This window comes from Synechococcus sp. CCAP 1479/10 (assembly GCF_019038515.1).
GTDB lineage: Bacteria > Cyanobacteriota > Cyanobacteriia > PCC-6307 > Cyanobiaceae > Cyanobium.
This window is the reverse complement of record NZ_JAFKRJ010000034.1, coordinates 1-110021: the sequence shown is the minus strand read 5'-3', so window position 1 is coordinate 110021 and position 110021 is coordinate 1. Positions and strand designations below refer to the sequence as shown.

112 protein-coding genes and 1 tRNA gene (1 of these 113 running past the window's edge) are annotated in these 110021 nt (G+C 67.6%); 53 read left to right on the top strand and 60 right to left on the bottom strand.

The genetic code is table 11. From position 1 onward, the window contains the following. Window positions 1–746 carry the 3' portion of an amidohydrolase family protein gene (locus KUG39_RS13050; protein WP_216915461.1) on the top strand. 526 nt of this gene lie to the left of the window's left edge, so only the last 746 of its 1272 coding nucleotides appear in the window; the start codon falls outside the window, past its left edge; the stop codon is at window positions 744–746. On the opposite strand, the gene lepB is transcribed toward KUG39_RS13050, so the two are convergent. Continuing rightward, window positions 700–1446: a signal peptidase I gene (gene lepB, locus KUG39_RS13045; protein WP_190611764.1), complete on the bottom strand. Its 747-nt coding sequence runs from the start codon at window positions 1444–1446 to the stop codon at window positions 700–702. The two genes, KUG39_RS13050 and lepB, sit on opposite strands and share 47 nt — an antisense overlap. A 67-nt stretch (window positions 1447–1513) precedes the next feature. Here lepB and KUG39_RS13040 point away from each other — a divergent pair, with 67 nt between their 5' ends. After that, complete coding sequence (locus tag KUG39_RS13040; RefSeq protein WP_094587388.1) at window positions 1514–3031, top strand: hypothetical protein; 1518 nt, start codon at window positions 1514–1516, stop codon at window positions 3029–3031. Here the strand turns inward: KUG39_RS13040 and KUG39_RS13035 are convergent. Beyond that, entirely contained in the window at window positions 3028–3396 is a 369-nt protein-coding gene (locus KUG39_RS13035; protein ID WP_216915459.1) for a Spx/MgsR family RNA polymerase-binding regulatory protein, read from the bottom strand. The two genes, KUG39_RS13040 and KUG39_RS13035, sit on opposite strands and share 4 nt — an antisense overlap. Before the next feature lie 5 nt (window positions 3397–3401). Further along, window positions 3402–3764, bottom strand: coding sequence for a 2Fe-2S iron-sulfur cluster-binding protein (locus KUG39_RS13030; RefSeq protein WP_094587390.1), 363 nt, complete (start codon window positions 3762–3764; stop codon window positions 3402–3404). A 132-nt stretch (window positions 3765–3896) separates the two neighbouring features. Between KUG39_RS13030 and KUG39_RS13025 the strand changes: the two genes are divergently transcribed. After that, window positions 3897–4583 (top strand): class I SAM-dependent methyltransferase, encoded by a 687-nt coding sequence (locus KUG39_RS13025; protein ID WP_216915457.1) that lies wholly within the window; start codon window positions 3897–3899, stop codon window positions 4581–4583. A gap of 555 nt (window positions 4584–5138) precedes the next feature. On the opposite strand, the gene KUG39_RS13020 is transcribed toward KUG39_RS13025, so the two are convergent. Continuing rightward, complete coding sequence (locus KUG39_RS13020) at window positions 5139–5612, bottom strand: DUF8631 domain-containing protein (protein ID WP_254948825.1); 474 nt, start codon at window positions 5610–5612, stop codon at window positions 5139–5141. Window positions 5613–5780: 168 nt separating this feature from the next. Between KUG39_RS13020 and KUG39_RS13015 the strand changes: the two genes are divergently transcribed. From KUG39_RS13015 to KUG39_RS13000, 4 genes are all read left to right on the top strand, one after another. Beyond that, window positions 5781–7580, top strand: a complete 1800-nt coding sequence (locus KUG39_RS13015) for a proline--tRNA ligase (RefSeq protein WP_216915455.1) — start codon at window positions 5781–5783, stop codon at window positions 7578–7580. Window positions 7581–7605: 25 nt separating this feature from the next. Continuing rightward, a complete protein-coding gene (gene psb27, locus KUG39_RS13010; protein ID WP_094587393.1) occupies window positions 7606–8019 on the top strand; it encodes a photosystem II protein Psb27 in 414 nt (137 codons plus the stop codon). Window positions 8020–8093: 74 nt separating this feature from the next. Further along, a complete protein-coding gene (locus KUG39_RS13005; RefSeq protein WP_094587394.1) occupies window positions 8094–9407 on the top strand; it encodes an adenylosuccinate synthase in 1314 nt (437 codons plus the stop codon). Window positions 9408–9487: 80 nt separating this feature from the next. Beyond that, the gene (locus KUG39_RS13000) at window positions 9488–10486 is read left to right on the top strand and encodes an adenosine kinase (protein WP_216915452.1); all 999 of its coding nucleotides are present in this window, start codon (window positions 9488–9490) and stop codon (window positions 10484–10486) included. Here KUG39_RS13000 and cutA read toward each other — a convergent pair. Beyond that, window positions 10422–10799, bottom strand: a complete 378-nt coding sequence (gene cutA, locus KUG39_RS12995; protein WP_216915450.1) for a divalent-cation tolerance protein CutA — start codon at window positions 10797–10799, stop codon at window positions 10422–10424. The two genes, KUG39_RS13000 and cutA, sit on opposite strands and share 65 nt — an antisense overlap. Before the next feature lie 21 nt (window positions 10800–10820). Then, on the bottom strand, window positions 10821–11699 hold the full coding sequence (locus tag KUG39_RS12990; protein ID WP_286193149.1) for a precorrin-6A/cobalt-precorrin-6A reductase: 879 nt from the start codon (window positions 11697–11699) through the stop codon (window positions 10821–10823). Window positions 11700–11713: 14 nt separating this feature from the next. Between KUG39_RS12990 and KUG39_RS12985 the strand changes: the two genes are divergently transcribed. Next, window positions 11714–12244 carry a single-stranded DNA-binding protein gene (locus tag KUG39_RS12985; RefSeq protein WP_216915448.1) on the top strand — a complete coding sequence of 177 codons (531 nt, stop codon included), beginning with the start codon at window positions 11714–11716 and terminating at the stop codon, window positions 12242–12244. On the opposite strand, the gene KUG39_RS12980 is transcribed toward KUG39_RS12985, so the two are convergent. Then, window positions 12245–12496 (bottom strand): DUF8666 family protein, encoded by a 252-nt coding sequence (locus KUG39_RS12980; RefSeq protein WP_216915531.1) that lies wholly within the window; start codon window positions 12494–12496, stop codon window positions 12245–12247. It lies immediately after the preceding gene. Between the two features lie 59 nt (window positions 12497–12555). Between KUG39_RS12980 and KUG39_RS12975 the strand changes: the two genes are divergently transcribed. Genes KUG39_RS12975 through KUG39_RS12965 form a run of 3 tightly spaced genes read left to right on the top strand, consistent with a single transcriptional unit; the run spans window position 12556 to window position 15159 of the window. Beyond that, a complete protein-coding gene (locus KUG39_RS12975) occupies window positions 12556–13143 on the top strand; it encodes a DUF2854 domain-containing protein (RefSeq protein WP_216915446.1) in 588 nt (195 codons plus the stop codon). Further along, the gene (argB, locus tag KUG39_RS12970) at window positions 13140–14036 is read left to right on the top strand and encodes an acetylglutamate kinase (protein WP_216915445.1); all 897 of its coding nucleotides are present in this window, start codon (window positions 13140–13142) and stop codon (window positions 14034–14036) included. The genes KUG39_RS12975 and argB overlap by 4 nt, the downstream gene beginning before the upstream one ends. Further along, window positions 14029–15159, top strand: coding sequence for a DUF3153 domain-containing protein (locus tag KUG39_RS12965; protein ID WP_216915443.1), 1131 nt, complete (start codon window positions 14029–14031; stop codon window positions 15157–15159). Before argB ends, KUG39_RS12965 begins: the two co-directional genes overlap by 8 nt. Window positions 15160–15204: 45 nt before the next feature. Here the strand turns inward: KUG39_RS12965 and priA are convergent, their stop codons facing one another. After that, window positions 15205–17565: a replication restart helicase PriA gene (gene priA, locus KUG39_RS12960; RefSeq protein WP_216915441.1), complete on the bottom strand. Its 2361-nt coding sequence runs from the start codon at window positions 17563–17565 to the stop codon at window positions 15205–15207. A gap of 463 nt (window positions 17566–18028) precedes the next feature. On the opposite strand from priA, the gene rpoD reads away from it, so the two are divergent. From rpoD to KUG39_RS12925, 7 genes are all read left to right on the top strand, one after another. After that, a complete protein-coding gene (gene rpoD / locus KUG39_RS12955; protein WP_190611751.1) occupies window positions 18029–19342 on the top strand; it encodes an RNA polymerase sigma factor RpoD in 1314 nt (437 codons plus the stop codon). A gap of 79 nt (window positions 19343–19421) precedes the next feature. Beyond that, complete coding sequence (locus KUG39_RS12950; protein WP_190611750.1) at window positions 19422–20531, top strand: glycosyltransferase; 1110 nt, start codon at window positions 19422–19424, stop codon at window positions 20529–20531. Window positions 20532–20609: 78 nt separating this feature from the next. Continuing rightward, entirely contained in the window at window positions 20610–22424 is a 1815-nt protein-coding gene (locus KUG39_RS12945; protein ID WP_216915439.1) for an ArnT family glycosyltransferase, read from the top strand. Beyond that, the gene (locus KUG39_RS12940) at window positions 22424–23086 is read left to right on the top strand and encodes a phosphatase PAP2 family protein (RefSeq protein WP_094587102.1); all 663 of its coding nucleotides are present in this window, start codon (window positions 22424–22426) and stop codon (window positions 23084–23086) included. The genes KUG39_RS12945 and KUG39_RS12940 overlap by 1 nt, the downstream gene beginning before the upstream one ends. Then, entirely contained in the window at window positions 23083–23484 is a 402-nt protein-coding gene (locus KUG39_RS12935; RefSeq protein WP_094587104.1) for a DUF1824 family protein, read from the top strand. The genes KUG39_RS12940 and KUG39_RS12935 overlap by 4 nt, the downstream gene beginning before the upstream one ends. A 107-nt stretch (window positions 23485–23591) precedes the next feature. After that, on the top strand, window positions 23592–24545 hold the full coding sequence (gene hemC, locus KUG39_RS12930; RefSeq protein WP_216915436.1) for a hydroxymethylbilane synthase: 954 nt from the start codon (window positions 23592–23594) through the stop codon (window positions 24543–24545). Next, a complete protein-coding gene (locus tag KUG39_RS12925; RefSeq protein ID WP_216915435.1) occupies window positions 24520–26559 on the top strand; it encodes a chloride channel protein in 2040 nt (679 codons plus the stop codon). Before hemC ends, KUG39_RS12925 begins: the two co-directional genes overlap by 26 nt. Here the strand turns inward: KUG39_RS12925 and KUG39_RS12920 are convergent. The 4 genes from KUG39_RS12920 to KUG39_RS12905 form a co-directional block, all read right to left on the bottom strand. Further along, window positions 26505–26675: a DUF8633 family putative protein gene (locus KUG39_RS12920; RefSeq protein ID WP_190611742.1), complete on the bottom strand. Its 171-nt coding sequence runs from the start codon at window positions 26673–26675 to the stop codon at window positions 26505–26507. The genes KUG39_RS12925 and KUG39_RS12920 overlap by 55 nt on opposite strands. A 147-nt stretch (window positions 26676–26822) precedes the next feature. Continuing rightward, the gene (locus KUG39_RS12915; protein ID WP_216915433.1) at window positions 26823–27467 is read right to left on the bottom strand and encodes a L,D-transpeptidase; all 645 of its coding nucleotides are present in this window, start codon (window positions 27465–27467) and stop codon (window positions 26823–26825) included. Between the two features lie 46 nt (window positions 27468–27513). Beyond that, window positions 27514–28101, bottom strand: a complete 588-nt coding sequence (locus KUG39_RS12910) for an inorganic diphosphatase (protein WP_094587112.1) — start codon at window positions 28099–28101, stop codon at window positions 27514–27516. 81 nt (window positions 28102–28182) lie between these two features. Then, window positions 28183–29709 (bottom strand): carboxypeptidase M32, encoded by a 1527-nt coding sequence (locus tag KUG39_RS12905; RefSeq protein WP_216915431.1) that lies wholly within the window; start codon window positions 29707–29709, stop codon window positions 28183–28185. Between the two features lie 77 nt (window positions 29710–29786). Here KUG39_RS12905 and KUG39_RS12900 point away from each other — a divergent pair, with 77 nt between their 5' ends. Further along, on the top strand, window positions 29787–30464 hold the full coding sequence (locus tag KUG39_RS12900) for a hypothetical protein (protein ID WP_216915429.1): 678 nt from the start codon (window positions 29787–29789) through the stop codon (window positions 30462–30464). On the opposite strand, the gene KUG39_RS12895 is transcribed toward KUG39_RS12900, so the two are convergent. After that, complete coding sequence (locus KUG39_RS12895; protein ID WP_216915427.1) at window positions 30406–30822, bottom strand: OsmC family protein; 417 nt, start codon at window positions 30820–30822, stop codon at window positions 30406–30408. The genes KUG39_RS12900 and KUG39_RS12895 overlap by 59 nt on opposite strands. Before the next feature lie 79 nt (window positions 30823–30901). On the opposite strand from KUG39_RS12895, the gene KUG39_RS12890 reads away from it, so the two are divergent. Continuing rightward, the gene (locus tag KUG39_RS12890) at window positions 30902–31351 is read left to right on the top strand and encodes a DUF2721 domain-containing protein (protein ID WP_286193148.1); all 450 of its coding nucleotides are present in this window, start codon (window positions 30902–30904) and stop codon (window positions 31349–31351) included. On the opposite strand, the gene KUG39_RS12885 is transcribed toward KUG39_RS12890, so the two are convergent. Beyond that, window positions 31348–32889: a phytoene desaturase family protein gene (locus KUG39_RS12885; protein WP_216915422.1), complete on the bottom strand. Its 1542-nt coding sequence runs from the start codon at window positions 32887–32889 to the stop codon at window positions 31348–31350. The two genes, KUG39_RS12890 and KUG39_RS12885, sit on opposite strands and share 4 nt — an antisense overlap. 194 nt (window positions 32890–33083) lie before the next feature. Between KUG39_RS12885 and KUG39_RS12880 the strand changes: the two genes are divergently transcribed. The 4 genes from KUG39_RS12880 to KUG39_RS12865 all read left to right on the top strand — a co-directional run bounded on the left by KUG39_RS12880 (window position 33084) and on the right by KUG39_RS12865 (window position 35812). Next, complete coding sequence (locus KUG39_RS12880; protein ID WP_216915420.1) at window positions 33084–34187, top strand: fatty acid desaturase; 1104 nt, start codon at window positions 33084–33086, stop codon at window positions 34185–34187. Window positions 34188–34206: 19 nt separating this feature from the next. Further along, window positions 34207–34659 (top strand): secondary thiamine-phosphate synthase enzyme YjbQ, encoded by a 453-nt coding sequence (locus KUG39_RS12875; protein WP_094587126.1) that lies wholly within the window; start codon window positions 34207–34209, stop codon window positions 34657–34659. Between the two features lie 19 nt (window positions 34660–34678). After that, window positions 34679–34966, top strand: coding sequence for a 4a-hydroxytetrahydrobiopterin dehydratase (locus KUG39_RS12870; RefSeq protein ID WP_216915418.1), 288 nt, complete (start codon window positions 34679–34681; stop codon window positions 34964–34966). Between the two features lie 72 nt (window positions 34967–35038). Next, window positions 35039–35812 carry a Coq4 family protein gene (locus KUG39_RS12865; RefSeq protein ID WP_216915416.1) on the top strand — a complete coding sequence of 258 codons (774 nt, stop codon included), beginning with the start codon at window positions 35039–35041 and terminating at the stop codon, window positions 35810–35812. Window positions 35813–35816: 4 nt separating this feature from the next. Here the strand turns inward: KUG39_RS12865 and clpB are convergent, their stop codons facing one another. Both clpB and KUG39_RS12855 read right to left on the bottom strand, forming a co-directional pair. Further along, a complete protein-coding gene (clpB, locus tag KUG39_RS12860; RefSeq protein WP_216915414.1) occupies window positions 35817–38447 on the bottom strand; it encodes an ATP-dependent chaperone ClpB in 2631 nt (876 codons plus the stop codon). Window positions 38448–38600: 153 nt separating this feature from the next. Then, a complete protein-coding gene (locus KUG39_RS12855; RefSeq protein WP_216915412.1) occupies window positions 38601–38966 on the bottom strand; it encodes a hypothetical protein in 366 nt (121 codons plus the stop codon). Window positions 38967–39018: 52 nt separating this feature from the next. Here KUG39_RS12855 and KUG39_RS12850 point away from each other — a divergent pair, with 52 nt between their 5' ends. After that, on the top strand, window positions 39019–39225 hold the full coding sequence (locus KUG39_RS12850; protein ID WP_094587138.1) for a DUF8662 family protein: 207 nt from the start codon (window positions 39019–39021) through the stop codon (window positions 39223–39225). A 94-nt stretch (window positions 39226–39319) separates the two neighbouring features. On the opposite strand, the gene KUG39_RS12845 is transcribed toward KUG39_RS12850, so the two are convergent. The 9 genes from KUG39_RS12845 to KUG39_RS12805 all read right to left on the bottom strand — a co-directional run bounded on the left by KUG39_RS12845 (window position 39320) and on the right by KUG39_RS12805 (window position 48029). Continuing rightward, the gene (locus KUG39_RS12845; RefSeq protein WP_015107789.1) at window positions 39320–39661 is read right to left on the bottom strand and encodes a c-type cytochrome; all 342 of its coding nucleotides are present in this window, start codon (window positions 39659–39661) and stop codon (window positions 39320–39322) included. Window positions 39662–39759: 98 nt separating this feature from the next. Next, entirely contained in the window at window positions 39760–40770 is a 1011-nt protein-coding gene (locus KUG39_RS12840) for an NAD-dependent epimerase/dehydratase family protein (RefSeq protein ID WP_190611724.1), read from the bottom strand. Next, complete coding sequence (gene hemE / locus KUG39_RS12835) at window positions 40767–41825, bottom strand: uroporphyrinogen decarboxylase (RefSeq protein WP_094587142.1); 1059 nt, start codon at window positions 41823–41825, stop codon at window positions 40767–40769. The genes KUG39_RS12840 and hemE overlap by 4 nt, the downstream gene beginning before the upstream one ends. Window positions 41826–41921: 96 nt before the next feature. Beyond that, window positions 41922–44216, bottom strand: a complete 2295-nt coding sequence (glgB, locus tag KUG39_RS12830; RefSeq protein WP_216915410.1) for a 1,4-alpha-glucan branching protein GlgB — start codon at window positions 44214–44216, stop codon at window positions 41922–41924. 51 nt (window positions 44217–44267) lie between these two features. After that, window positions 44268–45038, bottom strand: a complete 771-nt coding sequence (locus tag KUG39_RS12825; protein ID WP_094587146.1) for a DUF3887 domain-containing protein — start codon at window positions 45036–45038, stop codon at window positions 44268–44270. Window positions 45039–45060: 22 nt separating this feature from the next. Continuing rightward, entirely contained in the window at window positions 45061–46725 is a 1665-nt protein-coding gene (locus tag KUG39_RS12820) for a CocE/NonD family hydrolase (protein WP_216915408.1), read from the bottom strand. A 5-nt stretch (window positions 46726–46730) separates the two neighbouring features. Continuing rightward, the gene (locus tag KUG39_RS12815; protein WP_353615214.1) at window positions 46731–47093 is read right to left on the bottom strand and encodes a DUF8664 family protein; all 363 of its coding nucleotides are present in this window, start codon (window positions 47091–47093) and stop codon (window positions 46731–46733) included. A 63-nt stretch (window positions 47094–47156) separates the two neighbouring features. Further along, window positions 47157–47558, bottom strand: coding sequence for a DUF4332 domain-containing protein (locus KUG39_RS12810; protein WP_094585083.1), 402 nt, complete (start codon window positions 47556–47558; stop codon window positions 47157–47159). A gap of 6 nt (window positions 47559–47564) precedes the next feature. Continuing rightward, complete coding sequence (locus tag KUG39_RS12805; RefSeq protein WP_094585084.1) at window positions 47565–48029, bottom strand: DUF2518 family protein; 465 nt, start codon at window positions 48027–48029, stop codon at window positions 47565–47567. 113 nt (window positions 48030–48142) lie between these two features. Between KUG39_RS12805 and KUG39_RS17620 the strand changes: the two genes are divergently transcribed. From KUG39_RS17620 to KUG39_RS12780, 5 genes are all read left to right on the top strand, one after another. Continuing rightward, entirely contained in the window at window positions 48143–52432 is a 4290-nt protein-coding gene (locus KUG39_RS17620) for a translocation/assembly module TamB domain-containing protein (RefSeq protein ID WP_216915406.1), read from the top strand. A gap of 51 nt (window positions 52433–52483) precedes the next feature. Continuing rightward, a complete protein-coding gene (locus KUG39_RS12795; RefSeq protein WP_216915404.1) occupies window positions 52484–53398 on the top strand; it encodes an ROK family protein in 915 nt (304 codons plus the stop codon). 20 nt (window positions 53399–53418) lie between these two features. Then, window positions 53419–54738 carry a glutamate-5-semialdehyde dehydrogenase gene (locus KUG39_RS12790; RefSeq protein ID WP_216915402.1) on the top strand — a complete coding sequence of 440 codons (1320 nt, stop codon included), beginning with the start codon at window positions 53419–53421 and terminating at the stop codon, window positions 54736–54738. Further along, the gene (locus KUG39_RS12785; RefSeq protein WP_190611710.1) at window positions 54735–55097 is read left to right on the top strand and encodes a dihydroneopterin aldolase; all 363 of its coding nucleotides are present in this window, start codon (window positions 54735–54737) and stop codon (window positions 55095–55097) included. Before KUG39_RS12790 ends, KUG39_RS12785 begins: the two co-directional genes overlap by 4 nt. Before the next feature lie 567 nt (window positions 55098–55664). Beyond that, entirely contained in the window at window positions 55665–58223 is a 2559-nt protein-coding gene (locus KUG39_RS12780; protein ID WP_216915400.1) for an autotransporter family protein, read from the top strand. Between the two features lie 9 nt (window positions 58224–58232). Here KUG39_RS12780 and KUG39_RS12775 read toward each other — a convergent pair whose 3' ends face one another. Further along, window positions 58233–60002, bottom strand: coding sequence for a nitrilase-related carbon-nitrogen hydrolase (locus KUG39_RS12775; protein WP_216918331.1), 1770 nt, complete (start codon window positions 60000–60002; stop codon window positions 58233–58235). A 444-nt stretch (window positions 60003–60446) separates the two neighbouring features. Here KUG39_RS12775 and KUG39_RS12770 point away from each other — a divergent pair, with 444 nt between their 5' ends. The 5 genes from KUG39_RS12770 (at window position 60447) to KUG39_RS12750 (ending at window position 63143) form a co-directional block, all read left to right on the top strand. Beyond that, window positions 60447–60836, top strand: coding sequence for a PilZ domain-containing protein (locus KUG39_RS12770; RefSeq protein WP_216918329.1), 390 nt, complete (start codon window positions 60447–60449; stop codon window positions 60834–60836). 194 nt (window positions 60837–61030) lie between these two features. Continuing rightward, window positions 61031–61104 (top strand) — tRNA-Pro (locus tag KUG39_RS12765). Window positions 61105–61324: 220 nt separating this feature from the next. After that, complete coding sequence (locus KUG39_RS12760) at window positions 61325–61651, top strand: DUF4326 domain-containing protein (protein WP_216915394.1); 327 nt, start codon at window positions 61325–61327, stop codon at window positions 61649–61651. Window positions 61652–61793: 142 nt separating this feature from the next. Next, complete coding sequence (locus KUG39_RS12755; RefSeq protein ID WP_216915392.1) at window positions 61794–61985, top strand: hypothetical protein; 192 nt, start codon at window positions 61794–61796, stop codon at window positions 61983–61985. Between the two features lie 153 nt (window positions 61986–62138). Then, entirely contained in the window at window positions 62139–63143 is a 1005-nt protein-coding gene (locus tag KUG39_RS12750) for an ArdC family protein (protein WP_286193147.1), read from the top strand. Here KUG39_RS12750 and KUG39_RS12745 read toward each other — a convergent pair. Further along, on the bottom strand, window positions 63133–63372 hold the full coding sequence (locus KUG39_RS12745; protein WP_216915390.1) for a hypothetical protein: 240 nt from the start codon (window positions 63370–63372) through the stop codon (window positions 63133–63135). The two genes, KUG39_RS12750 and KUG39_RS12745, sit on opposite strands and share 11 nt — an antisense overlap. A 248-nt stretch (window positions 63373–63620) precedes the next feature. Between KUG39_RS12745 and KUG39_RS12740 the strand changes: the two genes are divergently transcribed. Then, complete coding sequence (locus tag KUG39_RS12740) at window positions 63621–63968, top strand: hypothetical protein (protein ID WP_216915388.1); 348 nt, start codon at window positions 63621–63623, stop codon at window positions 63966–63968. A 68-nt stretch (window positions 63969–64036) separates the two neighbouring features. Next, window positions 64037–64315 carry a LexA family protein gene (locus tag KUG39_RS12735; RefSeq protein ID WP_216915386.1) on the top strand — a complete coding sequence of 93 codons (279 nt, stop codon included), beginning with the start codon at window positions 64037–64039 and terminating at the stop codon, window positions 64313–64315. A 206-nt stretch (window positions 64316–64521) separates the two neighbouring features. Here KUG39_RS12735 and KUG39_RS12730 read toward each other — a convergent pair whose 3' ends face one another. The 11 genes from KUG39_RS12730 to KUG39_RS12680 all read right to left on the bottom strand — a co-directional run bounded on the left by KUG39_RS12730 (window position 64522) and on the right by KUG39_RS12680 (window position 72151). Further along, window positions 64522–65748, bottom strand: coding sequence for a hypothetical protein (locus KUG39_RS12730; protein ID WP_216915384.1), 1227 nt, complete (start codon window positions 65746–65748; stop codon window positions 64522–64524). Beyond that, entirely contained in the window at window positions 65745–66608 is an 864-nt protein-coding gene (locus tag KUG39_RS12725; protein ID WP_216915382.1) for a hypothetical protein, read from the bottom strand. The genes KUG39_RS12730 and KUG39_RS12725 overlap by 4 nt, the downstream gene beginning before the upstream one ends. Beyond that, on the bottom strand, window positions 66608–67018 hold the full coding sequence (locus KUG39_RS12720; protein WP_216915380.1) for a hypothetical protein: 411 nt from the start codon (window positions 67016–67018) through the stop codon (window positions 66608–66610). The genes KUG39_RS12725 and KUG39_RS12720 overlap by 1 nt, the downstream gene beginning before the upstream one ends. A gap of 3 nt (window positions 67019–67021) precedes the next feature. Further along, a complete protein-coding gene (locus KUG39_RS12715; protein ID WP_216915378.1) occupies window positions 67022–68065 on the bottom strand; it encodes a hypothetical protein in 1044 nt (347 codons plus the stop codon). A 46-nt stretch (window positions 68066–68111) separates the two neighbouring features. Beyond that, window positions 68112–68360, bottom strand: a complete 249-nt coding sequence (locus KUG39_RS12710; protein WP_216915376.1) for a hypothetical protein — start codon at window positions 68358–68360, stop codon at window positions 68112–68114. Window positions 68361–68363: 3 nt separating this feature from the next. Next, a complete protein-coding gene (locus tag KUG39_RS12705; RefSeq protein WP_216915374.1) occupies window positions 68364–69176 on the bottom strand; it encodes a hypothetical protein in 813 nt (270 codons plus the stop codon). A gap of 2 nt (window positions 69177–69178) precedes the next feature. Continuing rightward, window positions 69179–69379: a hypothetical protein gene (locus tag KUG39_RS12700; protein ID WP_216915372.1), complete on the bottom strand. Its 201-nt coding sequence runs from the start codon at window positions 69377–69379 to the stop codon at window positions 69179–69181. Then, window positions 69379–70158, bottom strand: coding sequence for a hypothetical protein (locus KUG39_RS12695; protein ID WP_216915370.1), 780 nt, complete (start codon window positions 70156–70158; stop codon window positions 69379–69381). Before KUG39_RS12695 ends, KUG39_RS12700 begins: the two co-directional genes overlap by 1 nt. A 53-nt stretch (window positions 70159–70211) precedes the next feature. After that, window positions 70212–70754, bottom strand: a complete 543-nt coding sequence (locus KUG39_RS12690) for a hypothetical protein (RefSeq protein ID WP_216915368.1) — start codon at window positions 70752–70754, stop codon at window positions 70212–70214. 10 nt (window positions 70755–70764) lie between these two features. After that, window positions 70765–71190: a hypothetical protein gene (locus KUG39_RS12685; RefSeq protein ID WP_216915366.1), complete on the bottom strand. Its 426-nt coding sequence runs from the start codon at window positions 71188–71190 to the stop codon at window positions 70765–70767. Window positions 71191–71251: 61 nt separating this feature from the next. Next, a complete protein-coding gene (locus KUG39_RS12680) occupies window positions 71252–72151 on the bottom strand; it encodes a major capsid protein (RefSeq protein WP_216915364.1) in 900 nt (299 codons plus the stop codon). 109 nt (window positions 72152–72260) lie between these two features. On the opposite strand from KUG39_RS12680, the gene KUG39_RS12675 reads away from it, so the two are divergent. The 6 genes from KUG39_RS12675 to KUG39_RS12650 all read left to right on the top strand — a co-directional run bounded on the left by KUG39_RS12675 (window position 72261) and on the right by KUG39_RS12650 (window position 76194). Further along, a complete protein-coding gene (locus KUG39_RS12675; protein ID WP_216915362.1) occupies window positions 72261–72425 on the top strand; it encodes a hypothetical protein in 165 nt (54 codons plus the stop codon). Between the two features lie 103 nt (window positions 72426–72528). Further along, window positions 72529–73683 (top strand): AAA family ATPase, encoded by a 1155-nt coding sequence (locus KUG39_RS12670; RefSeq protein ID WP_216915360.1) that lies wholly within the window; start codon window positions 72529–72531, stop codon window positions 73681–73683. A gap of 162 nt (window positions 73684–73845) precedes the next feature. Continuing rightward, the gene (locus tag KUG39_RS12665; protein WP_216915358.1) at window positions 73846–74370 is read left to right on the top strand and encodes a hypothetical protein; all 525 of its coding nucleotides are present in this window, start codon (window positions 73846–73848) and stop codon (window positions 74368–74370) included. 213 nt (window positions 74371–74583) lie between these two features. Then, complete coding sequence (locus KUG39_RS12660) at window positions 74584–74781, top strand: hypothetical protein (RefSeq protein ID WP_216915356.1); 198 nt, start codon at window positions 74584–74586, stop codon at window positions 74779–74781. A 106-nt stretch (window positions 74782–74887) separates the two neighbouring features. Beyond that, window positions 74888–75613, top strand: a complete 726-nt coding sequence (locus KUG39_RS12655) for a L,D-transpeptidase (RefSeq protein WP_216915519.1) — start codon at window positions 74888–74890, stop codon at window positions 75611–75613. A 146-nt stretch (window positions 75614–75759) separates the two neighbouring features. Beyond that, window positions 75760–76194 (top strand): hypothetical protein, encoded by a 435-nt coding sequence (locus tag KUG39_RS12650; RefSeq protein ID WP_216915354.1) that lies wholly within the window; start codon window positions 75760–75762, stop codon window positions 76192–76194. On the opposite strand, the gene KUG39_RS12645 is transcribed toward KUG39_RS12650, so the two are convergent. Continuing rightward, window positions 76172–76960, bottom strand: coding sequence for a hypothetical protein (locus KUG39_RS12645; protein ID WP_216915352.1), 789 nt, complete (start codon window positions 76958–76960; stop codon window positions 76172–76174). The two genes, KUG39_RS12650 and KUG39_RS12645, sit on opposite strands and share 23 nt — an antisense overlap. A gap of 346 nt (window positions 76961–77306) precedes the next feature. On the opposite strand from KUG39_RS12645, the gene KUG39_RS12640 reads away from it, so the two are divergent. Continuing rightward, entirely contained in the window at window positions 77307–77975 is a 669-nt protein-coding gene (locus KUG39_RS12640; protein ID WP_216915350.1) for a Mo-dependent nitrogenase C-terminal domain-containing protein, read from the top strand. A gap of 504 nt (window positions 77976–78479) precedes the next feature. On the opposite strand, the gene KUG39_RS12635 is transcribed toward KUG39_RS12640, so the two are convergent. Both KUG39_RS12635 and KUG39_RS12630 read right to left on the bottom strand, forming a co-directional pair. Next, entirely contained in the window at window positions 78480–78767 is a 288-nt protein-coding gene (locus KUG39_RS12635; protein ID WP_216915348.1) for a hypothetical protein, read from the bottom strand. Window positions 78768–78822: 55 nt separating this feature from the next. After that, window positions 78823–79077, bottom strand: a complete 255-nt coding sequence (locus KUG39_RS12630) for a hypothetical protein (RefSeq protein ID WP_216915346.1) — start codon at window positions 79075–79077, stop codon at window positions 78823–78825. A 307-nt stretch (window positions 79078–79384) separates the two neighbouring features. On the opposite strand from KUG39_RS12630, the gene KUG39_RS12625 reads away from it, so the two are divergent. Further along, window positions 79385–79600: a hypothetical protein gene (locus tag KUG39_RS12625; RefSeq protein WP_216915344.1), complete on the top strand. Its 216-nt coding sequence runs from the start codon at window positions 79385–79387 to the stop codon at window positions 79598–79600. Between the two features lie 1766 nt (window positions 79601–81366). Further along, the gene (locus KUG39_RS17355; RefSeq protein ID WP_353617386.1) at window positions 81367–81531 is read left to right on the top strand and encodes a hypothetical protein; all 165 of its coding nucleotides are present in this window, start codon (window positions 81367–81369) and stop codon (window positions 81529–81531) included. A gap of 37 nt (window positions 81532–81568) precedes the next feature. Here the strand turns inward: KUG39_RS17355 and KUG39_RS12615 are convergent, their stop codons facing one another. From KUG39_RS12615 to KUG39_RS12575, 9 genes are all read right to left on the bottom strand, one after another. Beyond that, entirely contained in the window at window positions 81569–83875 is a 2307-nt protein-coding gene (locus KUG39_RS12615) for a KAP family P-loop NTPase fold protein (RefSeq protein ID WP_216915342.1), read from the bottom strand. Window positions 83876–84005: 130 nt separating this feature from the next. Next, window positions 84006–87215, bottom strand: coding sequence for a helicase-related protein (locus KUG39_RS12610; RefSeq protein WP_216915340.1), 3210 nt, complete (start codon window positions 87213–87215; stop codon window positions 84006–84008). Between the two features lie 5 nt (window positions 87216–87220). Next, a complete protein-coding gene (locus KUG39_RS12605; RefSeq protein WP_216915338.1) occupies window positions 87221–90208 on the bottom strand; it encodes a DUF1156 domain-containing protein in 2988 nt (995 codons plus the stop codon). After that, window positions 90205–91011 (bottom strand): Abi-alpha family protein, encoded by an 807-nt coding sequence (locus tag KUG39_RS12600; protein ID WP_216918326.1) that lies wholly within the window; start codon window positions 91009–91011, stop codon window positions 90205–90207. The genes KUG39_RS12605 and KUG39_RS12600 overlap by 4 nt, the downstream gene beginning before the upstream one ends. Window positions 91012–91139: 128 nt before the next feature. Beyond that, a complete protein-coding gene (locus KUG39_RS12595) occupies window positions 91140–92306 on the bottom strand; it encodes a hypothetical protein (protein ID WP_216915334.1) in 1167 nt (388 codons plus the stop codon). A 5-nt stretch (window positions 92307–92311) separates the two neighbouring features. After that, window positions 92312–92629 carry a helix-turn-helix domain-containing protein gene (locus KUG39_RS12590; protein ID WP_216915332.1) on the bottom strand — a complete coding sequence of 106 codons (318 nt, stop codon included), beginning with the start codon at window positions 92627–92629 and terminating at the stop codon, window positions 92312–92314. An 8-nt stretch (window positions 92630–92637) separates the two neighbouring features. Beyond that, a complete protein-coding gene (locus tag KUG39_RS12585) occupies window positions 92638–92994 on the bottom strand; it encodes a type II toxin-antitoxin system RelE/ParE family toxin (RefSeq protein WP_216915330.1) in 357 nt (118 codons plus the stop codon). Window positions 92995–93013: 19 nt separating this feature from the next. Then, entirely contained in the window at window positions 93014–93469 is a 456-nt protein-coding gene (locus tag KUG39_RS12580; protein ID WP_216915328.1) for a DUF7680 family protein, read from the bottom strand. Further along, complete coding sequence (locus KUG39_RS12575; protein ID WP_216915326.1) at window positions 93466–96552, bottom strand: ATP-binding protein; 3087 nt, start codon at window positions 96550–96552, stop codon at window positions 93466–93468. The genes KUG39_RS12580 and KUG39_RS12575 overlap by 4 nt, the downstream gene beginning before the upstream one ends. Before the next feature lie 203 nt (window positions 96553–96755). Here KUG39_RS12575 and KUG39_RS12570 point away from each other — a divergent pair, with 203 nt between their 5' ends. The 4 genes from KUG39_RS12570 to KUG39_RS12555 all read left to right on the top strand — a co-directional run bounded on the left by KUG39_RS12570 (window position 96756) and on the right by KUG39_RS12555 (window position 98484). Then, on the top strand, window positions 96756–96929 hold the full coding sequence (locus KUG39_RS12570; RefSeq protein ID WP_286193146.1) for a DUF4236 domain-containing protein: 174 nt from the start codon (window positions 96756–96758) through the stop codon (window positions 96927–96929). 139 nt (window positions 96930–97068) lie between these two features. Continuing rightward, window positions 97069–97500, top strand: coding sequence for a hypothetical protein (locus KUG39_RS12565; RefSeq protein ID WP_216915324.1), 432 nt, complete (start codon window positions 97069–97071; stop codon window positions 97498–97500). A 353-nt stretch (window positions 97501–97853) separates the two neighbouring features. Next, window positions 97854–98219, top strand: coding sequence for a hypothetical protein (locus KUG39_RS12560; RefSeq protein WP_216915322.1), 366 nt, complete (start codon window positions 97854–97856; stop codon window positions 98217–98219). A gap of 91 nt (window positions 98220–98310) precedes the next feature. Beyond that, window positions 98311–98484 (top strand): hypothetical protein, encoded by a 174-nt coding sequence (locus KUG39_RS12555; RefSeq protein WP_216915320.1) that lies wholly within the window; start codon window positions 98311–98313, stop codon window positions 98482–98484. On the opposite strand, the gene KUG39_RS12550 is transcribed toward KUG39_RS12555, so the two are convergent. From KUG39_RS12550 to KUG39_RS12530, 5 genes are all read right to left on the bottom strand, one after another. Continuing rightward, window positions 98485–98916, bottom strand: coding sequence for a type II toxin-antitoxin system VapC family toxin (locus KUG39_RS12550; RefSeq protein WP_216918324.1), 432 nt, complete (start codon window positions 98914–98916; stop codon window positions 98485–98487). It lies immediately after the preceding gene. A 6-nt stretch (window positions 98917–98922) separates the two neighbouring features. After that, on the bottom strand, window positions 98923–99171 hold the full coding sequence (locus tag KUG39_RS12545; protein WP_216915316.1) for a type II toxin-antitoxin system Phd/YefM family antitoxin: 249 nt from the start codon (window positions 99169–99171) through the stop codon (window positions 98923–98925). A 509-nt stretch (window positions 99172–99680) separates the two neighbouring features. Next, window positions 99681–100565, bottom strand: a complete 885-nt coding sequence (locus tag KUG39_RS12540; protein ID WP_216915314.1) for a hypothetical protein — start codon at window positions 100563–100565, stop codon at window positions 99681–99683. Window positions 100566–100748: 183 nt separating this feature from the next. Beyond that, on the bottom strand, window positions 100749–101144 hold the full coding sequence (locus tag KUG39_RS12535) for a type II toxin-antitoxin system VapC family toxin (protein WP_216915312.1): 396 nt from the start codon (window positions 101142–101144) through the stop codon (window positions 100749–100751). Beyond that, window positions 101131–101376, bottom strand: coding sequence for an AbrB/MazE/SpoVT family DNA-binding domain-containing protein (locus KUG39_RS12530; RefSeq protein ID WP_216915310.1), 246 nt, complete (start codon window positions 101374–101376; stop codon window positions 101131–101133). The genes KUG39_RS12535 and KUG39_RS12530 overlap by 14 nt, the downstream gene beginning before the upstream one ends. A gap of 141 nt (window positions 101377–101517) precedes the next feature. Between KUG39_RS12530 and KUG39_RS12525 the strand changes: the two genes are divergently transcribed. Next, a complete protein-coding gene (locus tag KUG39_RS12525) occupies window positions 101518–101769 on the top strand; it encodes an AbrB/MazE/SpoVT family DNA-binding domain-containing protein (protein ID WP_216915308.1) in 252 nt (83 codons plus the stop codon). Beyond that, entirely contained in the window at window positions 101766–102164 is a 399-nt protein-coding gene (locus tag KUG39_RS12520; protein ID WP_216915306.1) for a type II toxin-antitoxin system VapC family toxin, read from the top strand. The genes KUG39_RS12525 and KUG39_RS12520 overlap by 4 nt, the downstream gene beginning before the upstream one ends. Window positions 102165–102221: 57 nt before the next feature. Here KUG39_RS12520 and KUG39_RS12515 read toward each other — a convergent pair whose 3' ends face one another. From KUG39_RS12515 to KUG39_RS12495, 5 genes are all read right to left on the bottom strand, one after another. Further along, window positions 102222–102545 (bottom strand): ribbon-helix-helix domain-containing protein, encoded by a 324-nt coding sequence (locus KUG39_RS12515; RefSeq protein WP_216918323.1) that lies wholly within the window; start codon window positions 102543–102545, stop codon window positions 102222–102224. A gap of 95 nt (window positions 102546–102640) precedes the next feature. Beyond that, window positions 102641–103756, bottom strand: a complete 1116-nt coding sequence (locus KUG39_RS12510; protein ID WP_216915302.1) for a LysM peptidoglycan-binding domain-containing protein — start codon at window positions 103754–103756, stop codon at window positions 102641–102643. Next, window positions 103749–104249 (bottom strand): hypothetical protein, encoded by a 501-nt coding sequence (locus KUG39_RS12505; protein WP_216915300.1) that lies wholly within the window; start codon window positions 104247–104249, stop codon window positions 103749–103751. The genes KUG39_RS12510 and KUG39_RS12505 overlap by 8 nt, the downstream gene beginning before the upstream one ends. Further along, window positions 104246–105829 carry a DUF4055 domain-containing protein gene (locus KUG39_RS17615; RefSeq protein ID WP_216915298.1) on the bottom strand — a complete coding sequence of 528 codons (1584 nt, stop codon included), beginning with the start codon at window positions 105827–105829 and terminating at the stop codon, window positions 104246–104248. The genes KUG39_RS12505 and KUG39_RS17615 overlap by 4 nt, the downstream gene beginning before the upstream one ends. Window positions 105830–106942: 1113 nt before the next feature. After that, a complete protein-coding gene (locus KUG39_RS12495; protein ID WP_216915296.1) occupies window positions 106943–107998 on the bottom strand; it encodes a DUF262 domain-containing protein in 1056 nt (351 codons plus the stop codon). Between the two features lie 279 nt (window positions 107999–108277). Between KUG39_RS12495 and KUG39_RS12490 the strand changes: the two genes are divergently transcribed. After that, window positions 108278–109327 carry a hypothetical protein gene (locus KUG39_RS12490; RefSeq protein ID WP_216915295.1) on the top strand — a complete coding sequence of 350 codons (1050 nt, stop codon included), beginning with the start codon at window positions 108278–108280 and terminating at the stop codon, window positions 109325–109327. The last annotated feature ends 694 nt before the right edge of the window (window positions 109328–110021 follow it).

The window sequence follows — 110021 nt, the reverse complement described above, 5'->3', positions numbered from 1 at the left end:
CACGGGACGGGTCCCTGGCCCGGCGGGGGTTCGTGCGGGAGCGGGTGGAGGCCCTGCGGGCCGGCTGGCCCCTCGACCCCCCCGGCAGCGAGACCCTCCCCCTCGAGACCCTGCTCTCCCTGGCCGACGACCTGCCCGCTGCGGGCCTGCGGCTGATGAATGTCTCCACCGCCGAGGCGGTGGCCCGGCTGCGGCGCCATGGCCGCCCGCCGCTGGCCTCGGTGGGCTGGTGGCATCTGGTCGCCGACAGCGGCGGCCTCGATCCCGCCGACGAGGGGTGGCTGGTGGAGCCGTCCCTGGGGGGGCCGGCCGACCGGCGCGCCCTGATCGATGGCCTGGCCGACGGGGTCATCAGCGCCGTCGCGGTGCACCACATCGCCCTGGATGCGGAGGAGGAGCTGCTCCCCCTTGACCAGCGCCGCCCCGGCGTGGCGGGTCACGGCCTGGTGCTGCCGCTGCTGTGGGAGGAACTGGTGGGACGCCGGGGCTGGCGGCCGGAGCAGCTCTGGCAGGCGCTCTGCTGGGGCCCCGCCCGCTTCCTGGGCCTGCCGGAGCCGGCCCTGGCCGCCGGCACGGCCCAGTGGCTGCTGTTCGATCCCCGCCGCTCCTGGCGCTGGGAGGACGCCCCGGATGGTTCCCTGGCGGCCAACCGCCCCTGCCGGGGGCGGCCGTTGCAGGGACGGGTGCTGGCCTGCGGGCTCAGCGATCCTGGGCGTTGGGCTCTGGCAGCGGACCGGCCGAGCTGAACGGGAAGAAGCGCCAGAAGGCCCGGCCGATCAGTTCGCTTTCCGGCAGCAGCGGCCCGCCCGGCCAGAAGCGGGCATCCCAGCTGTTGGCCCGGTTGTCGCCCATCACCACGAGATGGCCGGGGGGCACCACCACGTCGATGGTGCGGCAGGGGCCGACCCCCTGGCGATCGACCGGGCAGTAGTTCCTGACGTAGGGCTCGTCGAGGGGACGGCCGTTGATGCTGACCCGGCCGCGGGGGTCGGCCACCACCCGCTCGCCGGGCAGGCCGATCACACGCTTGATGTAGGCATCGCAGGCCGGCTGCTGGATCCCCGGCAGGGAACCGATCAGGGGAAGGTTGACCAGCAGGCAGCGCAGCGCCCCCGGCTTGGTCGGTCCGGTGAGGATCGGATCGAAGTGGTACGGCGAACGGAACACCACCACCTCGCCGCGCCTCGGGGGGCGCTGGCGGAAGGACAGCTTCTCCACCAGCAGCCGGTCCTGGAGCTGCAGTCCCGGAAGCATGGAGCCGGAGGGGATGTAGCGGGCCTCCAGCAGGAACTGGCGGATGCCCAGGGCCACCGCCAGGGTGATCAGGACGCTGCGCCAGAAGGCCCAGGGGCTCTCCTCCCGCTCCTCCTGGCGACGCTGCGGCTCCGGGGGGGGCGTCGGCTCGTCGGGGGCGCCGTGGTCGGCCGGTGGATCCGAGGGGCTCAAGGGGTTCGTGCGGCAGGTTCCATGGTCGGGAGGCAGATTAGGCACGCACCCGCCCGCCGCGTCCCCGATGGCACGCCCACGCTGGCACCAGAGCCTGGCCGCGCCCTCGAGCCGGCTGGGCCGGCGCTGGGATCGCTTTGTGGCGCTCTGGGCCGCCCTGAACCTGCTCTGGGTGGCCTTCGACATCAGCTACATCCCCCTGCGCACCTTCTGGCTGCAGCGCAACCTCTACCCGCTGCCGTCGGTGCCCCTGGCGGTGCCGCTCACCTTCATCCCCGACATCACCCCCTGGGTGGATCCGATCAAGGGGATCGAGCCGCACCGGGAGACCCAGGCCTACCTGCGCCAGTTCGACCGCATGGACGCGGCCCTGAGACAGGGCCCCCCGGGGGCGACCACGCCGATCCAGCGCCAGCTGCTGGCGGAACAGGTGCGGCTCACCGTCGAGATGATCGATTCCAACCCGATGCTGGCCTCGGGCACCTCCGGCACCCTGGAGAAGATCAAGAACCGTCTGCGCCAGCGGGCCGACCGGGACTCGGCCAAGCAGGCGGCGGCGCTGCTGCTGAGCCCCGCCTGGATCGACGCCCATCCCTGGCCGCAGGAGCGGCTGTTCTGGCGCCAGCAGGTGCTGCCCCTGGTGGCCACCACCTACTGGCGTTCGATCGATGAGAACGGGCGCCCCACCGACCATTTCTGGCGCTACGACCTGATCCTGTTCCAGAGCGTCTTCGCTCTGGACATCCTGCTGCGGGCCTACCGCCTGCGCCGCCGCCTGCCGGGCCTGAGCTGGAACCGGGCCCTGCTGCGGCGCTGGATCGACCTGCCCCTGCTGCTGCCCTTCTGGCGCTGGCTGCGGGTGGTGCCGGTGCTGGAGCGGCTCCACACCAGCGGCCTGATCAGCATCGAACCGCTGCGGGCGGTGATCAGCCGGGCGGTGGTGGCCCTGCTGGCGGTGGAGCTGTTCGAGGTGCTGGCCCTGCAGCTGATCGACGGCCTTCAGCAGCTGATCCGCTCGCGCCGCTGGCCGATGCGGATCCGGGCCCTGCGCAGCCATCAGACGGTGGTCAGCAACGACGAGCGGGAGCTGGTGGAACTGGTGCGGATCTGGGGCCCCCTGCTGCTGGTGCGGGTGGCCCCGCGCCTGGCCCCCGAGCTCCAGGGGGTGCTCGGCCATGCCCTGCAGCAGAGCCTGCAGAACGCCATCGTGCCGCCGGGCCTGCGCCAGCTCCAGCCCCTGCTGCAGGTGGAGAAGGGCCTCAGCCGCCAGCTGGCCGGCGGGATGGTGGAGAGCCTGCTCGACCTCACCCGCACCACCGGCGAGCGGCTCAGCCGGCGCGACGACCAGCAGCTGGAGCTGCTGCAGCGCTTCATCGACCGCTTCTGGGAGGAACTGGCCGAGGCCCTGGAGAGCGGCCCGGCCCTGGAGCGCTCCCAGCAGTTGCTGTGCACCTTCCTCGAGGAGTTCAAGGGCAACTACCTGAGCCAGATCAGCCGGGCCGGGATCGAGGGGCTGATCGAGGAGCTCGATCAGCTGATGGTGAAGGGGTCCCAGGGGCCCCAGGAGCAGAACGACGCGACCTAGCCCAGCAGCTCCTGCCATTCCTCGGGACGGAACCCGGTGAGGATGCGGCCGGAGGTGGTGACCAGGAAGGGACGCTTGATCAGGCGCCCGTCGGCCGCCAGGGCGGCCAGGGCCGTCTCCCGGTCCATCGCCTTGACGGTGGCGGCCCCCAGGGCCCGGTAGCTCTGGCCACTGGTGTTGAACAGCCGGCCGAAACCGCCGAGCTGCTCGTGGGCTGCGGCCAGCAGGTCCAGGGACGGGGGGCTGGTGGTGATGTCGATGGCGTTGAAGGGAATCTGCCGTTCCCTCAGCCAGGCCAGTGCCTTGCGACAGGTGCCGCAGCCGGCGTACTGATAGAGGACGAGCCCGGCCTGGTCGTCGGCCATGGTGCCTACTTGCGGCCGACCAGCGCCTTGAGGGCCCCGACCAGGCTGTTGGAGCCCTTGCCCACCCCGGAGTCCGGCTTGGTGCGGATGGTCACGTCGCCGTTGACGGTGGTGCGGCAGCTGAGGCGGTAGCTCGCGGGCCGATCCGCCAGGTAGACCTCCTCCACGTCGCTGCGGGGGGAGAGGTTGCGGGCCCCCTCCACCACCTCGACGACGCAGGTGCCGCACTGGCCGAGGCCACCGCAGTTGTTGAGGTTGTTGAGGCCGGTGTAGGGATTCACGCCGGCATCAAGGGCCGCCTTGCGGAGATTGGCCCCTTCAATGCAACCAACCTGCTGGCCTTCCTTTTCGAAACGGATGGTGGGCACGGTCGATCGGGGGTGAGGGGCGCCGCCCAACTTAGGTCACACCGCGTCCGTTCGATCCTGGTTTCGTTGCCATGAGAAAGGATCGGGAGGGTCGGGAGGGGCTGCCTACGATGGCCTGGTTGCCAGCAGACCTTGCTCTCCTCCGACCCCTCCCCGGCCCGGCAAGGCACCTACGACCTGGTGGTGCAGCAGCTGATCCCCGGCTACGCCAGCCTCGCCCGCCTCTCGGTGGCCCTGCTCGCCTCTTCCCCCCTGGCCTCGCCCCAGGGCGCCGCCGTGCTGGTGGCGGGATGCGGCACGGGGGCCGAGCTGCTGGAGGCCGACGCCCAGCGGCCGGACTGGCAGCTCACGGCCATCGATCCCTCGGCGGAGATGCTGGCGGTGGCCCGGCAGCGGCTGCAGAACCGGGGCCGGATCGAGTGGCATCACGCCACGGTGGAGCAGCTGGGGGCCGAGGCCCGCTTCGACGGCGCCCTGTCGGTGCTGGTGCTGCAGTCCCTGCCCGACGACGGCACCAAACTGGCCTTCCTCTCCGCCCTGGCCCGCAGCCTCCGGCCCCAGGGCCAGCTGGTGCTGGTCGACCTGATGCGCCCGGAGCGCTCCCCCCTCTCGGCCCAGGTGGCGGAGGCCTGGCGCTGCTTCCAGCGGGCCAGCGGGGTGGATGGCGAAGCCGTGGATCTCACCGCCCAGATCCAGGGGTTCCATCCCATCGGCATCGCCCGGCTCACGGCCCTGGCGGAGGCCGCCGGCCTCAGCGATCCGGCGCCGTTCTTCCAGGCCCTGGACTTCCAGGGCTTCCTGCTACAGCGACGGGCCTGAAGCCACGATCCCCGGTCTCCTGCTGGCCGGGGAGCAGCGGCCGGTCCATGACCACACCGGCCAGGGGCACCAGCAGGGTCAGCAGACCCAGGAGGATGCCGCCGAGGGCACCGAAGGGTTGATCGAAGAACAGGGCCGCCGCATCTTCAGGGCCGGACCCGGGGCTTCTGCCGCTGCGGGTGGGGCCTCCGGGAGCGGAGGAGCGGGGGAGGGGCGTTCGGGGGCCCGGACTGTCCGGGTCTCCACTGGGCTCAGCCTCACCGCCATCGAGGATGGGGCTGAGGCCGGCAGGGATGGCCCCTGGCGGGGTGAGGCCCGGGAGGCTGGCCGGGGAGGCGAGGGCGGCGCTGGTTCCGTGATGGGAACCGGAACGGGACGGGGAACGGTCGGGTCGGGCGTGATCCATGCGTTCGTGCAGCGGCGTGGCCCGGTGCACTGGACGGAGAACAAAGGTGATTTGGAACGATTGTGCCACCGATCGGCACGATTGGCCCCCGGCGATAGCCAAACGACAGGGTGACGTGACGCGGGGGCCTGGCCGCAGACGGCCTGCGCTCAGGCGGCCGGCCGGGACTGGGAGTGCCTGTGCAGGTGCAGGTCGGCCGGAGGGACCTCGGCCCCGTCGAGCCGGGCGCGGATCGCCCGCAGCTCCTCCAGGATCGATGCCAGCAGCTGCTGGGTGGCGGTGGAGGGCGAGTTGAGCACCTCGACGGTCACCTCCTTGATGCGCAGCACGTCCCGGGCGAAGCGGGCCACTTCGTGGGGGTGGAAGACCAGCGGCTCCTTCTGGTCGCTGCGGTATTCCGGATTGAGCTTGCGGGGATTGAAGGGGGGGTTGAGATTGCGGGGATCGGTGTTGGTGTAGCGGTACACCGAGGCGCGGGAGCGGTTCAGGGAGCGCTGAACCTCATCGATGCCGATCAGGGTTTCGGTCTCGGTGCGGGATTCACCCTGCAGGGCCAGCGGCGCGGCCGGCGAAGCGGTGGAACCGCCCGCTGGTGAGCCGACCTGTGCAGGGTGAGCAAGCATGAGACTGTCGTTGGACGCACTGGACTAACGGCCGACCTTAGCAGAGTTTTCCGTCGCGGGCCCGCCGCCCTCAGGGGCAGTGTCGTTGCGGCCACTTGCTCCCGGGGCCAGCCATCCGTTTGACCGGGCCGGCGGTGATAGCGTCCAGCGCCGAACCGGACTTTCTCCATGCGCGTCTCCCGCCTGATGCTGGTGACGCTTCGCGACGACCCGGCCGAAGCCGAGATCACCTCCCACAAGCTGCTGCTCCGCGCCGGCTACATGCGTCGCCTGGCGCCCGGGATCTTCGCCTACCTGCCCCTGCTCTGGCGGGTGCTCCAGAAGGTCTCCGCCATCGTCCGCGAGGAGATGGCCGCCGTGGACGCGCTCGAAACCCTGCTGCCCCAGCTGCAGCCCGCCGATCTCTGGCGCCGCAGTGGCCGCTGGGACGGCTACACCGCCGGGGAGGGGATCATGTTCCACCTGATCGATCGCCAGGAGCGGTCCTTGGGGCTCGGCCCCACCCATGAGGAGGTGGTCACCGAACTGGCGGCCGACCTGCTGCGCTCCTACCGCCAGCTGCCGGTCTGCCTGTACCAGATCCAGACCAAGTTCCGCGATGAGATCCGGCCCCGCTTCGGCCTGATGCGGGGGCGGGAATTCATCATGAAGGACGCCTATTCCTTCCATGCCGACGAGGCCTGCCTGCGGCGCACCTACGCCGCCATGGACGGGGCCTACCGGCGCATCTTCGAGCGCTGTGGCCTGCGGGCCGTGGCGGTCGAGGCCGACAGCGGCGCCATCGGCGGATCCGCCAGCCAGGAGTTCATGGTCACCGCCGAGGCCGGCGAGGACCTGATCCTGGCCAGCCCCGACGGCCGCTACGCCGCCAACCAGGAGCGGGCGGTCTCCCTGCCGGCGCCCGCCGTTCCCCTGCCGGCCGGCCCCTGCCGGACCCTGGCCACCCCGGACCAGACGAGCATCGAGGACCTCTGCACGGCCCATGGCTTCGATCCCACCCAGACGGTGAAGGTGCTGCTGCTGCTGGCCCGCTTCGCCGCCGCGCCCGCCCGCGGGGTGCAGGTCTGCCTGCGGGGCGACCAGCTGCTCAACGAGGTCAAGCTGGCCAACGCGGTGACGGCCCGTTGCCCGGACGCCGGCGCCCTGCTGGAGGTCGTGCCGCTGCTCGCCGACCACCTCGACGCGCCCGTGCCCTTCGGCTTCCTGGGCCCCCACCTGCCGGACCCCCTGCTGCGCCAGGCGGATCCCCGGGCGGAGGCCGCCCCCCTGCTGCGTCTTGTCGACCCCTCCGCTGCCGAGCTGGAGGCGTTCGTCTGCGGCGCCAACCGCGTCGACGAGCACCTGGTGGGGGCCCGCTGGGGCGAGCTCTGCCCGCTCCCCGAGGTGGTGGACCTGCGCGCGGCCCAGCCTGGCGAGCGCTGCCTGCACGACCCCTCCCAGCGGCTGGAGGCGGCCCGGGGCATCGAGGTCGGCCACATCTTCCAGCTGGGGCGGAAGTACTCCGAAGCCCTGGAGGCCCGCTTCACCAATGAGGCCGGCGAGGACGAAGCCCTGTGGATGGGCTGCTACGGCATCGGCGTCTCGCGCCTGGCCCAGGCCGCCGTGGAGCAGAACCACGATGCCGACGGCATCCGCTGGCCCGTGGCGATCGCCCCCTACACGGTGATCATCGTCATTGCCAGCAGCCAGGATCCGGTCCAGGTGGCCCTGGCCGAGGAGCTCTACGGCCGCCTGCTCGGCGCCGGGATCGATGTCCTGCTGGACGACCGCCCCGAGCGGGCCGGGGTGAAGTTCAAGGACGCCGATCTGATCGGCATCCCCTGGCGGCTGGTGGTGGGCCGGGGCGCCGGGGAGCGCACGGTGGAACTGGTGGACCGCAGCGGCGGCACCGGCAAGCGGGACCTGACGGCGGACGCCGCCCTTGAGGAGCTTGTGCAGCTCCTCGGGCTCCAGGGTGCATCCCCGTAGGATTTCGCCAGACGCCGTTCCTCCCTTGGTCGCCTTCCTGCGCCGCAGCCTGCTCCGTCCCCTTCTGGCCCTCGGCCTGTGTCTCTGCCTCGGACTGAGCGGCTGCAGCCAGGCCCCCGGCGGCCTCAGCGGCAACTACGTCGATGACACCGTCAGCGTGGCCCAGACCCTGCTGACCACCATCGCCCTGCCCCAGGACGACCCCGCCCGCCAGGAGGCGGAGGTGCAGGCCCGCCAGCTGATCAACGGCTACACCGCCCTCTACCGGCCCCGCCAGGACATCCACGGCCTGGCCTCCTTCACCACCATGCAGACCGCCGTCAACGCGCTGGCGGCCCACTACGCCGGCTACGCCAACCGCCCCCTGCCCGATCCCCTGCGCAGCCGCCTGGAGAAGGAGCTCAAGAAAGCTGAAGCAACGGCGGTGCGCGGCGCCTGATTCTTTGACGTAGGGGGCCTCGATCTGAGAAGCTCTCCCCTTGTGCTTAGAAGCGGCTCCGGGCCGCTGTTTCCTTGGCCAATGTTGTCGTCATCGGTGCGCAATGGGGTGACGAAGGGAAAGGCAAGATCACCGATCTGCTGAGTCGCTCCGCCGATGTCGTGGTCCGCTATCAGGGCGGGGTCAACGCCGGGCACACCATCGTCGTCGAGGACCGGGTCCTCAAGCTGCACCTGATCCCGTCGGGGATCCTCTATCCGGACACCATCTGCCTGATCGGGTCGGGCACGGTGGTGGACCCCAAGGTCATGCTGGGCGAGATCGACACCCTGCTGGAGCTGGAGATCGATGTCTCCGGGCTGAAGCTGGCCTCCACGGCCCACGTGACGATGCCCTACCACCGCCTGCTCGACCTGGCGATGGAGCAGCGTCGCGGCGACCGCCGCATCGGCACCACCGGCCGCGGCATCGGGCCCACCTACGCCGACAAGTCCGAGCGCAACGGCATCCGGGTGATCGACCTGCTCGATGCCGACTGCCTGCGCGATCGCCTGCTGGGGCCCCTGGCCGAGAAGAACGACCTGCTCGAGAAGGTCTATGGGATCCCCGCCCTCGATCCGGAGGCGGTGATCGAGGAGTACGCCGCCTACGGCCGCCGGCTGGCCCCCCACGTGGTGGACTGCACCCGCACCATCCACGAGGCGGCCCGGGCCCGCAAGAACATCCTCTTCGAGGGCGCCCAGGGCACCCTGCTCGACCTCGACCACGGCACCTACCCCTACGTCACCTCCTCCAACCCGGTGTCGGGCGGTGCCTGCATCGGCGCCGGCGTCGGGCCCACCCTGATCGACCGGGTGATCGGCGTGGCCAAGGCCTACACCACCCGGGTGGGCGAAGGTCCGTTCCCCACCGAGCTGGAGGGCAGCCTCAACGACCACCTCTGCGACCGGGGCGGCGAGTTCGGCACCACCACCGGCCGGCGGCGCCGCTGCGGCTGGTTCGACGGGGTGATCGGCCGCTATGCGGTGCAGGTGAACGGCCTCGACTGCCTGGCGATCACCAAGCTCGATGTCCTCGATGAGCTGGACGAGATCCAGGTCTGCGTGGCCTACGAGCTCGACGGCCGCCGCATCGACTACTTCCCCAGCAGCTCCGACGAATTCGCCCGCTGCCGGCCCGTGTTCCGCAGCCTGCCCGGCTGGCAGTGCTCCACCGCCGACTGCCGCAGCCTGGAGGATCTGCCCCCCACGGCCATGGCCTACCTGCGCTTCCTGGCCGAGCTGATGGAGGTGCCGATCGCCATCGTCTCCCTCGGCGCCCAGCGCGACCAGACGATCGTCGTCGAGGATCCGATCCACGGCCCCAAGCGCGCCCTGCTCAGCGTCTGATCCGGCGACCCCCCGTCCGTCCCGCGCCTCAGTCCCTCGCCTCGCTTCCCCGGCTCTCCTCACCCCCCTCCCGGATCCCCTTGACCAGCACCGCCAAGCGCTTCGACGTGGTCGGCATCGGCAATGCCATCGTCGACGTCCTCGTCCAGGCCGACGACGCCTTCCTCGAGGCCCACGGCCTCACCAAGGGCACCATGGCCCTGGTGGATGAGGCCCAGGCCGAACGGCTCTACGCCAGCGTCGGCGCCGGCCTGGAGACCTCCGGCGGCTCGGCCGCCAACACCCTGGCCGGCATCGCCCAGCTGGGCGGCCAGGCGGGCTTCATCGGCCGGGTCCGGGACGACCAGCTCGGGGCGATCTTCGCCCACGACATCCGGGCCGTGGGGGCCAGCTTCGAGACCCCTCCGGCCGCCAGTGGTCCCTCCACCGCCCGCTGCCTGATCCTGGTCACCCCCGATGCCCAGCGCACCATGTGCACCTACCTGGGGGCGTCGGTGGGGCTGGATCCCGCCGACCTCGACCTGGAGATGGTGCGCCAGGCGAAGGTGCTGTATCTGGAGGGCTACCTCTGGGACAGCGAGGAGGCCAAGCGCGCCTTCATCGCCGCCGCCGAGGTGATGCGCGCCAGCGGCGGCGAGGTGGCCCTCTCCCTCTCCGATGCCTTCTGCGTCGAGCGCCATCGGGAGAGTTTCCTGGAGCTGGTCGACGGCCATGTCGACGTGCTGTTCGCCAACGAGATGGAGATCACCGCCCTCTACGGCGCCGACAGCTTCGAGGCGGCGGCCGACCAGGTCCGCGGCCGCTGCAGGGTGGCGGCCCTCACCCGCAGCGAGCAGGGCTCGGTGCTTCTGAGCGGCGAGACGACCCTGGCGATCGAGCCCTTCCACCTCGGCCCCCTGGTGGACACCACCGGCGCCGGCGACCTCTACGCCGCCGGCTTCCTCTACGGCCACACCCGTGGCGAGAGCCTGGAGCGCTGCGGACGGCTCGGTTCGCTCTGTGCCGGCCAGGTGGTCACCCAGCTGGGTCCCCGTCCCCAGGCCTCCCTGCCGGAGCTGGTGGCCCGCCACCTGGGCTGAGCGGCAGCTGCTCCAGCAACCAGCGGCCGTAGGGACCGTCGCTGGCGGCCGTCCAGTGGATCCATTCGGGGGTGTCGTAGCTGTGCAGCTCCCCCAGGGCGCGGCGCAGCGCCTCCAGCTGAGCGGGGGTCGTCTTGAGCAGCAGCTGCACCTCCTCGCTCCGCTCCAGCCGGCCCTGCCAGCGGTAGAGCGACACCACCGGGTGCAGGCTGACGCAGGCCACCAGGCCCCGCTCCAGCAGCTCCCGGGCCAGGGCCTCGGCCCGCTCCCGGTCGGCTTCGGTGGTGAGCACCAGGCTGAGAGGTGTGGGCATGGAGGTGGGTGGGGTCAGGGGTCAGCCCCCAGTTCCACTTTCGCCCAGCCGCTGCAGCAGCTCTTCCAGGGGCAGGGCCTCCACCCGGTCGGGCTCCCCGGGCCGCTCCAGGAGCAGCAGGCGCAGACCCAGGGCGGCGCCGGTCCGGTGCCAGCGCTCTTCGTTGGCCCCCCCGGAGCGGCGGCAGAGCACGGTGTCGATCTGCCAGTGGCGGCAGAGGGCGCGCTCGATGCGGCCGTCGCCGCCGGGCCGCAGGGGGGCCAGCCGCTGCGGCGCCAGTCCGGCGGCCAGGGCCGTCGCCAGGGCGTCGCCCTGGGGCAGCAGGCGGGCGTGATGCAGCACCCCCGGCGAGGCCGCCACGGCCTCGCCCAGGCGGCGGGCGCCGATGGCCAGCAGCAGCCGTTCCCCCGGCCGGCACAGGCGCCCGAGGCCGGCCAGATCGGCCAGAGGCTGGGCACCGGCGGCGTTCAGGTCGGGCCGCAGCAGCCGCAGCAGGGGCTGGGAGCGGCCTGCGCAGCCGTCGGCCAGGGCGGCGCTGATGCGTGTGGCGAAGGGGTGGGTCGCATCGATCACCCAGGCGTAGGGAGCGCCCCGCTGCCCCGCGGCGGCCAGTTCGTCGGCGACCCCGGCCTCGGGCCCGTCCGGCCCCCCGATCGCCCCCACGGCCAGCTCCAGGCGGGGGTGGGCGCCATAGGCCAGGGCGGCGGCCCGGCTCACCAGCGAGACCTTCAGGCGCCAGCCCCTGGCCAGGAGCTCCCGGGCCAGGGGCGGCCCCTCCCCCGTGCCGGCCACCAGCCAGATCCGGCCGCCAGCACCGCCGCTCCCGTCGCAGCCGCCGGCACGACCGGGCGGATCGGCCTGGATCCCGTGGGGCGGATGCATCAGGATGGGTCCTCCCATCCGTTGGTCCGGGCGTGAATCACTGCTTGCTGGAGGTGGAGGTCCTGGAGGCGCCCCAGGTGCGTTACACCCAGGACAACCAGACGCCGGTGGCCGAAATGGCCGTCCAGATCGAGGGCCTTCGCCCCGATGATCCCCCGGGCCAGCTGAAGGTGGTGGGCTGGGGCAACCTGGCCCAGGATCTCCAGAACAGGGTGCAGGTGGGCCAGCGCTTCGTGCTCGAGGGCCGGCTGCGCATGAACACCGTCACCCGCCAGGACGGGGTCAAGGAGAAGCGCGCCGAATTCACCCTGGCACGTCTCCATCCCCTCAGCCCCGGCAGCGGCGGCGCCCCGTCATCGGCTGCGGAGCCGGCCCGCAGCCCGGCCCCCCTGCCGACCCCGCGCCCCGCCGGGGCCGCTGGGGCCGCCACCCCCGCCCCCCGTCGGGCCCCCGCACCGGCGCCCTCCCGGTCGGCCACGGCAGCTCCCGCCGAGCCGGCCGCCCCTGTCTGGGACACCTCTCCGCTGGTCCCCCTGGGGGACGATGACGAGATCCCCTTCTGATCAGAGCCGTTCGGCGGCCTGGTCGATCAGCTGACCCAGTTCCCGCTCCAGGGCCGCCAGATCCAGCCGCCACTCGCTCCAGCGGCCGCTGTCCAGCTGGCGCAGCAGCCAGAGCCGATCCTCCCCCAGCTGGCTGAGCAGCTCGGCGGTGCTGGCGGCCTTTGGCACGCTCCAGGGGGTGTCGATGTCGGCGGATGCCCCCACGGGGCTGGCGGTGAAGCCGTCTTGCGCGCTGGCTTGGGGGCTGGCCATGGGGCGGCGGGGCGGAGCCTGGGACGCCATCCTGGCCCCCGCTGACGGAGAATGGGGCAATGCAAGCGTTTCTCTCCCCCGGCAGCCTGGTGACCGTGGCCGGTGTCGTCCTCACCGTGATCGGATCGATCGCCTACGCCACCGACAGCCCCAACATCAGCCTGGCCGGTGTCTTCTACGGCGTCCCGATCCTGCTGGGGGGCCTGGCCCTGAAATCCTCCGAGCTGCCCCCCGCCGAGCGGCTCACGCCTGCCGCCAAGCTGCGCGACCTGCGCCAGCAGCCCGGCAACGAACCCCTGCGCAAGCTGCTGGCCGACGTCACCCGCTGGCGCTACGGCCAGAAGGCCCACCTGGAGAGTTCCCTTGAGGCCCTCAAGCTCTGGGACGAGGACGCCCCACCCCAGCTGGTGGCCGTCGAGGAGCTGGAGGCCGGCGGCGGCTACGGGCTGCGGCTGACGATCGAGTGCCACGGGGTGGCCTACGAGCGCTGGCAGGATCGGCTGGAGCGTCTGGGCCGTTTCTTCGGTCCCGGCCTCACGGCCGACCTCCAGCAGGCCGGCCCCGGCCGCCTGCAGCTGAGCCTGCTGCCGGCCACCTCCCCTGGCCCGGCCCCCTCCGACCCGTCCCTCGCCGCCCCCGTCCCTTGAGTCCCGATCGGCACATCAGCGCGGAAGACACCCTGCGGGTGTCCGTGCTCAGTGAAGCCCTGCCCTACATCCAGCGCTTCGCCGGCCGCCGCATCGTGATCAAGTACGGCGGGGCGGCCATGGTGCGCGAGGACCTGCGCGATGCCGTCTTCCGCGACCTGGCCCTGCTGGCCTGCGTCGGCGTCCAGCCGGTGGTGGTGCACGGCGGCGGACCGGAGATCAACCAGTGGCTGGAGAAGCTGGCGATCGAGCCCCGCTTCCAGGACGGCCTGCGCGTCACCAGCCCCGACACCATGGACGTGGTGGAGATGGTGCTGGTGGGGCGGGTCAACAAGCAGATCGTCAACGGTCTCAACCGGGTGGGCGGCCGGGCCGTGGGCCTCTCCGGCAGCGATGGCGGCCTGGTGCTGGCCCGCACCATGGGGGACGGCACCCTCGGCATGGTGGGCGATGTGGCCCGGGTGGATCCCTCGGTGCTCACCCCCCTGCTCGCGGCCGGCTACATCCCGGTCATCTCCAGCGTGGCCCCCAATGCGGAGGGCCTGGCCCACAACATCAATGCCGACACGGTGGCCGGCGAGCTGGCCGCGGCCCTGCAGGCGGAGAAGCTGATCCTGCTGACCGACACCCCTGGCATCCTCCGCGACCGCCATGACCCCGCCAGCCTGATCCGCCAGCTCAGCCTCTCGGAGGGCCGCCGGCTGATCGCCGACGGGGTGGTGGAGGGGGGGATGACCCCCAAGACCGAGTGCTGCATCCGGGCCCTGGCCCAGGGGGTGAAGGCGGCCCACATCGTCGATGGCCGGGTGGCCCATTCCCTGCTGCTGGAGGTGTTCACCAACGCCGGCATCGGCACCATGGTGGTGGGCAGCCCCGGCCTGCTCGATGGCTGAGGATCCGCTGGCCGAAGCCCGCCGGGCCCTCGATCGCGGTGAGTACGGCCAGGTGCTGCGGCTGCTCGAGCCCCTCCAGGAGGAACGCTCCCCCCTCACCGCCGCCGGCGCCGAGCTGCGGCTGCTGATGGCCACCGCCCTGATGGGCCAGGGGCGCACCGACCAGGCGGCCGCCTGCTGCCGCGGCCTGGTGCGCTGCCGCGATGCGACCCTGCGGGCCCAGGCCAAGGCCCTGCTGCTGGTGCTGGAAGCCCCGGAGCTGCGCCGTCCCAGCAACTGGTCGCTGACCCTGCCGGATCTTTCCGGCACCACCCCCCTCGAAGGGGTCGGCGCCGGGGTCAGCCGCCGCTCCCGCCGCCGCCCCGAGCCGCCGCCGCCACCGCCGGTGGGGCCCACCCGGGCGCCGGTCGGGTTCGCCGTCGTCGTGGCGGTGGTGCTGGTGCTGCTGGCTGCCCTGCTGGGGGGCTGCATGGAGGTGCGCACGGAGCTGCGCTTCGAGGGCCCCGGCAGGCTCCAAGTCAGCCACCAGCTCCGCAGCGACACCGGCACCGGGACACCCTGGCAGCGGCGGTTCGTTGCGGCCCTCGAAGGCCACGCTGAGGGGATACCAGCCCCCGGGCCGTTCCGCCCCTCGGGGGGGAGCGGCGACCAGCTGGTCTCCACCCCCGTGCTGCCCGCCCTCGAGGCCCTCGGAGCCCTGGCGGGCAGCCTGGAGGTGGCGGGCCGGCTCAGCGGCGTCCCCCTGGCGGCGCCGGTGGTGGTCTGGGAGGAACGCAACTGGCTGCTGGGCGTCCGCCAGCACCTGCGGCTGGAGCTCGATCTCCAGGCCCTCGAGGCGATCCCTGGGCTGGATCTGGCGGTCGTGCTCGCCCCGGTGCGGCCGGCGGCGGTCCTGCGGGCGAGCCCCGCCGCCATCGCCGCGGCCCCTGCCGGGGACGGCGGCGGCCGCCGCCTGCTCTGGCCCCTCCAGCCCGGGCAGGTCAACGTCCTGGAACTGCGCTGCTGGCGCTGGAGCGGCCTGGGGCTGGGGGCGGCGGCGGTGGGCCTGCTCCTGCCGCTTGTGCTCGGCCTGCAGGCGATCCGCCAGCGGCTGGGGTTCGGCCTGCCGGAGCTGCCGGCCTGAGCCCTCCGGCCTGATTCCCCCGGCCGCGCTCGCCGGGCCGCCGGCTCAGAGTTCCAGGGGGTCGGGATCGATCGTCAGGCTCACCCCCGGGGGCAGGGCCCGGCGCAGGTCGGCTTCGGGGGGAAGGGGCAGCGCCGTTCCCCCATCGCTTTCCCCGTGCGCCGCTCCATCCGCCGCCCCCAGGCTGCCGTGCAGCAGCAGCTGCCAGCGGCTCCGGCCCGCCACCCGGGCCACGGGGGCGGGGGCCGGTCCGATCACCACCCAGCCGGCCGTCTCCACGGCGGGGCGGATCCGTTCGGCCAGGGCGGCGGCGGCCGTGGCCGTGCCGCTGGCGGTGGGACCGGCCAGCCGCAGCAGGCAGGCCCGACCGAAGGGCACCATGGACCCCTGGCGCCGCAGCTCCAGTTCCTCGGCCAGGAAGGCGGCGTAGCGGCCGTCCACCAGGTGACGGATCACGGGGTGGTCGGGGCTGTAGGTCTGTACCAGCACCTCGCCGGGGCGCTCGCCCCGCCCGGCGCGTCCGGCGAGCTGGAGCAGCAGCTGCAGGCACTGCTCCGCGGCGCGCAGGTCCGGCCGGTGCAGCAGGCCGTCGGCCGCCAGCACCGCCGCCAGCGTCACCCGGGGCAGGTCCATGCCCTTGGCGAGCATCTGGGTCCCCACCAGCACGTCCGCCTCGCCGGCCGCGAAGCGCTCCAGCAGGCGGCGATGGCCATCCCGGCCCCGGGTGGTGTCCCGGTCGAAGCGGATCAGCCGCAGGCCCTCCAGTTCCGTCGCCAGCTGCTCCATCACCCGCTGGGTGCCGGCGCCGAAGGGCTTGAAGGCGGTGGAACCGCAGTGGCCGCAGCGATCCCCCATCTCCTGGCGGTGGTCGCACCAGTGGCAGCGCAGCCACTCCCGTCCCTCCTGACCGCCGGCCCGGGGGCCGCGGTGGACGGTGAGGGCCACGTCGCAGTGGGGGCAGAGCACCACCTCGCCGCAGCTGCGGCAGCTCAGGAAGGAGCGGTAGCCGCGCCGCGGCACCAGCACAACCGCCTGCTCGCCCCGCTCCTGCAGGGTCTCCAGCCGGGCCATCAGGGGGCGGCTGATCAGGCGGCGGTGGCCGTCCACCAGCTCCTGGCGCATGTCCACCAGCCGCACCGGCGGCAGGGGGCGCTGGCCGATCCGCTCCGGCAGCGGCAGGAGGCGGGTGTCGGCGGGCTGGCCCTGGGGGCGCGGCTGGCAGCGCCACCAGGTTTCCAGGGAGGGGGTGGCACTGCCGAGCACCAGCCTGGCCCCCGTCTGGCGGGCCCGCAGCCTGGCCACCTCCCGGGCGTGGTAGCAGGGCATCGGGCTCTCCTGCTTGTAGGAGGCATCGTGTTCCTCGTCGAGCACGATCAGGCCCAGCTGGCCCAGCGGCAGGAAGACGGCGGAGCGGGTGCCCACGGCCAGGCAGGGCTCGTGCTGCCGGGCCGCCTCGAGGCAGCGCCGCCAGGCCAGGACCCGCTCCCCGTCGCCCATGCCGCTGTGGTATTCGATCACCGCGGGACCGAAGCGGCGCCGGCAGCGGTCCAGCAGCTGGGGGATGAGGCCGATCTCCGGGGCCAGGATCAGCACGCTGCGCCCCGCCGCCAGCTCCCTGGCCGCGGCCTGCAGGTAGACCTCGGTCTTGCCGGAACCCGTCACCCCCCAGAGCAGCAGGCTCTGGCCCGGCGGCGCGTCGGCGATGGCCGCCAGCGCCGCGGCCTGGGCCGGACTGGGGGGCTGGGCGCTTTCCAGGGGGGCCGGCCCAGCGCCCCGCCCCCCGGCCAGGCCCCTGGCGCCGCCGGCCCCCGATGGGCCCCGGCCGGCCTCCCGCAGGAGCAGGCCCCGGCGCTCCATGGTTCCGATCAGGGAGCGGCCGAAGCCGGCCTCCTGCACCAGATCGCGCAGCAGCCGCGCTCCCCCATGGCTGGCCAGGTGGTCGAGGAGCGCCTGCTGGCGGGGGGTGAGGGTCTCACCGGCCGCGGCCGGGTTGGGCCGCACCGTCCACAGGACCCGCCCCTGGCCGGCGGGGCGGCGGGCCTGCCCCAGCCAGCCCGGCGGCAACGCGCTCTTGAGGGTGCGGAACAGGCCGGTGTGGCACTGCCGGGCCACGCCCTCCAGCAGGGCCTGCCAGAGCGGATCGATCGCGGCGCTCTCCAGCACCGCGTCCACCGGCAGGACCGCCCGACCCTCCATGGCGGTGGGACAGGCCGCGGCCGTCGCCACCACCAGGCCCGTGTGGGGCCGCCCCTGCAGACGGACCCGCACCAGATCACCCACCCCGATGGCCAGGCCTGAGGGGTTGGCATAGGTGAAGGTCCGCCCTTCCCGGCCGGCCTCCAGCCAGACCTCCAGCCAGCCTGGAGGGGCTGGCCCGGGTGGGGAGGGTGAGGAGCTGGCTGGCAATCTTGCAAAGATCTCATGCCATTCCTAGGATGACGGGGTTGGGCCGCCCGAAAGGCTGCCGTCGGAACCGCGCAGAGTTCCGTCCACAGGGAAGACCCGCTGAGGATCCAGGGATTCACTCCCTGTTCATTCCTCCGGTCTGAGACCACCCGTGACAGCCCTGCACCGGCTCTGGCCGACTTCCACCATCCCAATCACGCTCCTGGAGCGATCCATCCACCATCCATCGGCAGGGGCTCCGTGAGGGGGGTCATCCCATCCCGCGACGTCCTGATGCTCTCCTTGCCCTCCCGGCCGGCTCCGTACCGGCACCGTGGAGGATGGGGGCCTGATTCAGCGACCCGGAGCACCGGAACCGGCTGATGGCATCCCGCTCCTGACCATGTCCGGGCCTTCAGCCCCGTCCGCCTTTTCCTCGCCCGCTTCACTCCCCCCCCACCCCACTCCCTTTCGCGTCGTTTCCATGAGCCCAGTCGCCGCCAAGGCCAAAGCCGCCGTTCCTGAGATCCTGGCCACCGTCTCCGCCACCGGCGAGGTGCTGCCCATCGACCCCTCGGCGGTGACGGCTCGGAAGACCGCGGCCCGTGCCCGAACGGCCGCCCCCAAGGCTGGGGCCGCCAAGCCTGCCGCCAAAGCCAGCTCCCGGACGACAGCCAAGCCCGCGGCGGCCAAAACCGCGGCCGCCAAAGTCGCCGCCGAGAAGCCCGCTGAGGTGGTCCTCGACGACGGCCTCGACGGGGATGAGGATCTGCCCGAGACCGGCGGCGACCTCCGCAAGGACGCCAAGGGCGCCAAGGCCCTCGCCAGCATCAAGGTGGGCCCGAAGGGCGTCTACACCGAGGATTCGATTCGCGTCTACCTCCAGGAGATCGGGCGCATCCGCCTGCTGCGGCCCGATGAGGAGATCGAGCTGGCCCGCAAGATCGCCGATCTGCTCGAGCTGGAGGAGAAGGCGGCCGAGTTTGAGGCCGACAAGGGCCATTTCCCCGACACCAAGGAATGGGCGGCGATCTTCGACATGCCGCTGATCAAGTTCCGCCGTCGGCTGATGCTGGGTCGGCGGGCCAAGGAGAAGATGGTCCAGTCGAACCTGCGGCTGGTCGTCTCGATCGCCAAGAAGTACATGAACCGGGGTCTGTCCTTCCAGGACCTGATCCAGGAAGGCAGCCTCGGCCTGATCCGCGCCGCCGAGAAGTTCGACCACGAGAAGGGCTACAAGTTCTCCACCTATGCCACCTGGTGGATCCGCCAGGCGATCACCCGTGCGATCGCCGATCAGAGCCGCACCATCCGCCTTCCCGTTCACCTCTACGAGACGATCTCCCGGATCAAGAAGACCACCAAGACCCTGTCCCAGGAATTCGGTCGCAAGCCCACCGAGGAGGAGATCGCCGAGAGCATGGAGATGACGATCGAGAAGCTGCGCTTCATCGCCAAATCCGCCCAGCTGCCGATCTCCCTCGAAACGCCCATCGGTAAGGAGGAAGACTCCAGGCTCGGCGACTTCATCGAGGCCGATATCGAGAATCCGGAGCAGGATGTCGCCAAGAATCTGCTGCGTGAGGATCTCGAAGGTGTGCTGGCCACCCTCAGCCCCCGCGAGCGGGACGTGCTGCGCCTGCGCTACGGCCTCGATGACGGCCGCATGAAGACCCTTGAAGAGATCGGCCAGATCTTTGACGTCACGCGCGAGCGCATTCGGCAGATCGAAGCCAAGGCCCTGCGCAAGCTGCGCCACCCCAACCGCAATGGTGTCCTGAAGGAGTACATCAAGTAACGTCCTTCCACTGCCGGAGAATCCACAGACTGTTTGGCGAGTGCATGGTCGTCTTCTTCAGCAGCTCGCCTGAACTCCGATGACGGAACGGGATCAGTTCCTGCGTCTGACGGTTGTGCTGCCCACCTTCAACGAGTGCTCTAATGTGGAGCCCATCGTCGAGCAACTCCTGCCCCTGAGAGACAGCTTCGATCTCGAATTGCTGTTCGTTGATGATGATTCCAGTGATGGAACATCAGACAAGGTGCGGATGCTGGCCCACCGCCATGGTTGCGTCCGGCTGATCCGCCGTGTCGGGCGCTTCGGCCTCTCCAGCGCCATCAAGGAGGGGATCCTGGACGCCACCGGCGATGTGGTGGTGGTCATGGACAGCGATGGCCAGCATGAACCCGCCTCGGTGGCCCATGCGGTCTCCGCCTTGCTCGAGAGTGGCGGCGATCTCATGGTCGGCAGCCGCTTCCATCCCGCGGCCACGATCATGGGCCTGAGCGAGCGGAGGGAGCGGAACTCCACCTGGGCGAATTCGGTGGCCCGGTTCAGCCTGCCCCGCTACCGCCATCTGACCGACTACATGAGCGGTTTCTTCGCCCTGCGCCCCGAGCGTTGCCTTCCCTATGTGAGGCAGGTGGATGTCAATGGCTTCAAGTTTCTCTATGAACTGCTGGCCCTCAGCCACGGCCATCTGGCGGTGGCTGAGGTGCCCCTGAGTTTCCAGCCCCGCAACGCCGGGGAATCGAAGCTCAACCTGGCCGTGATCTGGGATCTGGGTGTCTCGATCCTGCACACCCTGCTGCTGCGCATGGTGCCGCGGCGGGCCGTCAGCTTTGCGCTGGTGGGCGGCACGGGCATCGGCATCCACCTGCTGGTGTTCGCCCTCAGCCAGGACCTTCTCGGCCTCAGTTTCGAGCAGGCCCAGGTGGTGGCGGTGGTCAGCGCCGGCTGCTCCAACTACCTGATCAACAATGTGCTGACCTTCCGCTCCCAGCAGCTCAGCGGCATTGCCCTGGTGTTCGGCCTGATCCGCTTCCTGCTGGTCACCTCCCTGGGCATGGCGGCCAATGTGGGGGTGTCCTCGGCGTTCTACCGGCAGGTCACTCCCCAGCCGCTGCTGGCCTTGCTGGCCGGCATCGCCGTCGACTTCGTCTGGAAGTACGCGGCGTCCTCCCGCTTCGTCTGGAACACGCCTTAGGGCCGTCCAGCCCAGGGCCCCGGGACAGGTCGGCGGGCCCTGGCCTTAACTTCCCCTTGATCTCGTCGTCGACCCAGCATGGTGTCTGCTGCCCGGGGGGCCCAGCCGGAGGGCGTCCGCGCCCGTAGCCACAGGCAACTGGTCTGGGTGCTGAGCGCCCTCTGGTTGCTGTTGATCTGCTGGCTGGCCTTCTTCCAGGGCCTGGGCAGCCTCGGCCTGATGGACAAGACCGAGGCCCTTTTCGTGGAGGTGGGCCACCAGATGATGGAGCGGGGTGACTGGGTCACCCCCTGGTGGAACGGCGAACGCTTCTTCGATTACCCCGTCTGGGGTTACTGGATGGTGGGGCTGAGCTTCCGGCTGTTCGGGGTCAGCGAATGGGCCGCGCGACTGCCGGTGGCCCTCGCCGCCAGTGCCGTGGTGGTGGCGGCCTTCGGCCTGATGCTGGCCTGGTCCCCGGCGGGAGAGGCGGGCCGGCCCAGGCTCCTCAGGGGCGTGGTGGCGGCCGGGGTGATCGCCACGACCCCGGGCTGGATCGGCTGGGGACGCACCTCCACCACCGACATGTTCCTCTCCAGCGCCATCAGCCTGGCGCTGTTCGGCTTCCTGCTGGCCCATCGCCACCGGGCCGACCCCTGGCGGGCGCCCCTCGGCCGGGTGGCGATGGCGCTGTTCGCGGGCATCGCCGTGCTGGCCAAGGGCCCGGTGGGTCTGCTGCTGCCGGGTCTGGTGGTGGTGGTCTTCCTGCTGCTCACCGGCCACTGGCGAGCCTGGCTGCGCTGGCGGCCCCTGCTGGCCATGGTGGCCCTGTTCCTCGGCGTGAGCGCCCCCTGGTACGCGGCGGCGGCGGCCGTCAACGGCGGCGACTTCATTGGTGGCTTCCTGGGGTTCAGCAACCTGCAGCGCTTCACGACGGTGCTCTACGACCACCCCGGCCCCCCCTGGTTCTATCTGCCCTGGCTGGTGCTGCTGGTGCTGCCCTGGTCGCTGTTCCTGCCCCTGGCGATCGCGGCCCAGGGCTTCTGGCGGCCCTCCCGTTGGCGGACCGCAGCAGCCGGCCCTTCCGCCGACGGCGGCGCCCCGGCGGAACTGGGGCTGTTCCTGCTGCTCTGGCTGGTGCTGGTGGTGGCCTTCTTCTCCGCTGCCGCCACCAAGCTGCCCGGCTACATCCTGCCGGCCCTGCCGGCGGCGAGCCTGCTGGTGGCGCTCCTGTGGCGCCCCCTGCCGGAGGCGACCACTCCAGCGGGGACAGCCCCGGGCCGGACGGGGGTGCGGATCGCCGCCGGCCTCGAGGTGCTGCTGCTGGGCGCCATGGCGGTGGCGGCCGCCCTGGCCCCTAGCTGGGTGGCGGGGGATCCCGCCTATCCGGAGTTCGGCGCCGCCCTGTCGCGCTCAGGGCTGCCCCTGGTGCTCTCGCTGTGTCTGGGGCTGACGGCCCTGGCCCTGCTGACGCTGCTGCTGCGGCCGCAGGCCACCGACTGGCTGTGGGTGCCGAGTCTGGCCGGGTTCCTGGCGGTGCTCGGCCTGGTGATCGCCCCGCTCGCTCCCCTGCTGGACCGGGAGCGTCAGGTGCCCCTGCGCCAGATGGCCCGCGCCGCCCAGGCCGCCGCCAGGCCCGATGAGCCGCTGCTGATCGTCGGCACCTTGCGCTACAGCCTGCTGTTCTACGGCGAGCCGGAGGCCGTCTTCGTTTCCGATCGCCACCACATCAACCAGCTCGCCCTGCAGGGCCCTGCCGCCCTCGCCCTGGCGCCGGGCACTCGCTCCGTGCGCCTGGTGGGTGATCGCCGCGATCTCGAGGCCCTGGCCCTGCCCCCGCAGGGGATCGAGCGGCTAGCCCGCACCGGTGAGCTGGCCCTCTGGCGGGTGCCCCGACACCATCTGGTGCCGTGATGGGGTTCCATCTGCTGCCCCGGGACAGGATCCTGCTGCCCGGCTGTCTGGTCGTGCTGGTGGGGCTGTTCGTGGCCGTGGCCCCGGGCCGGCCCCTGGCCCTGCTGGACGCCGCCGTCCTGGACTGGCTGGGCAACCATTTCCACGGCCTGGTGGGCGGGGTGCTGACCCAGGTGTACCGGGCGACCGGCGTCGGCTTCACCGCCGTCCTGGTGGCGATGGCCCTGATCCACCTGCTGCGGCGGCGCTGGTGGAAGGACCTGCGCCTGCTGGTGATGGCCACCGGCGGCATCCTGATCCTGGTGGATCTGGTGTTCAAGCCCCTGTTCAGCCGCCAGCGCCCGCCGGGCAGCCTGCTGCCGCTCGATGGTCACAGCTTCCCCAGCGGCCATGCCGCCGGGGCCGTGGCCTTCTACTTCGCCATGGTGGTGATCCTGGGGTCCCACCATCCCCGCCTGCGGCGCACCCTGGCGGTGGTGGCCTGCGGACTGGTGGGCCTGGTCTGGCTCAGCACCCTCTACGTGCGGGCCCACTGGCCCACGGATCTGCTGGCGGGCGCCGCCGTCGGGCTGGCCTGGCTGACCGTGTGCCTGGCCTTCTGGCGCGATCCGCCCCCCGCCGACCCCCAGAGTGGGACGGTTCGACCACGGCGATCCCCTTGACCACCGACCTGCCCAGCTCCGGCCTGAACGGTCTGCGGGGCCTGCGCACCGCCCCTTCCCTCGATGGGGAGACGGCCTCCTCGCTTCGCCGGGAGCTCGCCCCCCGGCTGGGGGCCTGTGAGTGGTTCACGATCGGGATCATGGCCCCCTCGGCAGGTGCGGCCCTGACGGCCCTGCGCCAGCTGGAGGCGGCCCAGGGGTGGTCGAGCCTGCAGCCGGGGGACCCCGGCGAAGGGGAGCCCGGTCCGGTGTTCCTGAAGGGCAACCAGCGCACGGGACTGTTCCATCTCCGCCGCGAGGAGGGCCTCGGCGAGGGGATCCTGATCACCGGCCACGCGGCTTCCGATCCGGACGCCGAGGACACCTGGGGGCCCCTGCCGCTCGATCTGTTCGCCTGATCCCATCAGCTGATCACGTTCCGTCCGTTGGATCGGGGGCGGGACGGACCGATGCCTAGGCTGGGCGGCTGTTGCCTGGCAGCGGTTGCTGCCGCCCGAAGCTTCCGATGACCAGCTCCACCCTGCGCATCGCCTCCCGCCGCAGCCAGCTGGCCATGGTCCAGACCCACTGGGTGCGTGATGAGCTCTCCAGCGCCCACCCCGGGCTGGCGATCACGATCGAGGCGATGGCCACCCAGGGGGACAAGATTCTGGATGTGGCCCTGGCCAAGATCGGCGACAAGGGCCTGTTCACCAAGGAACTGGAGGCCCAGATGCTGGTCGACCGGGCCGACATCGCCGTCCACAGCCTCAAGGACCTGCCCACCAACCTGCCGGAGGGCCTGATCCTGGGCTGCATCACCGAGCGGGAGGATCCGGCCGATGCCCTGGTGGTGCATGAGCGGCACCGGGACCGCACCCTGGCCACCCTGCCCGAGGGCAGCGTGGTGGGCACCAGCTCCCTGCGCCGCCTGGCCCAGCTGCGTCACCACTACCCCCACCTGGTGTTCAAGGACGTGCGGGGCAACGTGATCACCCGGCTGGAGAAGCTCGACGCCGGCGTCTACGACTGCCTGATCCTGGCGGCGGCGGGTCTCACCCGCCTCGGCCTCGGTGAGCGCATCCACGAGCTGATCGATCCCTCGATTTCGCTGCATGCCGTGGGCCAGGGGGCCCTGGGCATCGAATGCCGCGCCGGCGACACGGCCGTGCTCGAGACGATCGCCGTGCTGGAGCACCAGCCCACCGCCCGCCGCTGCCTGGCCGAGCGGGCCTTCCTGCGCAGCCTGGAGGGCGGCTGCCAGGTGCCCATCGGCGTCAACACCCACTTCGAGGCCGACGAGCTCGTGCTCACCGGCATGGTGGCCAGCATCGACGGCCAGCGCCTGCTGCGCGACAGCTGCCGCGGACCTGCCACCGATCCCGAGGCGATCGGGGTGACCCTGGCTGGCACTCTCCGGTCCCAGGGGGCTGGAGAGATCCTGGAGGAGATCTTTGCCACCGTCCGCCCCGGAAGCTGAGGCCAGCGGCCCCAGGGCCCCAGGGGCTGAGGCCGACCTGCGCGGCCTTCCCTTCCAGTGGAACCTGCTGGCCTGGGCGGCCCTGGTCGGCACCCTGACCGGCCTGGCGGTGGTGGCGTTCCACGAGCTGCTGGGCTTCATCAACAACTTCCTGTTCGGCCCCTTCGTCGAGGGCCTGCTGGTGATCGGGCGCTCCTCGCCCACCACCCCCGCCGACCTGCCGCCGATTGATCTGCCGCCGCTGGCGCCCGACAGCGGCACCCCCCTGCGGGCCCTGCTCCAGCTCGGGCTCGATGGCATCGGCCTGCTGGCGGCGGCACCGCCCCCGCCCCCCGAACCCCCACCGATCAGCCTGCCCACCCCGCCGGACTGGCTGGCCCTCTGGCCCGTGGTGGTGGTGCCGACCCTCGGCGGTCTGGCGGTGGGCCTGCTGCGCCATGTCGCCGGCAGCATCGGCCCGGGTCTGTCGAGCCTGATGGCGATCGCCGACGGGCGCCAGGGGGGTGAGCCGCGCCTGCCCCTGCTGCGGCTGGTGGCCGCGTCCCTCAGCCTGGGCAGCGGCGCCTCCCTCGGGCCGGAGGGGCCCAGCGTGGAGGGCGGCGGCAACATCGGCCTCTGGGTGGCCCTGAAGGGTCGCCTCTCCCCCCAGGCCCAGAAGGCCCTGGTGGGGGCCGGGGTGGCGGCGGGCCTGGCGGCCGGATTCAAGGCCCCCATCGCCGGGGTGTTCTTCGCCTTCGAGGGCAGCTACAGCGCCATCCCGGGACGTCCCAGCCTGCGGGCGGTGCTGGTGGCGGCGGTGGCCTCGGCGCTCGTGACCCAGCTGTGCCTGGGCGACACGCCGATCCTGCGCCTGCCCGCCTACGAGGTGCGCTCACCGCTGGAGCTGCCCCTGTATCTGGGGCTGGGCCTGCTGGCCAGCCTGATGTCCTGGCTGCTGATCCGGCTGCTGGCCGCCGGCCGCGACGAGCGGGTCCAGGCCGTGGTGCGGCGGCTGCCGCCCGGCCTGCCCACGGCCCTGGGAGGGGCGGCCCTCGGGGGCATGGCCCTGGTGTTCCCCCAGGTGCTCGGCGTCGGCTACGACACGATTGAAGCCCTGCTGGGCCGGGATGGCGGCATCCCCCTGCTCACCCTGGTGGCCCTGATCGGCGTCAAGCTGGTGGCCACCACCGTCAGCAACGCCACCGGCTTCGTGGGCGGCGGCTTCGCCCCCTCCCTGTTCCTGGGGGCGGTGCTGGGGAGCTGTTACGGCCAGGCGCTGGGCAGCGGCGGCCTGAATCTGCCGGTGGCCGAACCCCCCGCCTACGCCATGGTGGGCATGGCGGCGGTGCTGGCGGGCAGCGCCCGGGCTCCGCTCACCGCCCTGCTGCTGCTGTTCGAGCTCACCCGTGACATCCGCATCGTGCTGCCGCTGATGGCGGCGGCCGGCCTCAGCGCCGCCCTGGTGGAGCGCTGGCAGGGCATCCAGGATCCCGGCCTGATGGGGCCGGATCCCCTGGAGGAACGCCGCCGCAGCCAGCTGGCGGCCATCCCGGTGGAGGAGGCCTTCGAACCGGAGGCGCCCCTGGTGCTGCCGGCCTCCCTGACGGCCTCAGCGGCCCTGGCCCGGCTGATCGACAGCCATGGCCACTGCCTGCTGGTGGAGCGGGCCGGGCTGGCCCTAGGGCTGGTGACGATCGGTGACCTGCAGCGTGGTCTCGGCTCCGATCTCCGTCGCCAGGAACCTCTGTGCCTCGAGGATTGCCTGCGCACCGACCTGGTCTGGTTGCCGACCGGGGTGCACCTGGATCGCCTCGAAGATCAGCTGAGACCCAATGGCCTGCGGCAGCTGCCGGTCTTCGAGCTGGAGGGAGGATCGGGGGACCATCTCCCCCATGGGCTGCCCACCGGGGGACTGGCGGTGGACAGGCTGCGGGGGATGGCCAGCCGCGACGGCATGGCCAGGGCCCAGGCCCGACGCTTTCAGGCCGCTTCGGAGCGGCCCTCCATCAGGGCCTCGGCGACGGGATCAGCCTGAGAGAGCAGGCCCAGAATCCGCTGCAGGTCCAGTTCGGAGAGCTCACCGTCGTTGCCCCACTTCAGCGACGTGCTGTTCAGCTGATCGGTGGTGGGTTCGTGAGTGGAATCGAACATGGGAGGGATATCGGCGGTTCTGGGGGGCGCCGCTGTTGATCGAGTTTCAAGACATTAGGTGTTTGCACCCAGACATCAAACCCTTCCTGGGCAATCTCCAGAATCTCTTCGGTCGCTCCCGAATTCGCCGCAATCGCCCTTCGGTGTTCAGGGTTTGACAACCACCGGTGTTCCCACCTCCACCTGGTCGAACAGGGCGCGGACATGGGGGGTGAGCATCCGGACACAGCCGTTGGTGACGGCGGAGCGGGAGGTGACGGTCCAGGCCCAGGCGCTGGGGGTGCCGTGGATGCCGTACTGGTTGGGGCCGCTCTTCTTGAAGCCGATCCAGCGGTCACCGAGGGGGCCATTGGGGCCCTTGGTGGGGTTGATCTTGCCGCTCGCCGTGCTCTGGTACTGGGGATTGACCACCTTGGTCTCCACCAGGAAGCGTCCTTTGGGGGTGGGGGTGCGGGAATCGCCGATGGCCACGGGCCAGCTGCCCAGCACCTTGCCGTTGTCCCGCAGGCTGATCGTGCGCTTGCCCAGCTCCAGCACGATTTCACGGGTGCTGGTCACGGCGGCCTTCGCCGGAGCAGGCGCGGCGGTGGCGGGCGCGGCCACGGCGGGGGCAACCACCCCTGGGGCGACCGGGGCCAGGCTGGCGGGCCCGGTCGGAGCCACGCCGGTGGGAGCGCTCGTGGCCGCCGGCGCTGGGGCCGACACCGGCACCTCAACGGCTCCGGCGGCCCCCGCCATGGCGGCCCCCCAGCCGGTGGTCAGGAGCACGGACAGGACCAGGGAGCGCGACATGGGCGGAACGGGATCGGAGGGACCGCGGTGGCGGTGCCGGTGGACGTCAGTCGACCAGACGGGGATCGACGACGGAAAGATAGCGATCTTCGCATTCCTTGATGATGCGCACGGCCTCGCCGGTGTCATGGAAGCCGTTGACCTTGCAGGTGCCGGGCTTCTTCAGATCCTTGTAGTGCTCCCAGTAGTACTGGGTTTCCTTGAGCCAGTGCTCACCCAGCTGGGTATAGCTGGTGATGTGGTCCATGCGCTTGTCGTCGGCCAGGACGGCGATCACCTTGTCGTCCACCTCGCCGCCATCGTCGAAGCACATGATGCCGATGATGCGGGCCTCCACCAGGCTGCCGGGCACCAGGGGCTCGGTGACGCCGACGATCTCGATGTCGAGGGGATCGCCGTCCTCGTCCCAGGTGCGGGGAATGCAGCCGTAGGCGAAGGGGTAAGCGAGGGAGGAATAGCCCACCCGATCCAGCTTCAGATGGCCGGTTTCGGTGATCAGCTCGTATTTGTTGATCGTGTTGGAGTTGAGCTCCACGATGGCGTTGAGCCGCAGCTCGGCCTCATCGGCGAAGGCCGGCAGCACATGCAGCAGGTTCAGCATGGTGCGGCTGGGGGCGTGGTCGATGTTCGCCATGGTGGGGGCTTTTCGGCGGCGGCATCTTAGGCATCGGGCCCCGTGAGCCCGGTTCTGCCCGCCGCAGTCACCCCGCCCTGCTCAGGCGGCCCCGGTCAGCTGGCCAACCTTGGCGCGCAGGTAGGTGAGGAAGGGCTGGGCGCCCAGGGGCCGGCCCGTGACCCGCTCGACGAGTTCCTCGGCGTTCACCGAGCGGCCGTGGGGCCAGATGTTGCCGGCGAGCCAGTTCTGCAGGGCGGCCGTCTCCCCCGCAGCCACCAGCGCCTCGATGGGGCCGATCTCCTGCTCGAGGGCCTCCGAGATCTGGGCGCTGATCAGGTGGCCGAGGGCGTAGGAGGGGAAGTAGCCGAACAGCCCCTCGGCCCAGTGGATGTCCTGGAGGCAGCCCTCGGCGTCCGTGGCGGGCTGCAGCCCCAGCAGCTCCTTCATGCGCCGGTTCCAGGCGGCGGGCAGCTCCTCCACCGGCATCTCCTGCTCCAGCAGGGCCAGCTCCAGCTCGAAGCGCATGACGATGTGGAGGCTGTAGCTCAGCTCATCGGCCTCCACCCGGATCAGGCCCGGCCGCAGGGGATTGAGGGCCCGCCAGAAACCGAAGGCGCCGCCCCAGGGGTCGGACCCCAGGCCCCCCTGGAAGCGGGGATGCCAGCGCTCGGCGAAGGCCCGGCTGCGGGCCACGCGGCATTCCCAGAACAGCGACTGGGACTCATGCACCCCCATCGAGGTGGCCTCCCCCAGGGGCCAGGGGAAGTAGTGGTCGTCACTGCGGGGCAGGCCCTGCTCGTAGAGGGAGTGGCCCCATTCATGGGCGGTGGCCAGGAAGGCCGAGAACGGCTGGCCCCCCACCACCCGGGTGGTGATGCGGAAGTCCTGGGGGCCGACGGTGCAGGAGAAGGGGTGGGCGGATCGGGACCGCTGACAGCGGGCCGCGTCGTAGCCCCAGCTGTCGAGCAGCTCACTGCAGAGCCGCTCCTGCAGACCCTCCGCCAGCTCGAAGGGCTCCTCGTGGCCCGCAGGCGGGGCGGCCGCCACCGTCTCCAGCAGTCCCGGCAGTTCCGCCGCCAGGGGGGCGAACAGCTCCGTCAGCCGGGCCTTGCTGACGTCGGGCTCGAAGGGCTGGGCCAGGATCTCCCAGGGGCTGCGGGCCACGGGTTCGGCGTCCGCCAGCTGGCTGGCCTGTTCGCGGCGCAGCCGGATCAGCTCCCGCAGCGCCGGGGCGAAGGTGGCGAAGGTGCTGGCCGCCCGGGCCTCCTGCCAGACGGCGTTGCCGTGGGACTGGGCCCGGGCCAGGGCGGTGACCAGGGCCGGATCGAGACAGCGCTGGCGGTTCAGCTCCAGGCGCAGCAGCTGCAGGTTGCGGCGCCGCTGGGGAGGGGCGGCCCCATCCAGCTCGGCTTCGGCGGCGGCCACCAGATCGGCGTAGGCGTCACTGCTCTGGCGCTCGTGCAGCTGGGCGGCCAGCAGGGCCAGCTGCTCGCCGCGCCAGGGGGCACCGGCGGCGGGCATCACCGTGTTCTGGTCGTAGTAGAGGGTGCTGCTGATCGAGCCCAGCAGGCGGGTGGTGTGCAGGTGCCGCTGGAGCTGGTCGAGGGCCGGAGCCGCTGCAGGCATGGGATCGGTGGAGCCGGTGGCGCCAGCATGGCGCTGGCGGCGCCATGGTGGAGGCGGACCTTCCCGGTGTCGGATCGATGCATCCCCCTTCTCCGGAGCAGGCCCTGGTGCTCGCGGCCATCGAAAGGTTCATGGCCGACCCCGACCTCGCCCTGCAGGGCCAGCCACCCGGCGGCGACTCCGGCGATGTCCTCAGCGCCATCCTGCGGGCCCTGACCATGGTGCTGCCGCTCGAGGAGATCGAACTGGCGGTCACGGGCCTGCTCACGGTCCATTGCGATCGGCTCGACGACGACACCCAGCTGGTGCTCGAGGCCCTGCTCACCGCCATTGAGCGGGACGACGACGAGATGGCCCTCGACACCCTGCTGGCCAGCGAGGCCAGCCTGCTGGAGGCCAATGCCCTCGACGGCAACTATCTGCTGGTCTGGGATCCGGCCGAGGCTCCACCGCTGCGGGAGATGGAGATCCTCGATGTGCTGGAGCGCTACCCCTGCCGTGGCGAGGCGGCCCGCTGGAACTGCGACGACTTCGTGGCCCTGCTGGAGGGCAAGATCCTGCAGTGGCGCAAGACCATGGTGGCCCTGGAGATCCTCCAGGAGCAGCCCGGCACCCGCCCTGCGGCCAGCACGATGGTGCTGCTGGTGCCGGAGGATCCGGCGGCTCCGCTGGAGCAGCTGGAGGTGGGGGTCACCCTCAGCCCGCCGTCGCCGGGTTCCAGTGCAGCCGCATCGGCACGCAACCTTCCAGACTGACCTTCACAGGGCAGCGCTCGCCGGCGCGGATCAGCAGGTCCCGCTGGCCGTCATCGAGGCCGGCCGGCAGATCGATCCAGGCCTCCAGCAGGGCGATGCGGCGCTCGCCGCTCTGGCTCATGCCCTTCTCCACCCGCACCCGGGCGCCCTCCAGAGCGATCCCCTCCCGTTCGGCCACGATGCCCATCACGGTGAGCAGGCAGGTGGCCAGGGCCGTCGCCACCAGGTCGGTGGGTGAGAACGCCTCCCCCTTGCCCTGGTTGTCCACGGGGGCATCGGTGATCAGCCGCGACCCTGAAGGGGCGTGCTCCGCCGCACAGCGCAGGGCTCCCTCGTAGCGGCAGGTCATCGTGGTCATGGCGGGCGCTGGACGGTGAACGTCCCTCCAGGCTGGCAGGGGCCGCCGCCCTAGATTCGCGGCCGCGATGTCCGCAGCCTTGGCCCTCATCCTGCTGGTGGCCCCCCATCCGGCCGGTGCCCTGCCCGAGACGATCCGCCTGGCAGTCACGCCGGTGTTTCTGCTGGCCGGCATCAGCGGTCTGCTCGGGGTGATCACCACCCGTCTGGCCCGCATCGTCGATCGGGCCCGGCTGCTCAAGGAGCGCAGCGGGGCCGCCACGGTGGCCCAGGAGCGGGAGCTGCAGGAGGAGCTGATGCTGCACCGCCGGCGGATGTTGATGGCTTCCAGGGCCTTCGCCTGCGCCACCACCAGCTTCCTGCTGGTGGCCACCGTGGTGGTGGTGCTGTTCGTGAGCACCCTGGCCACGATGGACGTGACGCCCCTGGTTGCCGTGCTGTTCGTGGTGGCGATGGGCTCGCTGATGACGGCGGTGGTGCTGCTGCTGCGCGAGGTGCAGCTGGGCAGCCTGGCCCTGCGACGGTTCTAGGCCGCCGTCAGGCCGATCTCCTCCAGCAGTTGCCGTTGCTGGCGCGCCCCGACGAAACGGTGGGCGGCCATGGCACCGCTCACCGCCACCGGCGGCACGCCGATGCCCGGGAAGACACCGGCCCCGCAGAGCACCAGCCCCTCGACCGGGGTGGACCCGCCGGGGAAGGGACCGGCGTTGGCGGGCCAGGCGGGGCCGTAGCTGCCCTGGTGCATCCGCAGGTAGTGCCGGTGGGTGAGGGGGGTGCCCTGCAGTTCCAGCACCACCCGCTCCCGCCAGTCGGGCAGCACCCACTCGAGCGCCTCGCCGAAGACGGCGCAGCGTTCCCGCTTGAGGGCGTCGTAGGCGGCGCTGCCCCGCTCCAGCCCCTGCCACAGCTCCCAGGGTTCGTTGGCCGGGGTGTAGCCATGCAGCACCTGGTGGCCCGGCGGCGCGCAGGACGGATCGAGCCGGGAGGGCATCGAGAGCACCACCATGTTGCGTTCGGCCCCGATGCCCCGCCCCCAGTCACCCACCCAGACGTGGTGGATGGGCAGGTGATCGAGGTCGGCCCCCCGCAGGGCCAGGTGCCAGTGCAGGAAGCCGGCGCAGGCCGGGGTGGCCGCCTGCCGCTGCCGCCAGCGGGACGGCACCGCCGTCTCCGGCAGCAGGGCAAGCAGGTCCCAGGGGCTGGTGTTGGCGATCACCCCGCGGCCGGCCTCGAGGCGCTCCCCGTTCGCGAGGCGGACGCCCACCGCCCGGCCCTGCTCCACCAGGATCTCTGCCACCGCCGCGCCCGTGCGCAGCCGGCCGCCATGGCGCTCCATCCCCCGCACCAGCGCCGCCGCCACGGCCGCGCTGCCGCCGATGGGGTAGTCGAGGCAGGCCTCGGGCTCGAACCATTCGCCGAACAGGGTCGCCATGGCGGCGGCACTGGTCTGGTCCATGGGCAAACCGGAGATCAGGAAGCAGAGCAGGTCGACCCAGTGGAGCAGGAATGGATCGCTCAGGTGCCGGCGGGCGATCGGCCCGAAGGCGCCCCCCAGGGCCGCCAGCCGGCCGGCCTGGCCCAGCAGGCGCAGGGCGTTGCCGCCGCCGAGGGTGGTGGCCAGACCGGCCCCGGGCCGCAGGGCCAGCAGCGGCAGGGAGCGGGCCGCCTCGCAGCTGGGCCTCAGGGCCGTGAGGAAGCGGTCCCATTCGGCCGCCACCGCCGGGCCACGCAGATCCCTCACCAAAGCCAGGAAGGGGGCCTGGCCCACCCCCACCCGCAGGGACCCCTCGGGCAGCAGCAGCCCCCAGTCGCGGTAGGTGGCCACGGGCAGGGTTTCCCCTACCGCCCGCAGCACCTGGGCCAGGGGGTTGGTGCTGGGCCACCGGCCCAGGCCGCTCCAGAGCGACGGGCCGGATTCGAAGTGAAAGGGACCGCGCCGGAATCCGTGGGCCGCGCCGCCGGGGCTGGTGTGGGCCTCCAGCACCAGCACCTCCAGCCCGTGGCGGGCGGCGATGGCGCCGGCGCACAGGCCGCCCAGGCCACTGCCCACCACGATCAGGTCGCTCACCTTGGGCGCAGCAGATCCACTGCAGATCCTATTCAGATTCCCTTCGCATGGAAGGCAAACGGAATGCCCCCCTGCTGACTAGGATCCTTCGATATAGCAAAGGTTTTGCATTGTCGCAGGGCTTCCCTTCCGCCACCCTGTCCGATAGCACGCCGCCCGTTCCCCCTGATGCGGACGCGGGCTCCACGCCATCGATGCGTCAGCCCAAGCGGGGTGATTTCGAGCTCAAATCCTTCATGGACAGCTCCAATCTGCGGGGCTCCTGGCAGATCGCCAACACCGTCATCCCCTACGCGGCCCTGTGGTGGGTGGCCGACTGGAGCCTCCAGCACGCTCCCCTGCTGCTGCTCCCCACCATGGTCGTCATGGTGCTGCTGCTGGCCCGCTGCTTCTCGCTGATGCACGACTGCGGCCACGACTCCCTGTTCCGCAGCCGGCGGGCCAACCAGGTCTTCGGCTTCCTGCTCGGCGTGATCAGTGCCATTCCCCAGTACCCCTGGTCCCGCGGCCACGCCTACCACCACCGCCACAACGGCGACTGGGAGAAGTACCAGGGACCGTCGGCCCTGGTCACCACGGGTGTCTTTGCCGCCCTCAACCCCGGCCAGCAGCGGTTCTACGGCGTGCTGCGCCATCCGGCGATGCTGTTCCCCGGAGGCTTCTTCTACCTGGTGATCAAGCCCCGGGTGGCCCTGCTCCTGGGGCTGGCGGGCTTCTTCCCCCATCTTCTGGCCTGCCTGCGCAGCCCCCAGCCGATGGGCCTGGGCCAGATCCTTTCCAGCTATCGCTCCAGGCACTGGTACACCCAGGGGGAATTCCGCCATCTGCTGGCCAACAACATCGCCGTGATCGGCTCCTGGTGGTTGATGGCCCACTGGTTGGGCGCCGGCGTGTTCTGGTCGATCTACGCCCCGGTGATGGCCTGCGCGGCGGCGATCTTCATCTGCATCTTCTTCGTCCAGCACAACTTCCCCGGCTCCTACGCCCACGCCACCGCCGGCTGGAGCGAGATGACCGGGGTGCTGGAGGGCACCAGCGATCTGGAGCTGCCGCCGGTGTTCAACTGGTTCTCGGCAGACATCGGCTGCCACGCCATCCATCACCTTTCGTCCAAGATCCCCAACTACCGGCTGCGGGCCTGCCACGAGCGCAACGCCCACCTGCTGGCGGGGGTGCGCCGGCTGTCGCTGGCCGACATCCCGGGGTGCTTCAGCTACATCCTCTGGGACCCCCAGGCCTGCCGCCTGACCACGATCGAGGCGCTGCGTTCCGCCGCTCCGGTCCCCGTCGCCAGCTGAACGGCGCCAGGAGGACCCGATGCTGCGCCAGAGCCTGAGCCAGTTGGAGGTGTCCACCCATGGGGAGGGATTCGATGACATCACCGGGGCCCTCAACCGGTTGATTGCCGCCAGCGGCTTGGTGCTCGGCACCGCCACCATCGCCAGCCTGCACACCTCCTGCTCGCTGACGATCAACGAGAACGCCGACCCCAGGGTGCTGGTGGATCTGGCGGCCTTTCTGCGGGCCCTGGTGCCCCCGGAAGGGGTGCGGCCCCTGAGCGGCCAGGGGGAGCGGCGCCCCTGGGTGCACGATGACGAAGGCCCCGATGACATGCCCGCCCACATCCGCACCGCCCTGACCTGCACGAGCCTGGTGCTCCCCTTCCAGTCGGGCCGTCTGCTGCTCGGCACCTGGCAGGCGGTGTACCTCTGGGAACACCGGGCCCGACCCCACCGCCGCCGCCTCAGCCTGCATCTGGTCGGCGAATGACCCCCTGCTTTCCTCCCCCATGGCCGCCCAGCCCCTGACCCCCGCCCAGATCGCCGCCTTGCCCGCCGATCTGCCGCAATGGACGCTGCGGGAGGGCAAGCTGCATCGCGAACTGCGCTTCGCCGATTTCTCCGCCGCCTTCGGCTTCATGGCCCGGGTGGCCCTGGCCGCTGAAGCGATGGGCCACCACCCGGAGTGGTGCAACGTCTGGAACCGGGTGACGATCAACCTCACCACCCATGACACCGGTGGTCTGTCGAACCTGGATGTGGAACTGGCCCGCCGCATCGACGCGTTGGTGGGCTGAGGCTGGCCTGCTGGGCCGGCCCGGGCGGCGTGTCTAGCTTCCCTTGGTGCCCCCCCCTGCCTGCTGCGCCCCATGGGATTTCGCTACCTCGATCGGATCGCCACCGAGGAGAACATCCACGCGTTCCTCGAACTCGCCGATCTGGCCGCCGGTGCCGGTGCTTCCGCCAACAACGTCTTCCTGCTCTCCCATCGGCTGCGCCAGTCCCGCCCGATGCAGGTCTGCCGGGCGTTGCTGGGGCGGGACCCGGCCGCCGCGGCCCTGATCGAACAACGGCGGCTCAGTGGCCCGTATGACGCGGGCGCCCTGCGGGCGCTGCCGAAGGGGACCCTGGGGCACACCTACGCGACGGTGCTGGAAACGATGGGGTACGACATCAACTTCTTCCCCAAACCCGAGTTCTACGGCAACCTGGAAAGCGACGCCGATTACATCAACTACCGGGTCTACGCCACCCACGACATCCATCACATTGTGAGCGGTTTCAGCCTCGACAATTTCGGCGAACTCGGTGTGATCAGCATGAGCGTGGCCCAGTTCTCCCATCCCGGCCTGGCCTTCACCGATCTGATGGCCCTGCTGCTGAACTGGTTCCGCAACGACACGCCCATCGACGAACTGGACACCCCTGCCGAGCAGGCCCGCACCGCCAGCTACGCCTTCGGCATGATCAGCAAAGGTCTGCACATCGGCGCCGAGGCCCAGCCGCTGTTCCCGGTGATCTGGGAGGAGCGGATGGGCCAGGACCTGGAGGAGCTGCGGGCCGAGCTGGGCGTCACGGCGGTGAAGGAGGGGACCTTCAGCTGGTACGCCAACCCCTCCCTGGTGGCGGCGCTGGCCGTCTGAGGCTTCAGACGAGGGCGGGCAGCCGGGAGGGCTCGGCCGCCTTGAAGTGCAGCCGCGGCGGTTCCGACCCAGCTTCCACCTCCACCACGATGGTGGAGCCGCTCAGGTAGGTGCCGGCCAGGATCGCCTTGGCGATCGGCGTCTCCAGTTCGCGCTGGATGGCCCGCTTGAGGGGCCTGGCGCCGTACACCGGGTCGTAGCCCACGGCGGCCAGCCAGTCGAGGGCGGCCGCGTCAAGCTCCAGGCCCAGCTTCCTGTCCTCGAGCCGCCGGGCCAGCCGCTGCACCTGCAGTTCCACGATCTGGCGCAGTTCCTCGGCCTTGAGGCTGTGGAAGATGATCGATTCATCCAGCCGGTTGAGGAACTCGGGGCGGAAGTGGCCCCGCAGGGCCTCGTTCACCCGCTTCTCCATCTCGCCGTGGCGGGCCGGATCGCCGGCCAGATCGAGGATCGAGGCGCTGCCGATGTTGCTGGTGAGAATCAGCACCGTGTTGGTGAAGTCCACCGTGCGGCCCTGACCATCGGTGACGCGGCCGTCATCGAGGATCTGCAGCATCACGTTGAACACATCGGGGTGGGCCTTCTCCACCTCGTCGAAGAGGATCACGGCGTAGGGACGCCGCCGCACCGCTTCGGTGAGCTGGCCGCCCTCCTCGTAGCCCACGTAGCCCGGAGGGGCTCCGATCAGCCGTGACACGGCGTGCTTCTCCATGTATTCGCTCATGTCGATGCGCACCATCGCCTCCTCGCTGTCGAACAGCTGGGACGCCAGCGCCTTGGAGAGCTCGGTCTTGCCCACGCCGGTGGGGCCGAGGAACAGGAAGCTGGCGATCGGGCGGTTGGGGTCGGACAGGCCGGCCCGTGAGCGCTGGATGGCGTCGGCCACCGCCGTCACCGCCTGCTCCTGGCCGATCACCCGGGTGTGCAGTTCGTCCTCGAGATGGAGCAGTTTCTCCATCTCCGACTGCACCAGCTTGCTGACCGGGATCCCGGTCCACTTGGCGATCACCTCGGCGATGTCGTCCTCGGTGACCTCCTCGCGCAGCAGGTTCTTCTCGCCGGCATGGGCGCTCAGCTCGGCTTCCTTGGCGGCCAGCTTCTTGTTGAGCTCCGCCAGGGTGCCGTACTCCAGTTCGGCGGCCTTGTTGAGGTCGTACTGGCGCTTGGCCTGCTCCACCTGCAGCTGCACCTGCTCGATCTCCTCCTTGATGGCGGAGAGTTCGTCGATCGAGCCCTTCTCCTTCTGCCACTGGGCGTTGAGGCTGCTCTGCTGCTCGGCCAGGTCGGCCAGCTCCTTCTCGAGCTTCTCGAGTCGGTCGCGGCTGGCGGGGTCTGATTCCCGCCCCAGCGAGAGCTTCTCCATCTCCAGCTGCAGGATGCGGCGATCGAGCTCGTCGATCTCCTCCGGCTTGGAGGTGATCTCCATCTTCAGGCGGGCCGCCGATTCGTCCATCAGGTCGATGGCCTTGTCGGGCAGGAAGCGATCGGCGATGTAGCGGCTGCTCAGCACGGCCGCCGCCACCAGGGCGTTGTCGGCGATGCGGACGCCGTGGTGCACCTCGTAGCGCTCCTTGAGGCCCCGCAGGATCGAGATCGTGTCCTCCACCGTGGGCTGGTCGACGAACACCTGCTGGAAGCGGCGCTCCAGGGCCGGGTCCTTCTCGATGTGCTGGCGATGCTCATCGAGGGTGGTGGCGCCGATGCAGCGCAGTTCGCCCCTGGCCAGCATCGGTTTGAGCAGGTTGCTGGCATCCATGGCACCGCCGGTGGCGCCGGCCCCCACCACGGTGTGGATCTCGTCGATGAACAGGACGATCTGGCCTTCGCTGGAGGTGACCTCCTTGAGCACGGCCTTGAGGCGTTCCTCGAACTCGCCGCGGTACTTGGCGCCGGCGATCAGGGCGCCCATGTCGAGGGCGATCAGCTGGCGGTTCTGCAGGGCCGTGGGCACGTCGCCGTTGACGATCCGCTGGGCCAGCCCCTCGACGATCGCCGTCTTGCCGACGCCGGGTTCGCCGATCAGCACCGGGTTGTTCTTGGTGCGGCGCGAGAGGATCTGCACGGTGCGGCGGATCTCCTCGTCGCGGCCGATCACCGGATCGAGCTTGCCCTCCCGGGCGGCGGCGGTGAGATCACGGCCGTACTTTTCGAGGGATTCATAGGTGCCCTCCGGGTTCTGGTCGGTCACGCGTTGGCTGCCCCGCACGGCCATCACAGCCTCGCGCAGCTTGCGCTCGTCGGCGCCCGACTGGGACAGCAGCTGGCGGCCGCAGCGGTCATCGCCGGCCAGGGCCAGCACCAGGTGCTCCACGGCGATGTAGCTGTCCTGGAATTCCTGCTTGAGGGCGTCGGCCCGGTCCAGCACCGCGTTGAGCCCCTTGCCCAGGTAGACGTTGTCTGGCGCGGTGGCCAGGCTGGGCTGGGCGGCGATGAAGGCCTCCAGCTTCTGGCTCAGGACGCCCAGGTCCACGCCGGCCTTCTCCAGGATCCGGCTGGCCAGGTCCTGCTGGGCCAGCAGGGCGGCGAAGAGGTGCTCGCTGTCCATCTGCTGCTGGCGCCGCTGCTGGGCCAGCTGCTGGGAGGCCACCACGGCGCCCCAGGCCTTTTCGGTGAACAGTTCGGCGGTGGGATGCATGGATGGAGTTCTCCCTGCGGACGGTGGCTGAAGCCAACGTATGAATGCCGCCGGGATCGGCCGAGAGGGAGGACCGAACCGCGGCGTTCGGCCCTCCTCCCCGGGGGTGGGCAGGCCGTACCGACAGGGGTGGCCAACCGCCCGGCCCAGGAGCTAGGGGCCCACGAACGCGGGCATGGGCACCTGGTAGCCGCGCTGCTGGCCGCAGAGCTGGCTGGGGCAGCCGTCCGGGCCGTAGAGAGCATCGGCCGCCGACAGGCAGCCCATGCCGTTCTTCTGGGCCACCTGGGACGGGTGGATCCGCAGCGGCTGGAGCACCGCTTCGCTTCGGGGCACCACCAGTCGGCAGGGGGCAGGCGACAGCCCGGGTTTGGCCTCAATCGCCAGGGGTTGGTTGGGACTCTGCCCCTGGGCCAGGGCGGGTGCCGCGGCGGCGGCCATCACGGCCAGGGGCATCCCTGCCGACAGCAGGCCCCCCAGCAGGCCCGGCAGCAGCCCGGCAGAAATGGGGATCGCCATGATGGGAGCTCGGCTGCGCCCCATTCTCGCCTCTGCAGCCATCCCGTCTCCGATGCCCTCTCCCGCCGACGACCAGGCCCTGGTGGCCGACCTGGCCCAAGCGTCCCTCTCGCTGGGCGGTGCGGCCGAGCCGGAGCGGGACTGCTGGCGGGTGGTGCACCGCCATGTCCACGGGATGCTGCCGAGCGAGTACGACATCCGTGAGGTGCCCGAGGAGCTCTACCTGGCGGTGCTGGCCGCCCGTCGTGCCCTCAGCTGAGCCATGAAAAAGCCCCGGCACTGCCGGGGCTCAGGACAGCTGGAGTCGCCGTCAAGGGAAAGGAGGGTGCGGCAGGACCAGGCCCAGCCTGGGATCAGGCCCAGCCCTTGGAGGCCATGTCCTCGACGTAGGCCGCCACGTCAGCGATGTCACCCTCGCTGAGCTTGCCGCCGAAGGCGGGCATGGCGTTCTTGCCGTTGGTCACCTGGTAGGCGATGGCGGCCTCGTGGCCGGCGTCGTAGTTGGCCAGGTAGGAGGCCAGGGCATCGGCCTTGAGGGTGCGCTCGGCGTTGACCACGTTGCCGCCGCCCATGTGGCAGGCGGCGCAGTTGGCGGAGAAGATCTGGCCGCCGTGGGCCGCATCGGCGGCGAAGCTCGGGGCGGCACCCAGCACCAGCGCCAGGCAGAGAGCGAAGAGGGAAAGAAGACGACGCATGGGAGGGTGCAACGGAAGGTGCCTGAAGGCACTTGCAACGGGCACAAATTAGGCAATGGCCGCCCCCCGGTGGGGGCCTCCGACACATTCGCAACAATTCAGCGGCCCCGGTGGGGCACCCCCGCCGTCTCCAGCACCGCCTCGAGGGTCGGGGCGAAGCTCACCAGGCCGAAGCGCTCGGGCGGGCTCACCGGCTGGTGCACGAAGTGGCGCTGCCGGATCGAGAAACGGTCCCAGGCATTCACCTCGATGCGCAGCAGCTTGATCAGCCCCTCGATCAGCCAGCCGCGCAGATCGATGCCGATCGGGGGCACCCACACCCGCCGCCAGCGGCACAGGGAAGCCACGGCGCCGTTGATGGTGATCGGCGCCTGGCCCAGCACCAGCCGCCTCACCGGACCCTGGTCGGGCTCGGGATTGGGGCCGTGGGGGGTGGTGGCCAGGTGGGCGCAGACGGTGGCGATGTCGGCGGCGTGGATGAAGTGGAAGCTGGCGTCGGTGCGCAGCCAGCGGGCCAGCCACAGCCAGCCGAAGGCCTCCTTGAGCCCGGCCGTGAGGTAGCTGGTGGGGTGGGGATCGGCGCCGGCCACCGCGCCACCGAACACCAGGGTGGGGAACACGGCCACGATCCTCGGCGCCAGGGGGTGGCGCTCCAGGTCCTGCAGGCAGGTGGCCTTGGTCTGGATGTACTCGGTGCCGTAGTCCATGGCCTCCGGCAGCAGCTGCAGCCGGCGGTCGAGGATGCTCGCGGTGGAGAAGTAGATCACCTGCTGCAGGCGATCCGGGTCGGTGAGCCGCAGCAGCTCCTTCACGGCCACCACGTTCACCGCCTGGGCCCGCTCGGGATCCCCCCAGGCGGTGGCGGTGTGGATGATCCGGTCGGCGCTGGCGATGGCGGCGGCGTGGGGACCCAGCTCCCGCAGGTCGCCCACCAGCAGGGTGATGCGCGGGTGGTCGGCGGGGACGGCGCTGAGCTTGGCGGGATCCCGCAGCAGCAGCAGCAGGTGGGCGTCGCTGTTGGCCAGCAGGTTTTCAGCGATGTACTGGCCGACGCAGCCGCTGGCGCCGGTGATCAGGATCCGCTGGGGCCCGGAGGTGGGGGCGCTCAAACAGCGGCCCCCAGCAGCTCGTTGACGGCCTTGCCGGTCTCGAAGAAGACGCGGGCGTTGTCCTCAGGGGTGCCGGGCAGGATGCCGTGGCCCAGGTTGAGGATGTGGCGACGGCCGCGGGCCTTGCGCACCGTGTCGAGGATCCGCTCGCGGATCGCCTCGGGGGTGCCGAACAGCAGGCCGGGGTCCACGTTGCCCTGCACGCCCAGGTGCTGGGGCAGGCGGGCGCAGCCATCGGCCATGTCCACGGTCCAGTCGAGGGAGATGAAGTCCACCCCGGTGGCGGCCATGCGCTCCAGCACGCCGGCGCTGCCGGAGATGTAGAGGATCAGGGGGGTGTCGGGGTGGGTGGCCTTCACCTGGTCGATCACCCGCTTCTGGTAGGGGGCCGCGAACACGTCGTAGTCGATCGGGCTCAGCTGCCCCGCCCAGGAATCGAACAGCTGCACCACCTGGGCGCCGCTGTCGATCTGATAACGCACGTAGGTGGCGATCGAATCGGCCAGGTGACCCAGCAGCTGGTGCAGCAGGGCGGGCTCCTGGAAGGCCATCGCCTTGATCACCGAATAGGTCTTGGAGCTCTTGCCCTCCACCGCATAGGCGGCCAGGGTCCAGGGCGCGCCGACGAAGCCGAGCACCGCTGCGGCGTTGCCCACGTCGGCCCGCAGCCGGCCCAGCACCTCACCCACGAAGGGCAGGGCCTCGGCCGGATCGAGGGGCCGCAGTGCATCCACCTGGGCCTGGCTGCGGATGGCGGGCTCGATGATCGGCCCCCGGCTCTCGATGATGTCGAAGTCGATGCCCATGCCCGGCAGGGGCGTGAGGATGTCGGAGAAGAGGATCACGCCGTCGGGACGGAAGGCGTGGAAGGGCTGCATCGAGATCTCGTAGGAGAGATCGGGGTTCTCGGAGCGCTCGCGGAAGCCGGGATGGCGGTCGCGCAGGTCGCGGTACACCTTCATGTAGCGGCCCGCCTGGCGCATCATCCAGACCGGCGGCCGCTCCACCTGCTCACCTCGGGCGGCGCGCAGCAGCAGGGGGGCGGATTCGGTCATGGGGCCGGTCGGAAGGTCAACGGCGAAACCTAACCGAGCACCCCCGGCCTCCGGCCACTCCTGTCACCAGTCGTGGCATGGGCGCCACCGGAGCGCTCAGCCCTCGCCGATGGCCGGCCGCTGCAGGCTGCGGGACTCGTCGAGACGGAACACCACCACGCTCAGGGGCGGCAGGCAGAGCTCCAGCGAGTTCTCGTAGTCGTGGATGGCCCAGGCGTCGGTGAAGCGGCCGCCCAGGTTGCCGAGGTTGCTGCCGCCGTAGCGGCTGCTGTCGGTGTTGAAGACCTCCGCGTAGAAGCCCTCCAGGGGGACGCCGACCCGGTAGTGGGAATGGCTCTGGGGGGTGAAGTTGGCCACCACCACCACCCAGCGGCCGCTGCCGCTGTCGCGGCGCATGAAGCTGATCACCGAATGGCGGTTGTCGTTGCAGTCGATCCACTGGAAGCCGTACTGGTCGAAGTCGTCGCCCCACAGCGCCGGCTCCGATTTGTAGAAGACGTTGAGGTCGTCCACCAGGTTGAGCAGGCCGTTGTGGGCCTCGTACTGGAGCAGCTCCCACTGCAGATCGCCCCAGACGTTCCATTCGGCCCGCTGGCCGAACTCCATCCCCATGAAGATCGTCTTCTTGCCGGGGTGGGTCCACATGTAGGCCAGCAGGGCACGCACGTTGGCGAACTTCTGCCAGTCGTCGCCCGGCATCTTGTGGAGCAGGTTGCTCTTGCCGTGCACCACTTCATCGTGGCTCAGGGCCAGCATGAAGTTCTCGGTGAAGGCGTACCAGATCGAGAAGGTGACGTGGTTCTGGTGGAACTGGCGGAACCAGGGATCCAGCTCGAAGTAATCGAGCATGTCGTGCATCCAGCCCATGTTCCACTTGAGGTTGAACCCCAGGCCGCCCATGTCGGTGGGCTGGGTCACCATCGGCCAGGTGGTGGATTCCTCGGCGATCGAGAGGGCGCCGGGGAAGTGCTGGAACAGCACGTGGTTGGCCTGCTGCAGAAAGCGCACCGCCTCCAGGTTCTCGCGCCCGCCTTGCTCGTTGGGCAGCCATTGCCCGTCCGGACGCAGGTAGTCGCGGTAGAGCATCGAGGCCACGGCATCGACGCGGATGCCGTCGATGTGGAATTCCTCGAACCAGTAGATGAGGTTGGCGACGAGGAAGTTGCGCACCTCGTTGCGGCTGTAGTTGAAGATCAGCGTGCCCCACTCCTTGTGCTCACCGATGCGGGGATCGGCATGCTCGTAGAGATGGGCGCCATCGAAGAAGGCCAGGCCGTGGCCGTCCTTGGGGAAGTGGCCGGGCACCCAGTCGAGGATCACGCCGATGCCTTCGGCGTGGCAGCGGTCGACGAAGGCCCGGAACTCGTCCGGGCTGCCGAAGCGACTGGTGGGGGCGTACCAGCCGGTGACCTGATAGCCCCAGGAGCCGTCGAACGGATGCTCGGAGACCGGCATCAGCTCGATGTGGGTAAAGCCGCGGGCCTTGACGTAGGGGATGACCTTGTCGGCCAGTTCCGGATAGGTCATCAGCCGGGCGCCCGGCTTCAGATCGGCGGCGGACACCGGGGGCCGGGGGCTGCCGTCGGCTTCGATGAAGGGCTGGTCGGCGGCGGCATGCATCCAGCTGCCCAGGTGCATCTCGTACACCGCGATGGGATGGGGCAGGGGATCGCGGCCATCCCGCTCCTCGATCCAGGTGCCGTCGTTCCACTGGTAGCGGCCCAGTTCGGCCACCACCGAACCGGTGTTCGGCCGGACCTCGTGGCGGAAGCCGTAGGGGTCGGCCTTCTGATAGCAGTGGCCGTTCTGGGCCCGCACCTCGTACTTGTAGATCTGGCCGGCGCCCAGGCCGGGGATGAACAGCTCCCAGATCCCCCCGAGGCGCTGCTGCATGGGGTGATGGCGGCCGTCCCAGCCGTTGAAATCACCCAGCAGGGCGACGCTGCGGGCATTGGGGGCCCAAAGACAGAACTGCACCCCGGTGACGCCGTCGCGCTCGATCACATGGGCGCCCATGCGCCGCCAGATGTGGTGGTGATTGCCCTCGGCGAACAGGTGGCGGTCCAGTTCCCCCATCCACTCGTGGCGGAACGCCCAGGGATCGTGCTGCTCGTGCTCGATGCCGCCGCGGCTGACATGGACGCGATAGCCGCAGCCGGGATCGGCGTCGACGCGGGTCTCGAAGATCCAGGGGTGGTGGGGGTTGGCCATGGCCAGCCGCTCGCCGCCATGGAGCAGTTCCACCGTGTGGGCGTCCGGCATCCACACCCGCACCACCCAGCCGCTGTCATCGAGGGGCTGGGGCCCGAGCACCGAGAAGGGATGGTCGTGGCGGCATTCCGCCAGCCGGCGGGCATCCTCAACCATCCATTCGAGGCTGGGCAGGGCCATGGAAGAGGAGGCGTGCATGCGCCGGGAGCTTACGTCGGTGGGAGGGCCGGCTCAGCGCGGCGGCGACGGAGGAGCGGGATCGGTGGGGAAATCCACGCCGATGATCCGGTTCTCGGAATCCAGGGTGACGAAGAGGTTGTCGGTGAGGCGGTTGAACTCGGTGTTGACGATCACCAGACGCATCTCCGGCGTACTCTCGGCGCGGTTGATGCGCTTCACCCGGACGAAATTGCCGGTGATGCGCTGCAGATTGAGCCATTTCTGCTGCAGCTGGCCCTGGGGAATCTGCTCCTGCATCAGCGGCGACAGGAAGCTGCTGGCGGAGATGAAGTGGCCGCTGGCGAGGGCGGTGATGAAGTCACGCACCACCTTCTCGGCCGGCTGGTCGGTGACGTTGAAGTGGTAGCCGTCGATCCGGCCCTGGCCGTCGATCACCATCAGCAGGTCGCGCTCACCGGCGCTGGTGAACAGGGTGGCCTCGACCGTGCTCGAGTCGAAGCCGGGCTGGATGCTGCGGATGGCCCAGCGCAGCAGCTTCGGTTGGGTCTTCATGGTGGCGGCCACCATGCTGGGGCTGCTGACGCTCTGCAGGGCCGGGGAGAACTGGTTGAAGCGGGCCTGGGCGTCGCCGTTGCGGATCGTGGTCAGGATTCGCTCGGCCGCCGCCCGTGCCTGGGCCTCGCTCAGGGCCGCGCTGGGCTGGCCGCTGGTGGCCGGAGCCGGGTCGGCCTGGGCCCAGGCCCCGCGCGGTGCCAGCAGGGCCTGGCTGCCCAGCAGCAGCAGCAGGCCGATCAGGGCTCGGCGCGGTTGGGGACGCGGCATGGGCGGCGGGGTTCGGGTCGGCTCAGTTTGCCCGAATCAGGGGCTCCAGGCCCAGGTGGGCGCCCTCCAGCTCCAGCGTCAGGCTGATCACCCGGTGCCCGCACCCGCTGCCCCCCGCCGGCAGGCTGCCGTCGCCGGGGTTGACGGCGATCTGGGGCCAGGCCGCCCCCGCCAGGGACAGCCGCAGCCGCTGGCCGGCGGCCACCAGCGTGGCCAGGGGCTGCAGGGTCAGGGTGCGGGGAGCGTCGCCCGCCGCCGCCGTGGGCCCGAAGCGGGCCAGGCCGGTGCTCAGCTGGCGCACGGAGCTCCCGTCCGGAGACACCTCCGAGAGGGCGGCGCAGAGATCGAAGCTGGGCTGGTCGGCGCTCACCCGCAGCCGCAGGCGGAAGGTTCCCAGCAGCCAGAGGGCCTGCTCCAGCGGGGCGGTGCTGAAGCAGGCCACGTCGCCGCGCCGGTCGAGATCGGCCCGCTCCACCGGCCCCGGTTCGGGGCCCAGGTGGCCGCCCCGGCCCGGCACCGGCCGCCAGGGGTCGTGGACGATCACCACCGTGCCGCCCGAGGCCGTGCCGCCAGCCGCCGGCCCCGCCGCTGCCAGGGGCCGCAGTTCCCCCTCGTCGCAGCGGATCGCCGCCAGGCCTGTGGAGTGGAGCGACCAGCCGACGGCCGCCGACGCCGCGGGGCTGGCGGCCGCCGCGGGGCTGAGGCTGTGCCAGGCGGCCGTGGCGGCGCACTGCAGGCGGATCGGGGCCGATGCGGCGGCCCCGGGAGCGGCGGGCTCCTCCAGGCTCTGGCGGGGCAGCGGTTCCTGCAGATGGCGGCGGAAGAAGGCCAGCAGCTCGCGGTCGAGTCCTCCGCGCCAGTCGAGATGGCTCCAGGCGCCGATGACCAGCCGGGGGTCGCCGCCGGCGCTGCGGGCCCGCTGCCAGAGGTCGAGGACCCCACGCAGATGGGGATCGTGCCAGCCGCCGATCAGCAGCAGGGGCCGCCGCAGCAGGGCCGCCGCCACGGGGTGCACCGTCCAGCCCTCCGGGCGGGCGGGGTCGCGCCGCAGCCAGCCCAGGCCCATGCCGCCGGGATCGTGGCGTTCCAGCAGGGCCAGCCCCTCCTCGGTGAAGTCCCCGTGCTGGAGGCTGCGGCGGATCTGGCGCCAGCCGGCCGCGTCGCCCCGGCGCCGGCACCCCTCCGCCGCCAGCTGCAGGGCCCAGCCCAGGCCCAGGCCCCACCAGTGGGCTCCCCCCTCGCTGGCCCAGTGGAGGCGCTCATCGAGGCCGCACATGGCCGGGGCGAGGCAGTCCGGCAGGGCGTCGCCGGCGCCGCCCTCGCCGCCTGTGTTGAGCAGCTGGGTCAGGCCCTGGTAGGAGAAGCCGTAGGTGCCCACCCGGCCGTTGCTGCCCGCCAGGGCCCGGGCCCAGCGGATCGTGGCGGCCCCATCGGCCGCCTCCTGGGCGAAGCCGCCGAAGTCGCCCTCCGATCCACCGCGGCCCCGCACGTCCTGAACCACCACCAGAAACCCATGGCCGGCGTACCAGCTGGGATGGGCGTAGGTGACGGTGGAGGCGATCGCCCGCCCGTAGGGCTGGCGCATCACCAGCACCGGCCAGGGGCCCTCCCCGTCGGGTTGCCAGACGCGGCTCACCAGCCGGACCCCATCCGCCAGCTGCAGGGTGGCGTCCCGGGCCCGGACCACGGGGATCAGAACACCGTGGAGCAGTGCAGGCCGATCACATAGGTGGCCAGCACCTCCGCATCCATGGGGCTCAGGCCGCGGCTGCTGGCCAGGCTGGCGATCGACGCCTTGGAGGTGGCCGAGACGCCCTGGGCGTTCAGCTGCTGGAACTGCTGGCAGAGGCTCTGGGCCAGGGCCGGGTTCTGCTTTACCGATTCCAGCAGCGCGGACTGGGCCCGTGCGGTGGGCACCGCCACGGCGCCCAGGCAGGCGGCGCAGACGAGGGCGGTGAGGAAGGGGCGCAGTCGGGTGCTCAGGGGGTGGCGGCGGTCGTCGCGAAGGGGGTGGTTCGTGGCTCTGGGGGGAGAAAGTCGGGTTGTTCGGGGCATCACTGCCTCCGTCCGTTTCCCCTATTCCAGTCACCCCCGCCGGGGCAGCGCAGGAGCGGAGGGTCAGTTCGGGGAGCGACCGGAGGCCGCCCGGGCCCGGCGGATCCAGGACAGGACGAGCGGCAGGTCGACCGGGGGGACGGCCGAGCCGGTGAGACGCCGCTGCAGGCGGCCCAGCTGCAGCAGCAATTGCTGCGGATCGGCGGCGGCGAGTCCGGCGGGGCTGGCGATCCCCCCATGGAGCAGCAGGGCCGCCTCCTCCGGGGCGAGACCCACCGCGCTCACCAGCCGGGCCTGGCCGCGCAGGCGAATCAGGCGGGCCTCGCTGGCCTCGCCCGAAGCGGCCAGGTCACGCAGGCGGGCGTCATCCAGGCCGGCCACCTCCTCCCAGCTCGCGATGCCCTCCCGGCGCAGGCGCTGCTGCTCCCTTTTCAGGTGGGCCGCTGGCCGGAAGGGGTGGGCCACCGGGGTTCAGGCGGCGTCGCCGGGGCTGCGGGCCGCCAGATCCCTGGTGGTTTCGGCCAGCACCACGGGCCGTGCCAGCCCGGGCTCGACGGCTTCGACCCGGCGCAGCCGCACCCGCACTTCGCCGCCGCTGCCACGGCCGCCGCCGCGGAGGTTGCGGGCCACCTGGTCGAGGGTGGGGGCCACCGCCTCGGCCTCAAGGCTCGTCGGTGCGGCGGCGATGACCAGATCGGTGCCGTTGTCGAACACGACCGGCACCTGGATCGCCCCCGGCACGCTCACCCGCGGGTTGTAGCTGATCGAGAAGGCGAGGCAGGAGAGCGCCAGCAGGGCCGTGAAGCTGGTGATCCCCACCAGGCGGAAGCGGATGCCCCAGCGGGCGAGGAATCCGGCGATGGTGAGCACCGCCAGCACCCCGCTGGCGGCACCCAGCCAGGTACCGGCCACGAGCAGGATCGGATCAGCGGCCATGGGGCTGGGGAAGGCGTGACAAGCCCCCTATATTGCGGCCGCCCATGGACGGCGACCGACCCCGGTGGATGCGATGGAAGCCTGACAGTCGGCCCTGGCCTGCCCGCCGGCGTGTGTGGAAGGGGCTTCTCGCCGTCGGTTTCCTGGGGGCGGGCCTGGGGGTCGGGGTTTTCTGGTTCGATCGCATGGTCGCCGGCCTCTACGGCCGCTTCCGGCCCACCCTGGAGCGTCAGATCGGAACGGCCATGGGCCGTCCCATGGTCCTTGGTCCCTACCGGGGCCTGAAGGCCGACGGTCTCTGGGTCGGTCCCAGCCGCTTCCTGCCCGGTCCCCGGGACGCCTCCACCGTCAGGGTGGAGGGCGTGCGGGTGCGTCTCGACCCGCTGGCCAGCCTGGGGCTGCGCGGGCTGGTGCTGGATGTGGGGCTGGAACGGGCCCGGGCCGAGCTGCGCCGCAACGCCACCGGCCAGTTCTGGGTGCTGGGCTCCGTCCCCCCGGGGCGTGAGCCGCCGCGGATCGACCTGCGCCTGGGCCTGCTCCAGCCCGCCGACCTGCGGGTCCGGGGCGCCGGAGCCACGGCCCTGCCCCTCGACCTGAAGCTGTCCGGCCAGGTGGCCGTGCGCCTGCACCGCCGCGAAATCGATCTGGGCCTGCGCCTGGCGCCCCCCGCCGGCCAGGGCGGCGGCTCGCTGCGGCTGGACGGTGAGGGCCAGTGGCAGAAGCAGACGTGGCAGGGCCGGCTGACGGCCCGCCGCCTGCCGCTGGCCCTGCTGCGGCCGCTGCTGCCGGCGGGGGATCGGGCCGGGGGCAGCCTCGCCGGGGAGGCCGATGGACGGGTGGGGCTGCGGATCCAGCGGGGCCTGGCCCGCTGCGAGGGGGGCCTGGAGCTGCGGGACGTGCGCTGGCGGCTGGGGACCGGCGCCACGCCCCTGACGGCCCAGCGGCTGCCCCTGAGCTGCCGTGACCGGGCCCTGATCCTGCCCGCCAGCGCCTGGCGGTTCGGCCCCTGGGGCGGCCGCCTGACGGCCAGGGCAGACGCCGATCGCCGCCTGGCCGTGCAGCTGGAAGCCCAGCCGCCGCCCCGCCATCCGCTCGGTCGCCAGCCCATCAAGGCCGATCTGCAGGGGAGCTGGGGACAGGGTCTGCTGCGCCTCACCCGGCTCGATGGCCGGCTGGGGAGCTCCAGCGTGCGGGCCAGCGGCAGCGTCGGCCGCTCCCTGGCCCTGGAGGCCCGCTGGCTCCTCGATCCCGATGACGTTGCCGCCGCCTCCCGCCTGCCGGTGTGGGCGCGCCAGCCCCTGGCCGGTCGCCTGCGGGTGGACGGCCCGCTGGCGACGCCGCGCCTGCGGCTGGAGACGGGCCAGGCCTCCCAGCGGCTGCTCGGCCCCTGGCAGGCGGCGCTGGTGTGGAGCGACCGGCTGCTGCGGCTGGAGCGCTTCCGGGCCGACCGTCTCGCGGCCACGGCCCAGCTGCCCCTGTCCTTCCAGCCGGGCAAAGGACTGGTGGCCGGTCCGCTGCTGGCCCGGGTGGATGTGCGCAACTACCCCCTGGCCCGACTCGACCCCCTGCTGGGCACCACCCTCCAGGGCCAGCTGGATGCGGAGGGGACGATCGCCGGGCCCCTGGCGGAGCTGCGCCCCGACCTGCAGCTGCGTCTGCAGCAACCCGGCGCCGGCCCCCTGCTGCTGCGGGAAACCTGGCGTGGCCGCCTGCGGGACCGTTCCCTGGATCTGACCACGGTGGCGCCGACGCCGAACGGACGCCTCACGGCCCTGCTCGACCGCCGCTGGCAGCCGGTGCGGGCCGCCATCGAACGGGACGGCGGTGTGCTGACCCTCGAGGGCCGGCCGGCGGACTACCGCTGGCTGGCCCGCGCCTTCCCCCTGCGGGGTCTTGCGGTGGCCACCGGCCCGCAACGCCGCCTGCGTTCCCTGCAGGGGGACCTAAGCGGCAGCGGCCGGCTGGGGCTGCAGCCGCTCGGTTTCGACGGCCGGGTGGAGCTGCTCTCGCCCGAGTTCCTGGGGGTGGGGGGCCGGCGCATCCAGGCCGACGTCCAGTACGACGACCGCCGCTACCAGGTCAAGGGCGTGATCGAGCCCCTGGGCGAGGGCACGATCGCCGCCACGGTGTCCGGGCGCTGGCGGGGCCCCTTCCGGGCCCGCTTCGAGGCGCGCCAGCTGTCCACCCTGCTGTTCCGCCAGTTGACCGACGCCTGGCCCATCTGGCGCGGGGCGCCGGCCCCGGCCCGCGGCCGGGCCAGTGATCTGGGCAGCCTGGTGATCGACACCATGGCCGGCACGGTCACCGACCAGCTGGTGGCCCTGGCCCGGGCCGAGGTGCGCGTCGCCGCCCGGGAGCAGGCGGCCAGCCGGGCCAGCCGGGCGGAACGGCTGGATCGCTTGCAGGCCCGGATCGATGCCGATCTGCTGCTCAGCGGCCCGGACTTCGCCCGCACCAGGGCCGACCTCAAGGCCACCGGCCACCTCTGGTTCAACCAGGGCGACCGGGCCCAGTCCCTGGCCGGCAAGCCGTTCGAGGTGCGCCTGGAGGGACCCCTCAGCGGCGGCAGCGGCCGCTTCAGCCTCGCCGACCTGCCCCTCTCCCTGCTGGCCCTGCTCACCCCGCTGCCGGACAACCTGCGCGGCAGCCTGGCCGCCAAGGGGCGTTACCGGCTGGGGGGGCCCCGCCCCGAGCTCAGTCTCGACCTGGCGCTGGTGGAGGGGCGCCTCGGGGAGCAGGCGCTGGAGCTGGAGAGGGGGAGGGTGGAGCTGAAGGACGAAGGGATCGGCCTGGATCTGGCCCTGCGGGCCGAGGGGGCTTCCCGCAGCGTCGACCTGGCGGGCACCATCCCGCTGGTGGCCTCCCAGCAGGGGCTGGAGCTGCGCCTGGCCACCCGGGGCGATGGCCTGCGCTTCCTCACCCGCCTGGGGGGTCAGGCCTTCGAGTGGCAGGAGGGCGGCGCCGACCTGCAGCTGCTGGTGCGCGGCAGCCTCGACGACCCGATCGCCAACGGCTTCCTGCGGCTGCGGGAGCTCCGCTGCCGCTTCATCGGCCAGGAGGTGCGGGAGGTGGACGCCACGATCCTGTTCGACTTCGAGCAGCTGGTGGTGCAGGAGTTCCGGGCCCGGGTGGGGCCCCAGGGGCTGGTGGGCGGCGAGGGCCGTCTGGGGCTGTTCCGGCCCCTGGCCCAGGACCGGACCCTGGTGATGAAGCTGGAGCAGGTCCCCTTCAAGGTGCCGCGCCTGGCGGCGGTGGGGGACGGCCAGCTGCATCTCAGCGGCAGCCTGCTGGCTCCCGTGCTCGGCGGCGACGTGGCGATCAGCCGCGGCACCATCAACGTCCAGCCGGGCCAGCTGGCGGCCAGCGCGCCGGTGTCCGACCAGCCGGTCCAGCCGCGCACCATGCCCGAGCTGCTGGAGTCGAAGTGGAACTTCCAGCAGCCCCTGGTGCTGCTGGGCCCCGATGTGGAGTCCACCACCGCCGAAGCCCTGCGGGCCTCGGTGCCCCGCTTCCCCTACCTGGCCTTCGAGGACATGATCCTGCGGCTGGGGCCGGATCTGCGGGTGGTGATCCCCAACATCGCCAACTTCACCACGGCCGGCCAGCTGCGCATCGCCGGGCGGCTGGATCCCTCCCTTCGGGCCTCCGGGGTGGTGCGGCTGCTGGGGGGGCGGCTGAACCTGTTCACCACCAGCTTCAGCCTCGACCCCGATGCCCCCAACGTGGCGGTCTTCACCCCCTCCCTGGGGCTGGTGCCCTACCTCGACATCGCCCTGCGCACCCGCATCTCCGACAGCCTCAGCGTCCTCTCCCCCTCCGGGGTGGGCGACCTGGGTCCCTCGGTGCAGAACGCCCCCAACCAGGCCGGCCTCTCGGCCCTGAACCAGCTCAACCTGATTCTGGTGGTGGTGTCGGTGAGCGGTCCCGCCGACCGCATCGCCGAGAACCTCAAGCTGCGCAGCAGTCCGCCCCTGCCCCAGGAGCGGCTGGTGGCCCTGATCGGCGGCAACTCCCTGGCGGGCCTGAGCGGCGGCGGGGCAGGAGCCGCCCTGGCCACGGTGGTGGGCCAGACCCTTCTCTCGCCGCTGCTGTCGTCGCTGAGCGATGCCTTCGGCCAGCGGGTGAGCCTGGCCCTCTATCCCACCTATGTGAACCAGGCGATCGACACCCAGCAGGAAGGCGCCCCCCGGCGGCGGGTGCCGCCCCAGCTGGTGCTCGGCGCCGAGGTGGGTGTGGACATCACCAACCGCTTCAGCATGTCGGTGCTGGCCGCCCCGAACCGCTCCGATGTGCCCCCCCAGGTGACCCTCACCTACAAGGCCTCTGACACCTTCAACCTGCAGACCTCCGTCGACACCGAGGGGGCCTGGCAGTCGCTGCTGCAGGTGTTCCTGCGCTTCTGAGGGCCGGCGCCCCCACGCTGCTGGCGCCCCCCCGCTGGGTAGGGTGCGCCGATGGCGTCGTCCCGCGAACGACCTCCCGGTGAGGCCCAGCTGATCGGCATCGATCTGGGCGGCACGGCCATCAAGCTGGCCCGCTGCGACCAGCAGGGCACCGTGCTTGCCGAGGCCGAGGTGCCCACGCCCCAGCCGGCGGTGCCGGGGGCGGTGTTCATGGCCCTGGCCGAGGCGGTTGAAGCCATCGACCCCGACCGCCTCGCCGACCGGGTCGGCATCGGCCTGCCGGGGCCCTGCGACGCGGCGGGTCGGGTGGCGCGGATCTCCATCAACCTGCCGGGGTGGCGGGATGTGCCCCTGGCGGCCTGGCTCGAAGCCCGGCTGGAGCGGCGGGTGATCATGGGCAACGATGCCAACGGCGCCCTGCTCGGTGAGGCCTGGCTGGGGGCGGCCCGGGGTGTGGGCGACGTGCTGCTGCTCACCCTGGGCACCGGCGTGGGCGGGGCGGTGATGCTGGAGGGCCGCCTGTTCACCGGCCACGGCGGCGCGGCTGCTGAGCCTGGGCTGATCGGTGTCGACCCCGACGGGCCGGTGTGCCGCAGCGGCAACCGGGGCTCCCTGGAGCAGTTCTGCAGCCTTGGCGGCCTGGCCCGCCTCAGCCCGCTCGATCCGCGCGAGCTCTGCCGCCGCGCCGACGCCGGCGACACCGAAGCCCTGGCGGTGTGGGAGGCCTACGGGCGGCTGCTTGGGGTGGGGCTCAGCTCCCTGCTCTACGTGCTAACCCCGGAGCTGGTGTTGATCGGCGGTGGCCTCAGCGCCGCCAGTCACCACTTCCTGCCGGCGGTCTGGCGGGAGGTGGAGGAGCGGGTGCTGGCGGTGAGCCGGGAAGGGCTGGCGATCCGCCGCTGCGAGCTGGGTAACGGTGCCGGCCGGCTGGGGGCCGTGCGGCTGGCGCTGGACCGCTTGGGATGATGGGGGCCATGAGCCAGACCATGACTTCTCCTGCCAGCGTCGTGCCGGAGCCTGACCCCCAGCTGCTGCAGCGGGCCGCGGCGGTGCGCCGGGCCGCCATGGCCCTGGGCCAGACCAGCGACGCTGAACGCACCGGCGCCGTGGCGGCGATGGCCGACGCCCTCGAGGCCGCCAGCGCCGAGATCCTGGAGGCCAACCGCGCCGACCTGGCCGCCGCCGATGCCGAGGGGCTGGCGCCGGCCCTGGTGGCGCGCCTGAAGCTGGATGGCCCCAAGCTGGCGGGGGCGATCGCCGGGGTGCGCCAGGTGGCGGCCCTGGACGATCCTGTGGGCCGACGTCAGCTGCACACCGAACTGGATGACGGGCTGGTGCTGGAGCGGCTGAGCGTGCCCCTGGGGGTGCTGGGGGTGATCTTCGAGGCCCGGCCCGATGCGGTGATGCAGATCGCTTCGCTGGCGATCCGCTCCGGCAACGGCGCCCTGCTCAAGGGGGGCCGGGAGGCCAGCCGCAGCTGCCAGGCGATCGTGGCGGCCCTGCAGCGGGGCCTGGCCGGCAGTGCCGTCGACCCCGGCTGCCTGGAGCTGCTCACCAGTCGCGAGGAGAGCCTGGGGCTGCTGCGGCTCGACGGCCTGGTGGACCTGATCATTCCCCGGGGCTCCAACGCCCTGGTGCGTTTCATTCAGGACAACACCCGCATCCCCGTGCTCGGCCACGCCGACGGCATCTGCCATCTGTTTGTGGATCGGGCCGCCGACCCGGCCCTGGCCCTGCGCATCGCCCTCGACAGCAAGACCCAGTACCCGGCGGCCTGCAACGCCATCGAGACCCTGCTGGTGCACCAGATCATCGCCCCCGCCTTCCTGGAGGCGGCGCTGCCGGCCTTCGCCGCGGCGGGGGTGGAGCTGCGCGGCGATGCCGGCGCCTGCGCCCTGGGGGTGGATCAGGCCGCCGGGCCCGGCGCCTGGGACACCGAGTATTCGGATCTGATCCTGAATGTGAAGGTGGTGGAGGACCTGGAGGCGGCCCTGGAGCACATCCGCCGTCACGGCTCCCGCCACACCGATGCCATCGCCAGCACCGACCCGGTGGCGGCTGAGCGGTTCCTGCGGGCGGTGGACAGCGCCGGGGTGTTCCTCAACTGCTCCACCCGCTTCGCCGACGGCAACCGCTACGGCTTCGGCGCCGAGGTGGGCATCAGCACCCAGACCCTGCCGCCGCGGGGCCCGGTGGGGCTCGAGGGGCTGGTCACCTACCGCTACCGGCTGCGGGGCGAGGGCCACATCGCCGCCGACTACGCCGACGGCACGCGGAGCTTCAGCCACCGCCCCCTGCCCCTGTGACCGAGGCGATCCACGTGCGCGGCCTGCGGGTGTGGGCCCATGTGGGGGTCTACGAGCAGGAGCGGCGCCACGGCCAGTGGTTCGAGCTGGCCTTCTCCCTGGGGGCGGATCTGGCCGCCACGGCCCGCAGCGACGATCTCAGCCAGGGCTACGACTACGGCCGCGGCATCGCGGCGCTGCAGCAGCAGGCGCGCACCGTCTGCTGCCTCACCCTGGAGCACTACAGCGAGCAGATTCTGGACGCCCTGGAGGCCTGCTACGGGCCCATCCCCCTGGCGGTGGAGGTCAGCAAGTGCCAGGTGCCGGTTCCCGGCTTCGATGGCAGCGTGGCGGTGAGCCGCAAGCGTCGCTGGGGGTGAGCGAGCGGATCGCCTCGATCACCGGAAGCACCACGCCACCTTGATCGCTCTCTCCCCAGGACCTGGTGGGCACGTGAGCCGTACCGCAGGTGGCACGTGAGTTATGTGGCGGTTCAACAGCCAGGACGCTCTGCCGTGATTCCTGGTTCTGTTGAACCTCTTGCATCCATGCCTTGTGGATGGAACCAACCGTGACAGGCCAGGAGCCAGCTGTGGCGAGTTCCGCGTCTCTTGATCAGTGAGTCAATCACTTTGACTCTCTGCCGAGAGTTCACTCCATGGTGATCAGCTCAACCATCCAAGACGATGGGAGTGCGACTTCACTCCATCCCGGCTTCTTCCTCACCCGGTTTTCATTGGTGACGGTTTCTTGCGCGTCTGGCATGTTGCATGATTGGCATCCAATCGCGGGTGAATTCTGTCCATAATGAACAATCTGAAGGGTTTTGCCCGTGGCAAAGCTCTGGACCGAGATGGATGAAGCCAAAGAGAGATAGGGATTGCTGGGTATCTTCAGATACCAGTAAGAAGGCGTTTGTCTGTAAGCTATGAATTTGCAGGACTCGGGTGAGTTTGCTTCATCCAGCAGGCGGTTTCAGGTTCCACTCACTTTCTTCCAATGCGTTTCTTTGCGCCATCGCGACGGCAGTCCTGTTGGTGCCCGGCGATGCCTACGCCCTGGATTGGGCCTGGACCTTCACGGCGGATCCAGGTTCTTTCCCTTCCGGTGGGCCGGTGTCAGGAACCCTGCTCAACCTGCCGACAGGTAATGGCGTCAGAGGGGCTGGCACGACGGTTGTTGTGATATCGACCCCGGGAGGTGAATTGGTCAATCAGACGTTCACCAATGTCTTTGGCTTCTTTGACAGCACACTTTCGGGAGTCACGTTCGTTAATGCCTTGTATGAAGCGAATGTTGGTGGCACGCTCTATGCACTGAGTTTTTCCAGATTTAGCTTTTCGGAACTATCTGGCGGTAGAGTGCTCTATCGCGACTTTTCACGCACATTAGTCTTTACTCCACTCATCGTACCTCCTGTACCACCAGTACCTCCCGTACCCCCCGTGCCTCCTGCAGGAATCGTCCCAGGAGCACCCTTCCTCATCGGTGATCCCAGCATCCCCACCACCTTCGCCGGCGGAACGCTCACGATCAACATCCCCGGAACCTTTGCACAGAACTGGACACTCAGCACCCAGGCCACCAATGCCATCGACCTCGCCGGCAACACCGCCGAGCTGTCGGGAGTGTTCTCCGGGGCCGGTGGTCCGATCAGTTTCATCAACAGCGGCATCGGTGGTTCCCTGTCCCTTTCGGGTGTCAGCACCTACACCGGTCCAACCACGGTCTTCGGTGGCGCCAACCTGCGGGTGTTGGGCTCCATCGCCTCCTCTTCAGGCCTGACGGTCCAGTCCGGCGGCAGGGTTAGCGGTACGGGCTTTCTGCCCTCAACCGCCATCCAACCAGGCGGCATCATTGCGCCAGGGAACTCGATCGGAGTCCTATCCGTCGCCAATTTGGCTCTCAACGGAGGCACGATTGATGCAGAAATCCAAGGGCCCCAGAACGACAGAATCAACGTCGCTGGCAACGTCTCCAACTTCACAGGGGTCGCGGATCTTTCGGCCTTTGGCGGCGGCGGACCCTGGCCCGGTTTCTCCTACGTGATCGTCGATGCCCCCAACAGCACCGGCTTCGCCACCCCCAACAGTTTGAACCTGAATCAGACGGGGATCAACAGCGCCCTGCTGCGTACCGGCACCGTTCTGGTCCAGGAGGCCGACGGCAACCCCAGAACCTTCGATGTCCAGTGGCGGCCAACGAATGGCTTCGGCCCCACCACCTCGGCGATGCTGTTCCTCGGCCGGGGTGGCGTGAACCAGGTGGCCACCGCCGGTGTGTTTGACCGCGTGTTCCAGTCGCTGGCCTTTGCGGGTGCGAACAATGCCAACCCCGTGGGCTTCCCGATCGGCTTCACAGGCTTCACGGCCGGCCAGGCATTGGCGGCCGGCATCTCCCCGGATTTCCTCCTCGCCACATCCCAGTTGCTGGCGCTGCCCTCCGCCGGCCAGCTCACCGCCGCGATTGATTCGCTCTCCCCCGAGCCCTACGCCGCTTTTCAAAGCGTTGGCCTTGAAACACTCAAGCGGCAGAGGGAACTCCTGCTCAATCAGGCGGGACAGTGCTCCTCCACCGGTTGGGTGATCAATCCTGCCAAGGGCAAGCAGGGTGCCAAGACCCACAAACCCCTCTGCGTCTTTGCTGGCGCTGCCAATGCCTCCAGCAGCATCACCGGATCAGCGGGTCTCTCGTCCTATGACTCCGGGATCTTCTCCAGTTTCTATGGCATCGAGTACCAGCCTTCGGCTCAGTGGACCGTCGGGGCGGCCTACGGCTACGGGACGGCTTCCCTCAACAACCTGTCCCTGACCAGCGCCAGCGTCACCTCCAAGGTCAACAGCGCCTCGCTGTATGGCGTGTACAAGCCCTCAAGCCAGTGGAGCGTCCGTGGCCTGGTGGGGTATTCCAACTTCAACTCCACAGGCAGTCGCAATGTTGTTTTCGTCGGCGGCAGCTCCCCCGCACAAGCCTCTCCCTCTGGCAGCGGCTACACGGTGGCCCTGAATGCCGACTATCTCGTTCATCTCTCCAAACCGACAGCCAGCACCCAGGTCTTTCTCAAGCCCTTTGTTGGTGTGGCCTGGGGAGGTTATCAGCAAAGTGCCTTCACCGAAACTGGCGCCGGGGCGCTGAATCTCACTGTTCAAGGCAAGGCAGCCAACAGTCTTGCGGGCACCCTTGGCTTTGAACTGGCCTCCAGTCCAATCCCCCTCAACAAAGCCAACACCGTGTCCATCACCCCGAGGTTGGCCGTTGCCTACCAAGTGGATGCTCTTGCCAATGATTCCGGGGTGCGTTCGGTGACCTCGTCGCTCAATTCGGCGCCAGCCGCGGGAAGCTTCCAGACCCAGGGGGAGAATCGTGGCGTCAACACCTTGGCTGTTGAAGGAGGTGTTGACCTCAAGGTTTCCAGCACAACGTCGCTGTATGCCAACCTCGGCTACGAAGCCTTCTCCAATGGCTCCCAGTTCACCTACGGAGGTGGCGTGAAGGTGAGGTTCTAGTCCTTATCGTCAGGGGCAGCTCACGATCCCGTGGCCGGCTTGCTTCCACTTCTGGAAACAGCTGTTCTGAGGATCCAGGACCAAAGGGCGGTAGAGGTCGTTGCGCTGACCAATGATCAGCAGCCGTTGGTTGATCCAGGTGCCAGGCGCCGGCACCACGGTGCGGTGGCGCACCGCATCAGCTCCCGGGGCCGCCGTGAGCGTGGGGGTGAACACCACCGGCTCAGGTCCGTAGATCCCTGCTGCTGTGGCGCTGCCGAGCCGCCTGCCGCCGCTGACCACCCAGAACTGGCCCAGCTTGGCGGCCAGGTAGGGATGCAGATCGGCTCGGCCCGTCGGCGGATCACTCACGGCATACAGGCGTGGGTCGATCTCCACCTTGAGCGCGGAAGGCTCACCGGCTGGAGCGGCCAGCACGTCAGTGCGCAGGGTCTGGTAGAGGCCCACCAGCTCCGGCACGGCGAGATTCCCCACCGAGACCAGCCCGATGCGGCCCAGCGGCGTGGGAACCACAAGGGGGGCGTCACCGGGGCTGGCCCAGGCCAGCTCTGAATCGCTGAGGTGGGTGGCGCGGTAGCGGCCAAGGATCGTGCCGCGGGGGCTGGCCAGGGCCACGGTATGGAACACCTTCGAGCCCTCCCGTTCCGGGTAACTGCCCACCAGGTAGCCCGCTCCGGCTTTGGCGCGGTCCGCCAGGAGTTGCTCAAAGGCCCCGCCGCGAGGCTCGGCCCGGCGTTTGATCCCTTCGGCCCCAAGACCTGACGGCAGCCCCGAGAGCTCAGGGAGCACCATCAGCTCATTGGTGCGGGGCAGGCTGCTGCCCAGTTGGGAGGAACCTCCGAGCCACTGGGCGGCGGCCAACGACACAGGGCGTTTCCCGACCGTTGCGTTGGAATCACTGGAGGCGCGACGCAGCGCCAGCAACGGGTTGTAGAGCGAGGGGCGACGGGCCGCCAATCGCCGCTGTCGAACCGCATCAGCCTCGGCGGGAATGATGGTGGTCGTGATCCATCCATGGAGCCCGGGGGGGAGCGTCTCGGGAGGCACCACGGGCGCCTGGACAAGCCTGTGCCCGAGGGGCGACCAGATGCTGGAGCCACCGTTGTAATAGAGCCGGCTGCCGGTGATCGGGTTGCGCTCAATGCCGCTGCGGGTGGCACCAACCACGAACACGCCATTGAGCGCGCTCATGTGTTGAACACTGGCCACGGTGGAGTGGTTGAGGCGAGCCATCGCCGGCGGGGTGCCGGGCATCACACGATCGGACACCGAGTGCCAGGCAATGATCTGAGCCCCTCTCAGGGCTGCCAGCCGGTCGTATTGCCAGTAGGTGTCGTCATAGCAAATGATCAGGGCAATGCGCCCGATCGGTGTGTCAAAGACACCGACATCGGTGTCGCCTGGGCCGAACAGCTGAACGTCCTGGCCATTCAGTCCGTTCTTGCGGTACTTGCCGATGATGCCCCCAGGGCCCATCAACACAGCGGTGTTGTAGAAGATGCCCGTGATCGCATCTTTCTCGGCAATGCCCACGCTCATCATCAGCCCGGTGCGCCTGAGCACCGGCAACAAGGCCGCAGTGGCACGCCCCGGAATGGTGTCCACATAGGGCGCCAATTGTGCCGGTTCCGTGAAGTCGTAACCACTGATCGCCGTTTCGGGAAACACGGCGTAATCCACACCCTGGGCCGCCACGCGCTCGGCTGCTTGCGCCAGACGACGAATATTGCCCTCAAGATCACCCCATGCCGGGATGAAGTCGACGGCGGCCACCTTCACCGCTCGTTTACCCTCTTGCGCTGTGGCTGGCTGCATCAGGCCCATGCTCAACAGGCCCGGAACCAGCAGGGTGAGCGCACTGGCTGCAAGCCGCTGGAGTGAACACTTGCGCATCTGGGGCTTTGCCTCACTGATCCGGCTTCTGTTCAGAATCCTTGCCATGACTGTCTTTCCGCTGTATTCATTCTAAGTCGGCTTCAAGAAATGTCAGGTTGATGACATCAATCTCCATCCCTTTATGACTGGGTTTGATTCTGTTCAGGGAAGTGACTGTTAATCGCGATGACGAGCGCTCCTTCTTTGCCGCGATTCCCATGCAGGGGCTTAACCATTTCTTGGTCCGGGGTTATTGCATCGGCAATGATGCGCTTGTACCGCCAGCATGGCGTTGACGTCGCAGCGGCTGCCAGTTAGGCTCGATTGAACAAGGCTGGCACTGGATCAATGTCGCCGGAAGTTTCCGAGTTTCAACTGCGGCACAAGGATCGACGCAGTTCGCTTCGCCAGGTTCTGCCATCGGGCGTTCCCGCCAGCATCCATCTGCCCTCAGGAGGCACGGGCTTCGTGACGCTGGCTGACATCAGCAGGGCCGGAGCCTGCATCGTCCGTCGCGGATTGCTTGAGGTGAAGCCCAGCGACCAGGTCTTCCTCAACATCAGCGACTACGGAATGTTCCGAAATGTTTATCTGTCTGCCTGTGTTCAGTGGATGAACATCTGGAATCACAAGACCCTTCTCGGCCTTGCCTTCACCGAGGGCCCACTGCTGCCAGGAACGATTCTGGATCAATACTTCGACAGAGCGCTGTTGGCGCCCCAATCCCTGGACGCCTGACGCCCAACCGCATGGAGATGTCGATCCGTCCCTGAGCCTGCGGGATCTGTGCCCTTCTGCGTACACCTGCAACCCTGACCGCATCTGGCTGCCGTTCAGGCCTCTTCACCAGGGTCACTCCAAGCTCCTTTTCGGGACCTGACGCCCTGTCACTGGAGGGGTGGTCGCCAGATCATGGACTAGGGTGTTGTGGACGGGGCGTGGCGCAGCTTGGTAGCGCGGGTGCTTTGGGAGCACTAGGTCGCAGGTTCGAATCCTGTCGCCCCGACTGACTTTTCACCGATCCACTTCACAGTCTCCGCGCAAAATCCGCGCAAACTGTTGAATGTGTCCACGTCCAGGAGCTGTCGCGAGACCGGATTGGCCCTCGATCCCACCATCCGTTGGCTGCAGATCTGGCCCCAGGCGTCCACCGGAGCCATCTCCAATGTCTGCCACTGCCGCTGATGCTCTCGTGGCGTTGGGCGTTGTTACCAGGTGGAGGCGCCATGGAGATCACGATCGGCAAGGCCCGGCGCGGCCGGCTCTCTGATCCCCTGCCCGGTCAGGTCTATGTGGGACGGCCCAGCCCGCTGGGCAATCCATTCCAGCTCGGTCGCGATGGCAGCCGCGCTGAGGTGATTGCCCGCTACCGGCACTGGCTCTGGGCCCAGCTGCAGGTGCCGGGTTCGTCTCAGCGGCACGAGCTGGAGCAGCTGCTGGCCCAGGCCCAGGTGGGGTCGCTGGAGCTGCTGTGCTGGTGCGCGCCGCTTCCTTGCCATGCCGAGGTGATCCGCTCCGCTCTTCTCTGGCTGGCCGCACAAAGGTGCAGGTGAGCCGGTTGGTGGCAAGAGCAGGCAGGCGTACGTGATGGGTACTTGATCCATGGCCACCCGAAAGGCAGCGAGAAGCAGGAGGGCAAGCCAGCGCAACGTCAGCACCGGCCGAAGCAAGGCGGCAGCAACCCCCGCGCTGGCGGTGCCCACGGCCAGCATGCTGAGCCGCCAGGCCCGCGCGCAGGAGGCGCGGTGGAGAGCGGAGAGCGATCTGCGCACCTTGCGGGAAGCCGAGCAGATCCGCGCTGATCGGCAGCGACTCGGAAACGCCACCCGGATGGCCAAGGCGGAGCTCAAGGCGCTGGAGGCGATCACCAGGAGGGTGAAGGCCTGAGCCGACGGCTCCGTGCTGCGAAAAGGGCGGCGCGCAGGGTGCCTCAGTGTGCGCGGGATGGCGCAAGGGCTGCGCGAGCGGTTCGGCCCTCGCGGGCCTTCCGCCCTTGCGCTCATCCGCGCAGGCACGTCGGCGTCCTTTGCGCCCTTCTCGATGGCCGCATCCACCACCACGCGCCGCCACAAGTTCTCCGGTCCCTCGCCCCAGGAGGCGATGGTGCGCGATCTGATCGAGCTGCTCGAGGCCGGCAGCACCCCCTGGCGCCGGCCATGGGAGTGCCGCGGTGGCGGCGTCCACATCAATCTGCTCAGCGGCCGGGCCTACCGGGGCGGCAATCCCATCCTCCTGGAGCTGGGGATGGCCATGCGGGGCGCAGAGCTGCCGTTCTGGTGCGGCTTCGCCGAGGCGAAGAAGCTGGGCCTCTTCCCGCGCAAGGGATCGAAGTCGGTTCGCATCCTGCGGCCCCAGCTGCAGTCCAGCGAGAAGGAGGGCAGCGATGGTGAGCCGGTGCTGCGCAGCTGGGCCCGCTACCGGCCGGTGCCGGTGTTCAATGCCTGCGATCTGGAAGGCGAGGCGCTCGCCGCTCTGATCGAAGCCCGGCTGCCGCAGGTGCAGCCCAGGGCACCGCTGGAGCGGATCGAGCAGGCCGAGCAGGTGCTGCAGGCCTGGGAGGTGGCCGTCGGCTGGGGAGGCGAGAAGGCCTTCTATGCCCCGGGCGCCGATCGCATCCAGCTGCCCGAGCGCGAGGCCTTCCACTCCCCGGCAGCGCTCTATGCCACCTGGGCCCACGAGTGCATCCACTCCACGGGCCACGAGTCCCGCATGAAGCGGGATCTCTCTGGTGCGTTCGGCTCCCGCGGCTATGCCCGCGAGGAGCTGGTGGCGGAGCTGGGCAGTGTGCTGATCGGCCAGCGGCTGCAGATCGGCTGTGAGCTGGCCCATCACGCCGCCTATCTGCAGAGCTGGATCTCCGTGTTGCGCGAGTCCCCGAAGGTGCTGCTGCAGGTGATCAGCGAGGCGCGGCAGGCGGTGGATCTGTTGTGCCCGGAGGCGCCCTGTCCCGAGGAGCCGGCCGGAGATCCAATCCCTGCAGCGCCATCGGGAGTCGGTGCTACGGATCCTGGCCTGAGGTCACCGGCTGAGCCGCTCAGGCCTTGAGCTGCTCGCGCATGGCGGCGGCGAGGTGGCGGTGGCCGTTGCTCTCCAACCAGTCGCTGCAGGCCGCCAGCATGCGAGCAGCGGCGTGGCGGGCGTACTGGTGACGCATGAAGGTCGACGGGTTGGCCTGCTGGATGGCCAGGAGCGACCATCGCCTCACGAGGCTGCGCTCCGGCAGGAGGAGGGTGTCGATGGTCTGCTGGTCAGTGCCAGTGCAGAGCAGATCCATAGCCATGAGACTACTGTCGCTAAGAAAGGCTAATCGGGGCTAGTAGGGCAAGACAGTCGCTATGGCGACCGGTTCTGTTCGCGAGCAAGAAGTGGCGGTGGCGGCCCTCCCCATCCTGCGGGCCTCGCGCAAAGGCTTCGCGAGCTGGCCTCCGCCGGCTGCTTTCTGCCCACAGCAGCTGGTGCCAAGGGCGCCGGCCAGCCCTTGCGCGGGCCCGCCGGGAGGTCGGGTCCTTCACCGCTGCGGCCATGGCCGGTGTTCAGATCCTTCTTGATGTTCAGCGCAGCGGGATCCGCTGGCGCGTCACCCTGCTGCCTAGCTTCCGCCCTGGGGCCCGTGCGCTGGTGCTGTTCGAAAAGCGAGGCAAGGGCGGCCGGCTGCTGCATTGGCAGCAGGCCCACTGGAGCCCTCTGCACAGCGGCAGCTTCCTCACCCCCCGGGAGCAGGTCAGCGGGGGTTTGGTGCCGCGCTGCCTGGTGGAGCGGATCGAGGCCCTGCTGCGGGGAGCACCGCTGCCGCGGCGGCGCAGTGAATGGGGCCAGGTGCGCGGTCGTCTGGTGCGCCTGCCGGCCCGGGGCGCCGGCCCCGGCGGCTGAGGGCCACGCTGCTGCGGAGAGCAGGCCGGCGAGGCTCTATCCGTAGTAGGACATCTGTACTGCTGCGGATGGGGACGATGCTGGCCGAGCTGCCCCTGGGCCAACCGATTCCTTGCAGCGTCAGCGCCGATGAGGAGGGTTTGGATCTCCACGGCGCCCTGGTGCCCCATCCAACCTGCAGCTTCTACATGCGGGTCAGCGGCCATGGGCTGCGCAGCCATGGCATCCATGACGGCGACCTGCTGGTGATCGACCGCAGCATCGAGCCCCGCAGCGGCGATGTGGTGATCGTGGCCCACCGGGGGGTGTTTCTGCTGCGGCCGCTGCGGTGTGAGGGGGAGCAGTGACTGCTGGAGCCGCAACGCGCCGGGGAAGTGGTGATCGTGCTGGACCTGGAGTCGTTCGATCGCTCGGGACTGTTTGGTGTGGTGGCCCATGCGGTGCATCACCTGGCCAGATCGCCGTCGCGGCGGCGCTGAGTTGGGCGGAGCACCGCAGGAGCCCGTTGGACTCCCGTCCCGTCGACACCACGGAGCGTGTTTTCGCTGTCGCGTTACTGCCGCCTCGGCCAGAGCACGCCGGTGGCGGGCCGGCCCGATCCGCCTACGCCGCCCGTGCCCCCGCCCAGGCCACCAGCGGCAGCCAGCTGCTGGGCATAGAGCGGGTGCTGCTGCACGCCGGCCAGGCCGGCAGCGTTGGGGCTCCAGTCCGTGATCAGATCCGGCACGCTCGCCGGTCCGATCAGGGAGGGGGTGAGTGGCGGCAGGGCCATGACGGAGAAGCGATCGCTCAGAGTGCGCCAGCTGAGTGAACCGATGGCAGCCCAGCCACTCAACACAGACGGCGGAGGGCTGGAGGGGAGACGAAGCCAGAGGTCATCGACGGCGCCACCAGCGGCGCCGAGCTGGTAGAAGGTGCCGCCACCGGCGGGGTCACTGAAACGACCCAGGCGGCGGGGGTCGGTGTGCTGGTTGTCACCATTCCAGAGCAGGGGCGGTAGGAGAAGACGGGGCTGGACGCTGTTGAACAGCACCGGACCGGTGGCCAGCGGGATGACCTGCCAGGCGATGGGCGCGTTGATCTGCTGGGTGCCGGAGGCGCCTGAAACGAAGCTGACGACCTCCGGGGACTGGCCGCGCCAGCTCCAGCGATCGTTGGAGCTGAACATGCCGATGTAGGCGCGGGCGCGGTGAAACCAGAGGCTCCAGCCGCTGACCGCCGGGCTGCGGAACAGCAGGATCGAGAGGTTGAGGCTGTAGTTGTCATCGCCGGGCCGCAGCAGGGTGGCCAGGAAGAACTCCGCCCCTGAGGTGGCATCGAAGACAACCAGCAGGGTTCCCTCCAGCCCCGCCACGGCTGGGGTCCCGCTGGGGCCGTAGTGGGAGAGCCCCCGGTTGACGCTCAGCAGGGTGGAAGAGAAGTTGCCGTAGCCGCCGTTGCTGGTGTCATCGATCCAGGCGCTGGCCAGGCCCAGGCGCAGCAGGGCGCTGGCGGTGCTGGAGCTGAAGCCCTGGGCCAGGGAGACGTTGTGGAAGCTCAGCACCAGGGGGGAGATCGGGTGCCCAAGACGCCAGACGAAGCCGTAGCTGGTCGCGCCGGTGGCGCTGGCGTGGTTGCGCAGCACGCTGAGCTGCAGCTCGGCGTTGGCCGGGTTGGCGTTTGCCGCGGCGGCGAAAGCGGAGAAGGCCTCATGCAGCCGCATGCCGACATCGGTGGCCGCGCTGCTGGCCCAGTTGTAGGTGTCCGGGCCCCAGGTACGGGCGCAGGCGGTGAGGGTCATGGCGCGTCGACGAGGCGAACGGCCAGTCGGCTGGGGCCGAACAGCAGCCACTCGCTGCCGTCGGCTCCTTTGAAGTAGCCACCGGTGGAGAAGGTGCGGTTGTAGGTGCCGAAGTCCGCCGGCAGCACCACCGGATCCCAGCGGCGCAGCGGCGGCAGGGGGGTGACGTGGACGATGGAGGGTGTGGCCAGCATCCAGGCCGAAGGGTGGCGCAGGGCGAACGGGGGGCCGTTGAAGAACTCGCTCCACAGGGCCGTCGCGAAGATCTCTCTGGCGGCGGCGAGGTTCCAGGCCACCATGCACTGCAGCCCGCCCATCGTTGTGTTGTGCAGGTGCCAGAGGCCAGAGGTGACGTCCTTGGCGATCAGCAGCACCACCGCCTGGCGGGTGGAGAACATGTGTAGCGAGAGGCAGAAGCCGAAGTATTCGTGGCCCGGGGCGAGGCTGCGCACGACCCAGGCCAGTGCCGGGTATGGCTCTGCGGGATTGAGGCTCGCCGCAACGGCGTGGGACTGGCCGCCCGCTAGGAGGCCGTGGGCGCCAAGGCCGCCAGCAGGGTTGTGGCCGGCGGCCAGGCCCACCGCCGTTGTCACGGTGGTGGCGGCCAGGGTTGCGACCCACTGGCTCATCAGCTGCACGGGGGCACCGACGCTGGTGGCGGCGAGGGTGGCGCGGATGGTCCAGCCGAGGTGCTCAGCATCGGCGGCCGGGCCGGTGAGCACCTCGAGCAGCTGGCTGGGGTTCTGGGCGTTGGCGGCCACCAGCCAGCTGGCCAGAAGGGCCTGGACTTCAGTGAAGAGATCAGGGATCGGGAAGCCCTGATCGCCGCGGCGGGAGAGATCGCTGAGGATCGCCGCCATCAGAGCGCCAGCAGCAGGCTGCTGATCGACACCATCGACTCGATGGGTTGGCTCTGGTCAGTGCGCAGCCGGCCATGCAGCAGGGGGACGGGTGGATCGTCCTGGTTGGCCCAGCTCACCCCCGGCGGTAGGCGCAGCACCGCGCTGTCTTCTGTGAAGACTGCATCGAGCACGACACCAGCCGCCGGATCCGGATCGGCGATCTGGGGCCGATTGGTGTCAGCGAGGGCTGCGGTGTCCGAGACGTAGAGGCTGAGCCAGGCCGGGATGTCACAGCTGACGATCAGCAACAGCCCGGCGCTGCCCAGCCGATCGAAGCGGAGCGGTGCCACCTGGGGGCCGGCCGCAATGGGGAGCAGCAGGCTCTGGCTGAGCCGGCGCGGTCCCTCCTGTCTGGCGACCCAGGGCATGGCTCAGGGCACCACCGCGATCTTTCGAATCGCCCGCACCGTTTGAGCTGTGGTTTTGCTCAGCGGATCCCAGTTGCCGTAATACCAGTCCTGCACCTGGTGGGTGGTTGCCGAGTCCTGGGTGGAGGTGCCAATCCCGCCGGCAAAGAACGCCTGGGCGCCGCCGCTCGCAAACAGCGCAACGGCGGTCTGGGCTGGAATCACGCCGGAGTAGTTGGCGGTGGTGGCGGGAACGGCGTAGGCGTTGGCCCCGTAGCCGGGCGTGCTGCCCTCGCTGTTATCCGGCTTGAAGCGCCGGTAGAGGATCTCCAGCTCGAGCAGGGCCGGGATGTACCAGTCGTCGTAGCCGCCGATGGAGAGCGAGCGGGCCCATTGGTTGGCCGGGTGGGCGGCGTCCTTGGCCGCCTCGCTGTTGGCGAACCCGTCGAAGCTGCTCCCCGTCCCGGCGGTGGCGGTGTTGGCCGTCTTGCAGGCCCTGGAGCTTTCGCCCGTGGCCTTGGGGGCAATGATCAGCGCATGGCTAGCGATGCCGTTGGCGGCCTGCGAGATCAGCCCGCCGTAGTAGCCGCCCTGGAAGGCAGCGCCGATCGCCGGCAGGTTGGCGATGGGGACGCCGGCTGGGGGCGGCTGCAGCTGGTGCACCTCACCGCTGACCAGATCGAGATAGAGATCGCCGGGCAGGGCGGAGGGGATGGAGCCAGGCGGGCCGCTGCCAACGAACCAGCCGCTGCCGCGGGGGCCGGCGCTGCCCGGTGCTCCAGCAGGTCCCGGCGGGCCTTGGATCGAGCCGCCATCCACCCAGCTGCTGGTGTCCGCGTCCCAGACGTAGAGCCGGTCGTTTTGATCGGCGACGACGTAGGCGTGGCCTTCCTGCAGGCCGTTGGTGGGCAGGGCGGCAAAGGTTGGAACGCTGCCCTTGAAGTCGATGCCCATCCCGGCGGGGCCTGGAGGGCCTGCTGGCCCGGCACCGCCGGCCGCACCGGCCTGGCCTGGCGGCCCGGGGGGGCCAGCGGGGCCGCGGAGGGAGCCGGTGTTCTGCCAGGTCATGGGGCGAAAGCAGGACGTGCCTGCCCTCTATTGCCAGGCCGATCGCTCAGGTGAGCAGCCAGGCGGTGCCGCTCCAGCGGCGGGCGGGTTTGGCCAACCAGGTGCTGCCGGTCCACACCAACACCGGCCGGCGGAGCCAGTCGGTGCCGCTCCAGAAACGGAGCTGGCCGCCGGCTGGCGGTGGCGGCTGAGGCGAGAAGAAGTCAGCCGTGATGAGGTCACCGGCCGGGCCCCGGTCCCAGCGATCGGAGCCACCCGGGAAGGGAGGGCGGGCGTCGCGCTCATGGCGGGCCATGGCTCAACCGGCGATGAAGCGGGCTACACCTTTGGAGATGCCCGTGGTGGTGGCGGTGCAGAGCTGGATGAGGCAGAGGCAGGCGTCGCTGTGGAGGTCCGGCAGGCCAAGGGCGGCCCAGTCGAAGACCTCCGCCTTGTTCGCCACCACCGTGAAGAACCCGGCGCGGTAGCGGGTGCAGGTGACTCCGAAATTGCCGGCGGTGCCGCTGGTGGCACTGAGCTGGACACTGTTGACCGCCTTGATGCCGGTTCTGCCCTGCGGCGGCAGGATCTGATAAAGCCCCGAGGCGCGACTGGTGGCGACCAGCGGCACCGCCACCACCTGGGTGCTGTCGTCCTCGCAGACCACGGTGACGTTGGCGGTGACGGCCGTGGAGCCGGTGTCGGCGTACCACTCCAGCCACCACTGCAGCTGGCTGAAATCCCCAAGGCCGATCCGTTCCGCCGCGATCCCGGCCATGGTGAGCGGCAGGTTGGTGCTCTGGAGCGTGTTGAGGTTTCCCACCAGTCCGCCCTGGTGGCAGAGGCGGTCGTGGATCTCCAGGCTGCCGGTCGCCAGGCTGGTGGCCACATCCACCCAGCCGATGTAGTTGCTGGCGGGCTGCGGCTGGGGCAGGTAGTTCAACGAGCCCAGCAGAGCGTTGGTGCAGGCCGCCGGCGCGGTGGGGATGGCGCCCTGTCCTGGCTGTCCCGTCGCCCGCCAGAGGGAATAGAAGCGGCCGACGACGGCGTTGCTGATCGAGGCCTTGTCGAATAGGGAATGGCGGGAGTTCGCCAGGGCGGCGATCAACTGGTCGCGGGAGGTGATGGCCATGGTCAGGTCGTGTCGATCCAGAGATCACCAGGAGCTGGGTCGGGTGGCGGCGTGGGGCCAACGGTGAGGCGCGAGGCGTTGAGCTTGGTGGCCAGGGCCTGTTGCAGGTCGATCTGGTCGCCGAGGCTGCCGCCGATGGCGCCCCAGTTCGGCGGCTGGCCAGGGGGGCCGCGCAACGAATCGCCGGTGGGGGTCCAGCCCATCAGGCCTCCAGCTCGTAGATGCTGCCGCTGAGCCGGTCCAGATACAGATCCCCCGGCGCCGGCGGCGGCTGCGCCACCTCGTGCCACTGGAGGGTGGGTGGGCCGTCACCTGAGTACCAGCGAACACCGCGGCTGGCAGCCCCGGAGCCGTGCATCGCCACCAGGGCGGGCTGGCCATCGATCGGGCTGGGGAGCAGCCCGAGGCCTCCCTGCGGATGGAGGCGCAGCTGCCATTGCTCGTTGCGGCTGCCATCGAAGGCGTTGCCGCTGAGGCCGGCACCAGGCACCAGGGCCAGGCCCACACCAACGCGGGGCGGATCGTCACCGGGTCGCGGTGACGTGATGGGGAGCGGGCAGCTGAGCAGCGCCACCTCAAGGGTGGCGACCAGGAGTCCCACCTGCACGGTGACGCTGTGATCCTCCAGGACGGTGTAGAGGTGGCGGGGTTCCGGTATCCGCTGGTCGTAGGGCGTCCAGGGCACCGTCTCGCTGCTGCCATCCCCCCAGGTGATCTCGATCGGCTGCGGTGGCAGCGCCCGAGGGTTCACCATCAGCGCAACGGCGCGAGAGAGGGCGGGTTCATCCCACCGCCGCGGGGATGGCATCCAGCTGAGCTCGAGATCGAGGGCAGGAACAGGTGCGGTGCGGAAGCCAATGGCCAGCCAGCGCGGCACCTCATGGGGCACCACCCACTCGCCCCGGCCGGGACAACCGGCGGGTGGCAGCAGGCGGAGGCGATCGCCGTTCTGCGGTGGCGTGGAGGGCAGCGGGTAGGGCATCGCTCACGCACCGGGCTACTTGCCATTGCCAGCGGCAGAACGCATGGCGGGTCTCAGATCAGGAGGCTGGGGACCAGCTCCTCGCCCTCGGTCTCCCCGTCGCCCTCGCCCTCCGCCTCGCCGATGCCCTTGCCCGGGCTGGTGCTCTCGGTCTCGATCTGGCCGTCGTGCGCCTCGGCAGCCAGCAGCTCCTCCGCCGCGGCGAGCAGCTCAGCGCGGGTCTGGCTGCCATCGAGCAGCACCCCGAAGCGCTCACGCACGGCGGCGACGATCTGGGGCTTGGTCAGCCGCTCCAGCTCCAACGGTTCAGAAGTCGTCTCGCTGGCCCCTTTGTCCTGGCGCTCCTGGTGGTCCTGGCCACCGCTCTCCAGCAGCAACCCAGCGGGCAGGTGTTCGTCGCCCTCTGCCTCCAGAGCGGCTGGTTCCCCGTCCTCCTCGCCCTCCAGGTCCTGTTCCGGCTGGGGCGGGTGAATCGTCCAGCCCAGGCGGCGCCAGCCGTCGGCGTGGACCGGGTAGATGATCCGGTCCTGTTCGCCTTCCTTGGAGATCAGCAGCATCCCGGCGGGGGCCGCCAGTCCGTCCTCGATCGGTGCCATGGGTCGGGCCTCAGAAGGTGAGGCCGGCATAGGCGCCGGCCGGAGCGACGGTCACGTCGCTGGGGTTGGTCATCAGGCAGCGCGCGAAGACCACGCTGTAGGCGCCGACGTCGTCAGCATCAGCAGGTGCCACGGCGAGGTTGCCGCCGTTGAGCGGCGCCTCGACACGGCCGCCACCGGCGGGGATCGCCACCTCGGCGGCCTGCACCCAGGTGCCCATGGTCCCGTTGAGCAGTTCGGGGGCCACCTCCAGAGTGAAAGTGACAGCGGCGGCGTGCCCCGGGTGGGAGGCCACGAAGGTGAAGACATCGGCCGCATCGAGCGGCGTGCTCAGTTTCACGGTGGTGCCGCCGGCAATGGTGCGCTCGTTCGGATCGGTGGCGGTGTGATGGATCCAGCCCACCAGGGTGGCGGCGGCATCAATGGGTCGGCTCATGGTCGTGTCCTCGGCAGTGGGGGGATCAGCAATGGCGTGGAAAGGGTCTGGGGTTGCGGGCTCAGTTGACGGCGGGGCCGATGTTGAACAGACGGCCCACGGAGCGGTCGTTGCAGACCGCGAAGCCGACGTACCAATCCACCCGGGTGCGGAAGACCGGGGCATCGGGGACCTCGCCGAAGTCGCGTACGGAGATGCCGTAGCGACCCTCAAACGGGCCCTGCAGACCGGTGACCATCTCGTCGCCGAAGGCGCAGCAGTAGAAGCTGGTGGTGCTTCCTGCTTCCCCGAAACCGAGCACAGGGTGCCCATTGGCGTCCTCATCCACGCAGAGAATCTCGGTGTCCTCGAACCAGTGGCGACCGTCGATCACCTGGTAGAGGTCACCGCCGGCCTCACGGCTGGCGTGACTGATCTGGCGCCGTCCCGCCTTGCTGGTGAGCAGCACCTTCTCACCGCCATTGGCGTTGACCGAATCCACCAGCGATTCGAGCCTGGTGAGCTTGACGGTGCCGCCGTCGTTGTCGATGGTGCGGGGCCCATCGGGGACGAGGCGCTTGCTGAGCCCGTTGAAGGCGCGGGGATCGAAGCTGGCGTCGCCGTTGATGATCGCGGCCTCCAGCGTCATGCGCATGGAGCGGACCTTCTGCTCGGTCTGGCTGGCGCGGGCCTCGGCGCCGTTCATGTCAACGATGGAGCGGTCCACATCGAGGTCCCCCCCGAAGAGATGGACGAACTCGGTCTCGTTGGTGATGGCGCCGTAGCTGCGGCGGTAGCCCTCGTTGACACCGCGGAAGCCGACCCGGGGCAGCTTGATCTCCTTGGGGTACTTGAGTGCACCGCCGGAGAGATTGCGGAACGGCAGCCGGCGTAGAAGCTCACCTTCCGCGAAGGTCTTGGTGACAGCGAGGCGATCGACCCGCGTCTCATGCTTCATCGCCTCGATGAGGGTGAGGCCCATGGTCACTCCGGGAGCAGGGGCTCCAGCAACGTCACCACCTATTGCCATGAGGCCATGGGCAGCCACCCACACACGGGGGAGAATGACCACAAGGGCTGGAGCCAGGGGCGTGGAACGGGATCAGGCTTCGCTGGACCGCTCCCTGTTCTGCCTCAGCGCCGAGCAGAGCAAGGCGCTGCTGGCCGATCTGAACCATCCGCAGCAGAGCCGCACCGATCAGCAGGTGATCGCTGAATTGTTGGCGGCACCGAAGCCCTGGGAGGCAGGCGGTTGAGCCTCGCCAGCCGGCACCAAAGCAGTGGCTGGAGGGCGGAGCACATTTATGGCCGATTATGGATCAGCCATAATTAGGGCTCAGCGATAGAACGTCCTAAGCCGTGGCCGAGGTGTTCCGCCGTCCCCAGCTGGCCGCCGAGCTGGCCCGCCGCCTGTTGCATCCGAGCGTGCTCGATGAGGCGCTGCGCTCCGGCCTGTTCTTTTCCGGCCTGCGGCGCACGGGCAAGACCACCTTCCTGCGCACCGATCTGGTGCCGGAGCTGGAGGCCCAGGGGGCGGTGGTGATCTACGTCGACCTTTGGAGCGACACCAAGGTGAGCCCGGCCGTGTTGGTGTATGCCGCCGTGCGCCGCACCCTGGCGGAGCTCGCCACTCCGGCGTCTCCGCTGCTGGGTCGGTTGGGCCGGCTGCGGGGGCTGGATCTGGGCGGGATGGGCTTCCGCTTTGGCTTTCAGCTCGAGCAGCTGGGCCACGACGGTGGCGCCACCCTGGCCCAGGCGTTCACCGAGCTGGTGGATCAGGCCAATTCCGATGTGGTGCTGATCATTGATGAGGTGCAGCAGGCGATCACCACCGATGACGGCCACCAGATGCTGCTGGCCCTCAAGGCCGCACGCGATGCCATCAACCCCAGGCCGGACACGCCGGGCCATTTCCTGTTCCTCGGCACCGGCTCCCATCGCGCCCTGGTGGGGGAACTGACGGCCCGGCGCAACCAGGCGTTCACCGGGGCCACCTCGTTGCCCTACCCCGTGCTGGATCTGGCCTATGTGCAGCACGTGCTGCAGCGCCTGCGCGGCAGCGGCGCTGGAGCACTGCCATCGGAGGCGATCGCCTGGAGTGCTTTTCAGACCCTGGGCCACCAGCCCGAGGAGTTCCTGCGGGCCCTGGCCCAGCTGGAGGCCAGCAGCAGCACCAGCTCCGGGCTGGAGCCGGACCAGCTCCTGCCGGTCATCGCCGCCACCCTGCGCGGCGCCGCCGCCGACCTGGAGCTGCAGAAGGTGGAGCAGATCGGTGGGCTGGCCGCGGTGATCTTCCAGCGGGTGGCCCTGTCTGACGGGCCCGCCAAGGGGTTGTTCTCCGCGGAAGCCGCCGCGGCCTACGGCGAGGCGATCGGCCGGGAGGTGCGGGTGGAGGAGATCCAGCCGGTGGTGAATGAGCTGATGGCCGCCAACGTGCTGATGCGGGTCGGCCACGGGCTGTATGGCGTCACCGATCCGTTCGTGCAGGAGATCTGGCGGGAACGGCAGGGCTGATCGCCCCGCCTTGTCGCTCGTGCCTGCTCCGGTTGGAGGGGTTGGCGGCGGCCTTCCTCACGATCTGCGGCGGCGCAAGGGCTGCGCAAGTCGGCGCCGCTGCGCTTTGCCGACCCTTGCCCGCGCCGCAGGTCCGCTCGGGTCCGCCGGCCATCCCCCTTCATGGCACCCCAGATCCTGCTCATCCAGCGCAAGGCCCTCACCCACAGCGATCACGTCTGCACCGCTATCGGGATTCACATTCCACCCGAGCCCGTGCTCAGCAAGGAGCTGCTCGGGTGGCTGTGCTTCTGCCCGCCAGAAGCGCTCACCTTCTCCAGGATCGGGCCGATCGTGGTCGCCCACGGCGGCGCCTGGGCGAAGGCCCGCGAGCTGGAAAGCCTGCACTGGCCGCTCCTGGGCGGCACCGTGATCCACGGCAAGGCGGTGGGTGTGTCCCGCCGTATGCGTGATGGCGAGCACGAAGCGCTCAGCGAGGGCGAGGCGCACCATGCCAAGCGCATCCTCTGGAAGCACTGCTCGGCGCTTGTGCAGCGCTGCTGCCCGATCCATCAGGCCTTCGAGCAGGGGCTGCCTTGGGATGAGCTGCAGCACTTCCGTGCCAGCGATCACGCCGGCCAGGCCGAGATCGTGCAGCAGAGCCGGAAGCGGCGTCGGGCCCTGGCGAGTGCCGCTGGTCGGGCCTGAGGGCCTGGGCGGGGTCGCCGCTGGTGGCCCCGCCTGAGCGCTGTCTTGGGAGCAGGAATGGACTCTCTCGGGACTTCCAGGCCCTGACCCCGTTGGGGGACTGGCGCACACAGGCCGCTTCATCGTGCGGGATGGCCTCAAGGGCTGACGCGAGCGGCTACGCCGCCCTTGACCCCATCCCGTTGGCCGCTGGCGTCCTTCGCTGCGCCGGCCATGGCCACCGCTGCCCGCATCCGCTCCCTCTCCCGCCACAGCTCCGCGTCGCTGGAGCGGTTGAGCTTCATCTGCTGCACCACGCTGCCGCCCCTGCCGCGCCTAGCGGCGTTGGCCGATGCGCTGCTGCTGGAGCGGCAGCTGGCGAATCCCGTCAGCCGCCCGGCCTGGATCCGGCCGGAGGAAGTGCCCTATTGAGGGCCGCAGGCCCCAGCGGCCTGGCCTGGCGGTGGAGAGCCGCCAGGCTGTTGCGCTTACGTCGGCACTGGCAAGAGAGGGCAGTTGCTGAGCCGGCGTGGCCACGATGTCCCCCCAGCGGTTCGTCGACCGCTTCCTGCACTTCAAGGGTCTGGAACAGCAGAAGCGGGGCGCGTTGCTGCTGCACCAGGCGATCAGCAAGCTCCCGGGCGGCGAGGAGATCCTGGAGGAGGAGGCGCCCTGGGCCGTCGCCTTCAGTGAGAAAGCCGCGCAGCCGGTGGGTGCCGCCATTGCGCCGCTCGATCCCCGCGGCAGCGAGGAGGCCGGCCTGGCCGGGCCGTTGATCCCAGCACCGGTGAAAGCGGGCGATTCCTACCTGCTGGTCAACGACCGCGACCAGGACATGGAGGCTTATGACCACAGCGGCAAGTTCCTATGGCGGGAACCGTGCCTGGCTCGGGGCCAGGGCGCCGACACCGAATGGCGCCACACCAACACCGATACCCCGCCAGGGCTCTACAAGCTGGGGACGGTCTACCGGGACTGGGAGCAGAACCCCAACCCGCCGAGGGATGCCACCCTGCAGGCCTATGGCTGGTACAGCTACGACATGGTCGAGCTGGAGGGCCAGGAGAAAAAGGTGGGCCGCGCCGGGATCATGCTCCACGGCGGCGGCACCGGTTGCGGTTGGCCCGGGGCCTGGGCGCCGCGGCAGACGCTGCTGCCGTCCCTTGGCTGTCTGCGGGTGCACAACGCGGTGCTGCGCGAGCGGATCCTGCCGCTCTACGAGCAGGGCACCGTCTATGTGGGGGTGTTCCAGGAAAAAAAGTAGCGGCGGGGCCAGGGCCAGGGCCTGAGCCCGGCTCCAGCAACCTTCAGCACTGGCTCCAGTTCCTCACTAGCTCTGCTGTCACCAAGGCCAGCGCCTGGAAGATCGCCCCGCTCAGCGCGGCGGAGGCCTGCGGCTTTCTGGCCTGCGTGATCGTCGAAACTGGCCAGCCGGAACTGGAGCGGCTGGATGTGACGGAGGCCGGCAGCGGCAGGGGCCGTGGTGCGATGCAGTACACGGGCGTGAGGCGCACCGCCTACGACCGGGCCCGGCAGCAGGCGATCAGGCTGCGCATCGATCCCAACAGCAACGGCTGGCAGCAGCGCTATTTCGCTGAGGAGTACGCCGGCCTGCACGATCCACCGGAGGGATCGCTGATCGGCTGGAGCCGGGTGTTCGAGCAGCGGCCGCCAGGCATGGATCCGGCGGCCGCAGCGGCGTATTGGACAGGCTCCGCCGCCACGGGCCAGGGTTACTTCCGCCCCGGTGTTCCCCACCTGGAGCGGCGGCAGCAGCAGGCGCGACGGCTGTGGCAGCTGGTGCAATCCGGCGCCCTGACGCTCAGCGGCCCGCCCAGAAGCTGAACAGACGCCGCCCGATCGACGGGCGCAGCATCCTGCCGCGCACCAACCGGCTCAGCTCCCGGTAAATCGCCTCCAGCAGATCGGCATGGGGGAGTTCAGCCGGCTCATCTAGGGCCGCCAGCGGCGTGTCGAAGTGGATGTTGAGGATGCCGATCGGGGTGCCTTCCAACAGGATCAGCCGCCCATAGAGGAAGGTGATCCCGTTGCGCTGCAGGTAGTCCTGGCAGGGCACCGGCAGCAGGTTGCTGAGCCGCACGAGGTGCCAGCTGTCGGCGCCATGGGCGATCAGGACCTCCAGGTCCTGGCGGATCCTGTCGATCGGCAGGTCTTTCGATTCCAGCGCCAGCGGCAGCCGGCCCAGGGAGACATAGGAGCTGACGATCGTCACCCGCGAGAAGGCGTAGCCATAGCTGGTCAGCCCAGGGCTGTAGAAGCTGCCGAGCGCCACCCTGCTGGAGCCGGTGAGCACCCCCACCTGGGCCAGGAGGTCGGCCATGTAGCGGCTGTCCTGCTGGCTGCCGAGCAGGGTGCCGATGCGGGCCATGACGGTGTCGCGCAGGAAGGCGCGCCAGAGCAGCCAGGCGGCCATGCCAAGTAGCAGCAGCCCATCAGCCGAAAGGCTCAGATGCAAGGGCCCCAGGCTCGGCAGTTCCGGCGGCGGCCCCACCACCCCGGCTGGGGGCTCCAGCGGTGGCTCACCTGGGAGCCCGGGTTGGTTGTCAGGTCCGCGCTGCCCGCCGGGCGGATCGGTGCTCGGGTCGCTCATCGGTTCCGTGCGGTCGGCTGGCGCGAGCAGCGGCCGGGCGGGGAGTCGCGTGGGCAGGGCTCAACAGCAGTTACCAGGCGGCATCAGGCAGATCGGCTCGGCCGGGGGGGCACGCCTGGGCTTGCCCTTCGCTCCGCTTGGCCTCGTTCTGCGACGAGGCCTGAGGGCCCCTGATCCGGCTGCTGGGACAACGCCCAGCCAGCCCTGGACCGCCGTGGTTGCTCCAGCTGGCGACTGCAGCGGGGCAGCGTCCTTGTGAGCTCAGAATGAGACGGGTGGCTGCCTGCCGTGCCGCTCCTCACCGCCTGTCTTGCGGCGGATGTCCTTCACCGGCCTCACGCACCCCATGGGCCACCCTGTTGCCATCGACGGCCTCGACGCCAAGGCGGCGCGACGGCGGCTGTGGCTCGCTGCGCTGCACCAGCTGGCGCTTGCCGACGGTGATTTCTCCCCTGCTGAGGAACGGCTGCTGGCGGAGCAGCTGACCAGGGATCTCCCCGGTCTGACCCTCGAGGATCTGCACCATCCCGGCGACGGGGCCCTGGTCCACCGCTTCGGGGTCGGCACGCCCACCGCGGAAGAGTTCCTGCGCTCCGCTGTGCTGGTGGCCCTGGCCGATGGCCATCTCAGCGCGATCGAATGCGAACGGCTGCGGCACTGGAGTGAGGTGCTTCAGGTGGGCCAGGTCTTGATCAAAGACCTGCTCAAGACGCCGATGATCCGCGACGGCTCCAGTGACGTCTGCTGTGACACCCATCAGCACCCAGGGCGCCTCGATGCTGTGCGGCGCTGGATGGATGCGCTCGAGCCTTCCGATCCGGAGGTCGCCCGCTTCCTGGTGCGGCTGATCCCCGCCCAGTGCCCTTTTGAGCGCGACGTGAAGCTGTTCGGCTGGAAGCTGGTCCACATCCCGCCGATGTGCAAGATCAACCCGCTCTACGACCAGCTGGTCGCCCTGCGCTTCCGTTGCCTCCGCCGGCTGGAGGAGGTCGGGGACACCGCGCTGCCCAACTGAGTCGCCCAGCTCAGCGGTGCGTGGCTTGCTGCGCAACGGAGACAGATCGCGCCGCCGGCTTTCCTCCAACAGTCATTGGATGGATATGGGCGGCTCATGCCCACAACAAAGCCCAGAGCGTTGGCCCCGGGCCTTGGGAATCTTGGGTTGAAGGGTCGGAGCCGCTGGCGCTGGCACCTGGGGCCAGGTGTCTAGTGGGACGTTCCGTTGGGTCCGGGGCACCTGAAGCGGTGCGTTGGACGGCGACGGCGTGACACGCCTGGAACGTCAGAGATCCGTCGAGAGTGTTGGAGCAGGGGCCGGATCGTCAGCGCGCTCCTGGTGTCTGCTCCGGGGGGGTGTCTTCTATCACTGAAGCCTCCGAATCCCTGTGCCATCACCATCGTTCAGCCCACCGATGCGGGCAAGACGTTCGTGGTGATCGACACCTGTCTTCATTGGCGGCAACGGGTCTTCATGAAGGGGCGGCGGCATCCCTAGCGAAGTCCAGAGCCACCTGCGGCTTCAGCCAGGAAGCTGGTCGTCCTCACGGCGGCGGGGGGTGAACTGGCCGCGGGTGTTGCGGGGCGGATCGGGTTGGCTGCCCCCGCCTCTGCCGCTGTCCATGAAGTAGGTGGCGGCCGACTGCCCTACGAGGGCGACGCTGGGCAGTACCAGGCTCCAGCGGTGCTCACAGATGGCGGGGCCGGACGCGCGAAGCTCGCACACCCCCACAAACGCGAGCAACACAGCGATCTCCGCGGCCACCAGGGCCATGATCGGCCCGGTGTTGGTGGACTGGTGGCGGGCCATCCCCGGCGGCGCAAACCTCACCAGCTGTTGCCAGGACGCTCAGCGCCAGGGCATTTCAGCGGCGGGGCGCGACAGCAGGGCCGTGGCCGCGCAGGTAGACCTCGACCTCCGCTTTGCGCACCACCCGACTCTCGCGGTTGTTGCTGATCTGCACCCTGCCTCCATGCACCTGGGCGGTGACGCGCCAGGGGCCGGGGGCCAGATCCGCTGATGAAGCTGATGGGCGGGATGGCGGCGCAGCACCCGGCGCAGCTGTCAGCTGTCGCTCGCCAAGAACCTCGGCCAGGAGATCACGGGTGGAGGGATGCATGGCGACATGGAGCGAGCGATTGGTGGAGGCAGAGCAAGGTCCTGAGGCTTCCGCAGCCAACAGCGGAGCGGTCCCTGCCCTGTGGAGCTTTTGCCATCCCTGGGCCTCTTCTCGTTCAGCGCCTGGCGATCGATGCAGCACCTCAGCACAGGGCGGGGCTGCGGGCAGATGGGCGGCCACAGCAAGGGCGCGTCACAGGTTGCCCTCGGCTTGCGGTTCGGCAAGGGCTGCGCAAGGCCGCTGCGCGGCCCCTTGCCTTCACCGGCCACGCCGGGGCGGTTCTGTCGCGTCCCTCGCCAGTCCTCCCATGGCTGCACCACAAGGCCCCTGCTGCGAAATCCGCTGCGTCATCGAGCATCACTATCCCGAAGGTCCCAAGGGCGGGTCCCATCCCGTGGAAGTCCGCTTCTTTGGTAAGCGGGGCAAGCCGGTGAAGAAGCTGCGCTTCGTGCCGGCCGCCAAGGCGCACGAGATCGCCCGCAAGCTGCAGGGCGCCAAGGGAAGCACAATCTCGGTGCTCTGAGCCACGGGGGCTCCGGCCCCCTTTTCAATAGGCACCGCCATGGAGTCGAGCCGGGTCATCCATAGGGACCGAGCTCAGCTAGGGCGATCCGGAATGAGGCCTGCATCCACATCTGTACAGGTGAGCAACCCGGGCTTTGTTGTTCTCGCAGCCTGGAGGGTATGGCGTATCAAAAGGCACAGAGGGTTCTCGGGTCCGAGAACCAAGGCCATGACGATTGAGTTGGAGTTAGAGTGTAACGGCACAATTGACTTGTCGCCTTCTGGCCACTTGGCTTCAGCAGAAATTCTAAGAAGGTCGGGTCTTATGCCAGCGGTTCACAGAAACCGCCGAAAATCAAGTTGTGCTTCATCTTCATCATTATGAGATCATTCGATCTAGAGGCGTGGATTCTCTCCGTGGTTGGGATTACCAACGCAGGTCAACTACCAGAGGATTCAAGAGTAGAGTTAAAGTCTAAATGGCCCGACCCCAAGAAGGCAGCTCGACGGCTGGGAGGTCATGCAAATTCTTGTCAGGCTGATCATGTACTTTGGATCATTGGCTTGCAGGAGGGAGTTGGAGTCGTGCCTTTTGAACCAGTGGATACGGCAAGGTGGTTTTCTGAAGTTGCAAAACAGTTTAATGGCGTAGCTCCAGATATGCAGGATCTCATAGTCCCTACATCCTCTGGTCACGTTGTAGGCCTTCTTTTCTCGACAGACCGGCGCCCGTTTGTCGTAGCCAACCCGTCTTTCGGCTCCGTCTCAGGGGTGGTTGTAGAGCGGGAAGTTCCTTGGAGAGAGGGTACCCGCGTCCGCTCCGCACAACGCTCTGACTTGATCAATGTACTGGCTTCATCTGTGGCATCGCCCCATCTCGAAGTACTACGGGTGTGGGCTAAGCTAATAAAGAGTCCAGGACATGAGCGCAGCTCCGGTACTCATCTCCAAGAAATTCAGTACAAGCCACACTTCGCGTGGACATTGTCGATTCAACTATACGTAACACCTCGGCAACAGGAGCTACTTGTGTTCCCAGTACATCGAACCAGACTATCGCTTCGAGTGCAAGACAGTCAAAAGGTGATGACGCGATTGCAGTACAACATTCAATATTTGTACTATGGCTCGGGTTCAACAAGGGCGGACTCACACACCATCTCTAGGACCAGTACCGAAGCGTTGATCAATGGGCCAGGGGTTCTCGAAATTGCCGGAGAACTTTATGAACCGCCTCACGACGTTCAATTCGCTGATGCAGTCAGAGCAACATTTTCTGTTAGGCCTGCCGGCTCGGAGGTTCGAGCATCTGCAGAGGCTCGAGCTACTCGAACGAATTCCGGAGGCCAAGACAACGAAAATGTTTTAGATTGGAGCCTTGAGAAAGATTCTAATGGCGCGTAACAGCAAGATGCTGAACACAGGCGCGGAGGTCACCGCCTTCATTTAAGGAATTGCCACGCATCTGATTTTAGCGTTCAGCCAAAGCGCCCCAGTCACACCCCCTCTGCGGCAATGACCCCTGGTGCTCTTGCGGCGCCAGAGCCGGCGCCGCCTCAGGTTGTTCCTCGGCCTCGCCGATGCGCACCTCCGGGGTCTGTTCGATCACCCGGTCGTTGAGGGTATCGAATTAGGCCGCCAGAGTGCCCTGCAGCTCCAGGAATTCATGCCAGAGCGTTTCATTCACAAAGGCCCGGTTCAGGCGCGCCATCACCGTGGTGCGGCGCTGGTGCATTTGGGAATGAGCGTTTTTTCCGTGAGGAGCTGGTCGCCGAATTAGGCGCAGTGCTGCTTGGGGATCGGCTGGAGATCGGCAGTGAGATCGAGAGCCATGCCGCCTATCTAGGTCGCTGGATCGAGCTGCTCAAGGAGTCGCCCAAGGTGCTGTTCCAAGTGCTCAGCGAGGGGCGGCAGGCGGCGGGTCTGATCTGCCCGGAATCTATAACCTAAAGGGTAGATTCGGCTCTCCACCTAAGGGCAACTTGACTCATTCATCCCATTCTTGAGCTTGGCCTATTTCATCAATATAGAATTTCTTCCCATAGACTATTGATTTGTAGATTGCACAAAGCTTCCTGTTCGATTGAACTGAAGGTTCGCGTAGGCGGCTCTCCGCCTTGCTACGAATGGTTTCTGGATCACCCAGCATGGCCAAATACTCTTTGCTGCAGGCAACAGACATGCCTTCCGTCGATTCTGTCTGACGGCCAATAAAAATATCGGCGATGGCGTCCATACTGTCGTTAGAGTCTAAGAAAGGTCGAAGCAGCTCAGGCAGTTGTTCACGACCTTCCTTCAACGCCAAAAGAACTCGTAGTACAATCCACTTATCGGCAATTCCAAGAAAGGCTTGGCTACGGAAAGAACTGACTGAGGTTTCAAGCCATTGCTGGAGGACTGGCTCTTCTGAGGCTTGGATGAGATCTTCTTCAGCTCTGGACTCTTTTTGCTGTGCTCTCTCCTCACGCTTGGTAAGCCGCCTAGCCAACAGATGGGTACCCAAGGACAGAATAGAAGAATTCGAAGCAAAAACAATGAGCCCATCAAGATCATCGGTATCATCGCTGGGTCTTCTCAATACTTCTTCGGACAGGAGTATGATCTTGTCGATCGTAGCCATGCTGAACAAGGATCGAAATCCTTGAAAGTTGCTATTGATCTGCTGATTCTCAACAAGCCTTCCCAGGAAACAAACAAAGTCTTGCTGGTCGGGAACCGATAATGGATCAATCTTTTGCAGTACGGCCTCAAGAAAGTGATCAAGCAAATCCCTGGCCAGGATTCTTTCAATAACGTCGTCTCTGCTTGTTGGCTCGTGACAGAAAGACTCAATATCGGCTAGTGAGACCTCATCAGATGGCAGATCATAGGTTAGTGCAATTTTTAGTCTGTCACTGGCTGCAATTCTCCTGGATTTTGAAAATTCCTTCTGAGTGAGCTTGTCATAAGGATATTTGCGTAGTAATGGGAATAGCTCTTCTAGAAGCCGTTGAGCTTGGGCCTGTGTCTTGGCGGACAAGGATTTTTGAGCATGGGTGCGCTCAACTGCAAACTGGTCGAGGTGCTCTTGACAACTACTACGCTGGTAAGTGTCAGACATATCCATGCCTGTGTAGGCGCCTGGGTTTTGCATGATATGCCTAAATACATCCGGCAGAATGATTGCAAGGGTTTGCAGTCCTAATAGATCACCCCAGCAGACCTCTCTCCCACACTTTGGCTCTATAAACAAGAACCGGTTGACAATGCGGATGACATCTCTGGGAGTCTGGATGAGTGGCTTGACTCCTAATTGCCAAATCTGAGTCAGTCGCTTTTGCTCGGATTGGAAGCGATCCTGCTGCGAAGGAGAGAGGGCCTGCCATAGCCGATTCTCAAAATACGAAGCAAGGTCAGTTTTATTGATTTGAGGAAGTGAAAGACGAAGCTGGACAATCTTGTCGAGATACTGCCCAGGATTCTCAAAGTTAGCTGCTACTTGGAGCGACTTTTCTGTATAAAGAGGATCTAAGGCGATGACGAAAGAGCACCGCGGCAAATCGGAAACAGCCTGAATGGCGCGAACGATCTGGAATACTTCTGCTGGTGGTAATCTATCGATATCATCAATAAAGATGATAATGTTGCGGCCCAGCTCAAGTAGTGCCCTCTTTAGGGCATCTCTTTGCTTGCTGACATTGAGCTTGTGAAGGTCGCTAACTTTTCCCACTCCTTTTCCAGTTGCCTCAATGACTCCTCTTACAATGGAGGTCCAAGGCTCTGCCCCTGGGATCCATTTCAGAGGTTCTAGAAGCTGTGCATATGCAATCATCTCCTGAGCGGCTTCGGTAGCCTTAGCACTTTGGTTGGCTTGCCCAATTTCAGATGCGATCTGAGCCATGAAGGCCTGAACCATGTGATCGGCAGCGCCAACTAGCCAGGGATTGAACTCAACTAGAATGGGAACATGGTCATCCGATGTAAGCGTGGATTTACGTTTCTGCCTCCGAAACCACCTCGTCAAACTCCGCAGTCGCGTGGGTTCTTTTGAATTCTCTAGAGATGTTGATTGCTTCTGTGTATTCAAACAAGATCTGATCATGCCCAACGCAGAAGACTTTCCAGACCCCCATTCTCCTTCGATCGAAATCACGAGCCCCTCGGAGCCTCTGTTTGCAAGAAGCATATTGCCGACTCGATTACAGAATTCCCGCCGATTCAGTTTATCCTGCCGTTCTCCCAGGCCGTCAACAGCCTTGTCGGAGAATGGAAAACTTCCGCTGGTGAAGTTACCTTCATAAGTGCCACTGGTCATTGGCTTTGTGTAGAGTTGAGTGTGTCACTGAATGCCAGTGTTGGCATGAAGTCTCCTCGCCATGAAAAGGTCATTTTGCAAGCTTGAATAAGCCGAGTATAAGACGTATGCGAACAGGGCGTAGTGCCTGTCATTTCAAAGCAGCATCAAACTGTTGCCTTGATACTTCTTCAGATTCAGATCTAATCGATTCCCTGATTCGGTCGATCGGAAACAACGGACTCCCAGGCACCCAAAGCTCACAGCTATCGCTGTTGTCTTCGTAGTAGGAGGCGTTGCAGGTCACCCGAAGCTCCTTCTCAAGGCCTGGCTGGGACCAGGCGAAGTCATAGGCACCAATCGGCCGAGCACAGCATCCGGGTGGTAGCAACCCCGGTTGTCTGAGGATGGACTCCAGATCCGCGAGTGTCAGCGGTGAGGGCCGAAGCGCGTTCACCACATCTCGGATGGCATCGAGGTCCTGCAACACATCGTCGAGATCCAGGCCCTTGATCTCGGGCTCCTGCTCCACAGCCGCCACAGCGGATGCCCGCGCCTTCTCCCGTTGATCGCGGCTGGCCAGGGTGGCCTGGCTGATCGAGCTGGATGCCTTGGCCAGGATCGGCTGCAGCTTGCCCACCACCTGCTCGAACATCGCGATCCGGCCCTTCAGCGCCCGATACACATCGGCTTCAACCGTGCCATCGAGATGCAGGTTGATGATCTTCATCTGCTCGTGAGTCTGGCCGATGCGGTCGATGCGGCCGATCCGCTGCTCCACGCGCATAGGGTTCCAAGGCATGTCGTAGTTGATCAGGGCGGCGCAGAACTGGAAGTTCAGGCCCTCAGCCGCCGCATCGGTGCAGAGCAGGATCTCGGCTTTGCCCTGCTTGAAGTCGCGTTTGGTGGCTTCGCGGTTCAGGGCTTTCCATTCGCCGCCCTTCTGCAGCAGCTCGCCACCGCGTCCGGTGAACGTCATCAGGCTGGTGCGGCCGGCACCGACCAACAGCGCCTTGAGGGCATCGACCGTGTCGGTGTACTGGGAGAAGACGATCACCTGCTTGTAGCCCTGGGCCTGCAGCTCATCGATGGCCTTCAGGAACTCGGCCCCTTTGCTGTCGTGGCCCACAAGAGGGCGGGCCTGATCGAGCAACACGCCAATGGCATCGAGCTCGCCTTGGACGGAAACCTCCTGGAAGGCGCTTTGGATCCCCTCCAGATCAAGGGTGAGCTCGCCGGCGATGTCGTCGTCTTCGCTGGCGGCGGCGTCTTCCTCCAGCTGTTGCTGCTGGCCGGCCATACGCTTTTCCAGAGTGGACACCAGGGCCGCCACGCTGCTGGCCAGCCGGCGACGGTAGATCGTCATCACGAAGCCCACGGCCGATTTCTTCTGCCCGGTTGCCTGGGCGTACTGGGTCGAGATGAAGTCCTCCACCGCGTCGTAGAGCGCTCGCTCCTCGGGGGTGCTCTCCAGGAAGCGGTCGTCCACATGGCGGGTGGCGATGGCCAGATCCATCGAGCCCTGCTGCTTGTAGGCCCGCAGCAGGGTGCGGCTGTGGCGGGAGATTAGCCCCTGCACGGGCGTCCAGCGTTTAGCCAGGGCCAGGGCGGCCTGGCGAATGTCGATGCCGAGATTGCGGCGGGAAAGCGGGTCGGTGTCGTTCAAAGCCCGCAGAGCCTGGCGCTTCCGCAGCGGCGATTTCCGCAGAGCTTCCGGCATGGCATTGCCTGGTGCCTCGCCGAAAGCCACCACGTTGCTGCGCCACAACCCGGCTAGGTACGAAAGGGTGGCATCATCCGGATTTTCCTTCTCCACCCACTCGAAGAACCGCTCGAAGGCGTCCTCGGTCCACTCGGGGGGCATACCGAGCAGGGCGAGCAGATCCCACACCTCCAGTTCACTCACCTGCATCGGCGTGGCGGTGAGCAACAGCAAGCCCTTGGTGCGTTGGCGCAGCTGCTGCATCAGTTGCATCAGGGTGTTGGGGCGCAGCCGCTCCCCACCGCTGCTGTTGTTCTCCCGGCGGGTGCGGGCGTGGTGGGCTTCATCGAGCACCACTAGGTCATAGGGCTCGGCTTCCAGCAACTCCTGGTGCCGATCGCGGCGGCGCATCAGGTGGCTCGAGACCAGCACAAAGGGCTCGGTGCTCCAGCTGCTGCGGTCCACAGTCCGGGAGAACCCGGCTGGGCGGAAGCGGCTGCGTTGCCAGTCGAGCGACCTGCCGCTGTAGATGGGCCAGTCGAGGCCGAACTTCTCGCGCAGTTCCCGCTGCCACTGCTGGAGCACTGAGGCCGGTGCCATCACCAACATGCGGCGGGCCCGGCCGCTCAACCAGGCCTGACGCAGCAGCAAGCCGGCCTGCACCGTTTTGCCCAGCCCCACCTCATCGGCGATCAACAGCCTGGGCGGCCACTGGTGCCAGAGCCGCTGGAAAGCACGCTGCTGGTGGGGCCAGGGGGTCACCGCACTGGTGCCTTCGCCGACCCGTTCGGCTCCCGGCAGATGGCTGGCTGCGGCCTGGAGCACGTAACTCCAAACGATGCGGCGGCGCTCATCGAGGTCGGGAACAACCTCCACGGGAGGCTCAGGGTCGGCAGGCGGAAGATCCTTGAGAAAGGGTTTAAGCCGCCGGGGAACCCCTTCCACCGGCTGGAAGATCGCCAGCTGCTGGCGGATCGCCTCGGGAAGGGTGAACGTGCGAGCGCCTTGATCTTGGTTGTTCCAGAGGCACAGAAAACTGGCCTCGATCTCATCGATGTAATCCTCTCCTCCCGGCAGCCATGAGCAGTAGGTGTTGAACGACTCATAGTTGGTGGTCCAGCCGTTGGGTGTTTCGTTGACGCTGCCGGTGAAAGCGAGGCGATGACCATGGCGGTCTTCGATGACGCCTTCTTTGGCATGAAAGATCGAACCATCGGCTGCTAACTGTCCTTGATGCAGCGGCAGGGCCACGCGAATCTCCAGGTGGCCATGCTGGACGAGCCAAGCCAGCAGCTCCGCTCCCAGGGCTGCATGGCTACCTGTGCCGGGGTGAACGCCATGGAAGGGGAAGTGCTCGGTGAGGTGCTTGGTGAGAACCTGTTCGGCAGAGGTTCCAGAGGCGAGGGCGTTGATATCCGCTTCATTGAGAAACACACCCGTGATCAGGCGCATCTGGCCATGACCCAAGCCATCGGGTGAGGAGGCCACCAGTTGCTCAACGCCATCGAGCACTTGAAGCAGGGAGCGGCTGGTGAAATAACCGGTGATGCGCCAATAGCGCACGGCATCCATTAGGGCTGGCTTGTAGAAGCCCTCCAGCAAGCTCTCCAGGGAGCTGCTAAAGCGGCGCTTCCAGATGATCTCTGTAAGGCCAGGCATGACGATCAGCCTGCCGCCAGCTCAGCCAGCACCAACTCCAGCTGCTTGGGCGGATCCACCTGATCAGCGAAGGCCAGCTGGCGCAGGTTCTCCAAGGCTTCGAAATCGCTCGCAGCCGGCACCGCAGCCTTCACCGGATCGAAGCCGGTGTAGCGGGCGGAGAGCGGCAGCACTTCCAGCACGGCCTCCAGGGCGGTGAGGAACTCGGCGCTGGCCATCAAGCCGTTGTCTTCGGCGAGCTTCTGTGCGGCGGAGAGATCAACGCTGCGGGCGCGGTGGGCGCAGTGGTGGAGGGCATCGATCCAGGCGCTGGTGCCATCGGGGGCACCGAGCTTGCCCTTGGCGGCGCGGGTGGAGCTGTCCCAGAGGATCAGGTCGCTGGCCTTCTTCTCGGCCAGCACACCCACCACATCGCGATCGAGATCGAGGCCCACCACACGGGCCAGGCGCAGGGCTTCGTCGTAGGGGAACTGGGGGGCAGCGAAGGCATCCCAGGCGAGCACAAACCACTCGGTAAGGGGATCGAGGCGGCTGCGGCGCTCTGCGGAGGTGAGCTGCTCCATCTTCCAGGCCTTCACCACCCGGCGTGCAGCATCGAGCGCGTCTTCTGGGCTCACGGCATAGGGATCGTCGTTGGCCAGCAGGTCTTCCAGGCTGAGCTGGGCGCGACCGCGCTTCTTGGTGCGCTCTTCGATCGGCCGGGGTTGGCCGCGCTTGATCGGCCAGTGTCGCGAGAACTCCTCCAGGGCCGGGCCGTAGCAGGAGAGGTAGAGGTCGACGCCACGGATGCCACCGGCTTGGAAATCGGCGATGCGCTGGCGCACGGCCGCAGCCAGGCGGGGTTCGAGATCTTCCCAGTACTGCACCGCATCGGCAGGATCCTTCGCTGGGCGGGGCCGGCAGACCAGGAAGATCGTGCTGTTGGCCGCGGCCTTGTCCTTGATGTGCAGCGATCCCTCCGATTCGGAGTTGATCGGCCAGGAAGCGGTGATCATGAAGCCCGCATCGATCAGTCCCTTGGTGAGGGCGTCCCAGGCGCCAGTGGCCTTGTGGGTGAACATCAGCGTCATCACGCTGTCGTCTTTCAGTACGCGGCGGCACTCGTCGAAGATCTCGGCCATCTTGTGCTGATAGTCGAGCCCGGCCAGGGCCTTGGCGCCCTTCTTGCCCTCGTGGCGGGCCGGGTTCGCGACCGCTTCATCCTCCTTGTTGGTGAGCGGCCCCATGAACAGCTCGGGGTAGAGCAGGCCTGCCGTGCGTTTCAGCCACACGTAGAAGAAGTCGGAAAGTTCCGCATACATCACGTTGTCGTAGTACGGCGGATCCATCACCACGGCATCCACGCTGGCGGTGGCTATGTGAGGAAGTGAATCGCCGGAGCCACAGGAAATGTGCAAAGGCACTGGGGCCGATGTGGCTGGGACAGCCGTTGCCGTGAACAAGGGGCATGCATCGGAGCCATCGTTGCCGTCGGAGTCAATGAGATTGATCAGTTCGCTGATGCACTTCGCCACCTGACGAAAAGCCCAGTCGTAACCAAGGCCAGAAACAAGACCGGCCATTTCGGCATAGGACCACTTCACCGGGAAGGCATGCTGTCGGAAGGTGTGGTCCATGACTTCTCGGGTTGCGTGCCAGGTCACACATCGAGAATTGTAGTCAAGAAACTTGTCGAGGCCTATGCAGAGATATCCAAGTGCTGCCCGGGTCAGCTCAATCAAACCCTCGGATTTGGCCGATTCCTCAGTCAACAACTCTCGGAAGATCTCCGCACTGGTGCCATGGCAGAGGAGTTGGCGGGGCGAGAAGAACTGCGTCCAGCGCTTGATCCCATACAGATGGAGAGGCCAGCGGATATTGGTTTCGTAGCCGAACGGAAGCTCCTCATTCGGCACCAGATCCAGCGCCTCCCACTCCGGCAGCTTCTCTGCCAGGGCTGTGGCGATCCGGACGCTGTTGTCGTCCTCCGGCCGCGGTGCCCGGTAGCCCCGCTCCCACTTGTCTTTCTTCTGCTTACCGGTCTTGGTGTAGGCGGTAGCCAGGCGGCGTTTGAACACCACCGCAAACAACTGTTCGCCCATGCCGCCGGCCTGGGCCTGCTGCTTCACAATGTCGCCGTCGATCACGCGGCCGCAGTCGGGATAGGGGCAGGTGGCATCACCGCCCTTGACCGTGCCCTCGCTCTGCTCCTTCGCGCTGGCCACGATCTCGAAGCGGCAGTGGCGGCTCCCGTCGCCCGGGCCCGCGCCCACCTGGGGAAGCACCCGCACACCGGTGCCATCGGGAGCCAGCTTCCAGTTGGGTGAGAGCGGCACCTTGCCGGCGCAGTAAGGGCAGTGGATAGTGCGGGCCCAGAGGTAGGTGCAGTCGAGCTGATCGGGGGCCTGGTGCTGAGGAAAGTGCACCGACAGCCGCTCCTCCAGTCGCTGGCGAAACACACTCGCGATCCGCTCGTACTCCTCGACAACTGCTCGGCCGAACTTTGATGGCCACTCGTAGGTGGCCTTTTGTACCAGCACGGCCACCGGGTTGATGTCGTTGGCCAGGGTGTGGCATCCCAGCCTCAGGGCTTCGAAGGGAATGGCACCTCCTCCAGCTGTGGGGTCGAGCACGATCGGCTGCTCTATACCCAACTTCGCCAGCTCATCGAGAAGCCAGAACTCCTCTTTCTCGCTGGGGCAGTACTGGAAAGCGCGGTCGTATCCATAGGGATTGTCGATGCGAATGCCAGTGCGCTTGACCTTTTCCATGGCCTTCTTCGCCGCCACCGGATCCCCATGGATCCCAAGCATGTGCTTGAAGGTGGCCCGGTCCGCATCGGCGGGCAGAAGCGAGGCCAGCACTGCCGCCCGTGAGGCGACCAACGGCCGCCGCGCCCACCACACATGCAGGCGATTCGGCGCAGGGAACGGCGTCATCGGGGTGCGTTCGCGCACGCTCTCGATGCCGATCTCAGCGATCGGTAGCCACTCCTCGATCAGGCGTTTGGTCATGGTTCCGGGCTGAAAATAATCGACTTTGAAAAGATGAGGCCAAACCCTGTATGAAAGACAACCCGAGGGTCGCTTCCGCCATCGATATACGTAGATGCTTCAATTAGCCCAAGCCGTGCGAGGTTCCCAAGCGATGTAAGCAGATCCATTCCCAAAGGTTGGTCCATCTCAGCGATGGTCTGCCTAAGATTATTGTCAAAAACAAATGCCCGCTCAGGAAGCAAAACCGTAGATATACCTTTGCCAGAGTAAACATCATTCCCCCTAGGCTCACCGATAGATGAGTCGTCCCACCCAAAAGCAACGGCAAGAGAAGCTGTTGGCGTGAACATGCTGCTGTCTACGCTATAGATGGCCTTCAAACATTGGGCGTCAAACGAGGATAGCTGCCCAAGAACAAAGCTAAAAGCTTTTCTGGCTTGCCTGCCTTCTCTAGCTTCATTTATGTAGGAGGCCAGCAAGGAAGACCATAGTTCCAAAAGTTCTTCATCTTCGACGAACTGAGATTCCCGTACAAAGGCGTCACCGGTATCAGATTGTATACTTTTCAAATCTTCAAGTTTAATGGACTCCCTGCCATTTTGCTGCAGAATTGCATCGGATCTCCAGATTAGATTAGCTAGCCGACTTCCAAAGACAGGCAGCGCCCCCTTCTCGACAAGAGCAAGTTTATCAAGAAGTTCAGGATTTTGCTGGAAATAATGATGTAGGTGAGAGGCCATTCCAGTAAGCTGGCCAGGGACCTGACTTCCTTGGTCGGTTAGATATCGGACAATGTCTACCAGCGAAGTAGCGTCAGTCATTGCACTTGATAAAAGCGGAGTTGATTGTTGGTTTGCTCGTGGGTTTGTTTAGGCTCCGACATGTCATGAAGAGGGCACAGGCAATTCAAGCTCTTTATATGGCAGCCACTCAGCAATCAAGCACTTGTTCATGCTGACTCCAACTGTTGAAGAAGCTTGCGATCGAACATCACCGCAGCAGCCTGGCCTTCAGGCAGGACTAGACGAGCCTGAAACTCGCTGGGCTTAAGGCCCAAGCGGCTGAGCTCCTCAAGCTGAAGCACATGGCTGCAGAGACGGTCATGGCCCTCCACCACAGCAGCAATTTTGGTGAGGCCCTTAGCTAGTTCCTCCTTAACGAACTTGAAGCGCTTGGCCTTGTCGACACCCTGATCGATGGGTCCGAGTCTCCAGTGATCAATGCCGCTTGTATCCACCACTGCCGGAGGAATCTCTCCATGCCAATCCTCATAGTTCTTGAACACGTCGCCGAGCTGGGGCCGAAGGAGATCGAACAACTGGCTAGCGCTGATCTCCTCGGCACGCTCGCCTGGGGTTCGCTGCATCCTCTTGAAGCCGTTGGTCAGCCAGAGGATGAAGTCGAGATCCACCTGTCCTTGGAAGTCGGGCCTGAGGTAGACCGCCCTGCGCTCGAGCACGGCATTCATCAGCTGGGTCAGCCCCGGCCGCAGATCAGTCAGCCCTTGGCGCAAGGTGCGCGCTGCCTTTTCTCCCTCATCAAGCTGGAGGTAGGTCTGCACTTCGGCCACCAGGGCCGCGAAGGCCATCGACACGTACTCAGCACTGGTGGCTTCAGCCTTGGCTGCACTGCGCAGCACCTGCTGGTTGAAGTAATGCCGGGCCTCGTGCAGCGCGGTGAGGGCTTGGCCGGCCATCTGCTGACGCAGATTCGCATCCCCCAACTCCACCGCATTGAGGCAGGCGTTGACGCCCGCCATCAACTTCGCGAGGGCCAGATCGTCAAGCTTGACGCTGACCCGATCCACCTTGGCCTCGATCAGCCTGATCTGGTCGCTGATCTGGTTGAGCTGGGTGATCACCACCGCGAATCCCGCCACTGACACGCCCAGGTTCACGGCACTGAGCATCGGTGTGATCATCTGAGCGGCTTCCCCGAGGGCCAGCTTCGGCAGCGGAGGCTGGCTAACCACACCGTTTCCGCCCTCCCGCAGCCAGGCCACCACCTGCTTGCTGTTGGAGTCACGGATCACCCCGCCCACCCGCTCATAGGCGCCGTTCTGCAACCCATTGGCGAGGGCTGCCGGCAGATCAAAGACAACGTTCAGCGGGGTCATCAAGGTCAGGCTGGTTGCAGGTCGTCTTCAAAGCGGATCGTGAGTCGGCTGCCCATCGCCTTGGCCAGCCGCTGCAAAGTATCGAGCTTCGGCTCCACCTGGCCGGTTTCCAGCCGAGCAAGCTGGGGCTGCTTCATGCCGGCGCGCTCGGCCAGATCCCGCTGGCTCCAGCCGTGCTTCTCGCGCAGCTCGATCAGCTGGCGCACCACCGCAAAGCGGGGCTCCAGATCGCTGTAGGCCTGCTGCACCTCGGGATCGGCAATGAACCCGGCGCGGATCTCGCGCCAGGTGGGGTGTTGAACGGCAGCGGTGGGATGGGTCATCGTTCTGCTCAGGCGGGTGGGGCGTCGTTGGCGAGGAAGTCGTTCATGCGCTTGAGGGCTTTCTCCAGTTCCTGCTTCTGGGTCTGCTGGGTTTTCTTGTGGAAGGAGTGGACCATTACGAACCGCTGCCCAGCAGCGGCGAAGTAGAGGGTGCGGTAGATGCCGTCCTTGCCGTGGACGCGGAGCTCAAAGAGCTTCTTGCCCATGGGCTTGACGTGGGGCATGTCAACCGCTGTGCCCTTCTCCTCCAGCAGATCAAACAGCCGGGCAAAGGAGGCTTTCACCTCGGCGCTCTGGCCAGCCAACCAGCCCAGGACGGGCTGCTTGCTGCTGGGCAGCGCGTAGAAGACGACCTCCCAACTCATCTTGATAACTCAGACGTTATCACCGGTGGTCGCTCAGCAGCAAGCGCAGCGCCGCAAGCACACGCCGGGGGTTCTTGCGGTGCATCGCCATCCCCAGCCAGTAGGCGGCTTCCTCCCTGGCCATCGCATCAATGCCGCGGGCGCAGTTCTCGATCGAGGCCACGTTGCGCATCGGTGCCAGCAGCTTGAACAGCAGCCCCATGGCTAGTGCCAGCTCCTCGGAGAGGGGGTCACGGCGCGACTCGCCTTTCTTCAGCTTGGCCAGGCTCACCTTCTCCCCCTTGAGGCGCCGCAGCACCGCCCCCTCCACCAGCAGCAGCTTGTGGCCTCCCAGGCCGGCCACCCGCTTGGGTTCCTTCAGCTCCGGTGTGGCGATGCTGGGCACCTGCCACACCTCGAGCGCCAGATCGCTCGGGCCTCGCTGGCGACTGCGCAGTTCGTAGGCCGGGCGGCCGGAGTTCAATGCCTGGATCATGTGGCTGCCCCCAGAGCGTCGGTGAGCTCCAGGCGGATTGTCGCCGTTTGGGCCACCAGGCCCGCACGGGTGAGGCGAGAGATCCAGGCTTCGCCGCCATCCTCCCAATGCAAAGCGGGCTCATAGCTGAGCTGGTAGGTGATGTCGAGCGACTTCTCGCCGCCGCGGCGCCACTGGCCTTCAATAAAGCTGCGCAAGTGGCTGGCTTCCTCGGGTGTGCCGTTGAACTCGAAGCTCCACTCCGCATTGCCGTCGCCGCTTCGCCAGCCTCCTTCCAGCATCTCCACCCGCACCGTCGCCCCAGGCTCGGCCTTGAGCAGGGCCAGCGGCAGGAAGCCGTCGCCACTGTTCATCCGCCAGGTGATGGATTTGATCGACTTGCCCGAGCTGCTCACCTGCTGGGCGAGCTGGGTGAGTGCAGTTTTCACATTGTCGGTGCGCTCGATCACCCCAGGCCCAGTGGGTGGTGTGACGCCTATTCCTCCAGTGCCTGCGCTGGTGGCGCCAAACCCGCCCTGAACAACAGTTCCCGTCTCTCCACCGGTGGTCACTTGAGAACCACCGTCGCTTCCAATCCTGCCGGGAGGATCCTCGTCAGCCACAGGTGAAGTCTTGGGAGGCCAGACGCTCAGCTCCAGCGCCTTCTCCATCATGAAAATCTTTGCGTCTTCGCTGATCGAGAGCGTGCCCGGTGGTAAGCCCTGGCCTTCGAGTCGATCGCCTTCCTTGTAGACAAACAGGCCTTGCTCCAGACCCATCCCAAGGCACTTCTTCAGTACCTCATCGCCGATCAAGATCGGCAATGCCGGATCGCGGTAGTACTCGTTGCGCAGATCCCTGGTGCTCATCACCCCCTTATTACGCAAGGGCGTCTTGCCGGCCATGTAATTCGGGGCCGGTGGTGCGTCTTCCGGGAGGATCAGTTCACGGGCCTCCCGCAGCACCCGCTCCACCTGCTTCTGACCCACGCCGGGCTCGCTGCTGGCACTGGTCACAGTAATGGCCGCATGGGTGAGGGGCACCTCGGGCCATTGGCCCCGCTCGGGATAGAACACATGCCGGTAGCACTGCTGGACCGCCACAGCAAAGCCCTGTTGCGCCTGCCCGAAGCGCTCCTTCACCTGGGCCTGCTGATGGCTCTGGAGGCTGGCGAACAGATCCCCTTGCTGCATCTGCTGCAGCGCCAGATAAGTGCGGGTCTTGCGCAGCATGTCGTCAACGTGCAGCGCATCGGCACAGACGAACACGAGGTTGTTGCGGTTCAGGCGCAAATTGGCGTTATCGCCCTTCTCCTTGAACTGCCGCACCACCAACTCCGGCAGGTGGATGTTCGCCTGTTCCACGGTGTGCCCTTCCCAGTGCAACACCGCCAGATAGGGCCCATCGGTGTCGTCGGGGATCTCGGCCGGGCTGCTTGGGAACAGCACCGGCTCCAGCCGCTGCTTCGCGAAGATCGTGCCGATGCGACGGTTCAACTCCTCGCGCACACTCTCCAGATCGAACTGGCGCTCCCGCTTCCTCACCATCTGGTTGAGGTTCGCGTCCGTGAGGAAGCGCAGCTTGCTGGTGCCGCTGTCGTCGAGATACTCCGATTGCTCCTGCAGGAGGCGAACGGCCTTGTCGACGAAGGCTGGATCAACCGCCGGCGCGTAGAGGCTGTAGTTCAGCTCCAGGCGGCTGAGGCCCTTGAGCGGTTCGTTGAACGCCAGCGAGTGGAACAGAACCGTGCGGGCCACCATCGAGCCATAGGGCTCCTGGCCGCTGAACTCGCTGGCATCGAGGCGCTGGGCCAGGGCCCTGCCGCCTTCTGCAGGTGTGGTGGACACATCCGCCCGGATCGCCGGGATAAAGGCCTGCAGGCCCAGCTTGGTGGAGAGCTCCAAGCGGATGCGCTCATTGCCCGGATCCACATGGTGCAGATGGATCGCCGACGCGCCCCGAGGGTTCTCCCGCCAGAGCTGGCCCACCGTCTGCGCCAGGAGCCGCAGCATGCCCCGCACCCTCTGGAAGTTCTCCAGGGTGGAGGTCTTCTGCATCAGGGTGTCGATCAGCTCCGGATGGAGCGGATAGCCCTTGCGCAAGTTGGCGGCGCGGTCATCGTTCTGCCCCTGCGGTGGCAAGGCATCAGCCGTGCGCTGCCAGATCTCCTGGTAGGCACGCACCACCTCCTCCACCCGGCTGCGGTCGATCGATTCGAACAACCGCCGTGTCAAAACCTGAACCGTTTCGTCTTCGCTGGTGGGGGTGAGGGCCGTGATCTGCCGCCCGGTCACCGACTGAAGTTCGGCAAAGATCCGATCGATCCGCTGGTTCTCTTCCCCGTAGGCGTCCACCGACTGGCCGCCTTTGCCTAGCGCCAGGGTGAACACCAGCACAGCGTTGGGGGAGGAGTTCACCGCCTTGATCAGGTCGGTGAGGAAGGGCGTCAGCTGCTCGGCGGCCTGACCGGCAGCGGGGCCCTTGATCTTGCGCAGGTAGATCGAGAGCTCATCGATCAGGATCAGCACCGGTCGCTCACCGATCAGTTCCCGCAAGGTTTCGGCCCCAGGCGGTGCGGCACCAAGCCGGTCGCTGTTGCGGATGCGCTCGTAGCCCGCAGGCCCAGCCAGCTGCACCGCCAGCTCCCCCCAGGGGGTGTAGGCGAGCACGTTGCCCTCCATGCGCCGGCCGTTCATCGGGTCAGCGTTTTCCCCATCGAAGGCCGCCACCGTCACCTGCTGCCTCGGCAAGGTGGCTGGGTCGACGAACTCGGCCAGGTTCGGGATCTGATCCGCTGCCGTCAGCACGTGGTTCAGGCCGATCAGGGCGTGGGTCTTGCCGCCGCCGTAGCTGGTATCGAGCCGCAGGATGCTGCCCAGCTGGCTATCGGCCCCGGTGAGCCGGCCTGCGACGGCCTTGATGAGGTCCTTCAGGCCCCGGGTGGGATGGGTGTTGGCGAAGAACAGCGCCGGGTTCTTGTAGAGATCTGGCGCCGTGCCCTTGAGCACCTGGCTGAGGTCCGCCGCAAAGTCCTCATCGCGGATCCGGCCCTCCAGCACATCTGCGCGCGGCCGGCAGAGCTCGAAGATCGTTGGGAGGCTCATGGAGTGGGTTCGTTCACCAGGGCTGCCTGAGGGGTTGCGCTATGCCTCCATGGGGGCATTCGCCCCATGGTGCCTTGTTGGAAGCGGGTCTGCCGCAAACCCCAGCACCCGAAGTGGGACCCATCCATTGGGTTCGCATTTGCTTTGGGTATACCTGGAGGGGATTATGCCCAGATCAGAAGGACTGGATTCGGCACGCCCTGATGCCCTTCCGGTTTCGCCGCAGCGCCCGCCTCGGCCCCCTGCGCTTCAACTTCGCCAGCGGCGGTCTGAGCACCATCTCAGTTGGTGGCCGCGGGGCGTCGTTCAACATCCCGGTGGCCCGCTCCGGTTCGCAGCTGACACCGATCCAGGCCCCGGCAGGCTGCCGCAGCTGAGTCGCTAGGAGCCGTAATGGAAGGCGTCAGGCCTCCTCAGCGTGCGCGGCGGGGCAAGGGCTGCGCCAGCGGCCTCGCTGCGCTCAGCCGCCCTTGCCCTCCCCGCGCCTGGCTTCGGCGTCCTTCGCCTGGTTTGGCCATGGCGTCCACAGCGTTTCCGATCGTGCTGCACGATCACACCAGAGCGGGCATCCGCTGGCGCGTCTCCATCCAGCCTGAGCACCCTGTTGCCGGTGAGCTGTCGGTGCGCTTTCTCAAGCGTGGCAAGCACAGCAAGCTGCTCGATCAGCACTGCCGCTGGTGCGCCCAGGGCGGCTGGGCCCGGGGCCATGCCCCCAGCTCCCGGGTGCCCCAGGCCCTGCGGCTGCGCATCGAAGCGGAGCTGCAGCGGCGCCATCCGCCCATGGCGTCGTCAGCGGCGCAGGTGGCCATCCATCGCGGCAGTCTCCCGGGGGCGGCAGAGGCGATCAGCTGCGGGGGGATGAGCTTCTCGGCGTTCCTGGCCATGGAGCTGGTCGAGGCCTGCCTGCCGGATCCGTTCCGGAGGCCTGCACGAGCCCACGGCCACTGAGCGCTCGCGCCTGGGGCGGCTGGCTCCGGATGGTTGCCCACCCTTTCTGCCGGCCTGCTCCCCTGTTGCTCCCCGGCGGCACTCCGGCCGTGGCAGCGCTGGGGCGCCTCGGCGCCCTGGCATGAGCAGGCTGCAGCGCCAGAACCGCCGGCCGGACAGGCAGGCGAGAAGAAGCGGCGGCGGTCCACCGGTTCGGCGGAAGGCTCCCCCATGGTGCAGCGGGCAGCCAGCGGCCGTTCGCTGCGCTCACGGGCTGGCGGTCGCCGGGGCGTCAAGGGCAAGGCAAGCCGCTGCGCGGCCCTTGACCCCCCGGCTTGCCGCTGCGGAGGGGCGCCGTTCTTCGCCTCACTCCGATGGAAGCCACCAGCCGCTCCCCGTTTCGCCAGGCCCTGGCCTGCAGCCTCGCCCTGCTCTGGATCGCCTCTGAGCTCAGCGTTGCGGCCGCCCGCGCCTTGGGTGCCGCCCTGCGGCGCCTGCAGGAGAGCCCCGGCGTCTGGGCCGCCAGCAAGGCCCAGGATCCGGGGCGCCAAGCCGCTTCCGAGCCAGAGGATCCCCAGCAGGAAGCGGTGATCAGCGGCTGGGAGGCAGCCGTCGCCGCCGGTCAGTGGCAGGAGCCTGAGCCGATCGAGCCCCTGTGCCCTGGTGCCTGGTGGGATCTGATCGATCCCGGCGAGCGGGCCGAGGTCGATCCGGAGCAGCCCTTGCGCTGGGCCGGCTGAGCCGGTCCCATCAGAAGAGGTCACAGGTTGCCGCTGCGCTGCGCCGTGGCGGCTCCGATCCGCAAGGCTGGTTCGACCGCAGGCGAACGCCATGGAGGCCCGCAGGCAACGACTCGCTGCGTTGCTTGTCCAGCTGGAAGAGCTGAACGTCAAAGGCCGGCTCACGGCTCCCTGCTCGCCCGAGCGAGACGCCGTGTTGGAGGAGTGGGCTCCGGTCTTTGCCGCGGTGCTCGCCCTCAAAGAGGAGCTTGAGGAGTTGGCGTGATCAACGGCTGCCATCCGCTTGCCATGGGTTGACCACCGTGAGCGGCAGGTCCACCACATCCCTGAGGTTGCGGGTGATCAGCACCAGGTTGTGCTCCAGGGCCGTGGCCGCCAGCAGACTGTCGATCGCCGGTAACGGCCGGCCCATTTCCGCCAGTAGCCGGCCCCAGCGGTGGGCGATGGCCTCATCAATCGGCAGGACCCGCCCTGAGAAAAATGCCGGCAGGTCCTGCTCCAGCCAGCGCCTCAGGGTCTGCTGCCGCTCGCTTTCGGCCAGCCGCTCCACACCCCGGCGGATCTCACCCAGGGTCAGCACGCTCAGGAAGAGCTGGTGCGATGGGTGCTGCTCAAACCACTGCACCACCCGGGGCTCCGGCTCGCGGCGGCGCAGCTCCGAGATCACATTGGTATCGATCAGGTAGCCGGCAGCCACCATGGCTCAGAGATCGAGATCTCTGGTGAGGTCAGGTTGGCGATCCAGATCCAGCTCGTCGGCCGCCACCAGCGGTGAGCGGCGGATGAAGTCCACCAGCGACTCCCCTGCGTGCTTCTGGCGGTGATAGGCCTCCATGGAGAGCACCACCGCCACCGGTTCGCCATGGGAGGTGAGCTCCTGGGGCTGCTTCTGGGCACGCTTGACCAGCTCCGACAGGCGGGCCTTGGCTTCGTGGATCGGCCAACTCTGCATCGCCTCGTCCTCGCCTCTGACCATAGTAGTCATCGTCTGGCTTCATGGATGTGCCAGCCGCACGGTGACAGGTGCCGCTGCGGCGCTCGGCCAGGGCGGCCTTCGCAATCAGCACGCCAGCAGCTGGCTGCGTCAAGTCGTCCCATCGGCTTGCCCGCAAGGCGCCAGTCCGTCACCGGTGTGATTCGATGAACATCCGATGTCCAGAATTGTTCAGATTTCTGAAGCGCCCGGCGCGGGATTTTGGTATTTGAGGGTATATACCCCCAAATGTTGATCGTCGTTTGTTGATGATTCGGTTGTGTGTTTTCTGGTGCGTGCGCGTCTGAATTGCGGCGGCCATGGATCCCGTGTGGTTTCATCGTTGCGCTGGCTGGCGCCGCCAGAGCAAAGCCGGCCACGGATCCGTGACCGGCATGGTGTCTCGTTTCCCACCGGGTACGTGGGCACGCGGATGGTACCGGGCTGTTGGCTGTTGGTCGGCTGCGCCTGCCAGGCGCCGGTGGCCCTCAGCGCCGGGCGCCGACGGGCTTTTTGGCGAAGGTGGCCAGATAGAGCTCGGAGGGGCTCATGGTTTGCAGGTTGTTGATGTTGCCGTTGCCGTCGAACTCGGCGATGGTTGCGGCCGGCCCGATGCTGCCGCGCTGCTGGAACAGGAAGCTCAGCACCGGGTGGGTGCGCAGGCTTTCGACGTGTTCGTTGGCGCCGATCGCCCCGTCATCGCCGAGGAGCACGTTCCCCTTGGAGTCGATCGGCTCCAGCTGGTCGCGGCCGTTGCTGTCCTGGGCGAGGCGGAACTCGCCGCCCACCTGCTGCTTGAAGATGTCGAAGAAGCTGCCGCGGTTGTCGCCGCCGGGGCGGCCTTCCGCGTCGATGAAGAGGCGCTCCAGCAGTCGCTCCTTGCGCAGCTCGTTGATCTGCTCCAGCGCCTTGTCGCGCTGCTTGGCCACGGTCCTGACCTTGCGGTCGGCATCGGCCTGGAGCTGCCGCTCGCGGTGGGCGATCTGGTGCTCCAGCTGCTCCTTCTGGCGGTCGGCCTCCTTGAGGCGCTCGTACTCCTCGGGGTTGATCTTGGAGAACTGCCCCAGCTGACGCTTCAAGGTGCGCAGCTCACGCTCCAGCTGGTTGGTCTTGCGCCGCTCGGCCCTGAGGGCGTCGCCGACCGGATCTGCAGGCGGATCGCCACTGATGGGTTCCTCGTCCTCCAGCTCCTCTTCGTCGAGGTCGTCATCACCCAGGTCAGCGTCGCCGCCGAGTAGGTCACTGTCGCCAGCGAGGGTGTCCGTGTCGTCCTCCTCGCCAGCAGGCGGCTGATTGGGCCACTGCTGCGGTTGATCGAAGCAGACCAGCGGCGGCTGCAGGGCCACCAGCTGGGTAGAGATGCGCTTGCTCATGGGTCCACCCATCACGGCTGTGGTTGAAGCGGACGCCCCATCCGGGCTGCGTCCACTCCAGCTATTGCCAGCCGCTCCTGCTGCGGTGGCCACCGCCTTGAGCAAGGCGCCAGCAGCGACGCTTTCAGGCCTCGAGCAGGTTTTCGAGGGCTTCGCCGTCAGGCTGCCGATGAATGCCGCCTGTCAGCTGCCGAGCAGCAGTTCAACGCCCTGCTGCTCGGCGAAGCGCTTGTCGAAGCTCAGCACTGGCAAGGCTCCGGCGCTGGCGGCTCGGGCCAGGATCAACTGGTCGGCCAGATCGCCTCCCTGGCGGAACTGATCCAGCGCCTCGATGACCGCGTCAATGTCATCCACCACCACGCCGCGGGTGCGCACCAACCGCTCCAGCAACGCATAGCGCTCGGAGCGACCCAGGTCGTAACCCCGCAGGACCCACCCCACTTCCGCCAGCACCACATCCGGCAGGTAGACCCCGCCGCTGGCGACGGCCTCCAGGAAGGCGCGCTCGGCGATCGGGGTCTGCTGCGGATCGTCGCCGATCAGCAGCCGCACCACCACGTTGGTATCAAGGGTCCTCACGGCCGGCAGCAGCGGCGATGGCGCGGTCCATGTCCTCCAGGCTGAGCACCCGATCCACCGTGGGGCGATGGCGGAAGAGGTCCTCCGGCTCGTACTTTGAGGGAACGAGCACCAGGCGGCCGTGTCTGTCGATCGAGGCCTGCAACCTGGCGCCCGGTGCCAGGCCGAGGGCCTCGCGTATCTGCCGGGGGATCGTCAGCTGCCCTTTCGAGGAGAGGGTCACGGTGTCCATGGGTGAAGTGTAAGGCGGATCGCCTTACTGGCTGGATCGCGGCCGGCAGCGATGCGTGGGAAGGAGGCTCAGGGTTCAGCCAGAGCTGGGCCGACGGTAAGGGTCAACCGCCTTACGCTTGGTTCGTCGGCGTTTTGAGCCATGACCACCCTCACCGTCACCGCCAAGGGCCAGGTCACCCTCCGCCGCGAGCTGTTGCGCCATCTCGGGGTGCAGCCGGGCCAGCAGATCGAGGTGACAACCCTCCCTGGCGGCAGGATCGAGGTGCGCGCCGCCCAGCCACCCGGCAGCATCGAGGCCTTCATCGGCCACCTCGCGGGCCGCAGCGGCAAGGTGGCCAGCCTCGAGGAGATCCAGGCGGCCGCTGCGGCCGGATGGGCTGGCGAGCCATGAGGATCACGGCCGACACCAACGTGCTGGTGCGAGCGGTGGTGGCTGACGATCCCGCGCAGTCGTCAGCGGCGATCGCAGCGTTGCGCGGCGCCGAGCAGATCGCCGTGGCGCTGCCGGCCCTCTGTGAGTTCGTCTGGGTGCTGCGCCGGGTGTACGCCTTCCCGGTGGCTGAGATCACCGCCGCGATCCGCACCCTGATGGCGGCGGGCAACGTCAGCCTCGATCGGGCCGCCGTGGAGGTGGGGCTGTTGCAGCTGGAGGCCGGCGGTGATTTCGCCGAAGCCGTCATCGCCCACGAGGGGCAGTGGCTGGGTGGCGACACGTTCCTGTCGTTTGATCGGCAGGCCGTGGCGCTGCTCCAGGAACAGGGCATCGCCGCCGAGCTGCTCCGCTGATCGCGCTTCCCTCCACCCTGGAAGCGGGTGTGTTGAGCACTGCCGCCGTGGGTGCCGTCAGGCCTCCAGCCTTTGTTTGAGGCCTTCGCCGCCAGCCATCGGCGCGATACGCCTTTGCTGCTGCTGTTGCCGGCCCAGTTTCTGGCGCAGAACCGCCGAGTGGTTCCGTCCATGGCTGGCGGGGCCAGTGCCTGGATCGCCACTGGAAAAGCAGCCGATCAGCCCTAGCCGCTCGGCCAGAGCGGCGGGGCTGGCGGACTGACGCTGCAGCAACGCAAGGCCGACTTGAACCACCTCGCTCTGGCTGAGGCCGAGGGTCTGGCAGAGGTTGTCCAACCTTGCTGCGCTGGTGTCATCGAGGTGTACGGAGATGGTTCGCATTGCGTCTCCCTGGCCGTGACACTTCGAAGGTACAAGGAGTTGGCTTGAGCGCTGGCCCGGGGTGAGCCCCACGGCCTGTCCGTTGCGACTGAGGATCAGGGCGTCGGTTCAGGCGTCGACTCCGGCTCCGGCGCATCGAGATAACTGCGGTCGTCCGGGTCGGCGGCCGAGCGGCGCGGCTTGGGCAGATGGATCCAGCCGTCGTAGGGCAGCAGCGTCTGGGGGCGGTAGCGGGGCACCAGCAGCGCCTGGCCCGGCTCCAGCGGCGTTGAGGGCCGCACCAATGGCACCACCAGCACCGCTGCCAACGGCAGTGGCTCCGATCTGGGGAAGAAGTCGTAGGTGGGAGCGTTGTACAGGCGCAGCGTGGCCGGGGTGGTGAGGTAGAGCTCCGAGAGCGACAGGAGGGTGTCGCCACTAGCCACGGTGTGGCCGCCCCAGCGGGCCAGGGTGCTGTTGTTGGCCATCAGCCACTCCACGGTGGTGCCGTACTGGCCGGCGAGGGTGAGCAGGGTGTCGCCGTCTGCGCTGAGCACGGTGTCGAGCGCCAACACGTGGGGGTTGAGGCGGCGCAGGGTCTGGACCGTGGTGCCGTAGCGCTCGGCGATCGCCTGCAGGGTGTCGCCGGCTTGTAGGGCCAGCACGCGGTTGGGCTTGAGCACCACGCTGATCTCCTCCCCCAGGGCCTCCTGCAGCTCGGCGCCGATCCCCCCTTCCCCGAAGGGAAAGCCGGCGGTGAGCAGGCTGGCGCCGGCCAGCAGGGCGCGGGGCTGCAGCGGCAGCACACCCGGGCTCTGCAGGGCGCCCAGGTCGCCCAGCCAGGCAGCGCCCAGCACGGCCGGCGGCTGCAGCGCCATCGGCCGCGGGGTGATCGTCAGCAGGGCATCGGCGGGATCGGGGAACGGCGGCGGCTGGAACAGCGGCCGCCGGCCCGTCACCTGCCAGTCGATGGCGGCATCGAGCCAGTCCCAGGGCTGGAGCGGTTGCAGAGGCAGGACCGCGCCGCGGGTGATCTTGCCGTCGCAGAGGATGTCGCCGGCGTCCATGCCGGGCCCGGAATCGCGGCCGGTGACGAGCTTGCGCTGCTGCACGAACACCTCCAGCAGATGGCGGCAGAGGTTGCGTGGTTCCTTGGCACCGGGATGCTCCGGCAGGGGGAAGAGCAGGCGGAGGCAGGCGACCTGCTGCAGGGGGCTGGGCGACTCAGCCACGGATCAGCTGGCCGCCGAAACGGGGGCGCTGCGGCTGCTGCCAGTTGGAGAGGCGCGGCAGGATCAGCAGCAGGGCGTCGGCATGGCGTTGTCGCTGCGCGGCGCCGCCGGGATGGGCGGCGGGGGCGACGGGCGGCAGCTCGTACTCGGTGCTGACTTCCTCCATCAGCAGCTCGGTGGCGTACTCGATCACATCGAGCCTGCGTTTCGGCAGCTCCTGTGGAACGGGCCCGGCCGCCCCCTTGCGCGTCACCTTGCGGATCCTGGGCGGCGGCGGTGGCGGCGGCTCAGCCGTTGCTGCGGGCATGGCCGCCTGATCGAGCAGCGCGATGGCATCGAGGTGGGCCCTGGCGCCAGCGATCGCCTCGGGGTAGTGACGCTCCAAGGCCGCCATTTCGTCGTTGATGGCACGGATGGCCGCTGGCGAGACGGGGATGGCGAGGGCGACGCGGATCGCCTCCAGATCGCTGGGCCGCCAGAGGTGGGTGCTCATCGGTTCTGCGGGACGTGGATGGAATCGCTGCCCCCGTCCCCGGCCGGGTTGACGACCCCGGGCATGACCGCGATGTCGAGCTGGTGGCGCAGCTCGGCGCTGGTGACGATGCCGCGCTCGTGCAGCACCAGCCATTCGCTGATCGACGGCAGCGGTCGCGGCGGGGGGGTGAGTGGGGTGACGGTGAGCAGGACACCGGATTGGGGGTTGTGCTTCTCACCGGTGCTGGCGCACCAGTGCTCGAGCAGCAGAGAGAAGACGGAGGTCTTGCGGGTCGCCAGGGACTGCAGCAGCGCGAAGGCCTGACCGGCGGTGAGGCTGATCTCGCTCTGACTGCGGCCGGGGCCGCGGTTCTCGCTGGGCACCAGCGCATCGCGGCGCATGGTGTCCTCCAGGTGGAGCAGGTAGGCGCGGTGCTCGGCCAACGAGCGGGCGCGGATCTCCTTCCAGTTGAAGTCGGCGCCATCGGGCAGATCGAGGAAGCTGTTGGTGGAGAGCACCAGCGGCTCGGGGGACCGCCGCTCACCGTCCTCGCCGTGCACCTCCCCGTAACGGTCCACCACGCCGGTGCGCACACCCACCGGCAGGGCGCAGCGGCTGAGCAGGTCCTCGTATTCGGTCTTGAGCCGGAAGTGGGTGAGGTACTGGTGGGCCAGGCCCAGGTGGGGCAGGTCCCCTTCCCCGAACTGGGCGGCGTCGTTGGCGTACCAGACCGCCGGCAGCCGGCGGCAGCCCGTCAGTTCCTGCGGGACGCCGGCAGCCACGGGCCCGTAGCCGCTGGGGTGGGTGGCGCAGGGCTCGGCGCGGCAGGAGCTGATGCGACAGCCATCGGCAGCGAGGGTGAAGGTGGTGTAGATCCAGTCCCCCACGGTCGGCGCCGGCAGGATCTGGCCGTCGGCGCCGACCATCAGCACCGGGATGGGGCCGTACTGCGCCGGCTGGATGGCCCGGCGTTGATCACGCCGGAAGCTGAACTCCAACAGGGCGCGACTGTCGTTGGCGAGCTGCCAATCGAGCAGGTCGGCGCGGGGCACCAGGGCGAGCCGGGGCAGGGAGGCTCGATCGCCATGGGCGATCGCCTCGAGCCGGTGGCCCTCCGATTCGTGGACCGTGGCGGGCGGCAAGACCAGCAGCAGACAGCCGCCATCGCGCAGCACGAGCAGATCGGCGATGAAGAGCAGCACCGCCAGGTCGGTGCCCATGCCATCGACATCGCCGACGACCCGCTTGAGGGAGTCGGGCAGCGCCTGCCAGTGCAGGAAGCTGAGCATGCCCGCGTAGGTGCGCAGGGCATCACGGAAGAAGCCCGTGGGCTGCGCGTGCTGGATGCGCGAGTCGTAGACGGCATCGGGCTCCTTGATCCCCTGCGGCAGGTGGGGCTTGCGGCGGCAGGAGCCATCCGGAGCCCGCAGCAGGTTCCACGCATCGAGCACGAGCTGGAGACGGTCCTGGATGGCGGCGAGGGTCGGGTGCTGCCGGGCCCATGGGGCCACAACGGCCGGCTTGCTGCTGGAGGCGGCCTCCTCCTGCGGCAAGGGCCGGCGGTAGCGGTTGCGCTTTGTCGCGGAGCGGCTCGGCACGGGTAACCCACGGGCAGCTATGGGCTATTGCCACCCCCGGGCCAGCAAGTGATCAGGCGAGGAAGGCTATGGGGATGCAAGCCTGCAGGGCGCCAGGGATGTCACCGTGGTGGCAGGGAGGACGTTCCACCACCGGCTCAAGCAGCTTGCAGATGCGCAACCTCGAGCAGACGGTGATGATGTCTATGGGCTGTACCCTAATTATCTAGATCGATGTGCACATTTAGGGCTAGATTGCCGTCATCAGTCCAGCCGAGTATCTGTAGCAGCCGCCACAAGTGAATAGCGGGTCCGATATCCACTGTTCGTAAGTAACCCCTTTGCTCGAAAGGGGCTGCCGTTGCTCGGCTGAGCTTGCTTCAGTAGAGGTGGTTCTCGGAAGGCAGCAGGAACTGCACGCTGGTTCATGGAAACCATCCAATTCGCGTTGGGCAGATTGCACCCAGCTCTCGGAGGGTGGCTCAGCTCATCCAATCTGGTTGGCCATACCTGTTATTTCTTGAGCCAGCTGGGTCAGCCACCGTGTAGGGGGTGATCCGCCTGGAACATAATCTCTTAAGAACAAACCAACTCTGCTTCCACGATATCTTTTGCCAGAAAGAGACATTGTTGCTTGATTGAACTTCGTCTTTGCATCCGATTGCGCATGGACAATTCTGTGCCTAATTGAGGCCAGATGATCAAGTCTCGACTGGTTAGATAGAAGAACTCCTTCAATAGGGCAACCCACGAAATGGCCGCGACTTCGCTGAATTACACCTGCACAATTATGCCAGAGTAAGTAGCGTCTACCGGCTAGGAGGGTCACCTCGGCTGATGCAAGCGATCCAGAAAAGGAGTTCCCAGGCAAGAGAGTAGGGGTATAAGAAGTAGATACGTATCCGCACATGTACCGGAGAAAAACCGATTCCAGAAAGTCTTCCCATAGGTAAAAAAGCTTGACGTAAGAAAGCTCATACACTGAGTAAACTCTCCAAACAGTGAGGTTTCTGCTAGTCTGCGAACCACTAACCGCTTCGACTCTGGCAACTTCAATTGTTTCAGAAAGACGTAGTGCTTCGTTGACGCTGTTCTGTAACTGCGCCGCTAGGGGAGGCATCTGACGGGACATGCCTATGGAAAAGCAAGTCTATAAAGCGAGTTGAATCGTTCAATCCTTGGCTGGATATTATCCGTCTGACTCATGCAAGCAGATACAAACTCACGATGTTCATTGGGATACGAATGTTTTGCCTTGGCGGATTCAAGTGATTCAGAAAGAGACGCAATCGCTTCCTGTAGCGAATAGGATTCGTCTCTATTCAAACGCCTGTGTGGAGTTGCGAGCGAAACGCCTGGAAGTCCAAAACGATGGTGAGCAATGACGCAAAAAAGAGTGTAAAATAGGGGAATGCGACGAAAGGAACTAGAGACAAGACATTCCCCTAGAATCTCATTGATATCATCGATTACGCCTCTAAATCTCTGCTCGATCTGATTCTTGAGCTCAAACTCATTGTCGTATCTTTCGTAAAACGTATCAATATTCTTTTTCTTGTCTTGCATTCCATCAAGGATAGCAATTACGGCTTCTCCTACAAACTCGACTTCTGACATACGAGCAATTGCGGGCTCAGTGAAGAGCTTGTGCCGTCTCCAAAACTCGAGATGTTCATAAGCGAGAGCGTAAACTGTCTGTTTAAAGAGGCCAAAGTAACGGCCGTTACGGAGCTCTTGGCTGTTCAGCGATACACTATAGGTGTTTAGACGTGAAAAGATCTCAAGTATTTCTAAATCCGAAATACCACGAAAAATCTCGACGGAAAAAGCATATGTTGTAATGCAGTCTTGATGCTCACGAGTAAGCGAGCTGAAGTCCTTGCCCGCCCAAGGAGCCTGCAACGTCCTGGCCAGTCGGTATTTTCCCTCAATAAAATCTAGTACCGCTGATATTCGTTGCTGTCCATCAACAACTTCTCGGATTATCTTGTCTCGCTTTTCAGACTGGGTCTGCCTGAGATATATTGGCGGGACCGGCATGCCTCGGAGCAAGCTATCTACAAGGAAAGACCTGGCACCAATCTTCCATACCTCTCGCCGCTGGAACTTGGGGGAAAGTGACAACATGCCGCCCGCTTTCCAGCTTGCGAAATCGAGGGGTGTGAACTCAGCGCGGCTTGGCCTATCCACGAGATGAGGATCAGACTTGTAGAGAGCACCTTAGCAATGAAGCCAACCCCTGCAGGTTGTTGGTACTGATTTGCTTCTAGTAGAACCCAAAGGTCATGTCATCTATAGCCCAACAACGCCATCCATCTGAGCCGCCACTTTAGGGTAGATGTGCAAGCCTCAATACCGGGCGGCCAGGTGATGGCGAGCGTAGATGCATATACATGCTGGACAAGACACGGCTTGCCTAGTAACCTACACAGTTCTAGTTTATAGATCAGCCTTAGGCCCACGAAGACAATGACTGAAAAGGAGATTCAACTTCTCAAGAGTTCTACCACAGCCCATGAACTTATGTTGCGTGCTCAAGGAGTTCGCGATACTATCATTCGTACATTTTCTGAGAAGAGCCCGTTTCGCTCAAGCTTGCTGACAGAGCTTGCCGATCTCGAACAGAACCTGTTATCTTCCTCGCCTTTTATTCTGAAAAGCATAGAAAATGAAATCGCCTACGCACCAAGCCCTGAAATCCTAGCCAAGACTGTTGAAAAGTATGTTGAGTTGATTGGATCCTCCACTGGCAAAGAGTTCCACGAAACAATCGAGCGCGGAAATATTCGATGGAGTGAAGCTATTAAGAAAAGGCAATCTGAAGAAGATGAAAGAAAACGAATTCAACAAGACATAGATCTAGCAAGAGCGACGGTTAGAGATGCTGTAGCATCAGCTTTTCTCAGTTTTGAGACCTATCCAGAGGGACAAGAAGCAATAACAGCTGGGGCAGCGATTGAAGCACTTCTGTCTACTGAAGAATTTCAAGATGCAGTGCATACTAAAACATGCCTTGTAGATGACTTTTTGCAGGAAGCTAAGCAGTACGTTTCGCCGTCTGTGTCTTCCCTGATCGATGAGGCAGCCCAATATTTCGCTAGGCCAAATGGGACACTCGTCTATATGAGGCATCCTTCATCGCCGCCATACGCTTTCTTTGGATTAACTCAAGATGACAACTCGCGTCCCACCGGCGTCCTCATACGACAAACAGGCCCTCAGATATTTCAAGCTGAGCATGCAAGTAGAGACAGAGCCGAGTATGGAAAGATGGTTGATGGAAAAGATCGACGGCAAGTTGAGACACTGACTTCATTAAACAGTGCAATTGCATACATCAATAATCTTGGATCCAAGCACTGGTATACCAATTTTATAGATCCCACATCATGCTTGGCTCATGCAGTTCGTTTTCCCTACCCTGAGGAGAAGTACAGAACGTTTAGAAGCTGGAAAGATCGTGCAAGAGAGAGAATACAGGACCCCTCAGGAAATCAGTACGGATCCCAAGGCATCTAACCTCCAGATATAGAAGGCGGGTGTTAGGGAATCCGAGAAACACAAAAGCTCCTATCCGCTTCTGATCTAGAGCGATAGACGGGTGACTCAGTAAAGGTTTATTACAGAAGACTTCGCTTTGCGCAGTTCGCAGGAAGTATACTAATTCTTGATACTACTAAGACGGCTTAATGTCTATCTTCAGGGTTGGTAATAGGGTCGCTGAAACACGGTATGGCGCAACTCAGAATGATCAATGGCACGGCATAGCTGGAGCGGGCAAGACCAGAAAGCTAAAGCAAGGTCGGATAGTTAGTCTATCGGGAAGGTTCTTTGTTTCAGGATATGATGCACTAATCTCTTGGGACGATGGGACGCAAAGTTCAAGGGTTGCAGATCTGGAACACCTTCAGTTAATCGTCGTAAATCAAACAGCTTCAACAAGTACATCAGCTAAACAGCAGTTCACAGCAGCGCCAAGAGCTGCATCTTTAAGCAGCATTCAATTATTTGCCATGTCGCGTGATATCAGGGATCTGGTTCACTTTACGCAGGTTGAGAAGCTACCCTACATTGTTAGCGAGGGACTTCTCAGCAATAAGAAGCTTAAGGGGCTAGGCAGGCTAGTCCTAGGAGGCTGCTGAAATAGTCGTCAATCCGAGGCCCGCCACGCCGTTTTGGTCTGAGCGGGCCATTGTCAGCTCTGGTCGGCAGT

What these genes read in the sequence shown, in the direction of transcription:
- KUG39_RS12975 (WP_216915446.1), top strand. Translation starts at nt 12,556, where the DNA reads ATGCAAGCGTTTCTCTCCCCCGGCAGCCTGGTGACCGTGGCCGGTGTC.
- KUG39_RS12715 (WP_216915378.1), bottom strand. Translation starts at nt 68,065, where the DNA reads ATGACCTGGCAGAACACCGGCTCCCTCCGCGGCCCCGCTGGCCCCCCC.
- KUG39_RS12900 (WP_216915429.1), top strand. Translation starts at nt 29,787, where the DNA reads ATGCATCCCCCTTCTCCGGAGCAGGCCCTGGTGCTCGCGGCCATCGAA.
- KUG39_RS12795 (WP_216915404.1), top strand. Translation starts at nt 52,484, where the DNA reads ATGGCGTCGTCCCGCGAACGACCTCCCGGTGAGGCCCAGCTGATCGGC.
- KUG39_RS12680 (WP_216915364.1), bottom strand. Translation starts at nt 72,151, where the DNA reads ATGGGCCTCACCCTCATCGAGGCGATGAAGCATGAGACGCGGGTCGAT.
- KUG39_RS12625 (WP_216915344.1), top strand. Translation starts at nt 79,385, where the DNA reads ATGGCTGCACCACAAGGCCCCTGCTGCGAAATCCGCTGCGTCATCGAG.
- KUG39_RS12605 (WP_216915338.1), bottom strand. Translation starts at nt 90,208, where the DNA reads ATGACCAAACGCCTGATCGAGGAGTGGCTACCGATCGCTGAGATCGGC.
- KUG39_RS12805 (WP_094585084.1), bottom strand. Translation starts at nt 48,029, where the DNA reads ATGGCCGCTGATCCGATCCTGCTCGTGGCCGGTACCTGGCTGGGTGCC.
- KUG39_RS12490 (WP_216915295.1), top strand. Translation starts at nt 108,278, where the DNA reads ATGACTGAAAAGGAGATTCAACTTCTCAAGAGTTCTACCACAGCCCAT.
- KUG39_RS12610 (WP_216915340.1), bottom strand. Translation starts at nt 87,215, where the DNA reads ATGCCTGGCCTTACAGAGATCATCTGGAAGCGCCGCTTTAGCAGCTCC.
- KUG39_RS12630 (WP_216915346.1), bottom strand. Translation starts at nt 79,077, where the DNA reads ATGCATCCCTCCACCCGTGATCTCCTGGCCGAGGTTCTTGGCGAGCGA.
- KUG39_RS13015 (WP_216915455.1), top strand. Translation starts at nt 5,781, where the DNA reads ATGCGCGTCTCCCGCCTGATGCTGGTGACGCTTCGCGACGACCCGGCC.
- KUG39_RS12920 (WP_190611742.1), bottom strand. Translation starts at nt 26,675, where the DNA reads ATGTTCGATTCCACTCACGAACCCACCACCGATCAGCTGAACAGCACG.
- KUG39_RS12540 (WP_216915314.1), bottom strand. Translation starts at nt 100,565, where the DNA reads ATGAGCAAGCGCATCTCTACCCAGCTGGTGGCCCTGCAGCCGCCGCTG.
- KUG39_RS12760 (WP_216915394.1), top strand. Translation starts at nt 61,325, where the DNA reads ATGGAGATCACGATCGGCAAGGCCCGGCGCGGCCGGCTCTCTGATCCC.
- KUG39_RS12980 (WP_216915531.1), bottom strand. Translation starts at nt 12,496, where the DNA reads ATGGCCAGCCCCCAAGCCAGCGCGCAAGACGGCTTCACCGCCAGCCCC.
- KUG39_RS12580 (WP_216915328.1), bottom strand. Translation starts at nt 93,469, where the DNA reads ATGATCCAGGCATTGAACTCCGGCCGCCCGGCCTACGAACTGCGCAGT.
- KUG39_RS12530 (WP_216915310.1), bottom strand. Translation starts at nt 101,376, where the DNA reads ATGGACACCGTGACCCTCTCCTCGAAAGGGCAGCTGACGATCCCCCGG.
- KUG39_RS12845 (WP_015107789.1), bottom strand. Translation starts at nt 39,661, where the DNA reads ATGCGTCGTCTTCTTTCCCTCTTCGCTCTCTGCCTGGCGCTGGTGCTG.
- KUG39_RS12875 (WP_094587126.1), top strand. Translation starts at nt 34,207, where the DNA reads ATGCTGCGCCAGAGCCTGAGCCAGTTGGAGGTGTCCACCCATGGGGAG.
- KUG39_RS12965 (WP_216915443.1), top strand. Translation starts at nt 14,029, where the DNA reads ATGGCTGAGGATCCGCTGGCCGAAGCCCGCCGGGCCCTCGATCGCGGT.
- KUG39_RS12525 (WP_216915308.1), top strand. Translation starts at nt 101,518, where the DNA reads ATGACCACCCTCACCGTCACCGCCAAGGGCCAGGTCACCCTCCGCCGC.
- KUG39_RS12590 (WP_216915332.1), bottom strand. Translation starts at nt 92,629, where the DNA reads ATGACCCATCCCACCGCTGCCGTTCAACACCCCACCTGGCGCGAGATC.
- KUG39_RS12905 (WP_216915431.1), bottom strand. Translation starts at nt 29,709, where the DNA reads ATGCCTGCAGCGGCTCCGGCCCTCGACCAGCTCCAGCGGCACCTGCAC.
- KUG39_RS12710 (WP_216915376.1), bottom strand. Translation starts at nt 68,360, where the DNA reads ATGGCCCGCCATGAGCGCGACGCCCGCCCTCCCTTCCCGGGTGGCTCC.
- KUG39_RS12790 (WP_216915402.1), top strand. Translation starts at nt 53,419, where the DNA reads ATGACTTCTCCTGCCAGCGTCGTGCCGGAGCCTGACCCCCAGCTGCTG.
- KUG39_RS12910 (WP_094587112.1), bottom strand. Translation starts at nt 28,101, where the DNA reads ATGGCGAACATCGACCACGCCCCCAGCCGCACCATGCTGAACCTGCTG.
- KUG39_RS12600 (WP_216918326.1), bottom strand. Translation starts at nt 91,011, where the DNA reads ATGACTGACGCTACTTCGCTGGTAGACATTGTCCGATATCTAACCGAC.
- KUG39_RS12865 (WP_216915416.1), top strand. Translation starts at nt 35,039, where the DNA reads ATGGGATTTCGCTACCTCGATCGGATCGCCACCGAGGAGAACATCCAC.
- KUG39_RS12565 (WP_216915324.1), top strand. Translation starts at nt 97,069, where the DNA reads ATGGCGTCCACAGCGTTTCCGATCGTGCTGCACGATCACACCAGAGCG.
- KUG39_RS12520 (WP_216915306.1), top strand. Translation starts at nt 101,766, where the DNA reads ATGAGGATCACGGCCGACACCAACGTGCTGGTGCGAGCGGTGGTGGCT.
- cutA (WP_216915450.1), bottom strand. Translation starts at nt 10,799, where the DNA reads ATGCCCACACCTCTCAGCCTGGTGCTCACCACCGAAGCCGACCGGGAG.
- KUG39_RS13040 (WP_094587388.1), top strand. Translation starts at nt 1,514, where the DNA reads ATGGCACGCCCACGCTGGCACCAGAGCCTGGCCGCGCCCTCGAGCCGG.
- KUG39_RS12950 (WP_190611750.1), top strand. Translation starts at nt 19,422, where the DNA reads ATGACGGAACGGGATCAGTTCCTGCGTCTGACGGTTGTGCTGCCCACC.
- KUG39_RS12730 (WP_216915384.1), bottom strand. Translation starts at nt 65,748, where the DNA reads ATGACCCTCACCGCCTGCGCCCGTACCTGGGGCCCGGACACCTACAAC.
- KUG39_RS12880 (WP_216915420.1), top strand. Translation starts at nt 33,084, where the DNA reads ATGCGTCAGCCCAAGCGGGGTGATTTCGAGCTCAAATCCTTCATGGAC.
- KUG39_RS12595 (WP_216915334.1), bottom strand. Translation starts at nt 92,306, where the DNA reads ATGACCCCGCTGAACGTTGTCTTTGATCTGCCGGCAGCCCTCGCCAAT.
- KUG39_RS12505 (WP_216915300.1), bottom strand. Translation starts at nt 104,249, where the DNA reads ATGAGCACCCACCTCTGGCGGCCCAGCGATCTGGAGGCGATCCGCGTC.
- KUG39_RS12545 (WP_216915316.1), bottom strand. Translation starts at nt 99,171, where the DNA reads ATGCAGAGTTGGCCGATCCACGAAGCCAAGGCCCGCCTGTCGGAGCTG.
- KUG39_RS12555 (WP_216915320.1), top strand. Translation starts at nt 98,311, where the DNA reads ATGGAGGCCCGCAGGCAACGACTCGCTGCGTTGCTTGTCCAGCTGGAA.
- KUG39_RS12685 (WP_216915366.1), bottom strand. Translation starts at nt 71,190, where the DNA reads ATGAGCCGACCCATTGATGCCGCCGCCACCCTGGTGGGCTGGATCCAT.
- KUG39_RS12690 (WP_216915368.1), bottom strand. Translation starts at nt 70,754, where the DNA reads ATGGCACCGATCGAGGACGGACTGGCGGCCCCCGCCGGGATGCTGCTG.
- KUG39_RS12570 (WP_286193146.1), top strand. Translation starts at nt 96,756, where the DNA reads ATGCCCTTCCGGTTTCGCCGCAGCGCCCGCCTCGGCCCCCTGCGCTTC.
- glgB (WP_216915410.1), bottom strand. Translation starts at nt 44,216, where the DNA reads ATGGCCCTGCCCAGCCTCGAATGGATGGTTGAGGATGCCCGCCGGCTG.
- KUG39_RS12720 (WP_216915380.1), bottom strand. Translation starts at nt 67,018, where the DNA reads ATGCCCTGGGTCGCCAGACAGGAGGGACCGCGCCGGCTCAGCCAGAGC.
- KUG39_RS12695 (WP_216915370.1), bottom strand. Translation starts at nt 70,158, where the DNA reads ATGCCCTACCCGCTGCCCTCCACGCCACCGCAGAACGGCGATCGCCTC.
- KUG39_RS12635 (WP_216915348.1), bottom strand. Translation starts at nt 78,767, where the DNA reads ATGGCCCGCCACCAGTCCACCAACACCGGGCCGATCATGGCCCTGGTG.
- KUG39_RS12945 (WP_216915439.1), top strand. Translation starts at nt 20,610, where the DNA reads ATGGTGTCTGCTGCCCGGGGGGCCCAGCCGGAGGGCGTCCGCGCCCGT.
- KUG39_RS12645 (WP_216915352.1), bottom strand. Translation starts at nt 76,960, where the DNA reads ATGAGCGACCCGAGCACCGATCCGCCCGGCGGGCAGCGCGGACCTGAC.
- KUG39_RS12750 (WP_286193147.1), top strand. Translation starts at nt 62,139, where the DNA reads ATGGCCGCATCCACCACCACGCGCCGCCACAAGTTCTCCGGTCCCTCG.
- clpB (WP_216915414.1), bottom strand. Translation starts at nt 38,447, where the DNA reads ATGCATCCCACCGCCGAACTGTTCACCGAAAAGGCCTGGGGCGCCGTG.
- hemC (WP_216915436.1), top strand. Translation starts at nt 23,592, where the DNA reads ATGACCAGCTCCACCCTGCGCATCGCCTCCCGCCGCAGCCAGCTGGCC.
- KUG39_RS12700 (WP_216915372.1), bottom strand. Translation starts at nt 69,379, where the DNA reads ATGGGCTGGACCCCCACCGGCGATTCGTTGCGCGGCCCCCCTGGCCAG.
- KUG39_RS12725 (WP_216915382.1), bottom strand. Translation starts at nt 66,608, where the DNA reads ATGGCGGCGATCCTCAGCGATCTCTCCCGCCGCGGCGATCAGGGCTTC.
- KUG39_RS12895 (WP_216915427.1), bottom strand. Translation starts at nt 30,822, where the DNA reads ATGACCACGATGACCTGCCGCTACGAGGGAGCCCTGCGCTGTGCGGCG.
- KUG39_RS12575 (WP_216915326.1), bottom strand. Translation starts at nt 96,552, where the DNA reads ATGAGCCTCCCAACGATCTTCGAGCTCTGCCGGCCGCGCGCAGATGTG.
- KUG39_RS12815 (WP_353615214.1), bottom strand. Translation starts at nt 47,093, where the DNA reads ATGCCCCGAACAACCCGACTTTCTCCCCCCAGAGCCACGAACCACCCC.
- KUG39_RS12745 (WP_216915390.1), bottom strand. Translation starts at nt 63,372, where the DNA reads ATGGATCTGCTCTGCACTGGCACTGACCAGCAGACCATCGACACCCTC.
- KUG39_RS12615 (WP_216915342.1), bottom strand. Translation starts at nt 83,875, where the DNA reads ATGACCAGTGGCACTTATGAAGGTAACTTCACCAGCGGAAGTTTTCCA.
- KUG39_RS12740 (WP_216915388.1), top strand. Translation starts at nt 63,621, where the DNA reads ATGGCCGGTGTTCAGATCCTTCTTGATGTTCAGCGCAGCGGGATCCGC.
- KUG39_RS12705 (WP_216915374.1), bottom strand. Translation starts at nt 69,176, where the DNA reads ATGGCCATCACCTCCCGCGACCAGTTGATCGCCGCCCTGGCGAACTCC.
- KUG39_RS12825 (WP_094587146.1), bottom strand. Translation starts at nt 45,038, where the DNA reads ATGCCGCGTCCCCAACCGCGCCGAGCCCTGATCGGCCTGCTGCTGCTG.
- KUG39_RS12660 (WP_216915356.1), top strand. Translation starts at nt 74,584, where the DNA reads ATGGCCACCGCTGCCCGCATCCGCTCCCTCTCCCGCCACAGCTCCGCG.
- KUG39_RS12915 (WP_216915433.1), bottom strand. Translation starts at nt 27,467, where the DNA reads ATGTCGCGCTCCCTGGTCCTGTCCGTGCTCCTGACCACCGGCTGGGGG.
- KUG39_RS12665 (WP_216915358.1), top strand. Translation starts at nt 73,846, where the DNA reads ATGGCACCCCAGATCCTGCTCATCCAGCGCAAGGCCCTCACCCACAGC.
- rpoD (WP_190611751.1), top strand. Translation starts at nt 18,029, where the DNA reads ATGAGCCCAGTCGCCGCCAAGGCCAAAGCCGCCGTTCCTGAGATCCTG.
- KUG39_RS12640 (WP_216915350.1), top strand. Translation starts at nt 77,307, where the DNA reads ATGGGCCACCCTGTTGCCATCGACGGCCTCGACGCCAAGGCGGCGCGA.
- KUG39_RS12940 (WP_094587102.1), top strand. Translation starts at nt 22,424, where the DNA reads ATGGGGTTCCATCTGCTGCCCCGGGACAGGATCCTGCTGCCCGGCTGT.
- KUG39_RS12850 (WP_094587138.1), top strand. Translation starts at nt 39,019, where the DNA reads ATGCCCTCTCCCGCCGACGACCAGGCCCTGGTGGCCGACCTGGCCCAA.
- KUG39_RS12560 (WP_216915322.1), top strand. Translation starts at nt 97,854, where the DNA reads ATGGAAGCCACCAGCCGCTCCCCGTTTCGCCAGGCCCTGGCCTGCAGC.
- KUG39_RS12990 (WP_286193149.1), bottom strand. Translation starts at nt 11,699, where the DNA reads ATGGGAGGACCCATCCTGATGCATCCGCCCCACGGGATCCAGGCCGAT.
- KUG39_RS13035 (WP_216915459.1), bottom strand. Translation starts at nt 3,396, where the DNA reads ATGGCCGACGACCAGGCCGGGCTCGTCCTCTATCAGTACGCCGGCTGC.
- KUG39_RS12735 (WP_216915386.1), top strand. Translation starts at nt 64,037, where the DNA reads ATGGGGACGATGCTGGCCGAGCTGCCCCTGGGCCAACCGATTCCTTGC.
- KUG39_RS12870 (WP_216915418.1), top strand. Translation starts at nt 34,679, where the DNA reads ATGGCCGCCCAGCCCCTGACCCCCGCCCAGATCGCCGCCTTGCCCGCC.
- hemE (WP_094587142.1), bottom strand. Translation starts at nt 41,825, where the DNA reads ATGACCGAATCCGCCCCCCTGCTGCTGCGCGCCGCCCGAGGTGAGCAG.
- KUG39_RS12855 (WP_216915412.1), bottom strand. Translation starts at nt 38,966, where the DNA reads ATGGCGATCCCCATTTCTGCCGGGCTGCTGCCGGGCCTGCTGGGGGGC.
- KUG39_RS13020 (WP_254948825.1), bottom strand. Translation starts at nt 5,612, where the DNA reads ATGCTTGCTCACCCTGCACAGGTCGGCTCACCAGCGGGCGGTTCCACC.
- KUG39_RS12585 (WP_216915330.1), bottom strand. Translation starts at nt 92,994, where the DNA reads ATGAGTTGGGAGGTCGTCTTCTACGCGCTGCCCAGCAGCAAGCAGCCC.
- KUG39_RS12655 (WP_216915519.1), top strand. Translation starts at nt 74,888, where the DNA reads ATGTCCCCCCAGCGGTTCGTCGACCGCTTCCTGCACTTCAAGGGTCTG.
- KUG39_RS12770 (WP_216918329.1), top strand. Translation starts at nt 60,447, where the DNA reads ATGTCGCCGGAAGTTTCCGAGTTTCAACTGCGGCACAAGGATCGACGC.
- KUG39_RS12515 (WP_216918323.1), bottom strand. Translation starts at nt 102,545, where the DNA reads ATGCGAACCATCTCCGTACACCTCGATGACACCAGCGCAGCAAGGTTG.